Raw genomic sequence first — 115,343 nt, 5'->3', positions numbered from 1 at the left:
TAACAAAATACTAGACAAAGCTTTCTTATATATTCCTTTACGAATAGCAGAAGTCCCTTGAATATAATTTAATATATTCCTTTGTTCTGTGTTAATATTATTTAATAAGGCTCTCCCACTATATACAAAACAAGAATCATATTCCTTATTTTTATAGAAAGTAAAAGCTTTACAAAAAAAACTATTACCATCCTCCTTACAAATTAAGGAAGTCTTCTTGTAAAGAAGGATTAAATCGCTAGTTTTTTTTTCTTGAGAAAAACAACTAATGTTTATTATTAGAATAACAAATAAAAATTGCCTCTTAACCTTGTCCATTAACAGGAGTAGTTACAGTTCCTCTATCAGTTTCTGGATCATCATTTTCGCTACGTACTAAAATCATATCTACAGATGGAGTTCCTTCATCTAATTGATAGGCAAACTGTACATAATATAAGTCGTATTGGCTAGCTACTTCATCACAATTAAACTCTACTCTAAAGTCTCTACAACTTACCGTATCGTATCCACCATCTTTATTTAAGATTTGTGTTGGCGTTACTCCGTAGTAGTTTAAATAGATTTCGTTTCCTTGTAGTTGTAATCCGTTTGTGTTATCTACTGGGTTTAATGTATTGTCTGGTAAGTAAGCTAAAACCGTTACGGTGTTAGGAGTTGTACTGTTTCCAGATTCATCTCTAGACATGTTTACTAAAGGGCCTGTAGGTACATTATCAACACTAATATTGGTGTCAAATTTTTTAAAGTCTTTTAATGTTAATGTAACTCCGTTAACGTTTACTGGGTTTCCCATCTTTTATAATTTTTTAATTTGGTTATTGGCTAAATTTACAATTATAAAAAGAAAAGAAAAAATAGTTTGTTAATAATTTATAAGAGCTTTAGAGAAAATTCTCTTTTGTAAAACTTCTCTTTTTTCTACCGAGTAAAAAAGGGAGAAACCGAAGCTTCTCCCTTTATTTTAAATTTTGAACTGTAATGTTACATACCAGTTTCTCGGAGCGGATGGTATAATACCTGGTCCTGGATATCCTGTTGCCCTTCGTGTAAAGTATTTTTCGTCTAACAGGTTATTTACTCCTGCTTCTAACTTGAAAATTTTGTATTTGTAAGAAGCTGAGAAGTCTAATACTCCATAAGCAGGAATTTCACCTACTACTCCACTTATTTTAGCGATACTTGAATTTGAGTCTGCTATAACAGCATTCGATGCATCAGAAAATTGTTGTGTTAGGTAAGTATATTGTAAACTTGATAATAAGTTTTTATATCCGAACTTAACACCGGTTTTAAAGTTAAATTCTGGCACAAATTCTACTTTATTACCTACAATTCCATTTGCTATTGAAGAGGTATACTCTGAGTTTGTATAGGAAGTATTTACAAAGTAATTAAAGTTATAATCGCTATTTATATCAAACATCTTTTTTAGGTTCAAATCAAAAAGACTCTCTACACCAAGAATTCTTGCATCCCCAATATTATCTCTTTCTGGCTTACCATCTGATCTTGTATAAATACCTATTCTATCATTATAAAAAAGTCCAAAAACACTTACATCATATGATACAACTTTATTAAAATCTCCCCTTACTCCTATATCGGCTGTAAATCCTTTTTCATCTGTAATATCTTCTGCTATTGCAAAAGCAGGATTTGCAGTACTGATATCTGCAAAGGTTACTGAACGGTAGTTTTGTGAAACATTCCCGTAAAATTCTATTGAGGTGTTAGGCTTATAACTAGTTCCTACTCCTAATAGTAAAAAAGTACGTTCTTTTGTTTCTTCCTCGTCTCTTTCATTTCTATTTATCACATTCCCCGCTGCATCAGTAGTAATATCAGTTATGAATTCTTCTCTTTCGGTTTTTATATGTTCTAAACGAAAACCTGGAGTTACTGACCATTGATCATTTAAATAGAAAATATTCTCTCCAAACAATGCAATATTTAAATTAGGAAATGTACTGTTTGATTGTCTTGGATAGTTTGGATACTCTTCTGAGTAAATTTTAAAGTCAGCATCTGACAATTCAGATCCCGGGCCTTGCGCTGATGTGTTATTTGCTTTATAAAACTTACTCCCTATTAAAAAAGTAGCTTTTTTATTGAATAACTCATATTCTGATAATAACCTAGCTTCAAATCCGAAGTTATTAAAATCTCCTTTTATAACTTGTCTTTCTCTCCCTGGGTCTTCATCACTAACTCTATTGGTTCTATATCCTACCGCGTCTCTTGAAGCATTTAAACCAAAGAAATTAAACGTGAAATTTGTTTTATCTGAAAAACGATGAGCCAACTTAAGGTTGTACAAAAACCAATCTACTTGAAACCAATTACGTTCTCTATTACTCTGAAAAGGATTTTCTACAAACATAGCGTCAGTTAACCCTCCAGCTTGCTGAGCTACATATTTCAAATATGTTATTTCTGCTTCTAACTTTGTTCTGTCTGAAATCTCATATCCTAAATGTGTAAAGGCATTTTTTGAATCGAATTCAGAATTCGGACGGAAACCATCTCCTTGCTTGTAATTATAATATCCGTAGTAGCTAAATTTACCTTTGGTTCCTCCAATACTTGTAAAATTGGTAAATAAGTTATTACTTCCTAAGGTATTTCTTGTAATTATTTCTAATGGTTTGTTAGGGTTTGGTTTCTTCATTATAAAGTTAACTAGTCCTCCAAACTGCGTTCCATATTGTAACGAAGCAGCCCCTCTTACAATTTGAATTTCATTCAATGCTTCCGCTGGTGGTGTATAATAACTTTCTGGATACCCTAACACATCTGCACTAATATCGTATCCGTTTTGACGTGTATTAAAATTGGATGTTCTGTTAGGGTCTAATCCTCTACCACCAATATTTAATTGTAAACCTGCATCGTCATTTTGAAAAATGTTTAATCCTGCTACTTGACTGTATAACTGGCGTGCATTATTAGAAGCTAACGCAGCTGTAGATTGATTTACTAAAACAACTTCTGTCTTTTTTCCTGCAAAAATTGCCGTTTCTTCCACATCTTTTAAGCGCTTTAACTCAAACACTTTTCTTCGTTGTGCTTTGATTTGTATTTCTGATAGCTCTTCAGAAAAAGAGTTTAATTGAACATTTAATACAACGTCTTTTACAACAGTTACTTTAACTTCTTTTAATTGGTAATCTTCTACATAGAACAACAATTCTAATTGTTCTTTTTCTGCTGTAAACTGATAAAATCCTTTACTGTTAGTCTCTGCTAACAATCTACCCGTTTTGTTATATACTTTTACATTTTGCAACTTCGTATTTATTTCAGAGGTTACCACTCCTGAAACTTTGTTTTGAGCAAAAGTTGAAGCTGTAAAAAATAACAATACACATACTAACTTTACTATATTTTGAGCTAATTGTGTGTGTTTGAACATGTATTTATAGTCCATAAATTTTAATTTTATCAGTAAAAGGTAATATCCAATCTTTGTGTTTAAAACTTTCTTTTTGTTTATATAAATCTACCTTTGAGTTTATATATGGTTGACTTAATCGTCCGTTTAATGCTACAAAACTTTCTACATAGACTTCTATATTTTTGTGACCGTCTTTTTTAAAATGATCTCCTAAATAATGAGCATATTCCAAAATAAAATCAGGCTGAAAACTCATTTGCTTTTCTTGAAAAGAGGTTAAAAAATCAGCATTGTTTACATAAAAAAACTTCCCTGTTTCTCCATCTACAATTTTAAAATTTGCATAGCCTGCTTTTTCTATTAACATAACTCGCCACGAAAAACGAAAACCTTCTTCTGTCCAAAATAATTCTCCTGGATACAATAAGTAACGCCATGGTAATAGAATTTGAAGTACAAAAAGAGTTCCTAAGATTGATAGGATGACTTTCTTTTTAAGTTTTGTATATGTGTAATCTTTGACTTCTTCAACTGTTTCTGATGAAATTGAGAACACTCTCTTTATAAATTGAATAATTTTCTCGTGCAAAGAAGCATCGAAAAAAATGAGTGTTGCAACAATCATTATAAAAGGAAACATGCCTATAGGAAATAAAACCCTAGTGAATACATGGAAGAATACGACCAATCCGAAAGCTAACAGACGTGTTCTTTTGTATAGTAATAAAAAAGGAATTGATAAGTCATACAAAGCTCCACTCCAACTCATCGCGTAGTGAAACCATTCTTGTTGCATTAAGTTATTTCCTATAAATGGTAAATCGTATTTTGACGGCAACCATATTTTTAAAGGTTGTGCTCTAAATAACCAATCAGAATTTAATTTTGCTAAACCAGCATAAAAGTAAACAATTCCTAATAGCAATTTTACGCTATCAATTGTCCATTTTGGCACATTTATATATTCTCTTTTTCTTAGGTAAGCATCTAAAGAAAAACGAGCGTTTGCTGGTAAAAAGATTAGTACAAAACTTAGTATGCTTATAAAGTAGTAATGGTTTAAATAGGTTGTTTTATCCATTAACTCTATATAAGTAAAGCTTAGAAAAAATGTTACAATAGCTAATCTATATTTAAACCCTAAAGCTACGAATGCTGCTGATAAACCACTAATTACAAATAGTAAATATGTGTAATTCCCAATAGGTTTTACCCATTCAAAACCGTAATATGAAAAGTGAAATGTAGGTTGCACATATAGTTTTTCTATCCAACCATGGTACCAAAATCGGATGATACCAAAAAGCATCATAATCCCAAAAAAAACACGAAAAACAGCCAAAGGGGCTGAATTTATTTGCTTTGAAAGGTAGTTTTTAGAAATCATTTTATGATATGCTTCACCTACAAAAAGTATGACTATTAAGTTATTTTTTTAATAAAAGCTGCCTATTTTCATAGACAGCTTTATAATTTTTTTTCAGTGATTAATCTCCGTCGGCATCAACATAATCTACGCTAACATTAAATGCTTGTAGCATGTCAACTTTAAGATACACCACTACTTTTTGCAACTCATCAAATGCTTTTGTCATTTGAGTATTGTCTGTGTTTATTTGTTGATAAAAATCATCATTTAATGTACCAACCTGTGTTTCAGCTGTATTAAACTGTGCATTTATTAAGTTTACTAAATCTCCTCTTTTTAAGTACTCTAAATAACTTTTAAAACTAATTCCAGAACCCGCTGCGTTAAAGTTATTTCCGTTAAAAAAATCTTGAACAGCATTTAATGCTTCTAATGCTAATGCTTTTGATGCTACTCGATTGTAATATGCTTCTACTTTTTCTGGCAATGGTGTTGATGAAAAGTTTCCTGCTGGTATTCCAAACTTATTAGCTCTTAAGCCTTTTTCATAATAAAAAATAAAATCGTTTACCAACTTATTTAATGATGAACTAGCTGTATTGCCCGTAGAGGCAACAAATTGATCTCTATAACTTCCTTTCCAATCATTAAGAATTGTCGTTGTTAATCCACTCATTTGAGCAATCACATCAGTTATATACTTTTTGTAATTAGCGGCATTTGCATCTGTTGTATATTTTTCTAAAATAGCAGTGTCGTTTGCTGCTACTCCGTACAATAAATAATCTAATGCAGGAAAACCTTGAGCATCGTGATTATTAGAACTATTTAAATCGTATGTTCCGTTACTTATATTACTTTCAACATCTGCAACTGTTACAGGATAAATATTAAAGAAAAAAACAAAGCTTTCTACTCCTAACTCTTCTGCCTTACCTATGTTAAACATTTCTACATGTTGCCATGCTTTGTAAGCATTTAACCAAGCGGTACGCACTTCTGCTAAAGTTGTTGCATTTGGAGTATCTGTAAAAGAAGTAGCTTTTGTTTCTAACGTAGTTAACTGGCTATCAAACGCTTCAAAAGAAGGAATGATAATATTATCTGCTAAATGTGTTAGTATTTCTCCTCTATCAAAGCCATCTGATGGTGTTGGGTTATCTGAACTATCTGAACTACATGCGTAAACTATAACTGCAAGTAATAGGAAAGGTAAAAACTTTTTAATCATTTTTATTTCTATTTATTCTAAATAAAACTTTTGCAAATATAAAAAGTAGCTATGAAATCATAACTACTTTTTATAAGAATTCTTAAATTATTTGCTTGTTAGCTCCCTGCTTCTGTAACAGTGAAGTTAAATTTAGCAGCGATTGTTTCTGAAACAGTATCTAATGTTGCTGGTGTAGTATCTTCCCATAATCCATTTCCTGTTCCTAATAAGTCTTCTAATAACCCTTCTACTTCTGCCTTTGTAAAATATGCTTCTTTAGCATTGTTTTTACGAGTAAACTGTAAACTATAGATAAATCCTAAACCTTCAGAAATAGCATGAAATGCTGCTGCCTTATCTGTTGCCCAGTTATTTTTACCTTGTTGTAAGTAATATACTCCTCTAATTGCAATTACATGTGAAATTTTTTCACGAATGATTTCTGCTTGCTTGTTACGAACATCATAGTTTTTTGCAACAATAGCAGCTCTTCCCAATTTAAATGCGTTGTAAATATCATCTGCTATACCAGCAAAATCAGCATCTCCATTTACTTTTGCTAAATATTCGTTTAAAAACTTATCTGCTTCTAATACTGGTTCAGCTGGATTAGCTTCGTTACCATATAAATAACCGTAAGCTTCATCCCACTTATGCTCCATTGTTGTATAACTTTTTCCTTCCTCTACAACATCCTTATCGTTGTTAGTAACATTACTTCCTGCATCTAAGACAGCTGTACCTAAATAATTATTTAACATTTGATCAACCATTAAACCTCCGATTAATGATTTTGCAAAAATTTGGTTTAACTCAACTCCTTTTCCATTTATGTATCTAATAGATCCTCCTCCATTTTGTTGAAGTTTACCTGCTGTTCCAGCAACTGCGTCAACATCCCAGTTTGGAAATACAACATCTACCTGCTCTTTTATCCAAGCATCAAATTGAGCTTTTATAGCATTCGCTTCTGTTGTGTTTGCTGAAAAGAACTCTGCTGAAGCTGCTGTTTTACTACGTACATTTTTACCTGAAGCGTTTAATGTTGCATCAGTAAAATCTGCATCTCCTTCAGCATGTGCAAACATTTTGTTTAAATCCGCTTCTGTTTTTGCTGTATTTTTTAATGCAGTAATTAATTCAGTAGCCATTTTAATTCGAGTCGTTTGTCCAGAAAAACTTACTGTAGACTCATTATTTCTTTCAAATTTATAAGTTGCTGGTGCTTTTACTGAATTTACAGGTTCATCATCACTTGAACATGAAGTAAATACCAAAGCTGAAACAGCTATCATAGAAAGGATTACTCTTTTCATTTTATTTAGATTAAGTTTTAATTAATTTTATTCGGCAAATTTATATAAGAAATCTAACCTTGCAAATCTTATTAAGACTTATTTTAAATAATTTTCAACAGTTTTAACTACTTAATTAATATACAGAGTTTTAAATCTGATTTTGTTTAAGAAAGTTAACAACTGCTTTACGTATATCATAGGCTACCTCTCCTACCTCAGGTGTATAAACATTTATAACTCCTTCACTTTTGTTTGAGAGCATAGGAATATCAAGTCCTCTTAACAAATAATCTGAAAAAGCAACTGTGTAAGTTTGATTTTCTTGTAGTTTTCCATTTTTAAGCTCCCATAGTCCATTTACTTTTTTTGCATTAAATCGTTGTAAGTAGGCACCTGTTCCTGAAGATTCAACACCAAAATCTAATACTTCCTTTAATAAACTTCCCTTAATTTTAACTTTTAAAATCTCGCCTCCATAAGGTAATACTCTAAAAATATCTACAGCATTTACATCTCCAGATAAAACATCATCTATTCGTACAGACCCTCCGTTTACTAAAGCACAATCTACTTCATTATTATATGCTAAACTCATAGATTCTGCAATGATTTTTCCCATATTGGTTTGTACCGTTCTAATAGTACTTTCTCTTGCATCTAAAGGTTCTGTTGCTTTATATATTACCTCATAAGGATTCGATACTACTTCTTGAATTTTATCTTCTAAAACTACTTGCCATTTATCAACAACCTCTTTTACTTTAGCATCAAAAGGAATCGATTTATTAATTTCTTTTAACTCAGATTTAAAGTTAACTCCTTTCGTTTTTGGATTGTATTCAAACCTATGAATATAGGCTGTTTTTGCGTTAGCATCTGCCTTTGTTATTGTTACCTCACCTACCTCGGTATAACTATTTGTATGCTCATGTCCTCCAATAATTAATGGCACGTTTGGTAAAAGTTTTGCTATTTCTTTATCCTGTGTAAGTGATGCATGGGTTAAGCCTAATACAATATCAACATTGTCTTTTATTTCGTTATAAGAACGTTGTATTTCTTTATACATATCTCCATAATGCACATAACTTTTAGGATTAGATGGAATACAAACACTTATAAATCCTACTTTTAAAGTAGTTCCATCAGGGTTTTTAAATTCTTTAATAAAAGTATCTTTTAAGCTTTGTTTTTTACCATCAACTACTTTATGAAAATAAGAATGCTTACCGTCAACATTATGTAATACATTGGCAGAAATCCAATCAAACTTACTCTCATTCAAACGATCTTGTAGGTGTGTAAAACTTAAATCAAATTCGTGATTTCCAAATGCTACAAGGTCAAAATTCATAGCATTCATAACCTCTACCATTTGTTTTCCTCTTACTCTTTCTCCATTATATTTCATTGTTCCTAGTAAAGAGGGTGATAAAAAGTCTCCCGCCAATACTAACATGGTATTCTTACTCTCCTCTAAAAGCTGCTTATGTACGGTTTCAACTCTTGCCATCCCTCCATACATTCCTCCTTGAATTGGAGCAATTTCATATACATCATTTAACTGTAATATTGTGAAATAGGTTTTATCAGTATCTTTTTTAAACTGATATGTTGTTTCTGAAGAAGTTGAATTATTTTTCTTTTGGGAAGAACCACAACTAACTAAAGTGTAAGTTATTAAAAGTAGTAATAGGATTTTAAATTGCTTCATTTGGCTTTTTTTATAAGAAAACCAAATTTACGAATTCTAATGAAGATATTGACGTGTGTTCTGTCTTATCATTTTTCTGTATTCTACCAATTCAGGGAATTGGTAAAAGAAGTTTATTTTTTTATGTGCTATAGTTCTAGGTTTCTTTATTTTAGGTCTTAACACAAAAGCTGTCCAGCTTTCAACAATATCTTCTTCTGGACTTTCCGCTGCATAGTCTGTAAGAAACTCTGTTCTGTTATTTAAATATAAATCATATAATTTTTCTACACAATTTGCCTCTGTATAACAGTATTTTCGTTGAATAACATCCCAACGGTTTAATAATGCTCCTTTCCAAAATATATTAACAAACCTATTAATATAACTATCTTTATAGGCCTCTCCCTCAAGAGTTAAATATAGCTCTCCTTCTTCTTGTTTTCTTTTATTCGTTGGCCTTATTTGAGTTCTATTTAGTGTTAGTAAATGTCCAAACTCATGAACTAAAGTATACACTGACTCGTGTAATCTTCTTTTATCTTTTGTTTCAAAATTAACGTCTCTTATATCAATTTCTAATTGCCATTTGTCATTCTTTGAACTCAATGCAACCAAGGCTCCTGTTTTTTCATCTACACCATCCGTCATTAAAACAATACGTTTTATGTATTTCTGAGTCAGTTCTTTTGGAAAAATTCTATTAAACTCTCCCCAATAATAAGCTGCTAATTCATCACTTACTGACTGATTTTTAATTATTTTACTTCCATTCACATCCCACACTCCTATTCTTTCACTATCCTTAGATTGAGAAAAAGCTGAGAAAAAGAAAAAAAGAAAAATAATATTTAACCTCATCATCTATAAAAAAACTTCTAGTGCCTTGTTATAAGCACTTTCAAAACTCATTGGTTTAATATTGGTTGCTACTTTATTTGCCGTAAAATAAGACAGTAATTTTTCAGTTGGCATATTCCCTGTTAACTCATCTTTAGCCATCGGACAACCTCCATACCCTTTAATAGCTCCATCAAAACGTCGGCAACCTGCTTTAAAAGCACTGTCAACTTTTTCATGCCATTTAGTTGGTGTTGTATGTAAATGAGCTCCGAATTCTATTTGAGGGTAACTAGGTATTAAGTTTGAAAATAAGTAGTCTATATCTTCAGGCGTTGAGCTCCCAATTGTGTCTGACAAAGATAAGATTTTAACGCCAAACGACGAAAGCTTTTCCGTCCATTCTCCTACTATTTCAACACTCCAAGGATCTCCATACGGATTACCAAACCCCATTGACAAATAAGCTACTACCTCTTTATTTGTTCGATTAGCGATAGCTAATACTTCCTTTAAGGTATCTATAGATTGATCTATTGTTTTGTGCGTATTACGCATTTGAAAATTCTCTGATATTGAAAAAGGATACCCTAAATAATCAATCTCTTCAAACTGTGATGCATCATTTGCTCCTCTTACATTTGCTACAATTGCTAAAAGTTTACTTGTAGTAGATGATAAATCTAATTTTGACAAAACTTCAGCTGTATCTCTCATCTGCGGAATTGCCTTTGGTGACACAAAACTTCCAAAATCAATCGTATCAAATCCCACTTTTAACAGTGAATTGATGTATTTAGCCTTCGTCTCTGTGGGAATAAAATGGCTTTTAATTCCTTGCATAGCATCCCTTGGACATTCAATAATTTTAACACTGTTAACCATTGTGTCAAATATACATATTTTGATTCATTTTTTTTACTTAGCATTGCTTCCTCAACTTCAACAAAAAAACAAACATCCAACCAGTTAATTATCAATAAAATAACAAACACCAAAGCTTAGAAACTGAAAAATATTTATTTTTATTGATGTAAACTGTCACAATTTAAAAGTTAAATTGTCTCTAGTATAGAATGATTTCATTGGAGTCGCAACAAACACATATCAACCAACTAATCGAACGCTGTAGAAAAAACGATAATTCTGCACAAATGCAGGTATATCAGAGCTATTACAAAGCTATGTATAATACATCATATCGTATTTTAAAAGACGAGTTCGAAGCAGAAGATTTAATTCAAGAAGCATTTTTAACTGCTTTTATGAAGTTAGATAGCTTTAAAGGTGAAGTTACTTTTGGTGCATGGTTAAAAAGAATTGTAATTAACAAGAGTTTAACCCAATTAAAAAAAGTTACTCGATATGATGAAGTACGAATGGACGTGATTCCTAGCTATGAAGTAGAAGATATTGAGATAGACTATAGTTCTTTAGAAGTTAAAAGAGTTATAAACTGTTTACAAAGTTTAAAGGATAATTACAGAATTGTATTGACCTTGAATCTTATTGAAGGTTATGATTATGATGAAATCGCTCAGATATTAAATTACACTAATGAAAATGTGCGAACAACAGTATCTAGAGCAAAAAAGAAGTTAAAACAAGTATTAGCAGCTAATACTAATAAAACACAAATATATGGAGGATAAACTACATCAGTTTTTTAAAGAAAATGATTTTGATGTTTTTGAACCTCATCAAGGACATTTAAATCGATTTCAACGAAAACTAGAGTCGCCAAAACGAGCTAAAAAACCATCTTATTTTTGGATGAGCATAGCAGCGTCAGTTGTATTAGTTTTAGGATTTTATCTTGGTAGTTACCAACAAAAAAACACCTACGACTTAGCCGATATTTCACCTAAGATGGCAGAAGCTCAAAACTTTTTTGTTACGACCATAAATCAAGAGTTAAAGGAAGTTGAACAATACAGAAGTTTAGAAACTGAAATGGTTATTGAAGATTCTTTAAATGAAATTGAAGAGCTAGAAGACCAATACAAAACGCTCGTAAAAGAACTATCTAAAAGAGAAAATAAACATCAAATTATCAGAGAAATGATACAAAATTATCAACAACGATTAGATGTATTAGAAAAACTTCTTTTACGATTAGAATTACAACAAAACCCTGCAAAATTAGAAATATTAGAAGATGAAATTATATAAAATACTTTTCCTACTGCTATTCATTCCTACACTTTTGGTAGCTAATGATAAAAAACACGAAAAAAGCAAAAACATACGTAAAACTTTTTCTGTTAACAAAAACGCAACCTTATACATTAACAACAAATATGGTAATGTAAATGTAGCTACTTGGAACGAAAACAGAATAGAGATTAATGTCAAAATAACCGTTAAAGGTAATGACTTATCTAACGTTGAACGTAAGTTAAAAGCAATTGATGTTCAATTTGAATCTACACCTAGTTTAGTAGAAGCCAGAACCATTATTGAAAAAACAAAATCAAGCTGGTCTTGGTGGGGTAGCAATAACACAAACTATAAGATTAACTACTTTGTTAAAATGCCAATCACCAACAATGCTGATTTAAACAATAAATACGGAAACATTGAGCTAGATAAACTAGAAGGTAAATCTAATATTAATTGTGATTATGGTAAAATACAAATTGACCAATTATTAAATGAAACTAATAACATTAATTTAGATTATTGTGGTACTTCTGAAATTAACTTTATGAAATCAGGAAACTTAAGTGTTGATTACTCTAAGTTAACCATTCAAAAATCAGAAAGCTTAAAAGTAAACGCAGATTATTCTACCATGAAAATTGGTACTGCAACCGATGTTGATTTTAATAGTGATTATGGAAGTATTTCTGTAGATGATGCCTCAAACATTAATGGTAATTCTGATTATGCTAGCATAAAAATAGGAACTCTTAGAAAGAACTTAAAAATTAATACCGATTACGGTGGTGTAAGAGTTAGAAATATTGAAAAAGGTTTTCAAAGTATTGTTATTGATGGTAGTTATGCTGGAATTAAACTTGGCACTAGTAGTGACAACAACTTTAATTTTATTGTTGACTTAGGCTATGCTGGATTTGGATATCCTGATGATCATGTAAAAATGTTTAAAAGCATTAATAAATCATCTAAAAAATATTATGAAGGTACTTTTGGTAAAAATAATTCAAGTTCTACCATTACTATAAAGTCTAGATACGGAGGCGTTTCTTTAAAACTGAATGATTAAAGACTCTCTTTTTCTCTATCATAGAGACACAAATTAAATAACGAGCCACATAATACACTATAGTATATGTGACAACATAGTAGAGTTTATAATCTATATATTTATTATATGCTATTAGAAAATCAGCAGTAATAATTAGAAAGATTCCTAGGAAGAAAAATAAATTTTCTTTACTCATTTTATTCAAAAAATTGAAAAAAGTTATCCCTACTATAGTCGCATTCAAAAAGCATATTATAAAAATTGAGTACGAAAGTTCTTTTAAATAGGGTCTTAATAAAACCGAAATAATTAAAAAAAGTATTAAACCTGGTATAAGGTAGGTAAGCAATGTTTTAAGTTTTGTTTTGTACATAGCCTTTCTTGCTATTATTAAATATAAAACTCTATTTAATAACAATAAAAAAACGCCTCCCTTTAAAAAGTCTTCCTCAAAAATAAAAAGGGCGTCTGATACAACAGAGCTCATTAAAATAAGTAGATACCAATAATTTATTTTTTGAGAAGAACTCAAGTATAAAAAAGATAAAAACTGTAATGAAAAAATTTTTAAGATTAGCTCTGTAATAGGTTTATCAACATCAATAAAAAACAATGATAAAATACTAGCTACAATATAAGCTATACTAAAGATTTTAAAGCTAAATGACATCATACTAACGCTAAATATAACTAAAAATGAAAAAACAACTTATTACTACCGTTTTAATTCTCTTATCGTTCACCGTTAACTCTCAAAGTTGGTGGAGTTCTAAAAAAATTAAAGGTAACGGAAAAGTTATTACTGAAACCAGAAAGATTAGTTCTTTTGACAAAGTGAATGTTGGAGGTTCCTTTGATGTTTATCTAATTGATGGAACTGAAGGTAAAATAACCTTAGAAGGAGAAGATAATATTTTAAAATATATTGAAACCGAAGTAAAAAGAGGAAAGTTAAATATTCACTTTAAAGAAAATACTAATATTAAAACCACAAAAAAACTAATAGTTACTGTTCCTTTTGAAGATATAGAGTCAATTGCTTTAGGTGGATCAGGAAATGTAATTGCTAAAAAACGTATACGAGCTGATGAGGCGTCTTTTGCTATAGGTGGGTCAGGAAATATAACTGCTAGTGTTGAAGCTAACACAGTTAAAACATCTATAGGTGGATCAGGAAATATTAAGCTAAAAGGAAAAACTGATAACTTAAAATGTGCTATTGGTGGTTCTGGAAATGTAAAAGGTTACGATTTAAAAACTAACTCTTTAAAAGCTAGCATTGCTGGTTCTGGTGATGTATTAGCTACCGTTAGTAACAAAATTAAAGCTACAGTAGTAGGCTCTGGAAGTGTATATTACAAAGGAAAACCTTCACAAATAGATAGTAACTCTTTAGGTTCTGGAGATGTTATTGATAGAAATTAAAATTCTCAAAAACGATTATAAAAAAAATCCGCTGTAAGTTTACAGCGGATTTTTTATTAATCTAGATTTACTTTCTTTATTGCAACGAAGTTAAACTCGCTTTAATCGTTTCAATTTTTGCTAATGTATCTGATTCTTTTTTACGTTCTAGGGCTATTACTTGCTCTGGTGCATTGCTTACAAATCGCTCATTAGACAACTTCTTTTGAATTCCTATTAAAAAGCCTTCTGCTCTTTTTAACTCTGCATTTAGCTTAGTTATTTCTGCTTCTACATCGATTGTATCTAATGAAATTGGAACAAAATATTCATTTGATTTTACACGAAAAGATGCTGCTCCATCAACTTTATCAGAAACATAGTTAACTTCTGAAGCATTCGTTAACTTTTTAATTACTACATCAAATTCTTTTGTAAAGTTTTCGTTATTTACAACAGACAATTCAACCGCGTCTTTAAACGAAATGTTTTTATTTTTTCTAATTGTTCTAATTCCTGAGACAACCCCTGTAGCAAATTCAAAATTCGTTATCAATTCTTCATTTGTTTCTCCTACTGTTGGATATTTAGCTATAATTAATGCATCTTCAGGAGTTCTTTCTGTAATGTGTTGCCAAATTTCCTCTGTTAAGAAAGGCATAAATGGATGTAATACTTTTAAATTATTCTCTAACACCTCTATTACAGCCTTATAAGTTTCTGCATCAATTGGTTGTTGGTATCCTGGTTTTACAATTTCTAATAACCATGATGAAAAATCATCAGTAATTAATTTATAAATTGCCATTAACGCATCTGATAAACGGTACTTACTAAAGTGATCTTCTATTTCTAACAACACTTTATTAAACTTAGCCTCATACCAAGCTAATCCTATTTTAGCCGTTTCTGGTTGTGCTAAACTTTCATCTACTTCCCACCCTTTAATTAAACGGAAGGTATTCCATATCTTATTAGCAAATCCTTTTCCTTGCTGGCATAAATCTTCATCAAATAATAAATCATTTCCTGCTGCGGCACTTAATAACAACCCTACACGTACTCCATCAGCTCCAAAATCTTCAATTAACTTTAAAGCATCTGGTGAGTTCCCTAAGGATTTACTCATTTTTCTACGTTGCTTATCACGTACTAATCCTGTTAAGTATACATTTTCAAACGGACGTTCATCTTTGTATTCATATCCAGCAATAATCATACGTGCCACCCAGAAAAATAAAATATCTGGCCCAGTTACTAAATCATTGGTTGGATAGTAGTACTTTATTTCTTCATTTTCTGGATTACGAATTCCATCGAAAACCGACATTGGCCATAACCAAGAAGAGAACCAAGTATCTAGCGCATCTGGATCTTGTTTTAAATCAGAAGCACTTAATGATGTATTCCCTGTTTTTTCTTGGGCTAATTTTACTGCATCTTCAATATTTTCAGCTACTACAAAATCTTCCTTTCCATCTCCAAAATAGAAAGCAGGAATTTGTTGTCCCCACCATAATTGACGAGAAATATTCCAATCACGAATGTTTTCCATCCAGTGGCGGTATGTATTTTCAAACTTTTTTGGGAATAACTTCACTTCTCTATCTTCTCCTAATACAGCTTCAATAGCTGGCTTTACCAACTCTTCCATTTTTAAGAACCATTGATCCGATAATCTTGGTTCAATTACCGCTTTCGTTCTTTCTGAAGTTCCAACTTTATTAGTGTGAACTTCTGTTTTAACTAAGTAACCTTTCTCCTCTAATTCTTTAGATATTTCCTTTCTAACAACAAAACGGTCTTTTCCTTCATAATGTAATCCAAAAGAATTTAAGGTAGCGTCTTCATTAAAAATATCGATTACTTCTAAGTTATGCTTATCTCCTAAGGTTTTATCATTTTCATCGTGTGCAGGAGTTACTTTTAAGCAACCTGTACCAAACTCAACATCAACATACTCATCCTCTATAATCGGAATTTCTCTATTACATAAAGGTACAATTGCTTTCTTTCCTTTTAAATGTGTGAAACGCTCATCATTAGGGTTGATACAAATAGCTGTATCTCCTAAAATAGTTTCAGGACGTGTAGTTGCAATAGTTACTTTTTCATCAGAACCTACTATATCGTACTGTAAGTAATATAAATTACCTTGACGTTCTTCGTAGATAACTTCTTCGTCAGAAAGTGTAGTTTTTGCTTCTGGATCCCAATTTACCATACGATATCCACGGTAAATTAACCCTTTATTATATAAATCTACAAATACCTTAATTACTGATTCTGACAATGCAGGATCCATCGTAAATGCAGTACGTTCCCAATCACAAGAAGCTCCTAACTTTTTTAACTGATCTAAAATAATTCCTCCATACTCATTTTTCCATTCCCAAGCATGCGCTAAGAATTCTTCACGAGTTAAATCATTTTTATCAATACCTTGTTCTTTTAATTTTGCTACTACTTTTGCTTCAGTAGCAATTGAGGCGTGGTCAGTACCTGGAACCCAACACGCATTTTTTCCTTGTAAACGAGCACGACGAATTAACACATCTTGAATTGTATTATTTAACATATGCCCCATATGTAATACTCCTGTAACGTTTGGTGGCGGTATAACAATTGTATAGGGTTCGCGTTCATCTACTTCTGAATGAAAGTAATTGTGCTTCATCCAGTAATCGTACCATTTTCCTTCTACTTCTTTAGAATTATATTTTGATGGAATATTCATATGTTATGTATATCTTTATGGTTAATAATTTAACATTTTTTAACCTTTGGCATTGTTTTTGAAAATTGATTAGCAAAAATACAACTATCTATGAGGTACAGAAAATTAGAGGTTGTTTTTTTAGAACTTAAAGAAATAATACTAAATTTGTAGCGGTTAATACCCTAAAAAATTAATTTTTAACATTATGAGAACAATTTTATCATTTATCGCTGTTTGCTTTATTACCTTAACAGTAAGCGCTCAAGAATTTAAATTTGAAACTGAAACTATTGACTATGGAAAAATAGCTTATGGGTCTGAAGGAAAACGCGTATTTGAATTCACAAACATAGGTGATGCTCCTATTATTATTAAGGATATCGTATCTCCTTGTGGATGTACAGTACCTACTAAACCTGAAGAACCAATTATGCCTGGTAAAAAAGGACAAATTGAAGTTTCTTACGATACAAAAAGATTAGGTGGTTTCTCTAAGACTTTAACTGTTATTTCAAATGCTAAAAACAAAAGAAAAAGAGTTAAAATTAAAGGATTTATCGTTAAAGATGCTACTCCAGCTAAAGAGAAAAGTACAGTAAGTGACAGCTAAAAACTTATTCTATACATATAAAAAAAGCTCAACAAATGTTGAGCTTTTTTTATATCCTTTGTTCTAGCTTAAACATAAATTTAAGCTTAACCCCTCCCCTTTCTACTTCGATCCTTATTTTTTTACCTGGTTTTGTATGGAACATATCTATAATTTCATTTAAATGATATTCATGTGCCGCCTTTCCATTAATTCTCTTTATTACATCACCTACTTGAATCCCTGCTTTAAAAGCCGGTGAGCTTTCTACTACTTTATCTATTTTATACTTAGGTTTAAAACGATAAAAATATGTACTCACTAAAGAAATTACATTCCCTTTAGGTGTTTGATTATTTGAATTGTAGATATCTGCTAATTTAGTTGCTGCTTTTTCTTTTATTAATTCTTGTCCATCATACACTATGTGTAAACCACTCATATTATAATAAAAACCTTTCTTTAATGAAGCATTCTTTTTAAGTACAACCCTTTTATTTGGGTAATCAACCCAAACTTTAAAGCGTTTTAAAATTCCTCCACCAATGCTACCATTTCTCTCTTTAAACTTTCTAGCATTAAATGTTGATGAAGAATCTAAAAAAGACACTGTTGGCTCTTCTATTTTAAACTTCCCTATAGAAATTTTGGGAACTCTACTTCGATTACCATAAATGGTACCACTAAACCCTTCCCCTATTATATCTTTAAAAAACTTCTTAGGTGTTTTAAGCTCCTTTTTTGTTCCTTCAAATAACCAAACAGCATCACTACCACCTGTATCTATTAAAAGTTTTACTGGTAACATTTTATTAGTTACTGTATCTACCTGTACATTAACGTCTATATATGGTTTATTTCTATAAAATTGTAAAGGAAAACTTTCACATTTACTACATATATTCAAATCATATGTTTTTGGATTATAAAAGTCAATCCGTTTATTTATATAGTTAATCTTAACTATAACGTCTTTTAATAAATCATATCCTATAATACCATGAATAGTTGTCCCCATTTTAGCAGAAATATCAAAAGCATCTTTTAAAATAACATATAATCCTTTATTAGAACTAGCAATGTTTTTAATTCTAAAATTATTACCTCTAGAAAACAAGGCCTCTACCGGTTCCCCACTCCCCAAACCTCTTATAAACACCTTTTTTACATTATTTAAGCCAACACTATCTTTAGAAGATAGGTTAAATAAGATTGTCTTATTTACACCAGTATCTAAGATAAATGATAACTGATGCCCATTAATTTCTAAGGGAATGACTACTAAATTATTAATTAATTGAAATCTTAAAGATTGTTTATCAGTTTCCTTGCCTAAAAACTGAAAATTTTGTTGAGTAAAGGCAGATACGCTAAAAAAAAGCGTAAAAAAATATAGTAATAATCTATTCAAAAGAACTTGTTTTATGGTTATATACTTAAAGATACAATCTTCATTTTATAAATTCTGGTTTTTATGATTTTTTTAACCGTTTTTTTTCCAATAAACATTCCAATACTCTCAAATATATTTCGCAATTTTGCTTTTCAAACAACTAATTTATATTAAAATGCCATCAATTTCTAGTAAAGGAAATGCTATGCCTCAATCACCAATTCGTAAATTGGTTCCTTTTGCTGAGGCTGCTAAAAAAAATGGAACAAAAGTTTATCATTTAAATATTGGTCAACCTGATATTAAAACACCACAAGTTGCTTTAGATGCAGTAAAAAATAATACTATTGAAGTATTATCATATGCTAGATCTGAAGGTTCAGAAGAATACAGAACCAAACTAGCTAATTATTATGCTAAAAATGATATTCATGTAACGGCTAATAATATTATTGCTACTACAGGAGGTTCAGAGGCTTTATTATTTACTATTGGTAGTATTACCGATCCAGGTGATGAAATCATTATCCCCGAACCTTTTTATGCTAACTACAATGGTTTTTCTACTGCTTCAGGAGTAAATGTTGTTCCTGTAATTTCTAAAATTGAAGACAACTTTGCTTTGCCTGCTATTGAAGATTTTGAGAAATTAATTACTTCAAAAACTAAAGCAATTTTAATTTGTAATCCAGGAAATCCAACTGGATATTTATACAGCAAAGAAGAAATTGAAAAACTAAAACAAATTGTATTAAAACATGATTTGTTTCTAATAGCTGATGAAGTGTATCGTGAATTTACATACGATGGTGAAAAGCACAATTCAGTAATGGCTTTAGAAGGATTAGAACAAAATGCTATTATGATTGATTCTGTATCAAAGCGTTACAGTATGTGTGGTGCAAGGATTGGTTGTATTGTTTCTAAAAATGAAGAATTTATTGGAACAGCTATTAAATTTGCTCAAGCGCGTCTAAGCCCTCCAACCTATGCCTTAATTGCCAGTGAAGCCGCTTTAGATACTCCTCAAAGTTATTTTGATGAAGTTATAGAAGAATATGAAGATCGTAGAAATACCTTAATTTCTGAGTTACAAAAAATTGAAGGAGTAAAAGTTGCCAATCCTAAAGGTGCTTTTTACTGTGTTGCTGAATTACCAGTAAAAGACAGTGACGATTTTGCTCAATGGATTTTAGAAAAATTCAGCGATAATAATGAAACGGTAATGGTAGCTCCTGCAAGTGGATTCTATTCTACCGAAGGTGAAGGAAAAAATCAGGTGCGTATTGCCTATGTTTTAAACAAAGCCGATTTAAAACGTTCAGTTGAGATATTAAAAATCGCCTTAGAAAAATATAATAGTTAATTGAATATTCAAGAAAACATATCTTTAAAAGAGTACAACACGTTTGGCATTGATGTAAATGCCAAACGTTTTGTTTCTATTACTTCTGTATACCAACTACAACAGCTTTTAAAAGAAGAAAAAAATGTCTTTTTAATTTCTGGTGGTAGTAACATGTTACTTACCAAAGATATTGATACTTTAGTTGTACATATTGACATTAAAGGAGTTTCTATTGATAGAGAAAACCCTAACAATATTCACCTAACAGTAAATGCTGGTGAAAACTGGCACGAGTTTGTGTTGTGGTGCGTTTCTCAAAACTATGGTGGACTGGAAAACTTATCTCTAATCCCTGGAAATGTAGGTACTTGTCCTATCCAAAATATTGGTGCTTACGGTGTTGAAGTAAAAGATACTATCACAAAAGTAGAAGCTGTTGAAATAGAAACAGGAAAATTGGTTTCTTTTTCTGCGGAAGAATGTCAGTTTGGATACCGTAATTCCATCTTTAAAAACGAAGCCAAAGGGAAATATGTGTTGACTTCAGTAAGTTTTCAACTCACTAAAAACAATCACAAACTTAATACTTCCTACGGAGCTATTGAATCTGAGTTAGCTTCAAAAGATATTACAAATCCAACTATTAAAGATATTTCTGATGCTGTAATCGCCATACGTCAATCAAAATTACCAGATCCAAAAGAAATAGGAAACAGTGGTAGTTTCTTTAAAAATCCAGTAATTTCAAGAGAACATTTTGAAACACTTCAGAAAAAGTATCCTAATATTCCTAGTTATGTTATTTCTGATACTGAAATTAAAGTACCAGCTGGTTGGTTAATTGAACAAAGTGGATTTAAAGGAAAGCGTTTTGGCGACTATGGAGTCCACGAAAAGCAAGCCTTAGTCTTAGTAAATTATGGAAGTGCTAAAGGAAATGAAATTTATGAATTGGTACAAAAAATTCAACACACTATTAAAGACAAATTTAATATTGATCTAGAAATAGAAGTCAATATTATTAAATAAAAAAAGAGGTGTATTAATACACCTCTTTTTTTATTTCTACTTCCTTTTGCTACTCTTTATCAAACAGGGCCTTATAAATTAAACCTCCCACAATTGCCCCAACAATTGGTGCTACCCAAAACAACCATACCTGCGATAAGTAATCTCCTCCTGCAAACAATGCTTGACTCATAGAACGGGCTGGATTTACAGATGTATTCGTTATAGGAATACTAATTAAATGAATTAAAGTTAACCCTAAACCAATTGCAATTGGAGCAAAACCTTTCGGAGCATTTTTATGAATACTTCCTAAAATAATTAGCAAGAAAAACATAGTTAATAAAAACTCTGTTAAGAAAGCCGCTCCAATGTTATATCCTCCTGGAGATAAATTTCCATAACCGTTTGATGCAAAACCTCCTAGTGACTCAAAACCATCATTATCTGATACAATTAAGTATAAAAAAGAAGCTGCCAACACAGCCCCTATTAATTGTGAAATAATATATGGCACCACTTCTTTAGCAGTATGATTTCCACCAACCCAAAGTCCAATGGTAACTGCAGGATTGAAATGACCTCCAGAAATATGTCCTACAGCATACGCCATTGTTAATACTGTTAAACCAAATGCTAGAGCTACTCCTGCAAAACCAATTCCTAACTCAGGAAAACCAGCTGCAAAAATTGCGCTACCACAACCTCCGAAAACTAACCAAAATGTTCCGAAGAATTCAGCAAAATATTTTTTCATATTCATGTTTTTAAATTAATTGATTATATTATTAAGACCCTCAAACACATAAAAGTCACAACCTTATAAATCTCTCTTTATTTTATATAGAAAAACAGGAAGTTTGTATCTTTGCAATACAAAACAATACATCATGAAATTAATTTTTGTTACCATAGGATTATTAGCATTAGCATTTGCTGGAATTGCCATTAAAATTTGGGCAAAAAAAGACGGGGAATTTGCTGGTACATGTGCTAGTCAAAACCCAATGCTAAACGAAAGCGGTGAAGCTTGCGGATTTTGTGGTAAAACCCCTGACCAGTTTGATACTTGTAATGAGCCTCAACATAACTAAGTAAGCACCGCTTAACTATTTACTTTTTTTATAATATTTAAAATACTATCTACACTTTTGTAGTAGTTATAACTCTACAGGTAGTATATTTATTCAACATTTCTATCTTGGAAATGTCCATTAAGAAAATTTTGTTTTCTTATTACCATTCCTTGATATTTGTATAGTATTGCTTCAAATTAGTATCTTTATATCAAATCAAATTTCGAAACCTAAGCATTGGAAATAAATCAAGAAAAAGTACTCCACCACATTCAACAAGCAAAAAAAGGAAATCAAATATCTTTTAATTATTTGTTAGATACTTTTTGGGGAACTGTGTACGCTTTTCAGCTTAAAAAAACTAAAAATGATAACGATGCTGAAGATATTACTATTCAAACTTTTTCCAAAGCTTTTGACAGAATTGAAACTTTTGATGAAAGCTATCAGTTTAAAACTTGGTTAATTACAATTTCTAAAAACGTATACATCGATTCTCTTCGAAAGAAAAAATCTACCATATATACACAAACAACTGAAGAACAAGAAAAAGAAGTGTATGCTGTTGTTGATGATGCTCCTTCTCCTGAAGACAAAATTATTACTGAACAAAACTTAGCAAAACTTCTAAAGGACATTAAAAAATTAAAACCAAAGTATCAAGATGTCATCAACCTTCGTTACTTTCAAGAATTAAGTTATAAAGAAATTTCTGAGCACATTGGGGAACCGATAAATAATGTGAAAGTAAAATTATTACGTGCAAAAAAATTATTAGCTGAAATAATAAAGAAATCATAAATTGCAAAACCATAAAAATCAAAACTTTATGATTTTACAGTTTAATGCAACAAGAAAATATCTACATAAAAAAGAATTTCAACCAAAAAGAGAAGAAAAAAAGCATCTAGAAACTTTGTTTGAAAAGTTAAAAGATGGTGACTATTTAAACTTTTAAGCTCTCTTTTTCATGAAAAAATCTCTCTTAAACCTATTAGGCCCTGGACTATTATTTGCTGGTGCTGCCATAGGTGTTTCTCATTTAGTGCAATCAACTAGAGCTGGTGCGGATTTTGGCTTTGGTTTACTATGGGCTTTACTCCTAGTACACATTATCAAATATCCTTTTTTTCAATTTGGTCCTCGATATGCTACAGCAACAGGGGAAACACTTTTAGATGGTTATAAAAGACTCGGTAAAGGAGTTTTAATCAGCTACTTTATCTTAAATCTTGCTACTATGTTTACCATACAAGCAGCTGTTACTATTGTTACAGCTAGTTTAGCCTCTAATCTTTTTGGTATTTCGCTTGATTTAGTTGCGTGGTCTGTACTCATTATGCTCGTTAGTATTATTCTATTAGGTATAGGTAAATACAAGTTTTTAGATAACTTAATGAAATACATTATTGCTATTTTAACCATTAGCACTATAGTAGCCGTTAACATTGCATTAGTTAAAACTGATAAAGGCTTCAGTTTTCAACAAATAATACCAAGTGGAACAGCACAGGTAACCTTTTTAATTGCCTTCCTTGGCTGGATGCCTGCACCGTTAGATATTTCTATTTGGCACTCTTTATGGTCAGTAGAAAAAGACAAAACTACTTTTATCAAAATAAAACCTAAACAAGCTATTTTTGATTTTAATGTCGGATATATTGGAGCTTTATTTTTGGGGGTTTGTTTTGTTATGCTAGGTGCATTAGTTATGTATCAGTCGGGAGAATCATTCTCTAGTAAAGGAACTGTTTTTGCTTCTCAACTAATAAATTTATACACAAAAAACTTAGGTGAATTTTCTTCTGTATTCATTGGGGTTGCAGCTTTTACAACTATGTTTAGCACCACCATTACAACATTAGATGCTTCTCCAAGAGCTATGGAAAAATCTTCTTTTTTACTTTTTCCGAAAACAATAAAATTAGGCTATTGGTTTTGGTTAGTATTGTTAACACTTGGAACCTCTATTATTTTATATTATTTTTTAAGTGATATGGTATTTCTTGTACGAATAGCCACAGTTTTATCTTTTTTAACTGCTCCTTTTTATGCCATTCTAAACTACATTTTAATTACTGGTAAGCACACTCCAAAAAAATACAGACCAAATATAGGTTTACGTATTTTGAGCCTTATCGGTATTGTTTTTTTATTCGGATTTAGTATTTGGTTTTTACTTAGTTTATAAATCTTTTCTTCGTAAATTTGCAGTTCAATTTTTATGGAATGGCAAACGAAACTGTAGCAACACCAGAAAGAACGAAAAAACCAAAATGGTTACGTGTAAAATTACCTGTAGGAAAAAAATACACAGAACTAAGAGGACTAGTTGATAAATATAAACTGAACACCATTTGTACTAGTGGAAGCTGTCCAAACATGGGGGAATGTTGGGGAGAAGGTACTGCTACCTTTATGATTTTAGGTAACATCTGTACACGTTCTTGTGGGTTTTGTGGTGTTAAAACTGGGCGCCCAGATACCGTTGAATGGGATGAACCTGAAAAAGTAGCTCGTTCTATTAAATTAATGAATATTAAACATGCGGTAATTACTTCGGTTGACCGTGATGATTTAAAAGATGGAGGCTCTATCATCTGGTCTGAAACAGTACAGGCTATTCGTAGAGCTAATCCGAATACTACTTTAGAAACTCTTATTCCTGATTTTCAAGGAAACGAAAAATTGTTAGACCGTATTATTGAAGTAGCTCCAGAAGTAGTTTCTCACAATATGGAAACAGTACGTCGTTTAACACGTGAAGTTCGTATTCAAGCTAAATATGATCGTAGTTTAGGTGTTTTAAAATACCTAAAAGAAAACGGAATGCGTACTAAATCTGGAATTATGCTTGGTTTAGGAGAAACAGAAGACGAAGTAATACAAACGATGAAAGACTTACGTGGTGTTGGATTAGATGTTATTACTATCGGTCAATATTTACAACCTAGTAAAAAACATTTACCTGTTAAGCAATTCATAACACCAGAACAATTCAAAAAATACGAAACATTAGGATTAGAAATGGGCTTTATGTATGTAGAAAGCGGTGCCTTAGTACGTTCTTCATATAAAGCACACAAACACGCTAGCTAACCTTAAATTAAAATATTCTTAACTTTTTAACGGTTTAACGTTAAAAAAATGTCAAATAATTAAAAATTAAATAAAGTACGCCTTTTTATTTATAATTTTGGCACAGATATTGGAAACAACAATACCGTAAGCAAGTAACATTGTTTTCATTGTGTAAATTATTTGAATTAGTTGATTAACAAAGAAGCCCGCTCAATTGAGCGGGCTTCCTGTTTTTACTCTCTTTAGAGATGTTAATTTTAAATAGCTCTAATTATATCATATTTTGTAATGATGTGATGTTTTTCATTTTCTAAATCAACTAAAACTGCTTGACTTTCTTTGTTTATTAACTTAGATACCTCATCAATAGAAGCCGATTTTTTAACTGTAGGATATGCTCTCCCCATTACATCTTTAATAGGCTTTTCTGCTATATTTTTATCTTCTAAATAACTATGTAATAATGCTGATTCATCTACTGAACCTACAAATCCATTTGCGTCTCTTACAGGAATCTGTGATATTTTAAATGCACGCATTCTTTCAATAGCATGCGATACTAATTCTTCTGTTTGAACAGTTACTAATGGTTTATCTATATGATCTTTAATTAAATCTTCTGCTGTAGTAATTTCTTCTTCTAAGAAACCTCTATCACGCATCCAATCGTCATTAAACATTTTTCCTACATAACGACTTCCATGATCGTGAAATAACACTACCACTACATCATCAGGTTTAAACTCGTCTTTTAACTGTAATAATCCTTTAATAGCTGAACCTGCTGAATTCCCTACAAAAATTCCTTCTTCCTTAGCTATTCTGCGTGTGTAAATAGCAGCATCTTTATCAGTTACCTTTGTAAATCCATCAATTAAAGAAAAATCAACATTTTTAGGTAAAATATCTTCACCAATACCTTCAGTGATATATGGGTAGATTTCATTCTCATCAAAAATACCTGTTTCGTGATATTTTTTAAATACAGATCCGTACGTATCTACTCCCCAAATTTTAATATTTGGGTTCTTTTCTTTTAAAAACTTAGCAGTACCTGAAACCGTTCCTCCTGTTCCTACTCCAACAACAAAATGTGTTATTTTACCATCGGTCTGTTCCCAAATTTCTGGTCCTGTTTGTTCATAATGTGCTTGTGCATTTGACGGGTTGTCATATTGATTCACATACCAAGAGTTTGGTGTTTCTTCACCTAAACGCTTAGATACTGAATAATATGAACGAGGATCATCTGGTTCTACATTTGTAGGACAAACAACTACCTCTGCCCCAACTGCACGCAGAATATCCATTTTTTCTTTAGACTGCTTATCAGAAATTACAAAAATACACTTGTACCCCTTTACAATAGCAGCTAAGGCTAATCCCATTCCTGTATTTCCTGAAGTTCCTTCAATAATAGTACCTCCTGGCTTTAAACGACCATCTGCTTCGGCATCTTCAATCATCTTCAATGCCATACGGTCTTTTACAGAGTTTCCTGGATTAAACGTTTCTACTTTAGCTAATACTAAAGCATCTACTTCTTTTGTTACTGAGTTTAATTGAACTAAAGGTGTGTTACCAATAGTTTCTAATATATTTTTTGCGTACTTCATATCTTATTAATGTTATGCAAAACTAAGCAAATCGAATGGATTTTGAAGGGCGGATTTTTGTGATGATGTATGAAGGGACAATCAGCATTAAAAAACACAATGCTAACGTACCTATGTTTAACAATAAAATTGCCAAGAAATTAATATCTACAGGCATTGTTGATACATAATAAGTTTCAGGATCTAGACTTATTAACTTCGTATATTTTTGAATTAAAAGTATACTAAGTCCAATAAGGTTTCCCCAGAACAACCCTTTTAAAATTAAGTAAGAGGCATTGTATAAAAATATTTTTCGGATACTCCAATTTACACTTCCCAATGCTTTTAAAATTCCAACCATTTGTACACGTTCTAGAATAAGAACCAACAATGCTGTTACCATGTTTATTCCAGCAACCAACACCATGATTCCAATAATAAACCATACGTTATTATCTAATAGTTTTAACCACTCAAAAATAGCAGGATAATTACTTACAATCGTAATACTATTTAGGGTTGCTCCAATACTAGTATACACTTCATCTCCTTTTTCTTTGAGCATATCATAATCATCAATCAACACTTCAAAGCCTCCTATTTCATTGTCTTTCCAACGATTAATTTTTTGAACCTCTCTTAAGTCTCCCAACAACATAATCTTATCAAATTGTTCAAAACCTGTATTGTATATTCCCACAATAATTGGCTTTCTAGATTTAAATTTCAAACTACTGTTTTCTGCTCCAAACCATGTTTGAATGGTATCGTTTAGTTTAAAATGCAATCGGTTTGCTATAGATTGAGAAATTAGAATTTCTCGGTTTCTATCTTGGGTAAAATCTGGTAGGCGACCTTCAACTAAACACTCATTAAAAAAAGTAAAATCGTAATCAGCCGAAACCCCTTTAAAAATGATTCCTTCAAAATCAGTAGGAGTTCTAATTATCCCTCCAACATTAGCAAAAGGTTGCACTTTTTTTATGCCGTCAATATTTTTAAACTCTGGATAAAACTCTTGATTTATATCAATCGGAACTGTTGAAACATCTGAATTGTTATTATCGTAATTTACAATTTGAATATGCCCTTTAAAGCCTGTCATTTTATCGCGCACCTTATTCTGAAACCCAGAGGTAATCGACACTGCAATTAACATAATAGCTACACCAAGAGCAATGGCAATGGTTGCAATGGTAATAATTGGTGATGAAATACTGCTTTTATACTGTTTTCCAGCAATGATTCGTTTTGCTATGAATAATTCGAAGTTCAAATGTTTTCTTTTTTACAAACCAAAAGTAACTAATTCTTATGTAAAGAAAGAGAAGATTACCTAGGTTTTAATTCTTTAACTTTTATTATTCTTAAAAAATAGAAATCTGTACCTTTATGTTTTAATTTTTTATAGATGAAGCTTACTTTTAATTACGTTTTTTTACTTTTTTTAGTGTTCAGTTTTCAATTTTCTTCTTGTGCACAACAACAAAAAAAATCAACTACTAAAGAAGTGCCAATACAAGAACAGCCAAAAACAATTAAAACGGGTGCTGATAGAACTACAGCTTACCTTCCTCTTTTAAAGAATAAAAATATTGCCATAGTTGCAAATCAAACTTCCGTATTGCAAGTGTTACAACGAGCTGAAGTTGCCCCCAACATTATGGGGTCTGAAATGGTACAACATCACTTAGTAGATTATTTACATAATTACGATAGAATTAACGTTCAAAAAGTATTTGCTCCTGAGCATGGTTTTAGAGGAAAAGCTGATGCTGGTGAAGCCATAGCTGATGGAAAAGATGTAAAAACAGGGATTCCAATTATTTCGTTGTACGGAAAAAACAAAAAACCTTCGCCAGAACAATTGAATGGAATCGATGTTGTTGTTTTTGATATTCAAGATGTGGGAGCACGCTTTTATACCTATATTTCTACGTTACATTATGTAATGGAAGCTTGTGCCGAGGCAAATATTCCTGTAATTTTATTAGATAGACCAAACCCAAACGGACATTATATTGACGGACCTATTTTAGAACCTGAACACAAAAGTTTTGTAGGCATGCACCCTGTTCCTGTAGTTTACGGAATGACAATTGGTGAATACGGTAAAATGATTAATGGTGAAAAGTGGTTAGCAAATGGTATTCAGTGTAACTTAACCGTAATTCCGTTAGAAAATTACACACATCAATCAACATATAGTTTACCGATAAAACCATCGCCTAATTTACCGAACGATGTTTCGATAAACTTATACCCTAGTTTATGTTTTTTTGAAGGAACTAATGTATCTGCTGGAAGAGGAACCGACAAGCAATTTCAAATTTATGGTTCACCACATTTAAACAAAAATAGCTTTAGTTTTACGCCACAACCCAATGAAGGAGCAAAACATCCAAAACATAAAGAAAAAATGTGTTTTGGGGAGGATTTAAGCACTTCTGAACATTTAGTTAGCCTAAACCTTAGTTGGTTAGTGAAAGCGTATGAGCAGTCTCCCAAAAAAGAGTTTTTCAATGCTTTTTTCACCAAACTAGCAGGTACTAAGAAACTACAAGAACAAATTGAACAAGGGCTTTCTGAAGAAGAAATCAAAGCAAGTTGGCAACAAGGTTTAAATGACTTTAAAAAGATACGTGAGCAATATTTGTTGTATGAATGATTTAAAGTCTTTTTGCTTCTACTAAATCATTCTGCACTAAAAGTACAGAAGTTTATTATACTTGGGACTAAAAATTCTTTTTTTTATTCTAATATAAAATTAGAATTGTCTGTTATATTAAATGTTTTCCCAAGTAAAGATCTCTTAACTTTGGGAATTCTTGTTGGAGCTTGCGAGAGTTTTTTCCCGTAAGCTATTTTTATTACTGAATGGCTTTTACTTTCTCTTCTTCAAGAAATCCTTGCTCATTCATCCATTTATTCGAATAAATCTTATTCATATAGCGAGAACCGTGGTCAGGTAAAATCACTACTACTACGCTATCATTATTAAAATATCCTTTGTTTGCGTACTGTTGTGTAGCTTGCAATGCAGCTCCTGAAGTATATCCTGCAAAAATTCCTTCTGTTTTTACAAGCTCTCTTGCTTTTAAGGCAGCTTCTTTATCTGATACTTTCTCGTATACATCAACCACATCAAAATCAGTAGAAGTTGGAATTAGATTTTTCCCTAAACCTTCAATTTTATACGGACTAATTTCATTGGCATCAAATTCACCAGTTTCATGGTATTTTTTTATCACGGACCCCATCGCATCTACTCCTAAAACTTTTATATCAGGATTTTGTTCTTTTAAATATCTTGCGGTTCCAGAAATCGTTCCTCCTGTTCCACTAGCAGCAACTACATGAGTAACTTTCCCTCCGGTTTGTTCCCAAATCTCTGGTCCGGTAGTTTTGTAATGTGCTTCAATATTCAACTCATTAAAATACTGATTGATATAAATAGACCCAGGATTTTCTTTATGTAATCGTTTAGCAACTTCATAATACGAGCGGGGATCATCTGCAGCTACATTAGCAGGACAAACATGTACCTCTGCTCCCATAGACTTTAACATGTCTATTTTATCTTGAGAAGATTTATCACTTACTGCCAAAATACATCGGTATCCTTTTACAATACTAATCATCGCTAATGAAAATCCTGTATTTCCCGAAGTCGTTTCAACAATAATATCTCCTTCTTTTACAATTCCTTTTTCTTCAGCTGTTTCTATAATATGTAATGCAATCCTATCTTTAGCCGAGTGTCCTGGGTTAAATGCTTCAACTTTTGCATAGTATGTACCCGGTAAATCTTGAGTAATTCGATGCAATTGAATCATTGGAGTTTCACCTACTAAATCTAATATTGAATTGGTTATACCTTGATGTCTTTTCATTATAGTTTGTAAATAAGAAAAAAGTGTCATTACGAAAACGGACACGAATAAATCTGTTGAGATTGTTCGTTGCTTTCGCAATGACACTTACACTCAATCGAGCGCAAAAATATAACTATTTTTTTAACTTATCCTCTAACATTAAAAAGAAGGTGTATTCTTCAGCAGTTTCTTTCAATGCATCAAACCTTCCTGAAGCTCCTCCATGACCTGCTTCCATATTAGTATGTAGGAATAACATATTATTATCAGTTTTTAATTCACGTAGTTTCGCTACCCATTTTGCTGGCTCCCAGTACTGTACTTGACTATCGTGTAAACCTGTAGTTACCAACATATTTGGGTATGCTTTTGCTGCTACTTGATCGTATGGAGAATACGACTTAATATAATCATAGTACTCCTTATTGTTAGGATTTCCCCATTCATCATATTCACCTGTAGTTAATGGAATACTATCATCTAACATGGTAGAAATTACATCAACAAAAGGTACCGCAGCTATGATTCCGTTATATAGCTCTGGGTTCATATTAACAATGGCTCCCATTAATAAACCTCCTGCAGAACCTCCCATAGCATATAAATGTTCTGGAGATGTGTAACCTTGCTCAATTAAATATTTAGAGCAGTCAATGAAATCGGTAAATGTGTTTTTCTTATTCAACATTTTACCATCTTCGTACCATTCACGTCCTAAATACTGACTTCCTCTAATATGCGCTAATGCATATACAAATCCGCGATCTAACAAGCTTAAACGTGTTGTTGAAAACCCATCGTTTATTGTATATCCGTAAGAACCGTATGCATATTGTAAAATTGGCGTGTTTTTATCAAGCTTGGTATCTTTATGGTGTACAATTGATAACGCTACTTTTTTACCGTCACGTGCAGGCACCCAAATACGTTTACTTACGTAATTGTTTTTATCAAACTTTCCTCCTAGAACTTCTTGCTCTTTTTTGATTTCTTTTGATCTGTCTTTCATATTGAAATCAATCACTGAACTTGGAGTTGTCATTGAATTATATGAATAACGGATTACCTCTGTATCAAACTCAGGATTACCATATACTCCTGCTGAATAAGTTTCTTCTTCAAAAGGCAAATAATAATCTTCAGTTCCATCCCATCGTTTAATACGGATTTTATTCAAACCTTCATTTCTTTCTTCTAAAACTAAATAGTCTTTAAAAATTGAAAAATCTTCAAATAAGGTATCTTCCCTATGTGGAATAACATCTACCCAGTTTTCTTTTCCTGGTTTACTTTCTGGAGTTTTCATCAACTTAAAATTAGTTGCTCCATCCTTATTTGTTTTAATATAGAAATGATCTCCGTAGTGTGCTACTTCATATTCTAAGTCACGCTCACGTGGCTGAATAATTCGTAACTCTCCATCAGGATTATCTGCTTCTAATACATGATATTCTGTAGAAACGGTACTATAAGAACCTATTATTATATACTTTTTTGATTTTGACTTGGTAACAAAAGCTCCAAACGTATCATCTTTTTCCTCATATACTAATTCATCTAAAGATGCGTCTGAACCTAAAGTATGTTTATAAATTTTTGATGAACGTAAAGTTACAGGGTCTTTTTTAGCATAAAACAATGTTTTATTATCATTTGCCCAAACTGAACTTCCTGTAGTATTTTCGATAATGTCTTTATAGATTTTACCCGTTTCCAAATTTTTAATTCTGATAAAATATTGACGACGGCTAACTGTATCTGTAGCAAAAGCTGTCATTTTATTATCTGGAGAAACACTTAATCCTCCCAACTGAAAATATTCATATCCTTCTGCTTCTTTATTCACATTGAACATGATTTCCTCTTCAGCTTCTAAAGTTTCTTTTTTACGACTATAAATAGGATACTGCTGCCCTTTTTCATAACGAGTAATGTAAAAATATCCGTCTTTTTTATACGGTACAGACTCATCATCTTCTTTTATTCGACCTTTCATTTCTTGAAACAACTCTTCTTGAAACTCCTTAGTTTCTTTCGTCATTTCATCATAGTAAGCATTCTCTGCATTTAAATAATCATATACTTTTTGAGTTTGTTCATCTTTAACTTTTGCATTTTTTTGTGCATCTGTTAAACGCATCCAAAAGTAATCATCAATACGAACATCTCCATGTTTTTCTAACTTAGTCGATTGCTTTTCAGCAACTGGGGCTTTGATATCTTTATTCATTTCTTGCTTTTTGCAGGAACCAAAAATAAGACTAAAAACCAAAGCCGGCAGCATTATTTTTTTCATTTTTTAAGTTAGTTTATATTTCTTGTGAAAATACTATTTTTGTTGTTAGGTAAATCATAAAAAACTGTACAAGAATGTTTGGAGATATTTCTGGAATGATGGGCAAACTACAAGAAGCTCAACAAAAAGTAGAAGAGACCAAAAAACGATTAGACACCGTTTTAATTGACGAAGCAATTGCTGGAGGAAACGTGAAAGTTACAGTAACTGCTAATCGTGAAGTTAAAGCTATTACAGTAGACGAATCTTTATTACAAGACAAAGAAGAATTAGAAGACTACTTAATCTTAGCACTAAACAAAGCATTAAAACGTGCTGGTGAAATTAACGAACAAGAATTAGCAATTGCTGCTAAAAGCGGAATGCCAAATATTCCTGGGATGGATATGTTCAAATAACAAGTTATGCCTTTACAATTAGAAGATTATATGCTTCCCTGCTTAAACAAACAATTCTTTGGAATTGATTGTTTAGGTTGTGGTATACAGCGTGCTTTGAGTTTAGTTTTTCATGGAGAGTTCATTGCAGCTTTTAAAATGTATCCTGCTATATATACCTTGCTACTTTTAGCTTTTGTTGTGGGTATTAACTTCTTCTACAAAGTAAAATATGCTCAAAAAATAATCAGTATATTGGCTATCATTAACATACTCATCATTGTGAGTAGTTATGTTATAAAAATGAATCAATTAATTTAAACTTTCGAAAAACTATGGAAAAACAATTTAACCCAACTGCTATTTATGTATTATCTGTAATCAGTTTTTTATGTTGTTGTTTTGCTGGATTAGGTATTGTATTAGCTACACCTGCTTTTATTATGGCAAACAATAAACTAAAAGAAGCTGAATCGAATCCTGAGCAATACAATGCTGCTACAATCAAGTCTATAAAAACAGCTAAAACAGTTGCTATGATTGCTTTAATATTAAATGCGATTTATTTGTCAATGACTATTTATAGAGTTGCAACAACAGATTGGGATGTTCTTATGGAAGAGTACAACAGAGCTTTAGAACAGTATCAATAATAACTCATAAAAAAGCGACCAATGGTCGCTTTTTTTATATCATTCCTTTCGCTTTAAACTCTAAGTATTTATTAATTACATTCACCGATAAATGTTGAGGCTTAGTTAAAATAGCATGTACTGCGTTTTTCTCTAGCTCTTTTATCATCAAACGTTTTTCGTAAGCATATTTTTCAGCAATAGTTTTATGATACACACTTTGTAAATCTTCTGCATTTCCAGTTATTAAAGTATCTAACTCCGTATTTTCAAAGAAAACAGTTACAAGTAAGTGCTTTTTAGCTATCGCTTTTAAATACGGCAATTGCCTTTTTAACGCCGATATATGCTCAAAATTGGTATATAAAATTAACAAACTACGTTGATTTATTTTTCTTTTAATATTTGCATACAACAACGCAAAATTAGCATCTGAAAAATCGGTTGTAATATTATACAACTCTTCGTTAATGACCGATAAGTTTGTTTTCTTATTATTTGCTGCTACTATTTTTTCTACTTTTTTAGAAAACGTCAGCATACCTGCTTTATCGTTTTTTAATAAGGCTATGTTTGAAAAAGCTAAGGTTGAATTAATTGCATAGTCTAATAACTTCAACCCTTCAAAAGGCATTTTCATGACACGTCCTAAATCGATAATAGAATATATGGGCTGTGATTTTTCATCTTGATATTGATTCACCATTAACTCTGCTCTTTTAGCAGTTGCTTTCCAGTTTATGGTACGTACATCATCACCAGGAATGTAGTTTTTTATCTGCTCAAACTCCATTGTATGCCCTATTCGTCGTATCTTCTTCATTCCAAATTCCGTTAAGTTATTGTGCATTGCCAAAAACTCGTATTTTTTCATTTGTATGTACGACGGGTATACTTTCACACTTTCTTCCGCAGAAAAGGAATATCGTTTAGAAAACATCTGCAAAAAAGAAGACACAAATACGTTTACTCTTCCAAATTTGTACTCTCCTCTTTCAACTGGTCTAACATTGTAGGTATAAGTTGATTTCTCCCCAGGCTTCAAAGACATTGCATGTTCAAAATCTCTTTTTTGGAATTGAGCAGGTAATTCATCTATCAACGAAATAAAAACTTGAAACGGATAGTTATTTTCAAGCGTAATTGCTATTTCATTATCATCAGAGTTCGACAGTTTTTCTGATGCAATTCTTTTTGCTGAAAACCCATTTTTAAATCGGTATAGGATAAGCACATCAACACACATCGCTATCACAAATAACCATACTAACATCCATGTTGCTGAATACAACGCAGGAAGCCAAAACGACATTAAAAACAATGCCGAAATAGCGCTTATGTAGATAAAAAAGCGATTGTGTACGTATAACGATTTAAAGAATTGAATCACTACCTTGGAACTTCTACAGATTGTACAATCATTTCAATAACCTTATCGGCAGTCATTCCTTCCATTTCGCGTTCAGGAGTTAACATAATTCTATGACGTAATACTGGATAAATACTCTTTTTTACATCTTCTGGAATTACAAAATCACGTCCGTTAATTGCCGCAAACGCTTTAGATGCCATCAATACTGCAATACTTGCTCTTGGTGAACCTCCTAAATACAAATGTGCATTGTTACGCGTATTAGAAATTAATTGCGCTATATATTTAATAATTTTTTCTTCTACTAGCACCTCAAAAACCTTGTTTCTGTACTCTAATAATTCAGACTCAGTTAATACTGCTTCCACTTTAGTTTGTGGTAGTTCTCCTTTACGATCGTTATGAGCAGTGATAATTTGTATTTCTTCTTCTAAGTTAGGATATCCTACATTTATTTTAAACAAGAAACGGTCTAATTGAGCTTCTGGTAAAGCATAAGTTCCCTCCTGCTCTATTGGGTTTTGGGTTGCCAATACCATAAATGGTGGATTCATAGTATAACGTTGACCATCCATCGTAATTTGTTTTTCTTCCATCACCTCAAACAACGCTGCTTGTGTTTTTGCAGGTGCTCTGTTAATTTCATCAATCAATACAATATTTGAGAAAATAGGTCCTTTTTTAAACTCAAAATCAGATGTTTTCATGTTTAAAACTGAAGTTCCTAACACATCCGAAGGCATTAAATCAGGCGTAAACTGAATTCGACTGAAATCGGTTGCAATGGTTTTTGCTAATAGTTTTGCTGTTACCGTTTTAGCAACTCCAGGAACACCTTCAATCAATACGTGTCCGTCAGCTAGTAAAGAAACTAACAGCAACTCTATAAACCCTTCTTGACCTACAATTACTTTCCCTAGTTGCTCTTTTATTTTTACAACCGCTTCTTTTAACTTTGACAAATCTATTCTACTTGAAAATAACTCATTCGTATTTTCTATTGGATTGTTTTCTGTATGCATCCTATTGTTTTTTATATGCTTTAAAATCTTCAATAGCTTTATTTAAGGCTACTAAATCTTCTTCGGTTATACTTGATTTTAACTGTATTTGCTCTATCTTTTTAAATAAAGTAACTACTTTTTCTTCTGAATTACCACTTCTGTTAGCTAGGTTCTTATAAAAACGCTCATCTATGTTTAAAGTTGATAATCGATATTTTATTCTGATATACTCTAAAAAATAATTGATTTTATGTTCAGCTATATTTTTATGATCTGATTTTTCATAATACATATTGGCTATAGTACGGGTAAAAGCCAGTGTTTGATTTTTTAACGGTGTAATAACAGGAATTAATCGCTGATTACGTTTTCCTTTAAAAATAATAAAAAATAACACCCCTATCAATCCTATATAATATGCCCATTTTAACGATTTGGTTGACAGGATATAATGCATAGGTGAGGTTATTCTACTTTTTCCTGTTTTATAATAGGTATCCCATAAAATGGCACTTCTACTATTAGAGCCTCCCCCAGCCCCCGTTTCATTTTTTTGTTGATTATTTAAGTACGATAACACATTAGCTACATATTCATAATTGCTATCTAACAACATATTGTAATTGGTAAATGCTTGTGGAAATGTATGTAAATAGAAGTTTCCTTGACCGTGGTTTACTTTTATAAAGTTTGGTTTTTTGCTAATAATAGAATCATTTTCATTCCTTACTACCAACTCACCTAAAACAGTTGTATTAAGAGTATCTACTTCAGAAAAATACAGCTTTGAAAAATCTCTATCAAAATGATATTCTTTTCCTCCAAAAATAGGATTACTCATTTTTTGATAGGCCTTTTCCTCAAACGCTGAAGTAGTTAAATAGCTTGTTTGAATCTGCAATGTATCTAAATGTATGCCATTTGTTGCTATAAACACATCATTCCCTCTTTCTGCAAACTCTAAAAGCTGATTCAACTCATCTTTGTCAAAATTTACTTTATTATCAAGAAAAAAATACGTTCCGTTATTCTTATCGTCTTTTAAGTATACATACGGATTTTGATATACATCTTTTACTTCGCTTTTTGGAAATAAACTCGGCATTTCTTTATGCAGTACATATGTACCATACGGAATTTTATGTTTTGCTGCATAACTTGGATACCAATTGATTTCTTTAGGCTTTACAGACTCAACATAAAAAATACCGAGCACTATAAGCACCAACAAACCAATGTATATTTTTAATTTTTTATCCAAATTAGTATATTTTAGCTAGCGTGTTTTTAAAATTACTTTCCGCTTGTAAGAATTTTTCTTTATCTATTGAAAACTCACCATACCACACATAATCATACAAGTAAGTTAACTTTTTAAAATCGCTATGCAATTGCTTTTTTGACGATAGTTCTTTTATATAATCTTCATTCGTTTTTTCTTGTTGCCAAGAGATAAAATCTTTGTCAGAAAGGTTTTTTAGTAATAGTAAATAGTAATAACGTATTGCCAACTGATAGTTCCCTTCTGAAATTGCTTTCTGAATTAACTTGGGTAAATCTTTATCTTTAATTAACTCCTCCTCTTTCGATAAGTGTACAATAGGTTTGTTTTTTTTACCGTCAATAATATTACGTGCATTTACTTTTAAAAAGAATTTAATAATAAAGTACAACACTAATCCTGCAATTACATATGGTAACGCTTTTAAAACAACGCGTAAAAATCCTACTGCTGGAGTAATATCATCAAAAATATAAGAGAGAATTTTTATGATGGTTCGTTTTAACCAATCCCATATTTTTTCTAAAATAGTAGGTTCTCTTTTTTCTACGATGTATATAAATTCATCTTTTTGCTTGTACTCTTCTATTTTTTGAGCATCAAACTTTTTTTGTTCAATAATAGTATCATCATACTGCACCTCTCTTTTTCCTTCCTGAGAAAAAACAGTGATTGAGCAAATAAAAAACGCTATGTAAAAAAGAAACTGCTTCAAAAGATTACTGTCCTATGCTATCAATTCTTTCAATAGTCCCCGTCAAATTTTTTCTTTCATTAATATCGAAGTACAAAAGTACATTGGTTATTAAGGTTATTGAATAAAACATTAGCTGACCTGCTATTGAAATAACATTTAAAATCAAATAAATAGGATCACTAAAAAAACCAAAAACTTGCGCTGGATCATCACTTCCTGAACCTATCCCCATGCTTATTAATTGATATATAGTTGCTGGTATTTGAAAAACATATCCTAAAATACTTACTAAAATAGACACAACGAAAATCACCCCAAAAGTTTCCCAAAAATATCCACTTATAAAGTTGAAACATTTTCCTACTGCTCCAGAAGCTGTTTCGTTTTCAAATACTAAAATCGAAGCTCCTAAAGATAATGCTGGCCAAGTATAAAACACTGGCAATACACATAGCATTGCACTAGCAAACAATATTAACCCTGCTAAAATACCAAAGCCTGTAAACGACCAAAATTTAGCTTTTGTATTAGTTACTACATCTTCTTGTCTTACAATACCTTTATTGTCTATATACGATTTAATATAATACATACCTGCCAAGTTTATATAAACGATAGCTACTAAATAAGCTATCATCATAATAAACACCGCTCCCATCATTCCTGCAACTCCACTTGCATCATCACTCACTATTGATGAAATAGACATCATGTAATAAATCATAGCTGCTACAGCTATAACAATAGGTATTGCTGCTACTTTTAAAATGGTTAAAAAGAACTGCTTCCCCTCTAATCTTATAAACTTAAAAGCATCTGAAATAATACTTCCTAAATCTCTTTCTTTTTTAAACTCTACGTATTCTTTATGCATGGGTTTGTTGATTTTTATAAACTCTAATTGGGTATATGACGTAATAAAATATAATGAGTGCTAGTGAAGTAGCAATTATTAAGATTGCTAACCAATCGGGCATTTCTGTATGACGGGTTACAAAACCTTCTAAAAATCCTGCTACAATAAAAAATGGAATGGTACTTACCATTATTTTTAATCCGTCTTTCATGCTTCTTTTAAACGATTCTAATCTTGAATAAGTTTTAGGAAATAATATTCCATTACCTAATACCAGTCCTGCACATCCTGCAATAACAATTACTGATATTTCTATGGTTCCGTGAATCCAAATGGTTCTTGACGATTCCCAAAACAATCCTTTATCGTAAAAGAAATACAAAAACGAACCTAGCATTATTCCGTTTTGCATCATAATATATAAAGTACCTACCGAAAATAGTATCCCTAACACAAAAGCATACATAGCAACTCGTATGTTATTAATGGTAATCCCAATAAACATATCAACTTCATTTGCTTTTTTATATACTGCCATTGGATCTCCATTTTCAATATTTTCTAAGGTCATGTTTACATAACCGTCTCCTAAAATAAGGCGGAAAAAATCAATATCAGTTGCGGCTGAAAAAGCACCACAAATAGAGAAAAAAGCAAATACTAAAAACGCTATAAGTAGCTGTTTTTGGTAGCTATAAAACATCAAAGGGAATTCCGTTTTAAAAAAACTAATAAACCTGTTTTTGCTTTCTTTTTTAGTTTTATAAATTTTTTGATGTGCAGCAGAAGCTATAGAATTTAAGTATATCACCGTATTTCCGTTCGGATAAAAGGTTTTAGCGTAACTTAAATCATCAGTCAACTCCACATATAAATCAGATAATTTATCTGGTGAAATAACTTTTTTGTTATACAGCGCATCTTCAAAAAGTTGCCACTTTTCTTTATTTTTATTTACAAAAGCAGCTTCTCTCATGTATTTAAAAAATTAAAGCATGTTTGTTGAGAAGTTTCTCTAATCATAGAATATTTTTATCTTCGCTAAACTAAAAAAAGTTGCATAAATATCAACAAAAAAAAGTGAAAAACTAGTTCATGGATAATTTTCAAATAGAAACAGCTCAAAACATTGCTATTAGTCAAAATGTAGCACACGTTACTACTCGTATCGGTTCTTATTTAATCGATGCCTTATTTATTGTTGGGTACTACATTATCATTGCTATTATAATAGGTATGTTAGATATACCTATGAGTATGGAATATATGAGTCTGTTTGTTTTATTAGGGCTGCCTGTATTCTTCTACAGCTTGCTTTTTGAAATTTTAATGAACGGACAAACACCTGGTAAATACTTCAACCAAATAAGAGTAGTTAAGCTAGATGGTTCTAAGCCTACTTTTGGAAGTTATTTAATTAGATGGCTGCTACGTTTTGTTGATTTTACTTTAGCTAGTGGTTCTGTTGCAGTTCTTACAATTTTATTAAACGGAAAAGGGCAACGTTTAGGAGATATTGCTGCAGGAACTACTGTAATATCTGAAAAGAAAAGAATTACGTTAAAAGATACTATTGCAAGCGATGTAGTAGATAACTACACACCTACCTATTCACAGGTAACGTTATTGAGTGATAATGATATTCATACTATCACAAGAGTATATAGAGATGCCATGAAGAAAAGAAATCATAAAGTAATTTTAAAACTACATACAAAAGTTATTGAGTTAACAGGAATTACTACCGAGCAAAAACCTGCTCAATTTATAGATACTGTGATTAAAGATTATCATTATTACGCGAGGCAGTAAGTCGAATCAATTTAATCTACAGAAGTATTTTACTTTTATTTTTCACCCAAAAAAATAAACTTTGAGAAGGGTACTTTTTTAAATTCACCTGAGCTAAAAAATTACCATCTTTGCATTTTAATAAAATTTTGGATTTAAACTATAACATAATTTCCCTTATAGATATTCTTGGCGTAGTACAAGGGGTTATTCTCGGGTCGTTATTATTATTTGTACACCAAAACAAAAGGAAGTCTACTCTATTCTTGGGGCTGTTTATTTTAGCTTATTCACTAGAATTTATACCTTCTATACTAACAGACATTAAACTGGTAGAATACTACCCACAACTCACCTATTTACCATTTGACTTTATTTGGCTTTTGTTTCCTTTATTTTACAAGTATGTTAGGCATATCTCTGTATTTCCTGAAAAATCAAATCATATCTATCTATATCCAGGAATACTATCATTTATTTTTCAATTAATAGTTTTCTTTTCCCCCTTAGATATACAAACTACTATTTATGAATCAGTTCCTTATTCTCTATTTTCATTATTAGGGATGCTTTATTCCATCTGGATAGCTATAAAAACCGTTTGGTGGATTAACTTACATATACGGGAAGTACGGAATCAATTTTCAAAAACGGAAAAACGAGAATTGCAATGGGCAAAACTATTTGTTATCATTGGTCTCCTATATGTAATTTCTAGCATCTTTGCAGCATTTTTCAATGAATCATTTTGGGTAAACCTTATTCTTTCATTAGTAAATGTTGCTTTGCTGTATTGGGTTTCACTTCGAGGTATCTTGCAAAAAAACATTTCCCCGTCGTTCCAAGATGTAGTATTCAATAGTACAGTTCCTACTACTAGCCAATTATCTAATGTTAAGAAAACTCATAATATCATAACAGAAAAAAAAGCCTCTCATAGAAAAGTGAGCTTAGAAAAACAAGAACAATTAGTTGAAAAAGTTACTGATTACATAACCTTGAATAAACTTTATATAAAAGAAGATCTTACAATTGTTGAAGTGGCTGAAGCCGTTAAAGAACATCCAAGAACAGTTTCAAGCGCCATTAATAAAGTTAGAAACGTAAATTTCAACACCTATATTAACACCTTTAGGATTGAGAAAGCAAAGGAATTATTACTTTCATCAATGGCTCAAAATTTAAGTATCGAAGGTATTTCCAACGAAGTAGGCTTTAATAGCAAAAGTGCTTTCTATGCTGCCTTCAAGAAAATTGTAGGTACAACACCTACACTATTTCAAAAGCAAAACAACTAACATATTTCTCCATTTATAAAAGAACTTAAGTAGTTCAATTCTGGTTTTTGACTTTTCTACCAAAAGAATTCTCAAATTCATAATACCTTGTCCTGATTCCTGAATTGTGCACATAAACACTCAATTTTATAGTTCTTTTGTACTGAAATCCGAAATCCAAACCTCTACTCTCCCCCCATTCTTGGGCTGATTACTTTTTTTCAGAAATCTTTGTATAGCAAAAACAAATAGCTATACAACATAAACAAGTTTACAAACAAAACGAACAAAATTCTACTGGTTTTCTTGTTTCTATTGTGGAGCAGTTATATAGTTTGGGAGGTTCAAATACAAAAATGGATAACAAATACTAATTACACTAAGACAGTAATCAGAGTAGATTTGATTTTTATACTCCCCTTCTTACTTATTGTAACACTATATGTAAGCTACTTAATCTTTAAAAATTTTAAAAAATGAGAATAATTATGAGTAAAATCGTAGTAGTTATGATTATCCTAGCTATTTCATTAGCTAGTAATGTACAGGCACAATCACTTAAACATTTATTAAAAACAAAAAAAGCGAATAGCCTCAAAAAATGTGAAAGAAAAAAAGGGTACTGGTACAAAGAAAAATGCTGGGCTAATTTTACTGAATTTGACACTAATATTACCAAAGAAAATATAGATAGTGTGGTTACTGAGCAGATTAATGCTGCCAAAAATTACGGACTTACAATAGATGGCGATGCCAAAGTAACAACCTTCTTTATGCCAGAAAGAGAGGGTAAACAGATATTTGCTATTACTGTTTATGAAGAAAATAATCAACAGTATACTCTAATACAAATGGGTGTTTTTAAAGAAAAAAAAGTTAACAACCTACAAGCTATCCTTATAGAAGGGCATATTATGGATTTTGGTGAAAACCAAGAAGAAATGCAAAAAGCTGTGCGTGCCTCTGGAACTTCCCAAGCAAGAATGTATATAACAGACAATAAGGATAAGTTTACCAGCCAAGGAAGATTAAAATATATGAATACTGAAAAGACAGTACCCTTTAAATTAATAGCTGGTGAAGAGTTAGTAGGAATGGGAGACACCACTTTAAAAGTAAAAGGAGATGAAGTTTTCCTTAACGGAACCTTGGGTACCAAAGCCTATAAACAATTTAAATACTTAATAAAAGAACATCCTGAAGTTAAAACCGTTGTCTTACAAAATGTACCAGGCTCAATTAACGACGAAGTAAATATGCATACAGGAAGGTTAATTCGTGAAGCTGGATTGAACACCAAGGTATTGGCTGACAGTGAAATTTCATCAGGCGGAGTAGACTTGTTTTGCGCAGGTAAAGAACGTATTGTAACTAAAGGTGCTAAGTTAGGTATCCATTCTTGGGGAGGCAATGGAATAAGCGCAAATGATTTACCTAAAGATCACCCAGCTCACCAATATCAATTAACTTATTTCACAATGTGTTTAGGAGTTGATAAAGGTCCTGACTTTTACTTCCTAACCTTAGAATCAGCTCATGCAGACGACATGTACTGGATGAAAGATCAAGAAATAAAAAACTGGACTGTTGCCACCAAATTTATAGAACAATAAAAGCCTAAATAACAATTAAAAACAATGAAAGTGATAAAAAACATTTTAACAGTAATCATCGTATTAACATCTATATCATTATCAGCACAAGAACTTAAACATGTAGATAAAAGTATCATAAGCGTTAATGACTTACCAGAATATGTAGTTATAACCTCTGAAAACACTAAACTATTAGGGGGTATAAATATTACCATAGACTCTAAAAAATCTGATTATCAAAATATCTTAGAAGAATTGGAAACATTACTACAAAATAGAAAAAAATTAAAAATAAGAAACCAAACCGATTTATTAAACGCACTTTCTAAACTAGGCTTTGAGTATGTAGATGCATATAATGCAACTGCTGGAACTTTAGGTGTAGGTGGTGGCGATGATATAGATATCTTCGGGAGTGAAGCTAAGTATCGTATCAATATGGTGTTTAGAAAAAAGACTAGTTTCAGAAATTAAAACTTCACACTAAAAACTAAAAGAACAAGCCTCTTAATAGAGGCTTGTTCTTCTTTAAAATATTGAAAAATATAGCTCTATATATTAAATTAGTAGTTAAAAAATCGTGAATTACTTAAAATATAATTTTCAATAAAAAAAATATGAAACCAGAAAACAAAAAAGCATTTAAGAAAATTTTCATTCTACTTATTGGTACTATTTTAATTGTATTTTTTTTGTTTAAAATTTTTGTTTAGAAATAAAATCTACTTTAACACATAATATCCTTTAATTTACTGAAAACAAACACCGTGATAAAAAACAAAGAATGCCGTCTTTTTAGAGCGGCATTCTTTGTTTTTTTTATGAAACTCTATCTGGTAATTTAACTTAGAAAAAATCATAATCTTTTTTGCTCTTCTGTTCTTTTTCTATTTTCTTTCACTAAATTTCCTCCTAAGTGATAAAGTAAAGTTATACCAAACCTTCTTGAATCTGGTTTGTTGTTATAATAATAATCTATAATATCACTTTGAGAATAGGCTTCATAATGGTTGGTATTAAATATATCACTTATAGTCAGTTGCGCTACTAATTTTTTATTTAGAAATGTTTTTTTTATTCCAAAATCTACATAACCTGTTGCTTTTGTACTGTACAAACCAAGCAACTCCGATGAAAACCAATGTGCTGAAAGATTCATTTTATAATCTTTTGGCAAGGAAATATCTTGTTGTAATGTAAATGTTGTAGCCCACTTTGATAGTTGTTTTTCTCCTAAAACTTGTGAAATAGGATACGTAGTATAACTTATATCTGAAAAGAAAAGTAAATTCCAAAACGAATATAATTTAAATGGGGTTGATACTGTAAAATCAAAACGTTCTCTATTACCAAAATTATCACTTTGACTTTTTATGGTAGTACCATTATCATCTACTAAAAGCCTTCAATTTATAAAATTATCACTTTGGTTATACGTTGCAGAAAAAACATATTTATTTTTTAAGCTATATGTAAACGAATATACCCAAGCTAATTCAGGTGTTAAATTAGGGTTTCCTGAATAATAGAAGTACTGATCTCTATACCATCGTACTGGATTTAAATCGGTGTAAGATGGGCGATTGATACGTCTATTAAGCGAAAAATCTATTTTATTGTCTTTATCTAAAATTTGTCCAATTGAAAAAGAGGAAAACAACTTGGTATATTGCCATTGATTTGTTTCATTTTCTTTTACTGTATATCCTTCTGCTCTGGTATATTCTACACGAAGTCCAGCATCTATTGTTGTTTTATTTATTTCTTTTGACCCTGTTATATATGCTGCTGCAATCTGTTCATTATATTTATAATGATTACTTAATGCTGGTACTTTTACATAAGTATCTTCTTCTAACGATTCAAATTCGTATTGATTATCATTTTTTACCTTAGCATATTTAACCCCTGTTTTAATAGCATACTTCTTAAAAGGCAAATTAGCATCAATTTGTGCTGAAAAAACATCTACATTTCCTGGTTGATGTGACTTGAGTACATTGGTATCTAATTTATTTTGATTTGCATCATAATTATCTGTTATCAGTATTCCATCTGAATAATTTCGATAGGATGTATAATTGGCATCTGCTGTTAATTTTTTTCCAAGAGAATCTATGACAAACATATAGTGCACACTCCCCGCATCGTAATGATAAGGTTCAATTATTTTATTATCTGTTAATGTGTAAGATTGTAATTCTTTGAGATTATTAAATTTATTAACTGTAGAATAATTTTGTTTTTTAAAATCATCAAAGTAGCCATGATAATTAATGCTTAAACTATGTTTAGGTAAAAATTGCCATTCAGCTCCAAATCGCCAAGTATAATATTTTATTTTATAATTACTTTCGTTTTTTCGACTAAGCCACAGAGATTCTCCGTTTTCATTGATGGTATTTCCACTCTTGTTTTTGGTAAATCTATGAGGCGTATTATAATCAAAAGAACCATATAAATTCACTTTTTTTGTACGTAAACTTGCCGAAATATTTTCGTTTGTCATCCAGTATTTACCTTTTGAAATGGTAGTTCGTAAATTGACTGCATAACCTTTTTTTAGTCTTTTTTCGAGAACAATATTAATTATACCTGTATTACCTGCTGCATCAAACTCGGCTGTTGGTGATGTTATCAATTCTATCTTTTTAAGGTCTTCTGCACTCATTCCTTTTAATAAATTTGACAATTGCCCTCCAGATAAATAGGTCATTTTACCATCTATCATAATATTTACCCCAGACGCCCCTCTAAATAAAATAGCATCATTTTGTCCTACATTTATGCCTGGTAATTTTTTTAACATATCAAGAGCAGATTGTCCTGTTGTAAGAGTAGATTTTTTTAGGTTAAATGTTAATTTACCTTTACCCGCCTCAATAAGTGGTTTTTTAAAATTAACCACTACTTCCTCTAATGCATTAGCATCTTCTTTTAAGGTTATGTTTATCTTTTCTTCATCGGTTACTTTTTTTTCTCTCGTAATCATTCCTACAAAAGAAAATACCAAAACAGCTCCTTTAGTTGTTTTTATTGAATATTTCCCATCTAAATTGGTTACTGTTCCTTTATTACTTCCTTTTATAAAAACAGTTGTACCTGGTAATACTTGATTTGTAACATCACTAACGATTCCTTTTACTTCAACCTCCTGTGAAAAAATAAGCCATGGGGAAAGAATTAAAAAGTAACGTACAAGTATTTTGATATAATTTTTCATTATTTAATTTATTTTTTTAGTTAGATAGATTTATCTACCTGTAATCACTCTGCTTATTTAATTTCTGTTTTTACACAGATACCTAAATATTAAGTATTACTTAAGAATGAATTATTTTGGTTTTATAAGTTCTAGAAGTTTTTCATTACAATTAGTTGCATAAAATGTTCTTCAACTTCTTTTTAAAAAAGTTGCAATTATTTTCAAAAAATTGAATGTGGAAATGTTTTTTCTTTACACATAGCTTTTTACATACTCTAAATATTTAGACACATTTTATAATCCAAAGTTTTTAACTTTTGACTACGCTATCATTAAAAGAAACTAGAATAACTTATAAAAACCAAGATGATATTTATACTTTGTTTTTCTCTAAAAAATTACAATAAGAAAGGAGGTGGCCTGGAGAAGAATTTATATAAAGCAAAGTTACTTGTAGTAAAAAACTTGTAATTTTTAATAATTGATTTTTGAACTATAATTTCAAACCTATCAATAATTAAATTTTGAAAATTAGGAGTAAGTGCAGGAGTTAAATCATGCGTTATGCTATGGTCACACATGGTACAATGCACTGCATGATCCATATCATCTGTATGCATCAATACATGAATTCCTGTCATTTTCACTGATAGAAAAAGTACAAGGAATAAATAGGTTACACTATTCTTTAACCAACCTTTTTTCATTACTTACAAACCTACTAAAATTAACTTAAAAAAGGTGTTAATTTCACACTTGCTTTCACCCAAAAAACAAATACCTTAATCAAGTTAAAAACATATGAATAAACCTTTTACTTCTATAAAAGTTAAAATATAATAGAATGTTTTATTTTTTAATTTAAACAGTGTAATACTTCATTATATTTGTTTATCTCAGAAAAAAATATAGAATGTGGAAAGAGCATTATAGTAAAATAAAAAAAGAAAAACATCCCCCAGCTTATACACTACGTAAAGCTTTAGATTTTATAGCCTCCCAAGATAATATAACAGAAAAAACAGCTATAGACTTGGGTTGTGGTAATGGTGTAGATACATTTGCTTTGTTAGAAAATGGTTTTTCTGTATTTGCCATAGACAGTAACCCTAACTCATTGCTTCACCTACAACAAAATTTAGCTTCTGAACATTCAAAACTATTAAAATTTAATAACGTTTCTTTTGAGAATTTAGAAAAGCTTCCTTTAGCTTATTTGGTTAATGCTTCTTTTTCACTTCCTTTTTGTCATTCTAATCAATTTGATAAATTATGGTTAAACATCATTGAGTGTATACCCCCTGGAGGAATTTTTTGCGGACATTTTTTTGGACCACAAGATTCCTGGAACTCTAACTCTGATATGACTTTTCACAATATACAAGATGTAAAAAACTTATTTGATAAGTTTGAGATTCTTTATTTTAATGAAATCTCTAAAAAAGGAAAAACATTATCTGGAAAAGAAAAATTTTGGCATGTTTTTCATATTGTGGCAAAAAAGAAACACCTTCAAAAACAATAAGCTACCACATTTATACTTACTCCTGTATTATTCCCTTGGATATTTGCTTAAGTGTTTTTCTAGATACAATATATAAAACCAAAGCGTATAATATATTTTCTAAAGCTAAACTGTAATATATCCCCTCTATTCCAAAGTATTTAGTTAAAATTAATACTACCGGAACAAACAATAATAATTGTCTTCCAATAGGTAGCAATGTTGCTAATTTTGCCTCGCCTATAGCTTGAAAAAGAACTATGCTACTAGAAGATATTGGAATAACTAATAAAATACTTAGCAACATTCGTACATTAAAAATTTCTGTATCATTAAGTTCTACATTAGGTAATATAACATTAACCATTGCTTCAGGAAAAATCAGTATCGGAATTAATAGTCCAGCACCAAGAACAACCCCTGCTAACCTGTATATCCTTACTCCTTTTAAACACCTAGACGGCTTGTTAGCTCCGTAATTAATTCCTATAATCGGCTGCATAGATTGGTAAAGTCCTAAAAGCGGGATAGCTAAAAAAGTAAACAATCTAAAGACAGCATTAAAAAAAGCCATAGCTTCTACTGTTCCGTAGAAAACCACTAACCTGAAAAGTAAAAACTGCCTAAATAAATTAGATAGTTGCATTGTAAATGCTGAAAAACCAATACTTAAAACATTTTTAAGGATTTTATACTCCAACCTTATTCGAAAAGCCCCTGTTTTAAATGTTGCTTTTCCACGGATAAAATATAGAGATGTTAACAAACTATAAATAAACATTGCTATAATACTACTCCATGCAGCACCTGCTACTCCCATATGTAAAATGCCAATAAAGATGGGAGTTAGTAAAATATTTAAAATTACTGAAGCTATTGTGAATTGCATTGCTACTTTTATATTTCCTTCTGCCCGTATTAAGCTATTAGCTGACAGACCATAAATACTGAATAATGCTCCCAAAACGTATACTTTAAAATATTCTAAAGCATACGTAAATAGTTCTCCTGAAATTCCTATTACTGAGACTATTTCATGAGAAAAAATAATTCCAAAAACAGTTACTAAAGTTGCCCCTATGAGAGATAAGGCTATCATGTTTGGAATTATTTTCTTTTGAACTTCAACTTGTTTAGCTCCTATAGCTCTGCTAAGAACAGATGCAGAGCCTGCAGCTATAAAAACAGTAATACTTGTAACAACTAGCATTAAGGGAAATAACATTGAAATTCCTGTAAAAGCTTTTATTCCCATAAAATAGCTTGTATAAAATATATCTACAAGCCCGTTTATAGATATAACCATCATACCTAAAATACTTGGAACAGATAGTTTTAACATAAGACCCCAAAGGCTATCATTAATAAAATCAAGCTTTTGTTTTGTGTTATTTTTTATTTTGGAACTCATATTTGCTCCACTCTTTTAAGAAGTTATTTTTTTAAAAAAGACCAGTGATGTACCAAAAATTATAAAGGTTATAAGTATTACTTCTAATAAACTTTTTCCTATTCTTTGACTTTTAGTATAATCAGCATTCAACTTAAACTTAGGCAACCTTTCATAATCTCTTATTGTTATTTGCTTACCTAAAAACAATTTATTAAAATAAAAATTGGTAATATCTCTATGAAAAAGTTCAATTGATTGATAAAAGGATTGAAAAATTTCAGAATCCGTTTCAACTATTTCATTAAACATTCCTTGAGCATTTACTGCTGGATTTGCCCATCGAAATTTAGAAACCCATTCTTGTCTTAACTCAATTTGTTTAAAATACTCCTGTACTTCTTCTCTGTGATGATTATCATTAAGCGCAGTAAAAGATGCATAAGCCTTGGCCATTGTATTTACATCTATTAAAGATTTTGCTCCTTTTAAATCATCTCGGTAATCTAAATACTCAACAACTACAGCTTTAGCTTCTTCTATATTCTCTTCATTTTCAAGACTTCTTCTTCTAGTTATATCAGCTAATGAAGTATTGTCTATCGGATGTACAATATTTGCATATACATTTAATATTGCTGGGAAAACTATTAAAAAAAGTAACCATAAACCAGCAGCAGTAATGGCTGTTAATGAAGAATTCTTTTTAAAGCTTATTAAAAGAAACATTAAGGCAAACCAAAAGCTAAAATAACACAAGACTGCTAATAACCATAAACAGGCACTTAAAACACTTACTTTTTCAGCAACCGTAAAAGCTGTTATAGACAAAAGGACTCCTAACCCTAAAACTAAAACATAATAAAAAGCAATTCTAATTAAGAGGATTTTTCTTAGTCCTATAGATTGTAACCTTAATAAGGGTAACATTCCGTTTTCCTTCTCCTCTGCATATAATCCATAAGTAAAAGTTATGATAAGTAACGGAAACAAATAAACAAAAACAAACGATAGGTCTAAATTTCCAACATAGAGTTTAAGTGGGTTTGCTAGTTCATTTTCAAACAATTGATAATATAAACTCATTCCCGTTAACTTATAGTAATAAGGTTCTATATCTCTTTGCCCTAAAGACATGTGCGCTAAACCATGAGGAGGTAAAATTGCATGATATCCATGTCGATACCATGCATAGGCAGGCTTAGAAGCTATGTCAAATAACTGTTTATCTTTTAACGAAGTATGATTGGCATAAAAACTCTCTTTATACTGTTCAAATTCTTTCTTTTCAATATGTTTAACATTCTCAATTATTTTACGCTGCTCCGTTATTTTTGAATGCCCGTAATAAATAGCGTAAATTCCCAATAAAAACACGATGGTAAGCAAAACTATTTGAAACGTATTTCTAACGATTGAAATACCTTCACGTCTCCATAATAATATAGTTAATTTCATATCAATTTATTTTTGTGAGAAGAAGGTATTAATAAGAACATTATTAAAACCCAAAAAATTAATGACATTAATTCTATTCTGTAATTTTTAAAGATTTTCATTACACTTGGTGTACGATATTCTAGTCCAGAAACCGTTTCCCATAAATTTCTTCCTGCTTTGTACTCGTAAAACTCGCCATAACGTGAATTTACAGCCATATCATTATTCATTTTTCTCATTAATTTAAGGCGGTATACTTTTGTTTTTTCTTGAAAATCATTAAAACTGTACCCGTCTGTTGCTGCTAAAGCCATTGAAAAATTTCTTACTGAAATGTAAGGCGCAACAAACCCTATTATACTTCCTATTCTATTTTGATATTCAAACCTTCTGTTAAGAAGAGAATCATGAACTCTTTGTACTTTATAAGCATATTCTTCTCCCTCTTGCATTCGTATTGCTTCAAAATTTAGTGGTAATTGATGTAAAGAGTCTACTCCATATTTTTTTAAGTATTGTTCCTTTAATTTAACAAGTCTCTCTTCTTTAGAGCCATCCATAGGCAAACCCTTATCTATATCCTTTTTAATTTTTTCTTTATATGCTTTAAGAGATGGTAAAGGATATAAACTCTCTCCTATATTAGCCGAAGTTTTTGGAATAATAATACCAGTTGTAATCCAAAACATTAATAATGTTAGAAGAGAGTTTCGTGCATTTGAAGATTTAAAAGAAACCCAAACAGAAAAGTTTGTAAAAACAAATAAGTACCCAACATAAAGAAAAAAGAGAAATAAAACTCGTAAACCTACATCTTGCATTACTAAGCTATCATCTTCAATTATTCCTACAATATAAAGTCCTGTAAAAAATAATATTAATATAAGTAGGACTATTAAAAAATAAGCCAAAACTTTACCTAAATAAATAGATCTCATTGAAACTCCTTGCCCTATTAATAGCTTCAAGGTTCCTGTTTCTTTTTCCTTACTAAAAGTTTGAAAAGTGATGAATATAATAAGAAGTGGTAATAATAACTGAAGAACCAAAGCTGCACTCAATTCTCCAAAACGAGCCATGTTACCATATCCTTGTACAGGTCTAAACATAAACTCATGTGCATAATGTGCTTCTAAATAAACTGAGGTTCCTGTATACGTATCTAATCCAAAATCAAAAAGACTTAAAAGCGTTTTAGGCTTAAAAACATATGTCCCGTAATGAGCCGCAATATGCGGATGCTTATTTCCTTGTTCTAACCACTCAGCTCTTCTTTCTTCTTGAGCCTTTTTCACCATATCCATTTCCTGTTTATAAGCTATATGTCCAGCATAAAGTGAAAACCCTAAGAGGAACAAAATAATAGGAAACAAAATTTTTAAAGCATTTTGCCTTGCTATATTGGTAAGTTCTTTTTTAGCTATTAAAAATACTTGATGTATCATCTGTTTACATTTTTATTTTTTAGATGTAATAACTTATTACATACTATTCATGCATGTGTTTTAAGTACTTTTGTTCTAAATCATGAAAAGAAACTTGATTTGATTCCATCTTTTCAACCAAAACTCCTTCTTTCATAATACCAATATGTGTTCCTGTATCTTTAGCTCTAAAAAGATCGTGTGTTGCCATTAAAGTGGCTACTTTTTGTTGCTTCATGTTAAGTAGAAGCTCAGAAAACTCATTACTTGCTTTAGGGTCTAACCCAGATGTAGGCTCATCTAAAAGTAATACCTTGGCTCCTTTAGCTCTCGCTAAAGCAATCCCTACTTTTTGTCTCATTCCTTTAGAGTAACTACGAACTCTTTTCTTAATAAAATCTTTTTGTAAACCTGATTGTATTAATAAGTTTTCTAATGCTTCTTTTTCTATATCCACACCTTGTAGACCACAGAAAAAGTGAAGATTCTCCAGTCCTGTCATATATTGATACAACTGGAGATTTTCAGGAATATAAGACAACCATTTTTTTGTTTCTTGTGGGTTCTTTGTTACATCCAAACCATTAACAAAAGCGCTACCAGATGTAGGCTCTATAAAATTTAAAAACAAATTAATAGTTGTTGATTTTCCCGCACCGTTAGCTCCGAGCAAGCAAAAAATATCTCCTGCTTTAATATTTAAATTTAAACTATTCAAGGCGGTAAAATCACCGTATTTTTTTGTGAGATCTTGTGCTTTTAACATGGTGTATTCTATTCGTTATTAAAATCTTCAAGACCAGATATGTAACCACCTGTAGACGTAAACATTTTACTAGATGTGTTTGAACTGGTGTCAAAACTAAACACAGCATTTTCATCATTCGTTGCTGTCGTAAATAATAATTTTTGGTCTTTATAGGGAAGAATAATCATACTACGAGATCCATATGTGGTAGGAAGTCCTGGTACAGCCCCTAAACTCGACTTTTTTTGAACATCAATCTCAAAATATTTGAATTGAGGTTGTCCCGTTTGATACTCATAAAAATCACTTACTTCCTCTACTCTTGCTGTAAAACTTCTTCCATTAGGTGCATGATAAATTCCATAACATACATTTCCTGTTGCTTCTTGCATATTCATAAAATAATCTGGGTCAAAAGAAGTTTCTCCATTAGGTATTTTTAGTAAACCACTAGGGCTACTTCCACTACTCATTGTAGTTCCTAAACCTTGTACATAAATATCTCCATTAGTAGTTTTAACCATTCCTGCATTTGCTGCATGTCCGCCAAACACCATTCCTGTTCTTTTATCCGAAATTATTTTTTCTACCTTTTTCTCTTTTAAATCAATTACCGCTACATACGCCCAATCGTTTACTGGAGCAAAATTTTTCTCGTAATGTACTCCCATAAACAACTTTCCGTCACGCTCAATCATATCTGTATAATACGTACGTGTAGCTTCAGGAAATTTTTCTTTAATTAATGTTAAAGCTACTTCGTCTGTAATACGCATCGTAGTTGGATTGAAAATAATAAGTTTTGAAATCCCCCCTGCTACTGAAGCATACGCTACCTCCTTACTTTCAAAATAAAGGGCAGAAAAAGTATTTGCCCCAGGAACAACAATACGTTGATCTTCGACTGCATTTCCTTCTTCATTAAATGAATATTTTGCAAGGGTTGCAGGTGCGCCAAAAGGCAATGCATACAACTCTTTATTATAAGAAACGGTTCTTGTATTTCCTGTTAATTCTAAAGCCTTGTCATTTCCTATCGTTGAAAATTCTAAACTTGATTTTCCTTGAATATAAGAGGTCTGATTAGGAAATGCTCCACTTACTGTTGTAATCCCAAAATTAATAATTACTGGATCGGTTCCAACTGGTGAATTATCATCACTACTACACCCTATGAATGTAAAAACTAATACAAATGTGTAAAGTGATACTAAACTTATTTTTTTTAAGAATTGTGTTTTCATTTTTATTTATTGATGTTTATTTTTAATTTATAAATGTTCTAAGTGTTATATAAAATGCTCTTCCAGGACGTTGCACACTAAAGTTATCGAATACTTTTTCGTTAAATATATTGGTCGCTTCAGCAGTAACCGTCCATCTATTTTCCGGGTGAGAAAGAGTGATACCTAAATTTTGAGTAAATTGAGATGGAATGGTGTTTTTTAAATCTTTATTACCATCTACAGCCCAAAACAGATAAAATTCATTTACGTAGTTTGCAGACCACCATGCTGAAATATTATTTTTTGTGTGCAAGAAATTTTCTTTGTGGTAGCGTACTTCTGCATTTCCAAAAAAATAAGGAATATTAGGTAGTCTTGCATTAAAATAACGATTATCCACAGCCCCAGTAATATTTTTTGGTGAACGGTTTCGTAAATCTTGATAAGTAGCATTTGCTTTTACATCAAGAAAATCAACCGGACGATAGCGCAGCTCCATATCAACCCCAAGCGTACGTGATTTTAGTAAATTTTGATATTGGGAATAAAACTGTGAGGTTCGTAACCAAATAACATTGTTTGTTCCTCGATAAAAAAGATTCGTATCCCAATTAACCTTTCTTGTTTTTAGCTGAAAACCTAAATTAAGATTATGACTTTGTTCTGGCTCTAAGAATGGATTGGATTTTATTAAGGTAAAGTCTCCAAAAAGCTCCACTTCATCAGGAAGTCTCGTAGCATACTCGTAAGAAGACTTTACTAAAAAAGATTTTGTAAGATGGTAACGAAGCGATTGTAAAAATCCAAAATTAGATGTTTCTTGCTGGTTAGGAACAAAGTCAAGGTTTTTTATTTCATACCCATCCGCATCTAACCAAAAATGTTTTGCCGCTGTATAACCAGTTAAACTTTTTGAAAAACGGTGTTCATAAGCAATTCCTAAAGCGTTTTTAAAAAGCTGGGTTGGATTCTTAAAAAAATCTTCTCCATAAAACTCAGCCGCAATTGGATCTTCTCCTACTCTTCTAAACCAAGATGAAAAAAGATTCAACGTAAACTTTCCTTTTTCCCAAGGATAGTAGTTTAAATTAACTCGATTTAAAACATTTTGAGAGGTTAATTTTAAAGAATTTCGTGAGGCAGAAATTTCCCCACCATCTGTCCGTTTACGATATATTTTACCATCCCAAGTATAGGCATTTAGGGTAGTATCAATAAAATGTCCTCTGGTACGGTTATAAGCACTATACCATTTCATGTTCATTTTCTTTAAAATATTCTTTTTTTCATATTCTAAAGAAGTTCCAACTGTTGATTCACCATAAGTGGCTTCTCCATAAGGTTGAGCCATAATAGCATTGTGCTGTATATCATCGTCAAGTCCTGAATAACGCGCACTAAGAACCAATCGATCTGCATACTTTTTATCTAAAATTCCTACATAAACGTTTAAAAGATGGTTAGAATATTTATCATGAAACCGTTTAACTCTAGCAGGTATAGGGTTTCCTTGTTCGTTTGGTATTTCAACATCTACTTTATAGCTATTGTCAGAGTGATTAAAAAATGAATTCACCCCAAACATCCATTGATTGTCTGAACTCATCAATTGCGCATTTACGCTCATTTTATGGCTATTAAATGACCCTGCTGAATAGGAAACATCTAAGTAATCTGAATATGATTTTCTAGGAACTATATTAATCGCTCCTCCAAGCGCATCTGCTCCTAAATCTACAGGTACTACTCCCTTATAAACTTCAATTTGTTCTATTAAGTTTGAAGGCAATACGTTTAACCCTAATCCAGCTCCAAAATATGATAAAGGAATTCCATCTAGAAAAAAGGGTACCGATTTTCCAGTCATCCCATTTACATAGATTTTTGCATTGCTACCAAAGCCTCCTGTTTGTCGTACATTTACCCCTGAAATTTGTTTTACAATATCACTTGTATTAATGTTCCTCTCTCGAAACTTTTCCATTTGTAAAACTGATACGTTAGCTGTACTCTCTTTTAATCTTTGAGCTGTTGATTTTCCTTCAAGAGTTACCTCATTTAGCTGATTTTGCTCAGGCTTTAACTGAATAGTAAGTTTTATATTCGTTTTTTCACCTGAAGCATCTATTGTCTGGTAATTTGTTTTAAAACCTACATAAGATATTTTTAAGCTATATTTTCCTTTCGGAATCTTTTTAAATGTAAATTTTCCGTCCTCATTGGTTACTGCATTTTTATTAAGTTCTTGTATTTGGAGATGAGACTGAAATAAAGGAATCCCTAAATTGTCGGTTACTACTCCTGAAACTTTTACTGTTTGCGAATACAAAAAACTACTTGTTAATAGGCTAAAAAATAATATGCATATAATTTTTATGCTTTCTAATTTTTCAAAGTATAACATCTCTGATTTAAAATAATTTTTAGTCATTATAACCTTACTTGCTTTATCAGCCCTTCAGCTTCCATTTCTTTAAATATCTCTAATTCTTTTTTTGACAGGCTATTTTTAGTGAGTAATCCATCGGCTTTATCCCATAATTCTTTTGCTTCTGATGTAAGAGAAAAAGCTTCATCTGTATCTTTCTTCATGAGATAATTTAGTTCTGGTGATTTACTAACTAATAGTATTTCGTGATTTTTTATTAAGTGTATAGGTTTCTCTTCTAATAATGGCACTATTTCTCGTTCTTCATTGTAAAGTAAAAAAGTATTTCCTGTTGAAATTGAAAGCGATTTTGTTTCATTTGGATTCATTTCAAAAGCTTCCATTTCTGTTTTCATACAACCTTCAGAGTTGATAAAGCACCTTACTATTTTTACTGGAGTTTTCTCTTTTGAATGATTGTAAACCATTGCTATTTTTTCTTCTTTTTTTACATTGATTAATGAGATTTTTTCTACCCAAAAATGATCATCTAAGTGAGTTTTTGAGTACTTTATATTTCCATTATTATGCACCTCGGACACGAGAGTATATTTTCCTAGAGGAGCATTATCGGGAACGTTATATGTAAAATAATAATGGCGACCAGCTTGTATGTTTGTAAGAATTTCTACAAGTTTTTCACGTTTACAAGCTCCTTCTAAATATGAAGCCAACACTAAAAGCGGAGTGTTTTTGTTTAAATATTTTAATTTTTGTGGTACTACTTCCTTATTTTCATTTTCTTCTGGAAAAGCAACAACATGATCTTCAAAAAGCATTGTTACATTACCTTTAGGATCTTTTACTCCTATTTTTACCAATGGACATAAGTGTTTATCTTTTAAGTGTGCTGTATTAAAGTTCCAATGAATGGTAACAGTGGTACCTTGAATGGTTCTTTTGGGAAAAATGCTCATTCTTATTTTTTCAATTTTTTAATATTTTCTTTGCTGTATTTTTGAGGGTATACTTTAAACCATTTTACCATGGTTTCTTCACCTAAATAATCGTAGGTTGTAGACAACAAAAATTCCAATTTCTTGAGGTACTCTTCTTTTGCTTCATCTGGCGCAATTCTCATGGCCTCTCTTCTTTCATCTTTTTCTTTTTTAGTTGCAGGAAGATGATGAAAGTAAGACGTGTTTAAGTATTCTTTACTTAACTTATGGTAAAGTGGTGTAAACAGTATAAGATTGTGCCACATTTCGTCTATAATTAATAAATCATCTGGAATGAAGACTCCTGGAATTTGACTTATGTACAAAAACTTCAAGGTTTCCATTAATATATCTTCTGCTTCAGTTTCTGTAACATCATACATATCTAAAAACCTAGATATTACATTTTCATCACTAAAAGCTAGGAGTTTATCTAATTGTTCTTCTGTAACTTTTCCTTTCATTATATTTAACTGTTTTTACTTTTAAAAAAACGGTAGGATAAATTCCTACCGCTATAAATTTGCGGACTATAAAGTGTTAACACAGTGTCCACAATTACTACAATGTGTAGTTCCAGCTGCTTGCTTAGACTTATCAGCTAAAATTTCTGAAATCATTGATTCTTTGGTTTTCATAATTAAAAATTTTAAAGTTTGGCCTACTCTATTCTATAAGGTTTTCAGCATCCCCTTTGTTGCAACTTCTTTAATATTATGGTATACAAATCCAATAGAATTCCTAGGCTTTTCAAAATGAGACTTAGTCTTTTGAAAAACTGAAAGATTTCTGTAAAGATTCTTTTGAAATTTAAATTTTAGTAATAACCTATGCTCTAGTATATTTAGATACTTTTCTTACTTCTTATATTATCTAATGTCTATAACTGTTTAAAACCCTTAAAAACATGTAAAGACATCTAAGCTGCTATAATATATTTTAGATAAGATAATCCTGCATCTAAATATACTACGAGCTATTCCTTTAAAACAATAAAGAAAATAGGTTATTAAAATAAAAACAAAGTGGTGGTAAGAGCTTTTAAGCTAGTATTTTCTCTCCTCTTTAAAACTGAGATATCACAACAACCTATCTCTTATTCATCACAAGCATTATTTAAGCTAACACTCTATAACAGCTCAAATACTTGAATAAAAAAACGTTAATAAGAAAAAGATTAAATGTAAAAATAAAAACTCTTACACTAAAAAAGGTGGTGGTCTAGAAAAAAGTTGCTCCGCAGTAATAGTACCTGAAATAATAAAATCATAACTTTTAATTACTTCTTTCTGAACAACGTGCTCAGTGTTTTCTACTGAAAAATCTAGAGTATCAGGAGTAACTAACGGAGTTAAATCACTTGCAACTGTATGGTCACATATAGTACAGTGTGATGTATGGTCTTTATCGTCTGTATGGGATAGCACGTGCAACCCGCCTACTTTCATTGATAGAAACAGGACAAGAAATAAATATGTAATGCTATTTTTTAAACGATTACTTTCCATTTGGTCACGAATATAATAAATTAAATTATATAAACACATATTTTTTTTACTTCTTAAGTTTTATTACAAACTTTCGTAGTTAAACTAACTATTTTTATGGAAAACTATGCATAGTGTAAAGCAACATCTTAACAACAATTTTTAATTTACTGAAAACAAACCCACTATCCTCTCTCCTATTTTTTCGTTAATAAAAAGCTAGTAAAAACTATTTTTTCACCCGTTGAATATAGTATTTTCGCACCCTTTCTTACAGAAAAAATCACATTTCAAGGGTACGAGAACAACTATGAACGACGAAAAAAACTGGTTACAATATTATAAAAACAGCTTATCTGATAGTGAAAATTTAGCTATCGACATTAGTAAAATAAAAAACCTTTTTCATCAAAAATCATCCGATTTAAGTAACGCACTCATCAACTCTAAACAAGCAGGTCAACTATTAGATGTTGAAGAACGTAGAATTAATCGGTTAAAAGGAATTACTAAAAAAGACAATCCTAAGTGGCATAAAGTAGAAGAAACTAAAATATTAATAGCTCCTTTTCATTTAGTATATCAAACGGATAATACAAAATTTAAACAACGTACTATTCACCCTTTTTGGATTAGTGCTATTGTAAATCGTTCAGGACAATTATCAGCTCCAAAAGATGGATTTCCCTTAATCGTTCGTAACTATCTAACTCCTATGGCAGATGTTAAGAACGATTTTATCTTCTCTTCTATCGATACCGTTTTAGATGCCAAAGACCTAGATGCTCCCGATTTTGAAAATAGCGAAGAACCTATACCTTGGGATGAATACTGGAACTATATTAACGAAGTGTTTTCTGCGATAACTTTTAGCAACCTATATCGTTATCAAGTAGAACGCTACACTACACAGTATGAGCTTACTTATTTCGCTTTAAGCTCTAAAATATCTACAGCAAAAAGTATTTTATTCCTATACGAAAACTTACTTAAAAATACGGATGAGTTGCCTGTACTCTCTAAAATTATCAATCCATATACTAGAGAGCGGCAAGAAGCCATTACCGATAACGGATTTTTAGTGTATAACCATTTACATTTAGGGCAAATGTCAAATAAATTCCCACTTTCCGTTAGTCAACGTAAAACATTGTTATCGTATTTGGTAGCCGAAGAAAATGCGGTTACCGCTGTAAATGGACCTCCAGGAACTGGAAAAACTACGCTATTGCAAAGCTTAGTTGCTACCGAGTTTGTAAAAGCTGCTATTAACGGTGAAGAAGCTCCTATAATTTTAGCATGCTCTAACAACAACCAAGCAGTAACGAATATTATTGATAGTTTTATCAATTCTGAAAGTACCATGGGAGAATTAGCCAATCGTTGGATTCCTGATTTTAACGGATATGCAACCTACCTCCCTTCCAGTTCAAAAAGTGAGAAAAAACTAGCCAACATCAATTACTTAAAAGGGAATTTATTTGGTCATGAAGGAACACTTTGTAATCTGGAGAATGAAAAATATATCTCTGAAGCTGAATATTATTTTTTAACAAACTACTGTCAGTATTTCAATACCCAAACAAATTCACTTGACGATGTTTGTAACCATCTACAAGAAGAAATCATTGGTATCCAAAATATTTTAGCCGATGGTGTTGACTTCTCTAGAAACTATATAAATGCTGTAAATTATATTAACAGCATACTTGTACACGAAGAAGATTTTGTTCAAAAAAGTACGTTTAAAATTTCCAAACTACAAGAATGGAGAACTGTTTTAAACGATTTAAAAACATCGACAAAAGACACTGATTTTATTGATAAAGTAAAACACTATTTTATTGATGAAACCCAGTTTGAATCAAGAAATGCTGAACACATTTTTAAGACTACCGCTGAAACACTGTTGGATGCTAAAAAAGCAGCAGCATATATAAAAGAATGTACCAACAATGTAAATCTGTTACTGCAATCACATTTAAGCCTAAAAAATTGGAAGTACGAAAATAACATCAAAGGATTTCCTTTTGTTTCAGAAGAACAAATGTGGGCATATGAATATGAAAAAATTAAAACTAACGATGCAACACAGCGTTTCTTTTATGATGAGTTAGATATTGATTTACGCCATAAAGCATTCTTATTCGCAACCCATTATTGGGAAGCTCGCTGGTTACTAGAAACTAGAGAAATGTTAGAAGAGAACACCGAAAAAGGAACAGGAGAATATGCTATTAAAGCAAAATGGAAACGAAGAGCTATGCTTACCCCTTGTTTTGTTGCTACCTTTTACACAGCACCAAGTCACTTTTTATACAGTCAATTTCAAGGAGAAAACGAAAATGGAAAACCTATTTTTGAATATTTACCGCTATACAACTTTTTAGATTTATTAATCATTGATGAAGCTGGTCAGGTTACTCCAGAAGTAAGTATCCCTGTATTTTCATTAACTCAAAAAGCCTTTGTAGTAGGTGATTTACAACAAATTGAGCCTATTTGGTCTATTCCTAAAAAAATTGACCAAGGAAACTTAACAAGCCTTGATATTATTGAAAATCAAAATGACGCACATTTAGACGAATTAGGCTTTTTAGCTTCTAGTGGAAGCATTATGAAAATGGCTCAAAATGCTTGCGAATTTGAAACACCATTACCCGCTAAAAAAGAACAAGGATTGGTTTTATTGGAGCACAGACGATGTAACGATGAAATTATTAGTTTTTGTAACGAATTGGCATACGATGGTATTTTAAAACCTATGAAAGGAAAGGCGAAAGAAAATCAAGCATTTCCATCAATGATGGCATATCATATAGAAGGAGTTAGTGAGCGCAAATACAACAGTCGTCAAAACATTAGTGAAGTAAAAGCCATAATTTCTTGGTTACAACAAAACAAAGAAACCATTCAAGAAGCATACGATGTAGACGCTATTGAACCTGTTTTAGGAATTATTACTCCTTTTGCAAGTCAGAAAGGAGAATTATCAAAAGCCTTAACCGATGCGGGTTATAAAGTAAGTGATATTAAACTAGGTACTGTACACGCATTACAAGGTGCAGAACGAAACATTATCTTGTTCAGCTCTGTATATTCTAATGATGATGAAGGAACCTTGTTTTTTGAAAAAGACAATAAGCCCAACATGCTAAATGTAGCAGTTTCTAGAGCCAAAGAAAGCTTTATTCTTTTTGGAGACACTCGAATTTTTGATGAAACCAAAAACACACCTTCAGGAATTTTAAAAAGACATTTAAACATTTATGAAATGGCTAACTAATTATGTTTTTGTACACCAAAAAAAATCATCACTAAAAAAGTGTACAACACTTGTACACCAGAAAAATTATCAACTTAAAAAGTTGTACAGAAAAGCACCTAACTTGCTATTAAGCATTTTTAATAACATTTAGAAAAATGTTAGTTTCATATTTTAGTTATTAAAAACTAATAAATAACAACAAAAAAAGGAACGATTAAATCGTTCCTTTTTTTTAATATACAATACTGTAAGCTTATTTTTTAAACTCAGTAATAGTCTTCTTAATAATATTAATACAGTCTCTTAATTGTTCTTCATTCATTACTAATGGTGGTGCAAAACGAATAATGTTTCCGTGTGTTGGTTTTGCTAATAATCCGTTATCACGTAATTCCATACAAATATCCCAAGCAGTTGAGCTATCTTCAGTATCATTAATTACAATAGCATTTAATAACCCTTTACCACGTACTAACGTTACTAACTCGTTTTCTTTAGCAAACTCAGCTAACTCTTCTCTAAAGATTTTACCTAAACGCTCAGCATTCCCAGCTAATTTTTCTTCTTTAACTACTTCTAAAGCCGCTATAGCTACTGCTGCTGCAACTGGATTTCCTCCAAAAGTAGAACCGTGGTTACCAGGTCTAATAACATTCATAATGCTATCATTTGCTAATACTGCAGATACTGGATATGCTCCTCCACTTAATGCTTTACCTAAAATTAAAATATCTGGCTGTACATTTTCGTGGTTCACTGCTAATAACTGACCTGTACGCGCAATACCTGTTTGTACTTCATCTGCTATAAATAATACATTATGCTTTTCACATAACGCTTTCGCTGCTGCTAAATATCCTTCAGAAGGTACATATACGCCAGCCTCTCCTTGAATAGGTTCAGCCATAAAACCAGCAATGTTATCATTGTTTTCTAATGCTTCTTCTAAAGCTTGTAAGTTATCGTACTCAATTTTGATAAATCCATCAGTAAATGGTCCAAAATTCTTACGCGCTACAGGATCATTTGAAAAAGAAATAATGGTAGTTGTTCTTCCGTGGAAGTTATTTTTACAAACAATAATTTGCGCCTCATTCTCCTCAATTCCTTTTACTTCATATGCCCATTTTCTACAAATTTTTAAGGCAGTCTCAACAGCTTCTGCTCCCGTATTCATTGGTAATAATTTATCAAAACCAAAGTATTCAGTTGCAAACTTTTCATACTTTCCTAACATATCGTTATAAAAAGCACGAGATGTTAATGTTAATGTTTGCGCTTGGTTTACCATTGCCCCTACAATTTTTGGGTGACAGTGTCCTTGGTTTACTGCGGAATAAGCCGATAAAAAATCATAATATTTTTTTCCTTCAACATCCCATACATATACTCCTTCTCCTTTACTCAATACTACTGGTAATGGATGGTAGTTATGTGCTCCGTATTTGTTTTCTAAGTCAATCGCTTGTTGCGAAGTTAATTGGTCTAAAACAGCCATTTTTCTTAATTTTTTAAAATTTATAAAATAACCATTCCTTATCTACCTTTATCCTTTCGAAAAAGAAGTTTCGAAAATTCAGCGTGGGAAAGAAATCATCCCTAACTACAAAATTATTAAATTTAAGTGACTTTCATAGACTTTGGAGGGTCTAAAAAAATAAATGCCTTAACTTTTTGGTTTACAATAAAACCATAGTTAATCAGTTTTTTTTATCTTTAAAGAAATTAACTAAATATCATTTTATGAAAAGAATCTTATTTTTATTACTGCTTTCAATAGCTGTAATTGGGTGTAAATCTACATCTGTAACTAACACTAAACTTGACAACAAAACTGAACGAATGCTTAAAGGTAATTGGACCATTACTGCTGTAAACTTTCCAGGTTCAAACTACCTAAAAGTAAACTCATTTAATTTAGAAGACTCTAGCTGCTTTATTGGTAGTAACTGGAGTTTTGTTTCAAACAACAACAAAGGAGAAATGAGCTTAAACAATCCAAGTACAGACTGTAAAGACTTTAGCTCTCCGATTACATGGTATGTTAATAAAGATGGAAATTTTGTATTAAAAATTATTAATACCCACAAAGCTAAAGACGTTAATACTGGATATATTTTAAGATTACGTAACGTTACTGAAACTAGCTTTGACTTAATTGACCAAGTTAATGTTGCAGGACAAGTAAAAGATATTACATATTCATTTCAAAGACAATAATTAATAAAAGCATTATGAAAAAATCAATCATTTATAGTTTATCAATTTTATTTTTAGCTGGTACTATTTTTACTTCTTGTAAATCTATTCAAAACGCTAATAACACTCAAAAAGGTGCCGCTATTGGTACAGCTGCTGGTGCTGTAATAGGTGCTGTAATAGGTAACAATGTAGGAAGCAAAAACAACTCTGAATTAGGCGCTATTTTAGGTGGTGTTGTAGGTGGTGTTGCTGGTGGTGTTATTGGTAACCAAATGGATAAGCAAGCTCGTGAAATTGAAGAGGCTTTACCAGGTGCTGAAGTAGAAAGAGTTGGAGAAGGTATAAAACTTACCTTAGGTGAAAATGCTGTTAGATTTGCTACTAACAAAGCTACTTTAACTTCTACTGCACAAGCTAACTTAGATAAGTTAGTTCCTGTATTTAAAGATTATGAGAACACTAATATTGTAATTTACGGTTATACAGATAGTACTGGTGCTGTTGATTACAACCAAAAACTTTCAGAAAAAAGAGCTAATTCAGTAAGAAATTACTTAGCTGGCAAAGGGTTAAACAATAGTCGTTTTGAAACTAAAGGACTAGGAGTTAAAGATCCTATTGCTACTAACGATACTGCTGAAGGAAGAAGTAAAAACAGACGTGTTGAGTTTGCGATTGTTGCAAACGAACAAATGATAAAAGAAGCTAAAAAAGAAGCAGGTCAATAAAAAAGCCTTCACAACAAAGATTAAAGACTACTCTAAATGAGTAGTCTTTTTTATTTATAAAAACTCTAATAGTCTATACTTTACTAGACAACGAAGATATCTGTAACTCTAACCTTTTTACTTCTCTAATAATTGCTTTTTTATCCATTTGCATCCAAGCAAAAATCTTTAACATACTTACTCCTACTAAAAAAACTATAGTACCTGTTGCCCATTTAATTAACTCTTTAGTTTCTTCAGCCTGAAAAAAATGCACAATACAATAAATAAACAACCCAAAAAACACCAAGGTAACAACATTCATCACATACATAATCCATTTATTTTTCCCTTCAAATAACCCTCCTACCATTTCTAAAACATTTTGTTCTTCTAGTTCATCATAAAATTTTGCTTCTTCTTTTGATAATGTCTCTTTTATTAATGCATCAATATCTTCTAATTTACTCATGATTTCTATTTTTTAATAATTAGTTTTAACTTCTCTCTTGCATGAAACAACCTAGATTTTGCTGTTCCTACTGATATGTTTAACAACTCAGCTATCTCTTTTAAAGAATAACATTGTTTATAAAAAAGCTCGATAACTATTTTTTGATTTTTAGGAAGTGCTGCTATTGCCTCTTTTATTTTTTCCTTATAAAAAGTAATATCACCATCATCCTCACTAATATTAACCCTAAATTGCTCTTGATGATATTTTTTTAAGCTTTTAGTTCTTCTTTGATTTGAGCGTAAATAATCTATCGATTTTCGATTCACAATACTTATTGCCCAAGATTTAAACTTTGTTGGATCTTTTAAATAAGTAAGACTATCAAAAATAACCTTCCAACTCTCTTGTGCTATATCTTTAGCAACATCAGTATCTTTCACCATCCAAAAAGCAAATTTGCAGAACTGTAAATGCCATTTTTTAACCAAAACATTGAATGCCTTTTTGTTTCCTGATTGATATGCTAAAACCAAATTTGTATCGGTTATATTTTCCAAGTTTTTCATAATTGATTACACCTCATAGACGTAGAAAAAATAAAAAGGTTCAATTTTCTCTTAAAAATAAGAATTAATGTTTGAGTTTAAAGTTACACAAACCATATCTTTTCCTAATTTTGCACACTATAAATCATAGTATAGAATGCCAAGAAGAGAGCGAAATAAATTTGTAAAAAGAGGACAAATCATTGAAATTTTAATTGAAGATTATGCCTTCGGCGGAAAAGGAATTGGAAGAATACGTTCAGAAGAAGGTGTTTTTGTAGTTTTTGTTCCTAACACTTTACCAGGACAGTTAGTAAAAGCACGTGTAGACAAGTCAAAGAAAAAGTATGCAGAATGTAAATTAATAGATGTTTTAAAACATTCTAATGACGAAGTAACTATTCCTTATCAAGATATTCCTGGAGCACCTTACATTCAATTGCCTATAGATTTACAACACAAATACAAGCAAGAAAGTACTTTATCTTTATTTAAGCGTATTGGTAAAGTTGAAAATATTGAAGATTTATTTGATGAATTTATCGCTTCTCCTAATGTATTCCACTATAGAAATAAAATGGAATATGGTTTTTCTGCCATTGGTTACGACCGTGAAAACAAAACCGATGTAGATGAATTTACTTTAGGTTTTAAACGTCGCGGTGTTTGGTGGATGGGTGATAACCTAGAAAAAGATTCTGGTTTATTTGACAAACAAGTTGAAGATAACATCAAAAACATTAGAGAATATTGTAAAAAAACTGGTTTAGCGCCTTGGCACGGGCCTAAAAAAGAAGGTTTCTTTAGGTATTTTGTGGTAAGAAAATCATACAAAACCAACAAATTATTATTCAACTTAGTAACCACTTCTCACGATTTATCAAAATTTGATTTAAAAGAGTTTGCTAACTATTTAGTAGAGTTATTTGGCGATAGAGTTGCTGGTTTATTACATACTATTAATGACGAAACTGGCGACAGAACCATAGCTACTTCAGGAAGTGTAAAATTAGTATACGGAAAAGATAAAATTGTAGAAGAATTATTAGGTTTAAATTTTGAAATCAGCATGAAAAGCTTTTTTCAAACCAATCCTAAATCTGCCGAAAAACTATATACCAAAGTAGTTGATTATGCGTTAGAAAACAAAGATGCAATTGACAATACCGTAGTGATGGACTTATTCTGTGGAACAGGAACTATTGGACAAATTATTGCTTCAAAATCGAATAACACTAAAATTGTTGGTGTAGATATTGTAGCTTCTGCTATTGAAGACGCTAAGAAAAATGCAGAACGTAACAATATTGAAGGTTTACAATTTTATGCAGCTGATGTAGGAAAGTTCTTAAACGAACACCCACAATATAAAAATAAGATAAGAACCATTATTTTAGATCCAGCTCGTGCGGGTATTGCACCAAAAACGCTTAAGAAAATCATAAACTTAAATGCAGATAGAATGGTTTATGTATCTTGTAACCCTGCAACACAAGCTCGTGATACCGAAGAGTTGATGAAAAACGGATATCAATTAAAAAAGATTAGTTTAGTAGATCAATTTCCACATACATCACACATAGAAACGGTGGTTTTATTTGAAAAATAAAAATTAATGAAAAAATACATTGCTCTATTCATACTTATAGCAGGTTTAACGGCCTGTGAAAAAGATGATTTCTGTACACAAAATCCAGTAACACCCAATTTAGTACTTCGTTTTTATGACAAAGACAATACAAACGATTTAAAAAAATTTGAACGTTTATCTGTAATTGCAGAAGGAAAAACTGATAGCCTTTTTACAAATGTAACTAATGATAGTATTGCTATTCCATTAGACGGTACATCACAAAAAACAGTCTATACATTAAAAATGAATGATGTAGATGGTAATATAGCTAATAACCAAACGGCTACACTTACTATTGAGTACAACCCTAAGGAAGACTTTGTGTCTCGCTCATGTGGTTTCAGAATTATTTATGAAAATGTAACTTTAAATAATACAGGTTGGATAAACAGTTTATCAACTACAGAAATTCCATTAATCGATAATCAAGCTAGCGCCCATGTACAAGTATTTCATTAGTCTATGTTTCGTTTTTGTATTTGTGAACGGATACTCACAAATAAATACATCTAAAGAAGAAACCAAAGAAAAAAAAGATACCGTTACATATAAAACAGGATATGGCTTACGTATCGGATTAGACATTAGTAAACCTGGTCTTGCCATTATTGATAAAAGTTATAGCGGACTTGAATTAGTAGGTGATTATAGAGTATCTAAAAAATGGTATATCGCTACAGAGCTAGGTTTTGAAGATGAAACTACCTACGAAGATTTTTCGTCTTCTAGTTCAAAAGGAAGTTATATTAGACTTGGAGCAAATTACAACGCTTACGAGAATTGGTTAGATATGAATAACGAAATTTATGTTGGTATGCGTTATGGTTTTGCCATATTTGACCATACCTTAAATAGCTACCAACCTAATGTATCTTCAGGTACTGAAAACTTACCTCCTTATTTTCCATCAAACCCTATTACAACACCTATGTCTGACAATGGACTTACAGCTCATTGGACTGAATTACAACTAGGTATAAAAGCAGAAACTTTTAAAAACTTGTTTATAGGTTTTAGTTTTTCATATAAAATTATGTTAAGTGTTGACGATCAAAAAGGCTTTAAAACGCTATATACTCCAGGTTTTAATCGTGTTTTTGAAAGTAGTACAGGCTTCGGATTCAACTATACAATATCGTACCTAATTCCTTTTGTTAATAAATAAATTATCAGCATACGCTTGATTTCACTAACTTTACTGCCTAAATAATAAAACTTATTAACAATGAATAAAATTCCAAGCGTAAACTTAGCAGATTTTTTATCGGACGATGCTGAAAGAAAACAAAAATTCATCAATGAAATTGGTGACGCTTACGAGAATATAGGATTTGTAGCACTAAAAGGACACTTTTTAGACGATGAATTAGTAGATAACTTATATGCTGAAATCAAGAAGTTTTTTGATTTACCTACAGATGTAAAAGAAAAATATGAAATTCCAGGTATTGGTGGTCAAAGAGGATATGTTTCATTTGGTAAAGAAAGTGCTAAAGGAAAAAAAGAAGGGGATTTAAAAGAGTTTTGGCACTTTGGTCAGTATGTTGATGCAGATTCAAAATACGCAAAAGAATATCCAGAAAATGTAGAAGTTGAAGAATTGCCTGAATTTAACAAAGTAGGTAAAGAAGCTTACCAAATGTTAGAAAAAACAGCTAAATACGTTTTACGTTCATTAGCCTTACATTTAGGTTTAGAAGAAACGTATTTTGACAACTACATCAAAAACGGAAATAGCATTTTGCGTCCAATACACTACCCTCCTATTACTACAGAACCTAAAGGAGCTGTAAGAGCTGCTGCTCATGGTGACATTAACTTAATCACTTTATTAATGGGAGCTCAAGGAAAAGGATTACAAGTTCAAAACCATAAAGGTGAATGGATTGATGCTATAGCAGAAGATGACGAATTAATGATTAATGTAGGTGATATGCTATCACGTCATAGTAACAATAAATTAAAATCAACAATTCACCGTGTAACCAACCCTCCTAAAGAATTATGGGGAACATCTCGTTATTCAATTCCATTTTTTATGCATCCTGTTTCTGATATGAAATTAGATGTTTTAGAAAACTGTATTGATGAAAACAATCCAAAACAGTTTGAAGATATTACTGCTGGTGAGTTTTTAGATGAACGTTTACGCGAATTAGGATTGAAAAAATAAATCTAATGGACTTACAAGATCAATTAAAAAATTTATTCCCAGATCATCAGTTTGAGGAAAAACCTGAAGAAAAAAAACCTGATGTCTGGTTACAAGATGAACCTATTCTTTGTAAGTATGAAAAACGTAAAGGAAAACCAGTTACTATAATAGACGGTTATAATGGAGCTACCCAAGACTTTAAAAAGCTTGCTAAAGAAATTAAGACTAAGCTAAGTGTAGGCGGTAGTTTTAAAGATGATACAATCATTATTCAAGGGGATTATAGAGACACTATAATGCAACTTTTAAAAGATAAAGGATTCAACGTAAAACGCGTTGGTGGATAAGTAAAAAATGTCGAAGATTTGATTCTTCGACATTTTTTTTATATTTACAACTTTTGTAAAGTGTTAAATATCAACCAATAAATAATAACGTATAAAATAAATCGTTTATTTTATATAAATAAAGAAATCAACCAATTCCCTAAAATCATGAAACATTCTTTATTACACATAACCAATGGAGACGTTACAACTCAAAGACTTCAAAAATTAAATATTGAAGGTGATATTATTACGTGGCGTGAAATGTTATGTGAAGGAAAAACATCGGTAGACGTAGGTAGTGAAGACTTTTGGAAAACACGTTTTGACTTTTTAAAAACCACCTACAAAGTTACTAAGAAGAAGTTTATAGATTATACCCTTAAAGAATATCGCAACCTTTGTAATCAAAAACAACAAGATGAGATTGTTTTATGGTTTGAATACGATTTGTTTTGTCAAATAAATATGTTAGCAGTAATAAGCTGGCTAAAAAGATACCGTAAAAATCACAAAATATCTTTAGTTACAAGTGGTAAAATAGATAACTCTAAAAAATTATATGGTTTAGGTGAATTATCTGACGATCAATTAAAAGAGCACTTTAAAAATAAAATAGAACTTTCTCAAGATGACATAGAATATGCTGATTATATATGGCAACTATATTGCTCAGACAGCCCTTTACCTCTTGAAAATGCACATAAATTTAACCCAGAATCACCTTTTGTATATCTAGAGAGTGCTATAAAAGCACATTTACTTCGCTTTCCTTCAATTGAAAATGGATTAAATTATATAGAAAATAATATTTTAAAGATTGCTAACGAGCATACATTTGCAAACCAAGATGAACTGCTTAGAAATCTTTTAACTCATCAAGAAAACTATGGGTTTGGTGATATTCAATACGTTAACAAACTTGAAAGCCTTAAAAAGCTATTTACCTCTTTTGATCCTGTAAAACTTAGTAAAACAGGTAAGAAAGTATTGCAAAACCAAACAAACTATTATGCTAAAATTCGTTCTGATTTTTCGTATCTTGGTGGCGCAAAAAAATACAGCTATCTCTATGTAAACTCTACTGATAAGCTGTTAAAAATTACATCGTAAATGAGTATACAACATTCTGAGCTCATCTTAAATCCAGATGGTAGTATTTACCATTTGAATTTAAGACCTGAACATATTGCTACCGATATCATTTTTGTTGGAGATCAATATCGTGTCGATAAAGTTACCAAACACTTTGATACTATAGAGTTTAGCACACAAAAAAGAGAATTTAAAACCACTACTGGTACCTATAAAGGAAAAAGGATTTCTGTAATTTCTACAGGAATAGGTCCTGATAATATTGATATCGTTTTAAACGAGTTAGATGCTTTAGTTAATATCGATTTAAGCACACGTAGAGCTAAAGAAAAACATACACAATTAAACATTACAAGAATTGGAACTTCTGGTTCTTTACATGCCGATATTCCTGTTGACAGCTTTTTATTAAGCTCTCATGGGTTGGATTTAAACGGGATGTTACAATCGTATCAAGTAGATGAAATTTCACATCCAGATATAGAAGAAGCTTTTATAAAACATACTAATTGGAGTGCAAAAAAATCATATCCATTAATTGTTTCTAATGGAAAAGCTTTAGAAGACAAATTAGCATCTAACAAGGTATATAAAGGAATTACAGCTACCGCTGGTGGTTTTTATGGACCTCAAGGACGTGTTTTACGCTTACCTTTGCAAGACCCCGATTTAAATAAGAAGATTGATAGTTTTAACTATAATAACAATCGAATTACCAACCTTGAAATGGAAACATCAGCCATTTATGGGTTGGCTAAACTACTAGGTCATAATGCAGCATCAATGAATGCTATTATTGCTAACAGAGCCAACGGAACATTTAGTAAAGACCCGTACAAAGTAGTAAATGATTTGATTGCATATACCCTAGATAAATTAGTTGAATAAATGCTGAAATTAAAAATAGGTGGTGTTCCAGAACATTTTAATTATCCATGGTACATCACATTGAAAAATAAAGAATACACCAAAGAAGGAATCAACTTACGCTGGAAAGATTATCCTGGAGGTACTGGAGCTATGACGAAAGCTTTACGCTCTGGTGAAGTTGACATAGCCTTGGTGCTTACTGAAGGAATTATTAAAGATATTATTAATGGAAATCCTTCAAAAATTACACAAACTTTTGTAAAAAGTCCACTTGTTTGGGGAATTCATGTTGCTGCGAACTCTAAATTCAAAAACATTGATGATTTAGAGAATGCCACAGTAGCCATTAGCCGATTTGGTTCTGGTTCTCAACTTATGGCAATTGTAAATGCTCATAACAATGGTTGGGACGTTAGTAAACTGCAATTTAAAGTAGTTGGAGATTTACAAGGAGGAATAGATGCTTTAACTAATGGAGAAGCCGATTATTTTATGTGGGAACACTTTACCACGAAACCATTGGTTGATAACGGTACTTTTAGAAGAGTTGGTAACTGCCCTACCCCATGGCCTTGTTTTGTAATTGCTGTTCGTGATGAAATCTTAGAAAATAATTTTGAGGAAGTAAAAAAAGTACACGATATCATTAACGCTTGTACTAAAGACTTTAAAGACTTTGATAATATTGATGAAGTTCTTTCCTATAGGTATGAACAACAAATAGATGACATTCAGGAATGGTTATCTATTACTGAATGGAATGATGGCGAAGCTATTTCCGAAAATTTAATTACGGACATACAAAATAAAATGGTAGAGTTCAACGTTATTGAAAGGAAGGAAAATTCTGGTGACTTAATCAGAAATATGTATATTTGATTTTTATAAAACAGAAAATGATGAAAAAAGTAGTATTTATTGCAATTTGTACTGTTAGTTTATTAGGTTTTTCTTCTTGCGGAAGTACTAGTCCTTGCGGATTAGCAAAAACTAATCAAAACAAACAAAAACAACATCAACAGCAAGAGATAGTAGTTGCAGATGCAACTGAAATAGCAATCGCTGAATAAGTTGATGTTTCTTTATTCAAATTCAATAAATCCGCTTTTTTAGGCGGATTTTTTATTTTAAACTTCTTACAACAAAAAATCCTTTTCTAAGACAGAAAAGGACTTGATTTTATTTTATATATCGGTTTTTACTTTGCTATAATCTCTCCTAATAATGCTCCTTTTTCAAAAGCAAACACCATTACTAGTAATAACATTATTGCTACCCCAGTAATAACGTAATACATTCTTTTATTTTCTTTTTTCATAATATAATTTAGTTTTAATAATTAATTTTTCTTTTTTAACATTGGTACAAACCTAAAAGCACCTAACTCATGTTTTTCAAATTCTTTTGGTGATTTTCTAATAAACAAAGTCATTACTTGTTCTTTATCTCCCACGGGAATCAACAACCTACCTCCTACTTTAATTTGCCCCAGTAATGCTTTAGGTACATACGGAGCTCCAGCTGTAACAATAATTTTATCAAAAGGAGCTTCCTCTGGCAATCCTTTATAACCATCTCCAAAGATAAATCGCTTAGGTTTATATCCCAATTTTGGTAAAAACATCGAAGTTTTTTTAAACAACTCATGTTGTCTTTCTATTGAATACACCTCTGCGTCCAATTCTAACAATACTGCTGTTTGGTATCCAGATCCGGTTCCTATTTCTAATACTTTTTCTCCTGGCTTTACCTCTAATACTTGTGATTGAAACGCTACTGTATAAGGCTGAGAAATTGTTTGTTCAGCAGCAATAGGAAAAGCTTTGTCTTGATACGCATGCGCTTCAAAACTACTATCCATAAACAAATGTCTTGGAATTTTTCTGATAGCTTTTAATACTCTCTCGTCATTAATTCCTTTTGCTTCTAAAACGTTTGCTAATTGATTTCTAAGTCCTTGATGTTTGGTTGTATCCTTCATTCTTACATTACACTACCAACAGGAATTACTAGTTAAATTACTATAAAACCTATTATCTCTTATTTTAAATCCCCATTATAGGGCTTACTAATTATAAAATTTCGGGAGGATAAAAGTAGTAATAAATCTGTATAAAAGTGTATCTTTGTTTGCGTTGATTTTTTGTAGAAATCATTTCTTTTTCAACAAACCAATCAAATAACTAATAATCTTTCACTTATGTTAAAAGCTGGAGTTTTAGGCGCAGGTCACTTAGGAAAAATCCATTTGCGTTTGTTACAACAATCAGAAAAATATGAATTAGTAGGGTTTTATGACCCTTTTACAGAAAATGCACAAAAGGTAGCTGATGAGTTCGGTTATAAATTATTCGATTCAGTAGAAGCATTAATTGATGCTGTTGAAGTAGTTGATATTGTTACTCCAACACTTTCTCACTTCGATTGTGCCAAACAAGCCATTGAAAAAGGAAAACATATTTTTATTGAAAAGCCTATTACGAATACAGTGTTAGAAGCTGAAGCTATAAGAACGTTGGCAAGTCAACACCATGTTCGTGGTCAAGTTGGACATGTAGAGCGTTTTAACCCTGCTTTTATGGCTGTAAAAGATTTGATTGACACACCAATGTTTATTGAAACACATCGCTTAGCTGAATTTAACCCTAGAGGAACAGATGTACCTGTAGTTTTAGATTTAATGATTCATGATATTGATATTATTTTATCGGTAGTAAAATCAAAAGTAAAAAGTGTTCATGCTAGTGGTGTATCAGTAATTTCAGAAACTCCTGATATCGCCAATGCGCGTATTGAATTTGAAAACGGTTGTGTTGCGAACCTAACAGCAAGTAGAATTTCGATGAAAAACATGCGTAAGAGCCGTTTTTTCCAAAGAGATGCATACATTTCAGTAAACTTCTTAGAAAAGAAATCTGAAGTTGTTAGAATGAAAGATGTACCAGAAAATCCTGATGAGTTTGCTATGATTTTACAAAATGCTGAGGGAGTTAAAAAGCAAATTTACTATGACAATCCTGAAGTGGTAGCTAACAACGCTATTTTAGATGAATTAGAATCGTTTGCAGATGCTATTAAGAATAACACTACTCCTATTGTTTCATTACGCCAAGGTACTGAAGCTTTACGTGTAGCACATCAGATTATAGACTGTTTTTAACGTATAAAGTAAATAAGTAACAACCGCGTTAGGGATTGCAGTGAAAATCCTTTTTTTGTTATGCTTCGCAAAGCAAAGATTATAACAAAAAAGATTGTAGCGGAAAGCCCGCCCCAAAGGGGAACGCCCATATAAATACCAAAATACAACAACATGAAAAATATCGCCGTAATTGGAGCAGGAACAATGGGAAATGGAATTGCGCATACGTTTGCTCAATTTGGATACAATGTTCAACTTATCGACATTTCGCAAGCTGCCTTAGATAGAGGTTTAGCAACCATTACTAAAAACTTAGATAGAATGGTAGCGAAAGAAAAAATTACTGAAGACGATAAAAATAATACCCTAAACAATATTACTACCTACACTTCTATTAAAGAAGGGGTACAAAATACTAGTTTAGTTGTGGAGGCTGCTACTGAAAATATTGACTTAAAACTTAAGATTTTTAAAGATTTAGATGAAGCTTGTGCTGAGAATACTATTTTAGCTACCAACACTTCATCAATCTCAATTACTCAAATTGCAGCAGCTACCAATAGACCTGAAAAAGTAATTGGGATGCACTTTATGAATCCTGTACCAATTATGAAATTGGTTGAAATCATTAGAGGATACAACACTTCTGATGAAGTAATGGACTTTACAGTTGATTTAACTAAGAAAATTAATAAAATTCCTGTTGAAGTAAATGATTACCCTGGTTTTGTTGCCAATCGTATTTTAATGCCAATGATTAACGAAAGTATTGAAACTTTATACAATGGTGTTGCTGGTGTTGCTGAAATTGACACTGTAATGAAATTAGGAATGGCACATCCAATGGGGCCATTACAATTAGCTGATTTTATTGGGTTAGATGTTTGTTTATCTATCTTAAACGTAATGTATGATGGATTTAAAAACCCTAAGTATGCTCCATGTCCGTTATTAGTAAACATGGTTGCAGCTGGTAAATTAGGAGTGAAATCTGGTGAAGGTTTTTACGATTATTCTGAAAGTAGAAAAGCAGAGAAAGTTGCTAAGATGTTTTCTTAGTTCTTTAGAACTTTATAAAACAAAAAAGAGAAATTTCTTGATTGAAATTTCTCTTTTTTGTTTAAGATATATTTTTACCACTGTTTAATTAAACTACGAATTCCTTTCTCAACTCCTTCGTAGTATTTCTCATTTTTAAACTCTGGAATTATTACACTATCAATTACTTTTTTACAGATTTCATCTGTAAGTGTTTTTTCTGTTCCTAACCCCGTAGATATTCGTATTTCTCTTTTTAATTTATTAATAACAATTGTTAAACCATTATTCTTATCTTTTCTACCTACTCCCCAATCATTAGCTAAAGCTAAAGAGTAATCTTCAATATTTTTATAAGGATCATAACTACTTATAGTAACAACTGCTATAACATTTGTTGATTCTTTTTCATAATCATCAATTAGTTTTTCTAACTTCTCTTCTTCCTCTTTTGTAAACACATCTTCATAATCATTTACATAACCAATCGGAAAGGGAAACTTACTCTGAACAACTTCTTTTGACTTATTAAAAAAAATAACTTCCTTCTCATTCTCTGTGTTTTTACATGAGAATACTGTTATTATTAGGAGTAGTATTACTATAACTTTTTCTTTTTTCATTTCTCTTAATTTAACACGAAGTATCTGCAATGATTTTCCATTCGCCTTGTATCTTCTTATAGATTATCATAAAAACGCCATCAGCGTCACCTACAGTTCTTTTTAAATGATATTCACCCATAACTGAATAAGCTCCTTCAGTAATTTTAGAAATATCATTAATCTTAAAAGTTAATGTTCCTGAGTGTTCTTTTGTTGGATACCCTTTTTTATAGTTATCTAAGGTTTTTTGCCATCCAAAAGTTATTCCGTTTCGTCCGTAAAACTTTAATGAATCACTTTTCCAATACCCTTGCATAAAACCTTCTAAATCGTGATTTGACCAAGCTACTTCTTGTGCCTTCATCACCGATAAAATCTCTTGTTTTTCTGTTTCTTCAGAAACGGTTTTGGCTACTTCTTGCTTACATGAAGCAAATAATATCACTAAAAAAACAATACTTAAAAAATTTTTCATTTTAAAATAGAGAATTTATAATTTCTTTTACCGTCACTCCTTCTGCCTCTGCTTTATAATTTTTCACAATTCTATGTGATAAGATAGGAATTGCTACCGCTTGAACATCTTCAATGTCTGGAGAATATTTCCCATGTACCGCTGCGTGTGCTTTGGCTGCTAAAATTAAGTTTTGTGAAGCTCTTGGTCCTGCTCCCCAATCGATGTATTTTTTAATTAATTCAGTAGCTTTATCTGAATTAGGACGTGTTTTACCCACCAAACCAACAGCATACTCAACTACATTATCTGCTACAGGAATTTTACGTATTAACTTTTGGACTTCAATAATTTCTTCTGAAGAAAAAATAGCGTTGACTGTTTGTTCAGCTATTGATGTCGTATTTTTTACCACTTGTACCTCTTCTTCAAAGCTTGGATACTCTAAGTTAATTGAAAACATAAAACGGTCTAACTGAGCTTCAGGTAACGGATACGTTCCTTCTTGCTCAATAGGGTTTTGTGTAGCTAATACAAAAAATGGTAGCTCTAACTTATAATGATGTCCTGCTACAGTTACCGACTTTTCTTGCATAGCCTCTAGTAAAGCTGCTTGTGTTTTAGGTGGTGTACGGTTTATTTCATCTGCTAAAATAATGTTTGAGAAAATTGGTCCTTTTATAAATTTAAAATGACGTGTTTCGTCTAAAATTTCACTTCCTAAAATATCAGAAGGCATTAAATCTGGAGTAAACTGAATTCTATTAAAATTCAACCCTAATGCGCTAGAAATTGTATTTACTAATAAGGTTTTTGCCAATCCTGGTACTCCAATTAACAACGAATGTCCTCCACAAAAAATTGAAAGTAATGTATAGTTTACAGCTTCTTGCTGACCTATTATAACCTTACCTATTTCTTGTTGTAGTTGACTATATTTTTCTACAAGTGTGTTTACTGCTGTTACGTCAGACATAAATCAAAATTTTTCTTTGTTCAATAAATTTAATTACAAACTTTTATAAAATGAAATTCCCGCTCTCGCGGGAATGACAATATACTAAATTTATTATTTCTTATTTGTTTTCTTTCTTCCAATCTTTCTTGAAAGTACACTTCTTATAATCGTTACTTAATTTTAGGTAAGTTTCTTGGATTTTATCCTTGGTCCATTTTGTAATTTCTTCTTCTTTTTTCTTAGCAAGAGCAAATTCTTGCATTCTTACATAGTCATCTACTAAATCAGCTTTATGTGTATCTGTTTTATCTTTTAATAAAATTACTTTATACATTTTTTCTCCTTCTCGTGTTTCATCATAAAAAATATCAGACAAATCACCTTTTTTCAACTCACTAATTCTTGCGAATAGCTCAGGCGGCATTCTCGTTAACTCAAAAGTTGGTTCTTGAGTATAAGGATTCATTATAATACCTGCACTATTTTTTGTTTCTTCATCCTCAGAATATTTCTTTACAGCTTCTTCAAAAGTTATTTTCTCTTCTTTTATATCAGCTACTATCTTTTCTATTTGTTCTTTAGTTTCATTTAATTTTTCATCAGAAACTTCAGGTTGCATTAAAATATGAGATACTTCTCGTTGATTACCTTTAATTTTATGCAGTTGAAGTATATGGTATCCGAAGGCTGATTTAATAGGCTCTGAGATTTGATTTACATCCAATGAAAATGCTGTTTCTTTAAACTCTTTAATAAATGGACTATCTTTTGTAATTACATATTTCCCACCATTTTGAGCTACTCCTGGATCTTCTGAGTTAATAATTGCTTTCAACTTAAAACTTGCACCGTTTTCTATTTCTTTTTTTATTTCTTTTAATTTGTTTATTACACGCTCTTTCTCTTCTTCTGTTGGTTCTGCTTTAACTACTAATTGTTGCAATTGAACTTCAGCTGGTATTTCAGGAAGCTCTCCCTTATCTTGTAATCCTTTAAAATAGATGCGAATTTCTTCTGGAGTTACGTCAATATTTTCAGTGATCTTTTGCTGTTCTTTTTCTATTAGTAAATTCTCTCTTTGAACTCTACCTAGTTCTTTCTTTAAATCTTCAACATCATTAAAACCATAAGCTTCAACCACTTTTTCTTCACTTCCATATTCTTGTGTAAAAAAAGCAATACTTCTATCTACTCTACTATCAATTTCAGATTGAGATACTGTTACACTATCAATAATTGCATGATGAGCTAATAGTTTTTGTTGCATTAATTCTTCTAACATTTCACAGTCAGATATCTTTACTTTTCCTTCACTTCTTAACTCTACTTCTTGCTTAAACTTATCTATATCAGAATCTAAAACAATGTTTTTACCTACCACCACAGCAACACCATCTACTTTTGTTCCTTGTGCATTAACTGTTGTTAAGCCTGCTAAAAACAACGTAAATACTATACTAATATTCTTTAAAGTTCTTGTTTTCAATTGCATCATTTATCAGCGTTTTTTCAATATCTCGTATTAATTCTAATTTTCTTTTATGTAAAATAATCTGTTTTATTCTAGCGCTTACATAGCTCAGTGGAGCCGTAGCGTTTTGTGGTAACATATTTTTTACAGCGACCAAATATACTCCTAAACTATCTTCTTTTTGTATGAATTTTGATATTTTTAACAAGTTTTCTTTCGTTTCGTTACGAAAAGGCGGAATTTTTTTCTTTAAATATTCAAAAGTTACCCAAGTTGAATCTTGTAATCGATATGATTTAAAATTTAATAAATGTCTTTCTAAATCTTCTTTATCCTCTTCTTTTTCTGACTTAAACTGCTTTATTGTTTCTTTTTTATCCAGATAATCTTTACCAAAATGTACATATTCAAATTGTACAAGTTCTTCACTTACTTTAAAATTCTCTTTATTTTCCTCATAATACAACTCTATTTCTTCCTCAGTAACAACCGTATCTAATTGTTGTTTTATCAAACGTTCTTTATAGCCGTTAATGTATAAACTCTTTTTATAATCGTTAACTAAGTTTTGTATTTCTTCACTGTTTACTTCTGAGATATTCTCTTCTGCTTTAATGTACAATAATTCTTGTTTAGCCCATGAGTTAATCAATCCCTTCACTATAACTAAACTATCTTTAGGCGAAAGATTTTTGGGTAATAAACCAACAATATCTTTCTTATACAAATGCTTATTATAAACAGTCGCTATTGGTCTTTCATTGGTAACCTTTTTTGTTTTTAAACTTATTAGATCACATGAAACTATTATTAATGATGTAATTAAAAAAATATATTTTCTCACTATACTATTGGTTATACGTATTCTTTAATTTTCTTAATGCCCCTTTTCTTACTCTAACCATATTGTTTTTTCGTAGCTCTTTAATCCATTTTTTTTCTAGCTCGTCTTGATAATCACTTATTACTTGCCCCCTTATATCATCAAGTTCTTTGCCATACTTTACTTTGTTTGCAATATAAAAAGATTTTAACCCTAAGGTATCTTTTGAAGCCTTATTCCATATCTTTTTCTGCATTAAATCAAATAAAAGTAAACCTTCTTTATACTCTAACAGCGTATTTCTATAATCTAGGTTCGTATAAAATAAATCTTCCTTAAAACAACTTAGTAAAACTTCCTTTTTAAAATCTTTAAAATTTTCTGTTACTGCTTTATTTTTAAGTTTTATGAACTCTAAAAAATCTTTCTGAGTAAACTTTTTCTTGTTAACAGAAAGTACAATAGCATTTAAATCATCTGCATTTAACGCTTCTTTTTTAGTCTCTTTAAAAACTATCAATGCTTCAGGATATTCTTTCACTTGGTATTTATCCATTAACTTCTTTAACAGTGCTCGATCTGATATCTTTATTCTTTTGGATTCCTTTATCTTTCTTAATAACTCATTTTTTATTTCTGAAAAAGAAGGTACTGGATAGTTTTTTATAAGCTTAACTATGTGCCAACCATATGCAGTCTTAAAAGGTTTACTATAATTTCCCGGTTCTTTTAAGTTTCTTACATGATTCTCAAACTCATCAACCATTTTTCCTGTTCCAAACCTTGGTAACTTACCTCCAATCTTGGCTGTATTAGTATCTTCTGAATGTTCCTTTGCTACTTCTTCAAATGGCTTTCTTGATTCAAGAAGTTTATACAACGAATAAATCTTTGCTTCACTTTTTGGTGAATTTCTAACTAAAATATGTGCTGTTTCAAACTCTCCTTTAGAAGGTCTTATATCCGTCGTTTTTACAATATGCCAACCAAATTTTGTTTTAAATGGTTCTGAAATCTCTCCTACTCTTGTTTTGTATACAGCAGTTTCAAAAGGATATACCATTTGAAAAACTTTAAAGTAGCCTAAATTTCCTCCATTTCTTTTTGCAGAAGGATCTTCTGAAACCTCTTTTGCTACTTTTGCAAAGTCTTCTCCTTGTAAAATACGGTTTTTATAAGCTACTATTTTACTCCTTAAAAATAAGGTGTCTACAGCCAATCCTTCACTAGGAAACCTTACTAGGATATGACTTGCTTTAACTTCATTTTTAGTACGATTATAAGCTTCCTTTACCAGTGCTTTCAATGTTTCTTCATCATACAAATAAGGTGCTAGTAACTCCTTTTTATAGCTTTCTAACTCCCTTTGGTAAGACTTTACAGTATCCAATTGTAAATTATAAGCCTCTTTTACTTTGAGCTTATAATTAATAAACAATTCTAAATAACTATCAATATTTTTAGCTTCTGTATCCTCTGCAATAGTTAAGTTTTTTTCATACATCTGCTTAAACTCCGAAACCATTATTGGAGCATCATTAATACGAAACAATTCCGAATCTTTTTGACTAAAAGATGGAAATGTAGCATAAAAAACAACAGTTATGAAAAGTAGTTTTTTCATGCTATAAATTTACAAAGAAATAATTCCTTTAATAGCTTCTGCCTTTTTATAGTATGAAATAACCTCGTCTGAACTTTTAACCGTTATATGTATTGATACACTTACATACTTTCCTGTTTTAGATTTTTTGGTATCAATAACAGCTCCACCATTATCAAATAAGTCTTGTACCTCTTGTACTTGATTACCATCGGTAGGAACTATAAATTTATATAAATATTTAGCAGGAAACGTTGTAGTATCTTCTAATTGTGATTTTAACTTTGCATAAAAAGCTTCTCTATCTTGCATAACTCAAAAATTACTGTTTGTATTAAAATTCATCAAAAAATATAGAAATCATAATGATGAAGCACAAAATTACACTATTTATTATATTTATAACTTGAAACTTTTATTTTTGCCCCATGCAACAAAAAATAGTTTTAATAGGTGGTCCTGGTACGGGTAAATCCTCTATTTTAAGAGAATTTATTAGACGTGGATATGAATGTATGCCAGAGATTTCAAGAGAGGTTACACTTAAAGCTCAAAAAGATGGTATTGATCAACTTTTTTTAGAGCAACCTTTATTATTTAGCCAATTACTATTAGAAGGAAGAGAGCAACAGTACTTAGAAGCTCACCAAAGTGATGCTGAGATTATCTTTTTTGATAGAGGGATTCCTGATGTACACGCTTATATGAATTATTTAGGTTCTGACTACCCAGATATATTTATTGAAAAAAGCAATAAATACTTATACAATAAAGTATTTATGTGCGCTCCTTGGGAGGCTATTTATAAATCTGACAACGAACGTTATGAAACCTTCGAGCAATCAGTAAAAATAGATACCTTTTTAAAAGAAGCTTACGAGGAAGTAGGCTATAATATTATTGATGTTCCTTTTGGTTCGGTACAAGAGCGCTGTGATTTTATTTTACATTCGTTAAAACACGATGTATGATAAATCGTTACAAATATTAAAACATTATTGGGGCTATACTTCTTTTAGAAAACCTCAACAAGAAATAATTACTGAGGTTTTAGCAGGAAACAATGTTGTTGCTTTACTTCCTACAGGAGGTGGAAAGTCTATTTGTTTTCAAGTACCTGCATTGGTTAAAGAAGGAATTTGTATAGTAATTTCTCCCTTAGTTGCCTTAATGCAAGATCAAGTTGCTAATCTTATTGATAAAGGCATAAAAGCTACTTTAATACCTTCTGGAAGCACACAAGACGATATTATTACACTTTTTGATAATATTCGGTTTGGAAATACTAAGTTTTTATACATTTCACCTGAACGATTACAGTCTCGTTTTATTCAAGAAAAAATAAAGCAATTAGATGTAAATTTAATAGCTATTGATGAAGCACATTGTATTTCTGAATGGGGACACGATTTCCGGCCTTCTTATCAAGAGATTACTATTTTAAAAGAGTTACTACCAACAATCCCTATAATTGCTTTAACAGCTACGGCAGCTCAAAAAGTAATTTCAGATATTATTTCTTCTCTTGAATTAGAAAAACCTACCATTTTCAAAAAATCTTTTTTTAGAGAGAATTTAGCCTATCAAATTTTTAAAACTGAAGACAAGCTTGGTAAACTCAATCAAATTTTTACCAAAACAAAAGCTCCTTCAATTATATATGTAAATACTCGTAGTAAAACGAAAGAAATTAGTAGTTACTTAAATGCTAATGGGTTTAAAAGTTCTTTTTACCATGGAGGTCTTTCTCCTGTAGAAAAAAAGTTAGCTTTTAATAATTGGATGACAGAGAAAACTCCAATTATAGTTGCTACCAATGCTTTTGGTATGGGAATAGATAAACCCAATGTTCGAGTTGTTGTTCATCTTAACTTGCCTTCTTCTATTGAAAATTATATTCAAGAAGCTGGTCGTGGTGGACGTGATGGAGTAAAATCTTTCTCTGTAGTATTAACTAACGATAGTGATATTTCTTTAAGTAGTGAATTACTTGAAAAATCATTACCAACCATTGATGAAATAAAAACTATTCACCAAAAACTATATCAACATTTTCAAATTGCAAAAGGTGAATTGATAGAAACTGCTTACGATTTTAATTTTTTAGGTTTTTGTAATAAGTATAATTTCATCCCTAATAAAACATTCAATGCTCTTCAAATACTTAACAATAATGGAATTATTGAATTAAATCATAGCTTTCAGCAAAAATCAACAGTTCAGTTTTTAGCCTCAAGCAAACAAGTTATATCACATACAAATCAAAACTCCCAAATTAAAAATTTTGTACAGCAAATTTTACGTATGTATGGTGGTATTTTTGAAAGCCCTGTAAAAATTGATGAATTTTACATTGCTAAAAAGCTAGGTACTACTTCTTGGTTTGTAATCGACACTTTAGAAAAGTTAGCTCAAAAGGAATTAATAGCTTACACAAAAGCTACTAATAATTCGGAGCTTTTCTTTTTACATCCAAGAGAAGATGATAAAACCATCAACCGAATTTCTGTAAACATCAAACAATACATTAAACAGAAAAAACAAAAAAATAGAGATTTACTTCAGTTTATAGAAAGTAATTCGATTTGTAGAAGCGTACAACTTCTTTCCTATTTTGGTGAACACAGCTCTCAAAGCTGTGGAATCTGTGATGTTTGTTTACAAAACAAAAATAAAGTTAATGTAAACCAAAAAGATATTCTTTCTAACTTACAAAAAGGAAAAACCTATACAGTTACTGAAATCTGCTCGCTATTAAATGAAAAAGAAGCGAACATTTTAATACTTTTGCGAGAGCTTCTTTCCGAAGAAAAAATACACACAAAAAACAATAAATACTTTTTAAAATAAATGAGAGATTTACGCATCGCTTTTATGGGAACTCCTGATTTTGCTGCTACCATTTTACAGCATTTAGTGGAGAATGATTATAATGTAGTAGGAGTTATTACTGCTCCAGATAAACCTGCTGGTAGAGGTCGTAAGCTTAATCAGTCTGCTGTAAAAAAATATGCACTTTCTCAAAACCTACCTATTCTTCAACCTAAAAATCTAAAGAATGAAGAATTCCAAGAAAATTTAAAAAAGTGGGATGCTAACTTACAAGTAGTTGTTGCTTTTAGAATGTTACCTAAATCCGTTTGGGCACTACCAGAATATGGTACTTTTAATTTACATGCTTCATTATTACCAGAATATCGTGGTGCTGCCCCTATTAACTGGGCAATTATAAATGGCGAAACCAAAACAGGTGTTACTACCTTCTTTATTGATGATAAAATTGATACTGGTGAAATTATCCTACAAAGTGAAGTAGTAATTAAAGAAGATGAAATTGTTGGTGAGTTACACGACAGATTAATGCACTTAGGAGCTAAACTAGTTGCTGAAACTTTAGACTTAATTGCTAAAGGAAATGTTACAACAACTAAACAACCTGAATTAGAAGAAAAGTCTGCTCCAAAATTATATCCTCATAACTGTAAGATAGATTGGTCTAAATCTTTAAATGATATTTATAATCATATTCGCGGATTAAATCCATATCCTGCTGCTTGGACTATCATTGTAAACGGAGATGATGAACTTTCAGCTAAAATATACGGAGTTAGTAAAGACCCTACTTCTCATAATCTTGAGGTTGGTACTATTGTCACCTCAAAAAAAGAGTTAAAAATTGCTGTTACAGATGGTTACTTAAATATTCATCAAATTAAAATTTCTGGTAAAAAATTAATGGATGCTCAGAGTTTATTAAACGGTTATCAATTCAAAAAAGAAGCAAAAGTGCTGTAGCCCTTTGTTTATGGGGTTTTTACGTTTTTAACAAAAAACAATAAGTGGTTATTAACAATTTATAGTAACTTATTAACAAAAGAGTGTTTTTTTTCAGTCAAATCTTGCACAATCCCGCATTCCGTCTATATTTGTTGAGCTATTGAAGCAAAAAAATATTAATTAATTTTAAAATCTATTTAAATTATGAACAAATCAGATTTAATCGATGCGATGGCTGCTGATGCAGGAATTTCAAAAGCTGCTGCTAAAGCTGCATTAGACTCTTTAACTGATAACGTAACAAAAACTTTAAAGAAAGGTGATAAAGTTGCTTTAGTTGGATGGGGAACTTGGTCTGTTTCTAAGAGAGCTGCTAGAACTGGTAGAAACCCTCAAACAGGAAAAGAAATTAAGATTGCTGCTAAAAATGTAGTTAAGTTTAAAGCTGGTGCTGGTTTAAGCAATTCAGTAAACTAATATTTTCCACGAAACATATTACAAACAGCATTTAGGCAACTAAATGCTGTTTTTTTGTATCCAAGTGTCACAAAAAACAAATACTGGTTGTCTATTATATAGAACTTAAAACCATTTAAAATGAAAAATATAGTTACTGTTATCGGTCTTTTATTCTGCTTTTCAACTGCTTTTGCGCAAAAAACTATAAGTGCATCAGATATTATGAGAGATGTAAAAAACGGAAAAGCAATAGAAATTTCAAACGCCACTATTAAAGGTACATTAGACTTTACTTTTATGGATGAGGCTTTACCTAAATTGCCTAAAAGAAAAAGCTGGTGGAATAATGGAGGTTCAAACACTATTGAAAAACAAATTACCAATAAAGTTTCTTTTGTAAATTGTGTTTTTGATGATGATGTTTTAGCTTACATTCCTCATGAAAAAAGTGGATATACGTTTGTAGCTAATTTTGAAGATATTGTTGTATTTAAAGATTGTACTTTTGAACAAAAAGCAATGTTTAAATATTCAGATTTTGAAAAGAACACAAACTTTTCTAATACCAAGTTTAAAGGTGATTCAACATTTAAGTATGCTAAATTTGACAGAGACATTACTTTCGAAAACACCTCTTTTGAAGAGCCAGCTACATTTAAATATGCAGATTTTAAACGTTTTGTAAGCTTTAAAAACTCTGTTTTCAATGAAAGTGCTATTTTTAAATATACTGAATTTAAAGACGGAGTATCATTTAGAAATGTAAAATTTGAAGAAGACTTGAATATTAAATATACCAAAGTATCAGGAGAGTTTGACATTACTGGAATGGAAGTAGCTTTTGATATAGACTCTAAATACACTAAAATAAACGGAAAAAGTTTTAATAAGTATTTAATGAAAAGATAAACTTTATGCTCGCCTCTTATATAAGAGGAGTTAAAATATACTTACGTTAAAGACAAAAAACTCGTGATAAATATTACGAGTTTTTGCCTTTTAAAATTTAGGTTGACTCTTATTGTTAATTACACTAACTTAGTATACAACTTCTTACCCTCATAAACACAACTACTAATGGAGTCCAGAAACCATAAAAAACGGGGTAAATCCGAAAAACCAAACGAGTAGGAATTAAATTTAACGTTATGCCTAAATATGTTATTGAACGGGAGCTTTTAGGAGCTGGTGAATTATCTTCAGACCAACTAAAAGAAATTTCACAGACATCTTGTGATGTATTGAATGAACTAGGCCCAAAAATACAATGGGTTCATAGTTATATTACAGATAATAAAATATACTGTATTTATAATGCACCTAGCGAATCAAAAATTCGTGAGCATGCTGAAAAAGGAGGATTTCCTATAAATAATATCAATAAAGTTTCAACTATTATTGATCCAGTTACAGCTAAGTAAAATCAACTTATTACTTCAAAAAAAGTCTCAAAAGCAAACGAGACTTTTTTTTAAAATAATCTTTACTTAACAACTTCCAAGCTTAATAAGTAGCAATTCCCTTCAGTACAATAATATTTATCACTCACCTTATTTGATATATCAAATAAAATTATATATTTGCTTGATATATCAAATAAAAATGAAATTTAATACTCCAACAACAACCGTACTTTACTCTATAGAGGAAACTATAAAAGCATATCGTAAACTAAGTCAACATAATATATCACAGGTTGTTCCTGATATTACTGTAGACCAAGCATTAATTTTATTGTTATTAGAAAATAACGATAAAACTCAAACGGAAATTGCCGATTTAGTTTTTAAAGACTATGCTTCTATGACGCGTATAGTGAAACTAATGATATCTAAAAACTATTTAATTAAAACAACGGATAGAAAAGACAAGCGAAAGGCTAAGTTAGAAATTACAGATCAAGGAAAGGAAATTATAAAAAAACTAAGTCCGATAATACAAAAAAACAGACAAACTGCCTTAAATAATGTGTCCTACGAAGAGTTAGAACAATTATACAAAATTTTAAAAAAAATAACTAAAAATTGCAATTCTTAAAATGAAGAGATTAGCCTACTTACTTGTACTTATAATAACTTTTTCTTGTACTAATAAAAAACCTACTACTTTTAAAAGTCTAAAAATAACTCAAATTGCTAACTATTTAGATTCTTTAGATGGATTCAGCGGAGCAGTTTTAATTGCTAAAAATGATAGCATCATATTCAAGAAAGCATATGGATATGCACACATAGGACACAAAGTAAAAAACAATACTAAGACTAAGTTTTCGTATGCTTCTATTGGTAAATCATTCACTGCAGTTGCCATATTTCAATTAATACAAGAAGGAAAATTATCGTTACAAGATAACATTGGAAAATACCTTCCCAATTATGCTAATAAAGTAGCAAGAGACTCCGTAACCATAGAATTATTACTAAAGCATAGAAGTGGGCTACCTAACTACTTTCATTCAGAAAAGTTCTTAAATACCTCTAAAGAACAATTCAGAACTATGGAAAGTCTTACAAACTTATACGAAAATGAGCCTTTAGAATTTAAGCCAAACCAACAATTTGCTTATAGAAACACCAATTATATTATTCTTGGTAGAATTATAGAAGCCATTACTAAGATACCTTATGAAAAATATATAGAGGAGCATATTTTTTCAATAGCAAACATGAAAAATACGGGTAATTATGATATTGATCTCACTATTGAAAACGCAGCTGAAAACTATACACTTTCGGATCTTTTCCCTAATCAATTACAGAAAACTATTTTTATGGGATCTGTAAAAGGAAGTCCTGCAGGTGGCGGTTACTCTAACGTAGATGATTTGTATCAATTTTCTAAAGCATTTAAAAATAATAAACTACTAGATACGAAATATACCAATATGATGAAAAATAATCCAAAAAATGATTGGTATGGGTACGGAATGCAGTTTGCGGGTGCTAAAAACTCTGGAATTTATGGACATAGTGGTGGACATTATGGTACCGGTGCAGAATGGAGGATTTTTGAAAAGCAAAATTACACTGTTATACTTTTAACTAACAAAGATTTAGATCAAGGTTTTTTTGACGCTCGCTTTTTTATAGAGAAAACTATTTCAGGTACCACACCTAAGTTAGATAATTACTTTTTCACTAAAGATGTAGCTAAAATATGTTTAAATCAAGGGCTTCAACAAGCCAAAAAAGTAGTTAAAAACTCAAACTTCAAACTTTCTCAAATTAACTTGAATGCTAAAGGTTATGAAATGATAAAAAGAGGTTTTTATAAAAAAGCTATTGACTTATTTACACTTGAAGTATTTTCTTTTCCTGAATCGTATGACGCATACGACTCTTTAGGAGAAGCATATATGAAAAACGGACAAATAAGAAAAGCTATAAAAAATTATCAAAAGAGTTTAGAAATAAACCCTGAGAACTTAAATGGAAAGGAGAAGTTAGGCAAATTATTGGCTATGAATAATTAGCACTAACAAAAACTCCGCTGCAAAGCGGAGTTTTTATTTTTATTCTTCCTCATCATTAAATGAAGAATTCTTCTTTGCTTTTTTACTACCTTCATACAGTTCGTATTTTACAAAACGACAATCTAAATCAGCATTTTTAAGCGGTATTCTTTTCGACGTTCGCAATCCTACAAACTTTAGCGCTTGAATATCCGACGTAATTAACCACGCAGTTGAATTTGGATAGTTATTCTTCAAGGTATCCCCTATTTTTGTGTAAAACTCTTCTACATCAATATTTAAACGCTCTCCATAAGGCGGATTGAACAAAATAGTTGTTTTACCAAACACTTCTTTTTTTGAGTTGAAGAAGTTTACGTGATGTACACCTATAAACTCATCCAAATTTGCATTGATAATATTTTGCTTCGCTTTTCTAACTGCCGATGGTGCCTTATCAAATCCCATAATTTTAAAATGAGAACTTCGTATTTTTTTTAACAACGAATCTTGAATAACAAAGTATAAATCTTCATCATAATCCTTCCAGTTTTCAAAAGCAAAATGCTTACGGTTGATATTTGCAGGAATTTGATTCGCAATCATTGCAGCTTCAATCAAAATAGTTCCTGAACCACACATCGGGTCGATAAAATTCTCTTCCCCTTTATATCCTGAAAGTAAAATTAATCCTGCTGCTAATACCTCATTAATCGGAGCAATATTCGTAGCACTTCGATACCCTCGTTTGTGTAACGATTCACCTGAAGAATCCAACGAAATAGTTAGCCATTCTTTATGAATGTGCACGTGAACTTTTACATCTGGGTATTTTAAATCTACGTTCGGACGCTTTTTATACTTATGCATAAAATAATCTGCAATAGCATCCTTCGATTTTAAGCTAATATAATGTGAATTTGAAGTAAAGTTCTTTGAATTTACTACCGAACCTATCGCAAACGTTCCATCAACATCCAAAAAACGTTCCCATTTTACACGTTGAATTGCTTCGTATAAATCTTCTTCATCAAAAATTTTACTACGCTTAATCGGTTTTAAAATACGAATAGCAGTACGCAAAGCTATATTGGCTTTGTACATAAAACCTTTATCGCCTCTAAAAGTAACACTTCTCACCCCTTCTTTCACTTCCATTGCTCCTAGTTGACGTAACTCGTCTGCTAAAACACCTTCTAAACCTGCCATGGTTATGGCAGTCATTTTAAAATCTTTTTCCATGTAACTGTAAAATTTCATTGCAAAAGTACAGCTAATTTTGGGTTGTTGTGAATCTTTTCCACTTTGAATACAAAAAACGTAAGTTTTGCGTATTTTTGCAGACCTTTATAGTTATGAATACAACAACAGATTGGTTTACTTCGTGGTTTAATACACCATACTATCATATTTTATACAAGCATAGAAACGATGCCGATGCACAGTTTTTTATGCGTAATATCACTTCTTTTTTACAACTACCTAAGTTAAGTCGTATTGCTGATTTACCCTGTGGAAAAGGGCGTCATGCAGTATACTTAAACTCATTGGGGTATGACGTTGTGGGAGGTGATTTAAGCGAAAATAGCATTGAACATGCCAAACAGTTTGAAAATGACACACTTCATTTTGAAGTTTGGGATATGCGAAAGCCTATTGAAAGTAAATATGATGCTGTATTTAACCTCTTTACCAGTTTTGGTTACTTTGAAGATGATAATGAAGACATTGCTGTTTTAAAAAGTATTAAAAACGGATTAAAAGAAAACGGTGTATTTGTGTTGGACTTCTTAAATGTAGAAAAGGTAAAAAACACACTAGTAAAAGAAGAAGTAAAAACTATTGACGGCATTGAATTCAATATTAAAAAAGAGATCAAAGACGGATTTATCTTAAAACATATTTCTTTTACTGCTGAAGGAAAATCACACTCGTATACTGAACGTGTAAAATTTTTAACTTTAGAAAAACTACAATCATATTTTGATAGTGTCGGCTTACAAGTAACGCATATTTTTGGCGATTACAATCTTAATGAGTTTAAGTCACAATCTTCTGACCGCTTAATTATTGTTGCTAAATGAGTTACTTTTTACTAATTATTTCTGTTTTAGTAGGTGTTTTATTCGTTTTTACACTAAAACCTAGTAATACCTTCGTTCGTTTGTTATTAGCCTTTAGTGGCGCTTATTTACTTTCGGTAACTATTTTACATTTATTACCCGAAGTATATCACCATACTGATAACACAAAATTAGTCGGTATCTTAATTTTGGTAGGAATCATCATTCAATCAGTATTAGAATCATTCTCTAAAGGTGCTGAACACGGACATATACATTTACATTCTGACTCGTCTAAATTTCCTTGGTTACTTTTTGTAAGTTTATGTATTCATGCTTTTTCTGAAGGATTACCAATTCATCATGCTGATGATAACTTATTATGGGCAATTATTGTACATAAAATTCCTATTGCAATCGTTTTAACTACCTTTTTGTTACATGCAAAGTATTCTAAAAAAACGATTTTTTTCTTTTTAACGGTGTTTGCATTAATGAGTCCTTTAGGTATTTTAGTATCTAACAAAGTTCCTTTAGTAGAACAATACCATACAGAAATTACAGCTTTAATAGTTGGGGTATTTTTACATATTTCAACCATTATTCTTTTTGAAAGCACTGAAAATCACAAATTCAACTATAAAAAGTTTGCTGCTATTATTTTAGGAATATTACTAACTATCTTCTCTATGCACCAACCCCATTGAGAAAGCAGGTAAACAAACTGCTAAATACTCACAAGGTTCTGTAAATGGGTTGGAATACTGAATACGTGTGTGTTTTTCAATTTTGATAGATTGGCCAGCTTCTAACACTATAATTTCACCATCAATATTGAATTGTTTTTTTCCCTTAATTATATAAGTATATTCTTCAAATTCTGGTGTTTGAAAAGGCTCACTCCAACCAGGAGGTGCTATCATGTGCGCTATACTTACTTTTGAATTTCCATCAGTAGCATTTCCAAAATGTTCTTCAATTAACTTTCCATCATTAGTTGGTACTACAAACGGGCTTTTTTGAATCGTATATTTTTTACTCATAATGTTTTACTTATTTCTTTTGGCTATTAAAACCTGTGATTCCTTTTACGAACTTACTTATTTTTTATTCCTTCTACTTAGAGTTATAATATACCAGTAATTTTTAAAACAAAAAAGAGCATCCAAAAATGGATGCTCAATCTTTTCCATGCACAGTTACTAGCCCCCCAGCCGTATACTGTACACTTCGGTTAGTGATTATTAACACAAAATTAACTATTTTATTTTATTACAAAAACTAGAATTAATATAAATAAAGAGTTCTCCATTTAGAAGTATAACTCTTAGAAAAAACTTTCACTTTTTGGTAAAACTATTCTCTGAAAAGTTTCCTTTTGTATATAACAATATGGAGCGCTAATACTACGACATGCTCCGTTGACACTACGGAACGGGTAGTTGATATCACGGCGTGGGTCGCTAACATTACGGCATGCTCCGAAGACACCACGGCACGGGTCGCTAATACTACGGCACGCCCTTTTAAAATAGAGATGTGAGGTTTAGAAAAAGACTTTTTTGAAAAGTATATCTTTTATCTGTCTTTTTTAGCTTCCCAAATTGGTTTAAGGTTTCTTTTAGCACCTTTAAACCTATCTGGCATGTTTTTAAAAGGAGTAACAACAAAAGTAAAGCTGTCGTCTGCACTAAATCGCCAATAATTTCCTTTTAATGCTCCATCTTCTGTTTCAACATTCCAATCAGGAATATTAATTAAAGAAAATTCTTTTGCTTCTTTATTAAAATCTAAAGCAAAATCTCTTAATACATTTTCAGAAGGATACTTCAGTATAATTTTTGCGTTTAAATCCCCTTTATCAGTAACATAAAAAGTACATGATTTTGATGGATAGGTTTCTATTTCTTTTCTCCAATTTCTTGCTATCACCTTTTCTAGCTCTGAACTAACTTGCATACTATCTGCTTCATTCGCTATAAGTGCAAATATGTTTTCTTGAACTATGGTTATTGTTTGCTTATTTGGGTTTATGGTAACGGTTGTTTTCTCCGCTCCTATTCTACTATTTTCTCCAAAGAAAACTCCCAATACAAAAAATGCTATTTTTATTACTTCCATCTTTTAAAAATTACATAGCTATTATTAATTAAAAAGCCGAAACATATGTTTCGGCTTCGAATATTTTAGTTAAACCAAATGGTAAATGATTTAATTTTGGCTAAATCTGGAATTTGCTCTTTGGTTACTTTTTGAGTACTAAATTCTTTTAAACCTAAATCTTCATTATCAATCGTTATTGTTGCGTTTAAATCATCAATAAATAAGGTTGCTGATGAAAATGATGACTCTACTTTACTTACCTTAGTATTTGCATTAATTTCTTGAAAAGTAGATTTAATATTTACTCCTGATTTTGTTTTAAAACGATCATCAAAAATCTCAATACTCTTAATTGTTGACGTAGAGTCTAATTGTTCTTTTGGAGTAATTGTTAGTAAATGCTTTCCTCCTTTTTCATATACTAAATACTTATCATCTTCTTGAAAAAGATTATCTCCTTTAGCCCCTTCACTTAATACTTTAACTACTGAGTCTTGCTTAAATACGTTTTCTATTTCGTTAACAGTTGTTTTCGTTGTTAACTTTCCTACTTTTCCTTTAGCAATATCAAATTTGCTATTACCACACTGGATAAATAGTACTGATATTACTGCGATAACTAAAGGTTTCATAAATGTTCTCATTTGTCTTCTTTTATATTTAAAACGTCTATTTCTTGTATTTCTTATTTTATTACTTTTTTCAAAATTCCAAAGGCTGCTCTTATAAAGGTAGCACTGGTTAATACCTTTACTATTGGGTTCATACGTGTGCTTCTACTACGTGTTGAAGATTTTCTTCTTGTTTTTTCTTCCTCCTCTTTGCGTGCTTCTTCAGTTTTTTCTTTGTTGATTTTTTCTATCTTCTCGTTTAGCATTTCGTAAGCACTCTCCCTATCAATAGTATCGTTGTATTTCGGGATTAATCTTGAATTATCTAAAACTTGTTTAATTTCCTTATCTGTTAATACATCCATTCTACTCATAGGTGCACGTAACATGGTTCGTGCCAATGGTGTTGGAATTCCTTTTTCATTTAATACAGAAATCAACGCCTCTCCTATTCCCAACTGTGTTAATACCTCTTTAGTATCGTAATATTCAGAATCTGGATAGTTTTCTGCAGCTAATTTAATTGCTTTTCTATCTTTTGCTGTAAATGCACGTAAGGCATGTTGAATCTTCATTCCTAACTGTGCTAATACGTCTTCTGGAACATCTTTTGGATTTTGTGTTACGAAGTATAATCCTATTCCTTTAGATCGAATTAGTTTTACAATGCTTTCTATTTGACTTAACAATGCTTTTGAAGCTTCATCAAATACTAAATGAGCTTCATCTATAAAAATTACCAATTCTGGTCGACCACTATCTCCTTGTTCTGGAAAAGTTTCATATACCTCAGCTAGTAACTGTAGCATAAAGGTTGAAAACAGTTTTGGTCTATCTTGAATATCTGTTAAACGTAGTACAGAAATAACACCACGTCCGTTTTCATCAATACGAGTTAAATCGTCAACATCAAATGATTTTTCTCCGAAGAATAAATCACCTCCTTGTTGCTCAATTTCAACAATTTTTCTGAGAATAGCCCCAGTACTTGCGGTAGAAATTCGTCCGTATTCTTTTTTAATCTCTTCTTTTCCTTCATTGGTTATGTATTGAAGGATTTTCTTGAAGTCTTTTAAATCTAATAACGGTAATTGGTTATCATCACAATATTTAAAAATAATCGCTACAATTCCAGATTGTGTTTCAGTCAAATCTAAAATACGTGATAATAAAACAGGTCCAAATTCAGAAACTGTAGCACGTAAACGAACTCCGTTTTGTTCTGAAATAGATAAAATTTCTATTGGAAATTTTGTTGGAGTAAATGGTATTCCGATTTTTTCGTGACGTTCATCAATCTTAGCATGCCCAGGGCTTGGTTGTGCTAATCCACTTAAGTCTCCTTTTACATCCATTAACAATACAGGAATTCCTTTTTCTGACATGTTTTCTGCCAGCACTTGCAAGGTTTTTGTTTTTCCTGTTCCTGTTGCTCCAGCTATTAACCCGTGACGGTTTAATGTTTTTAAAGGAATATTTACATGAGCATTTGTTACAGTTTCTTCTCCTAACATTCCTGCTCCTAACGTAATAAACTCTCCTTTTGTTGTATAACCTTCTTTGATGTAATTGAAAAACTCCTCGGTTTTACTCATTATTTTTGACCTTTTTTGTGATAAAAACACGTAAAAGTAACAAAAATCATTCATTAAATTTTAATGTTGCCTATCTTTGCACCCTTATGTTGAAAAAAGAAGTACAAGAGTTAATTAATACAGGAGAAATGCTTCCGTTAATGGAAGAATTTTACACAATTCAGGGAGAAGGGGCACACACTGGTACTGCTGCTTATTTTATTCGTATTGGTGGTTGCGATGTAGGTTGCCATTGGTGTGATGTAAAAGAAAGCTGGGATGCTAATTTACATCCGCCTACAAAAACGGATATTATTGTTGAGAATGCAAAGAAATATGCCGAAACTGTGGTAATTACAGGTGGAGAGCCTTTAATGTGGAGTTTAGACTATATTACAGGGCAACTTCAAGAAAAAGGTATTAAAACACATATTGAAACTTCTGGAGCGTATGACTTTTCTGGAGTTTGGGATTGGTTTTGTTTGTCTCCTAAAAAAACAAAATTACCTTTAGAACGTGCTTATCAAGAAGCAGATGAGTTGAAAATGATTATTCATAATAAAAATGATTTTCAGTTTGCAGAAGAACAAGCTGCTAAAGTTGGTAAAAAATGTAAGTTGTTTTTACAACCTGAATGGAGTAAAAAGGAAAAAATGACACCGCAAATTATTGATTATGTGATGGAGCATCCACAATGGAAAATTTCCTTACAAACTCATAAGTATTTAAATATACCATAAACAAAAAGCAACCTTTTTACTGAGCGTAGTCGAAGTATAGTTGCTTTTTTAATATTCATTAGGCTCTATATGAATTAAAACATGCCCCAAGTCTGGGAGTTTTTCTCTTAAATAGTCTTTTAATTTATGAGCAATATCGTGTCCTTCTTTTACTGTAATAGTACTATCTACAATGGCATGTAAATCTACATGATATTTCATTCCTGCTTTACGAACAAAGCATTTTTCTGTTCCTAAAACACCTGCTACTTCCATAGACTTTTCTCTTATCTCTTCTATTAAATCATCATATACATGTTCATCCATTATTTCACCCAAAGCTGGTCTAAAAATCAGGTAACTATTGTATAAAATAAAGAACGAAGCCAATAAAGCAGCCCAATCATCAGCTGTTTCATAACCTTCTTTAAAAATAAGTGCTATTGAAATTCCTATAAATGCCATTACAGAGGTAATTGCATCACTTCTATGATGCCACGCATCTGCTTTTAATGAAGAACTATTAGTTTCTTTACTTTTTCTTATAACCACTTGAAAAGATATTTCTTTCCATATGATAATCGCTCCTAAAACAAGTAACGTCCATGGTTTTGGTACTTTATGAGGCGTTTGAATATTCTGTATACTTTCATAAGCTATAATTGTTGCAGATGTTACCAAAAAAGCTACTACTACAAAGGTGATTAAAGGTTCTATTTTTCCGTGTCCGTATGGGTGATTCTTATCTGCAGGTCTTTTCGCATATTTCAATCCTAATAACACTAAAAGAGAAGAAAAAATATCAGTAGTAGATTCAATTGCATCTGCTATTAATGCGTATGAGTTTCCGAAAATACCTGCTAATCCTTTAATAATTGCTAAACTAGTATTGCTTAGAATACTAAAATAGGTAGTTTTTATAGCTAACTCTTCTTTACTCATTGAATTATTATATTACAATCTCTTTTTATGAGGTAGTACGAAGGTAATTGAAATGTATTGAAAAAAAAAGACTCGCCAGTTGGCGAGTCCTTTGGATAGTTTATAAAACTACCTCTTTAACAACAATTAATAATTAATAACGAATGAAAAATTAGTTCCAGCCTCCTCCTAAGGCTTTATATACTTTTACATTTGCTAATAATTGATCTCTTTTCGTTTCTATGATTTCAATTTTAGACTCTAATGCTTCTCTTTGTGTTAACAACACTTCTGTATATTCTGCTCTAGCTGATTTAAACAAACGAATTGAAAGATCTATAGATTCGTTTAACGCTTCTACTTGTTTCTTTTTTAAATCGTAACTATTTTTCAAGTTGTCAATTTTTGAAAGCTCATTGGCTACTTCTAAATACGCATTTAAAATAGCTCTTTCGTATTCATAAACAGCTTGTAATTGTTTATTATTAGCTGTTTTATAAGCTGCTTTTATCGCATTTCTGTTGATTAAAGGCCCTACAATATCTCCTGCTAAAGAATAAACTAACGATTCTGGTGTTGATGTTAAAAACTTAGGTTTAAATGCTTGTAACCCCACTCCTGCTTTTATACCGATTGACGGATAAAAATTAGCTCGTGCTATTTTGGTATTCAATTTAGCTGCTGCTAACTCGTATTCAGCTCTTCTTAAATCGGGTCTGTTTTGTAACAGTTGTGATGGGATTCCTGCTTTTACTCCTTCTATAGGTTTGTCTATAAAATTATCTGAGTTTCTTTCTATAGGTTGTGGGTACCTTCCTACTAAAAAGTTAATTTTATTTTCAGTTTCTACAATCTCTTGTTGAAGTTCATATAGGTGACTTTGGTTTTTAAGTACACTCGCTTCAAACCTACGTACTGCCAATTCAGTTGTTCTTGCAGCCTGTTTTTGAAGCTTCACCATTTGCAATGCATTTTTTTGAATTTCTAAGTTTTGTGAGACCATAGATAACTCATTATCTAATGCTAAAAGTTCGTAATATGAATTTGCAATTTCTGAAACTAAATTAGTTACCATAAAGTTTTTTCCTTCAACACTAGCTAGGTATTCTAATACTGCTGCTTTCTTCTCATTTCGTAACTTCTTCCAAACATCTAACTCCCATGAAGCAGAAAGTCCTATTGAAAAATCAGTTAATGGTTCTGGAAATTTTTCATCTTCTCGGATATGTAAATTTTCTTCTACGGCTCCATTTCTAGTATACTTCCCTACCTTTTCTACTTCTGCCCCGGCATACATATTTACAAATGGTAAATACTCACCTTTTTTTGCTTTGATGTTATTTTTTGAAATAGCTACTTGTTGTAACATTATGTTCAACTCTTGGTTGTTTGATAAAGCTGTATCTATCAAAGAAATTAAATGGGTATCTAAAAAAAAGTCACGCCATTTAATAGTAGCTGTATTTAATGAATCTATAGGTTGATTCTTAAAATTCTCTGGTACTGCTTTGTTCTCCTCTCTTAGTACTTGGTTTGGTACGCAAGAGCACAAAATTAAGAGGGTAAGCACACTTAAAAAGTGTGCTTTTTTTATTACAAATGAACTTCTTTGTTTAGTTTTCATTATTTTCTCTTTTAATTATTTTCTTAAGAAGTTTTTTAAGCTCTGCTATTTTAGCTTTTGTTTTACTTCCTTCAACTTCATTTATTCTTATAAATTCTTCAGAAACTGGTTCATTAGCTTCGTCTTTAATTAAGCTTCTTCCATCACTCATTTTAGCAAATATGTAATAGAGACCTGGTATAATTAAAACTCCGAAAATGGTTCCTATTAACATCCCTCCTAAAGCTGACCCACCAATAGTTCTGTTACCAATAGCCCCAGCTCCGTGAGCTATAACTAATGGTATTAATCCTGCTATAAATGCAAATGAAGTCATTAAAATTGGTCTGAATCGTTCTTTAGCTCCTTCAATAGCTGCTTCAAAAATTGTAGCTCCCTGGCTTCGTTTTAACACGGCAAATTCAACGATTAGCACTGCATTTTTACCTAAGAGACCAACTAACATGATAATACCAATTTGTGCATATACGTCATTCGCTAGGCCCATTAGTTTTAAGAGTGTGAATGACCCGTACACTCCTACTGGAAGCGAGAAAATCACTGCTAATGGCAGTATAAAACTTTCGTATTGTGCTGCTAACACAAAGTATACAAAGGCTAGTACAATGATGAAAATATAAGCTGATTCATTACCTCTTTGTGCTTCATCGTAAGTAAGTCCTTCCCAAGCTACATCATAACCTCTTGGTAATTCTTTTGCTGCTACCTCTTTAATTGCGTTAATAGCATCTCCACTTGTGTATCCTGGTGCTGGTAGCCCTCTAATAGCGGCAGAATTATATAAATTGTATCGTGTTATCTCATTAGGTCCTAGTTTTTTTTCTAAACTCATGAACGCTGAATAAGGCACCATTGCTCCTTCTTCATTTTTAACATATAGCTTTTCTAAATCTGAGGGGATTCTTCTGTATTCTGGTGCTGCTTGTGTGTATACTTTAAAGAATCTACCAAAACGAATAAAACCTTGTTCATAGGTACTACCTATTAAAATGTTTAGGTTTTCCATGGCTTTACCAATGGTTACTCCTTTTTGCATCGCTTTTTTATTGTCGATTTTTAATTCGTACTGCGGATAGTTTGCAGAATAAAAAGTAAATAACCCTGTAAGCTCTTTTCGTTTTGATAACGATTCCATGAACTTATTATTGATACGTTCAAACTCGTGGTAGTCTGTTGAGTTTGTTTTATCTAACAAGCGCATTGAGAATCCTCCTGAAGATCCAAAACCTGGTACTGCTGGTGGTTCAAAATATTCTATAACTGCTCCTAAGTCTTTGGTTTCTTTTTCTAGTTCTTCCATGATTTCGTGAACTGAATGATGACGTTCTGACCATGGTTTTAAGTTAATTAAACAGGTACCTGCATTGGACCCTCTACCTTCAGTCATAATTTCATATCCTGCTAAAGATGAAACTGACTCTACTCCTTCAGTTTCTTCACAAATTTGTTGTAGTTTTCTTGCTACTTCATTTGTACGTTCTAAGGTAGCACCTGGTGGTGTTTGAATAATAGCATAGATCATTCCTTGGTCTTCACTAGGAATAAAACCTGCTGGTAATGTTTTATTGGTAATAAATATTCCTGCACAGAAAGCTAGTAATACTCCAAAGGTTAACATTCTTCGTGCTACGATTCTGTTTAACACTTTTATATATTTTCCTGTAAGCTTTTCAAATCCTTTGTTAAACCAATCAATAAATTTATCTATTATTGATTTTTTTCTTTCTTCTCCGTGGTTATTCTTCAACATCATTGCACACAATACTGGTGTTAATGTTAATGCTACCACTGCTGAAATAATGATAGAACCCGCCATTGTTATAGAAAACTGTCTGTAGAAAACTCCTACGGGCCCTGTCATAAATGAAATTGGTACAAATACAGAAACCATAACCAATGTAATTGCTAAAATAGCTCCTCCTATTTCTCCTAATGCTGCTTTGGATGCTTGATAAGGTGTTAGATGTTCTTTCTCCATTTTTAAATGGACTGCTTCTACCACCACAATAGCATCATCTACCACGATACCAATGGCTAACACTAATGCAAACAGCGTAATTAGGTTTATTGAAAGCCCGAAAAGTTGCATTACAAAGAACGCTCCAATTAAAGATACTGGTACTGCTATAATTGGAATTAAGGTTGATCGTAAATCTCCTAAGAAGAGAAACACCACAATTGCTACTAAAATAAAGGCATCTCTAAGTGTATGTATTACTTGTTCAATTGAGGCATCTAAGAAGTTAGAAACGTCATAACTAATTTGAAAGTCAATCCCTGGTGGTAGATCTTCTTTTAGTTCTTTTAGTTTTTCTTTTACCGATGCTATTACATCACTACCATTACTTCCAAAGGTTTGTTTTAAAACAATAGATGCTGATGGGTGTCCATCTAAATTTGAGTAAATATCGAAAAATTCACTCCCTAATTTTACTTCGGCAACATCTTTTAGCTTTAATATTTCTCCTTCTTCATTTGCTCGAATAATAATGTCTTTGTACTGTTCTGGTTCGTTATACCTGTTTTGATAAGTAAGTACATATTCTAGTGATTGTGATTTGATTCCTGAACTTCTTCCTAATCTTCCAGGTCTTGCCAAAATACTTTGGTCTTCCATCGCTTCTAAAATTTCTTCCGCAGAAATATTATAAGCTCTCATTCGGTCTGGTTTTAACCAAACTCTCATCGCATATTTTCTGCTTCCTAAAATTTTAGCACTGGCGATACCGTTAATACGTTGAATCTCGGGTATCATTTTGGTGTATGCATAATTGTATAGGAACTTTTCGTCATTATGTTTTTCTTTACTAAAAAGGTTCACATACATTAACATACTTGGTTGTACTGGAGTTATAATTACTCCTTCTCGTTGTACTAACTCAGGTAATAAAGGCATTACTTGATCTACCCTTGTTTTTACCCTAACTACCGCCTGATTGGGGTCTGTACCAGGTTCAAAAATTACACGTAAGGTTCCTTCTCCTGCACTTGTAGCATCAGAAGCGATATAACGCATTCCTTGTACTCCATTGATTGCTGTTTCTAGAGGAATTAGTGTTGAGTTTACCAATACATCTGCACTTGAACCGGGATACGCTATAAATATGTTTACCGTGGTTGGTGCAATTTGTGGAAACTGTGATATTGGGAGTTGTTTTATTGATAACAACCCCGTAAAAACAACTATTATCGAAATAACAATTGCTAGTACTGGTCTTTTTATAAATTGACTAAACATGTTTTGCTTAATTTTAGTTTTTGATTACTCTGCATATAAGTCTAAACTAGACATTACAGCATTTGGCTCTTTAAACTCAACATGTATCTTTTGTTGGTCTTTTACCATACGGATTCCTTCTAACAATATTTTATCGTTTTCTGTAAGTCCTTTTTCTACTATAAATAAGTGTGGTAATTCTGCTTCTACAGTAATTTCTCGTTGTTTTACTATATTGTTTTTATCTACTACAAAAACATATTTTTTTTCTAATACTTCAAAAGTGGCTTTTTGTGGAATTATTAAAGCTCCTTCGTATGGAACTTCCATTAAAATACTTCCTGTTTCTCCGTGTCTTAAAATTCCATCTGGATTTGGGAAAGTTGCTCTAAAGGCAATGTTTCCTGTTTCATTGTTAAACTCTCCCTCAATCGTTTCTACAATTCCTTTTTGATTGAATGGTTTGTTATTTGCCATTAAAAGTGTTACTTCTTTTTTCTTGTCTTTATCTTGACTCATTATATAGTCTAGATATTCTGTTTCTGGTACATTAAAGTATACCCACATTTTGCTATTGTCTGATAGTGTTGTTAGGAGCTCTCCTTCATCTAACAAACTTCCTTTTCTAACATGTAAGTGGTCCATTATACCATTAAATGGTGCCTTAATGCTTGTAAAACCTAGGTGTGTTTGTGCTAGCATTACTTCAGCTTTTGCTTTTTCGTAGTTTGCTTTTGCTAAGGCTAATTCGTTTTTAGAAACTACGTTTCCATCTGCTAATAATTCCGTGTTTTTATATTCAATTTCAGCAGCTTTTGCTTCTGCTTTTGCTTTTTGTAAATCTGCCTTATAAACATTTGCTGATATTTGAAACATGTTTTGTCCTTTTTTTACATGCTCTCCTTCATCAACAAATACTTTCTTTAAATATCCTTTTTCTAGTGCCCTCAATTCTATGTGCTGAATGGCATGTATTTGACTTACATAATCTTTGGTTATTGATGTATCTTTTTTAATAGGATTGGTTACAAGGAACTTAGTTTCTGGATGTTTAAATTCCTTTTTTGATTCGCAGCTAATGTTTATTAATAGCGCAAATAGACTCATGAAAATGAAGTTTTTTTTCATTTTTTGTATGTATTTGTAAAGTTAGAGTGAGTGTATAACCATTGAATACCAATGATTATTCTAAAAATTTAATTAAATTCTTATGTGCAGGTATATAAAGTAAACTAAATAAAAGGTTTAGGTTTACTTTACCGAAGAGGGTATCAAATTATAAAAACTTGAAATTTAACATGCAATTTTAAAATAGCGCTATAAGTGTACTCTTTAAAGCGTTGTGCTTTTTCTTTTACTACACAAAACTGGCACTCAAAAAACTGCGCATGTAAAATGGCTGATAAGTAACTTCCGAATTTTGACAAACTTTCATCTACTTCATTTTCATCTTGGGTTTTGTCTTCAATTTCACTGATTTCGAAATAACTCTCCCTTTCAGAATCTTGATGTTGTTCGCTAAAAACGTAATTACTGATGTGTTGAGTAATAAATTGTGGCTCTGCTTTTACGTTTACAGATTTAAAAGTAGCCGCTGAGGTAGTTGTATCAAAAGTCTTTTGGTCTGCATATGATGTAGACCATCCTTTTAATAAAAGTATTAATAAAAATAGATATCTATTAAATGTATTACTCATTTCGACCGGCAAAATTATAGATATATATTCATTTAACAAATAAATCGTATTGTAAAATATTTATAAAACAAAAAAACTCGCCGATTGGCGAGTTTTAATAATATGTTTTTTAGGATATAAAGCTATTCTTTATAAACTCCCATATTTTCATACTTATTCATACGCTGAGCTATCAACTCTTTTTCTTCAAGCTTATTAAGCTCTTTGTATGCTTTAATAATCTGCTCTTTAACAGCTTTAAAAGTTCCTTCACGGTCAGAGTGTGCACCTCCTAAAGGTTCTTTTATGATGTCATCAACTATTTTTAGTTTCATACCATCTTCTGCCGTTAATTTTAATGCTTCTGCTGCTTTTTCTTTTTCTGACCAACTACGCCATAAAATAGAAGAACAGTTTTCTGGTGAGATAACTGAATACCAAGAGTTTTCTAACATATATACTCTATCTCCTACTCCTATTCCTAAAGCTCCACCTGAAGCTCCTTCCCCTATAATTATGGTGATAATAGGCGTTTTTAAGCGAGTCATTTCAAAGATATTACGAGCAATTGCTTCTCCTTGTCCACGTTCTTCAGCTTCTAATCCTGGGTAAGCACCTGGAGTATCTACTAAAGTTACTACTGGTATTCCAAATTTTTCAGCCATACGCATTAAACGTAATGCTTTACGGTATCCTTCTGGATTTGCCATACCAAAGTTACGATATTGTCGTGTTTTGGTATTGTATCCTTTTTGCTGACCTATGAACATAAAAGATTGGTCTCCAATCTTACCTAGTCCACCAATCATTGCTTTGTCGTCTTTTACACTACGATCACCGTGTAACTCCATGAATGTATCTCCACAAAGTGCTTTGATATAATCTAAGGTATAAGGACGATTAGGATGACGAGACAACTGTACACGTTGCCATGCCGTTAAATTCTTATATATATCTTTTTTAGCTTTCTCTAATTTTTTTTCAATCTTCTCACATGTAGCTGTTACGTCTACATCACTTTCTTTTCCTATATCAAAACATTTTGCCAACTGGTCTTCTAGCTCTTTTATTGGCATTTCAAAATCTAAATATTCCATTGTATTCTTGTATATAGTTTGATTTTCTAATTTTCTAGTTAGTTGTTTGTAAAGGCAAACATACTAAAAAATTGTACAGTTTACCTTGATCCTTTTTCTTAAAATACTATTTTTTTATAATTTTCTTTTTTATAGAAGAGGCGTTTTTAAGTACTCCGTTTAGTAATACTACTATTAAGACGATACAGGCTCCATAATAAAACTCTGGATTCATTTGCTCTTTTTCTCCAAATATTAATAATGCCAAGATAATAGCGTATATAGGTTCTAAATTAATCGTGAGCATTACTGTATAAGGTGTTAAATACCTCATTACTTGCACTGAAGCTATAAAAGCATAGGCTGTACAAATACTACTTAAAATTAATAAATACATCCAATCACTTGCTTGTAACTGGAAAAACTCTACTGAAAACCTTTGTGTAAACAACAAGTATATAGTTACTCCTAAAACCCCAAATAATAGTTGGTAAAATGAAATTGTATTGGCTTCATGTTTTTTTATAAATACCCCATTTAACACAGAAAATAAAGCTGATAGAAAAGCAGAAATTAACGCATAAATAATTCCTAGTGTATACTGACTTTCAAAATTAAATATAATATACAAGCCTACTATTACTAACAGTCCTAAAACTATTTCGATTAATTTTATTCTTCTTTTAAAGAAAAAAGGCTCTATAAATGAGGCAAAAAAAGCTCCAGTACTCATCATAACTAAAGCTACTGATACATTTGATACTTTTATTGCTTTAAAGAATGTTATCCAGTGTACCGCTATAATTACTCCTGAAATAGCAAACTTAATTAACGCTTTTTTTTCTACTTTAAATGACTTCTTCCTTATTACAAAATACAAAGCAATAAAACCTACTGCTAATAACATTCTATACCAAACTAAAGGAACTGCATCAATTGATATTAATGCTCCTAAAATAGCTGTAAACCCCCAAATAAAAACGATTAAATGTAAGTGTAGGTAGTTTTTTAATTTATCTCCTTGCATTGAAATATAAATAAATAGCGTATAAACCAAATACTATATTAGGCACCCAAACATTTAACAGCGCGTTTGCTCCAGCCACGGCACCTAATACTTCTGCTACTTTTAAAAAGAAAACATAAATAAACATAACACTTATACCTATTGCTAAATTAACTCCTATACCTCCTCTACTTTTCCTATGTGCTAACCCTACTGCAATTAATGTTAGTATATAGCTGGCAATTGGTAAACTTGTTCTCTTGTATAGTTCTACTAAGTAAGCATTTAAGTTTTTTATTCCTCTTTTTCTAGACACTTCAATAAACTTAACCAACTCTGGAGAGTTCATTTCTTGTGCCATAATATTCTTGTAATTAAAATCTTCTGGTGTAAATGTAAATGTAGTATCTAAGCTTCTTCCTGAAAAGATACTATCTCTTTCTTTAAAAATTTTTCGTTCCTTCCAGTTATGTAATTGAAATGTACTATCCTTTTTTTTCCAATTAATATTATCTGCAGTCAACTTACTTTTCAATTTAATACCATCATATAAGTCTATTGAGAAATTATAACCTGAGTTTCGATTTAAATCAAAATTTTGAACATATACATAGGTACTATCGTTCAACTGTAAACTAAATTCACGAATAGTAGTATCTGAATACTTCTTTTTCTTTAAGTATTTTTTCTCAAAAGCTTTTCTTGTTTTACTACTTGATGGTACAAAAAAATGATTCATTGATAACGCTATTGCACAAACAATGGTTGCTCCAATAAAATATGGATATAGGAATCGTGTAAATGACACTTGTGAGCTATTGATTGCTACAATTTCTGTATTACTTGCTAGTTTTGAAGTAAATAAGATAACCGCTATAAACAATGCTAATGGCATAAATGTATTAGCATAGTAAATAATAAAGTTTTTATAGTAATCGTTAACTATTTCAAACAATGTAAGGTTTTCTTCTCGTAAAAACTTATCTACCTTTTCCGCAATATCTATAGCTACTGCAATAGGTATTAAAATAAGTAACGTAAACAAGAAAGTTGTTAAGTAACGTTTTAATATGTACCAGTCTAGTATTTTCAAATTACAAACGTTTATCCATTTGTTTTACCATCTTGTCTTTCCACGTAGCAAAATCTCCTGCTATAATGTGTTTACGTGCTTCACGAACTAACCATAAATAAAACCCTAAGTTATGTATAGATGCTATTTGTTTTCCTAGCATCTCTCTTGAAGCAAATAAGTGACGTAAATAGGCTTTAGAATACATGGTATCTACCCAAGTAATTCCCATTTCATCAATTGGAGAAAAATCGTTTTCCCACTTTTTATTTTTAATATTTATGCTACCGTGTGCTGTAAATAACATTCCGTTACGTGCATTACGAGTTGGCATTACGCAATCAAACATATCAACACCTAAGGCTATATTTTCTAAAATGTTAATAGGTGTTCCAACTCCCATTAAATAACGTGGTTTGTCTTCTGGCAAAATTTCAGTAACCACTTCGGTCATTGCATACATTTCTTCAGCAGGTTCTCCTACTGATAATCCACCTATTGCATTTCCTTCTGCTCCTGAGTTTGCTATATACTCTGCTGATTGCTTACGTAAATCTTTATATGTACTTCCTTGTACAATTGGAAATAAAGACTGACTATATCCATATTTTGGAGGCGTGTTCTCAAAGTGTTTTATACAACGATCTAACCAACGATGAGTCATGTGCATAGATCGTTTTGCATAGTTATAATCACAAGGATATGGCGTACACTCATCAAAAGCCATAATTATATCTGCTCCAATGGTACGCTGTGTTTCCATTACATTTTCTGGTGTAAAAAAATGCATAGATCCATCTATATGACTTTTAAATTTTACACCTTCTTCATTTATCTTCCTTCTTCCTGACAAAGAATATACTTGGTATCCTCCACTATCCGTTAAAATATTACGATCCCAGTTCATGAACTTATGTAACCCTCCTGCGGCTTCTAAAGTTTCTAACTTTGGGCGTAAATACAAGTGATATGTATTTCCCAAAATAATATCAGGATTAATTTCGTCTTTTAATTCTGATTGATGTACTCCTTTAACTGTAGCTACTGTACCTACAGGCATGAATATTGGAGTTTCTATAGTCCCGTGATCAGTTGTAATAACACCTGCTCGTGCTTTACTTTTAGGATCGGTTATTTTTAAGTCAAATTGCATAAGTGGCAAAGATACACATGTAAGTTGAATGTTTAAAAGTAGAAAGTTAAAAGTTTCTTATTACTCCTTTTTTAATTCTTTCTTCTTCTACCAAACTTGGATTTAAAATCTTGTTTTTTCTTTGATTGAGTACTTTTTTGAGGAGAAGGTTTTTGAGTCTTTTTCTCAGCTCCTTCGTATGTTTTTGACGAACCAGCTACTAGTTTGTTAATTTCATCCATTTCTTTAGATGATAACTCGCGCCACTCTCCTACTTTTAAATTTCCTAAAGTAACATTCATAATGCGTGTACGCTTTAACTTTGTTACTTCGTACCCTAAGTATTCACACATACGTCTTATTTGACGATTTAAGCCTTGTACTAAGGTTATTTTAAACACCGTATCATTTACACGTTCTACTTTACATTTCTTCGTTACAGTTCCTAAAATTGGTATACCGTCACTCATCCGCTTAACAAAACGCTCATTAATTGGCTTGTTTACTGTAACTATATATTCTTTTTCGTGGTTATTTCCTGCGCGTAGAATTTTGTTTACAATATCTCCATCATTGGTTAAGAATATTAATCCTTCTGATGGTTTGTCTAAGCGACCAATAGGAAATAGTCGTTGTGGATGTCCTACAAACTTTACTATATTTTTACGCTCTTTACTATCGGTAGTACAAACAATACCTACAGGCTTGTTTAATGCTATATATATCGTTTTAGGTTTTGCTTTTAATGGTTTTCCATCAATTTTTACCACATCTCCTTCATGAACTCTATTTCCTAACTGAGTGGGTTTACCGTTTATGGTTACTCTTCCTTCAGTTATAAAACGTTCTGCTTCACGACGTGAACATATTCCTGTACTACTTATGTACTTGTTAAGATTTATTGATGTATCGTTACTTTTTTCCATTAATACAAAGAAAAAGAAAATCCTCAAGCTAACACTTGAGGATTTCATAATTTATATGTTTTTATTATTAAAACATAATCATTTTTTGTGTACAACGTGCTAAACTTGGTCTTCTTTCATAGTCAAACCCAAGTGTTATCATGTGTGTACCGTAGTTGTATTCTTGTGTCTTATTCATATTAATACTAAAACCATAAGACAAGTATAAATTGTTCTTTTTTAAACCAAATAGTGGTGCAATAGCGTTTGGTTGAAAAAACTGATCGTTTAAGAATGTATAACTTACCCCAGCCCAAACATATCCGTCTCTAATTCCTTTTCTTGCTTTAACGTTCATATCTGTTCTAGATCGTTTATCAGCTTCTCTATATTCTACTAACATTGAAGGCTCTAATTCAAAGTTTCTGCTTAACCTTGTAAAGGTATAAGAAGTAAAAACTGTATACTTTCTTAATACTTCTGGTTCACCAGTTTGAAAATCTTCAATTTCCTTATTTAGAATATTTATTGCGTTAAGACTTATACTAAATCGTTCGTAACGATATAATAGACCTACATCAAAATTTGAGTTATTTAGTGTTCTATTTGGTACTACTTGCCCTGAATTATTTTCTGAAGTATCAATACCAAACTGAATAAAACTATAACTTAATGCGAATGATAAAAAGCTATCGTGAAAGTCACTTAATGTTAAGTGACTTGCAAACGATAATTTAGCTCCTTTGTGAGTTGTATATCCATTTTTATCATTAAATAAAGTAATACCTCCACCAAAAGTATCAGCTAAACGAGCTTCAACTGTTAACGATTGTGTATCTGGAGAATCCTTAACCCCAATCCACTGGCTTACTCCATTTAATCTAACCTGTAATCCAGTACCAATACCTGCATACGTTGGAGATATTAAAAACGGGTTATCAGCTAAATGACTCACATATTGTGGTAATTCTACTTCTTGTGCAGTAACTTTTACACTACTTAATACTACACATAAAATTAATATTATTTTTCTCATTTCTGTTATTATCTATATAGTGTAAAGTGTCCCATTATTTTCTTCTCTTGACCTGATAACTCTTTAAAGTAAATTGTATACCAATAATCTCCTGATGGTAATGGTGTACCTTCATAAGTACCATCCCATCCTTCTACAGTACCTTTAAAGTCTGCAATATTACGTGCATATCTATCATAGATAAACACTTTGATGTCATGATAATCTTCTACTTCACGAGGATACCAGTAATCATTTATTCCATCTCCATCTGGTGTAAATAAGTTTGGAACAAAAATAGATATATACTCTCCTCTAACAGTTAGTGTAACCTCACAACCTCTAGCATCTCTAACCGTAATGGTATAGTCTTTTGTTTGTAAGATTAAGAACTCATTATCTGGTCCAAAATCACCTCCATCTACACTGTACTCATAAGGTGGTAAACCAAAGTCAGCGTTTGCAATTAATGTATTCTTAACTGAATCATCAATTTCTAAGGTTAATGGTTGATAGTCCACTATATCAATTGGACTACTAGTAGAACTTTGAGAACAAGAACTTATTGTGTGTGTAGCTGTAACATAATAACCTGATCCGGCTGGTACATCAATAAACTCTCCTGTAGTATTTGTAGCTATTAGTGTATTTGCTCCATCATATAATGTGTAAGACATATTATTTCTGTAAGCTTCATCTACTATTGCTAAGATAATATTACCTGTTGGACAAGTATATTCAAAGTCTACTGTTAGTTGTATATCTACCGGTTCTCCTGTAGTTACTCTTATAGGATCTACTACGTTACATCCTGCTTCATCTCTAACTGTGATAAAGTACGCTGTACCTCCTTGAATGTTTTCAGCTGCTCCTAATATTATTGAGTTGGTAGTATATTGAGTCGGTAACTCTACATTATTAATACTTACATAATAAGGCTGTGTACCTCCTTGCACATTTAACTCAATTGTTGGTGTAGGATCATCAATACATACTTGTTCAGTTACTCCTACTAGTGTTGCTGTAAACTCATCTGGTTGTGTTACTTCAACTCTTATAGGGTCTAAATAACAACCTACAACATCTTTTACTGTAATCCAATAAACTCCTGCACTTAAGTTTTCAAATACATTGTTTTTTACAAACTTAGTTTCTGGAAACTCAGGACTACTTGGATCTGACGCGATATTAAACTCGTAATCGTTATTACCTCCTTGTGCATTAACCGTGATAGTACCATCGTTACCTCCAAAACACGTAACTGGTGTTGCTGTTACAGTAGCTTCTAATACATCTGGTTCTGTTATTGTGTGCTCTCCTGTTATAGCATAACACTCTACACCAAATCTATTGGTACTTCTTACGTTTATTTTATAAGTACCAACATTTAAATCACTAAAGGTGTTTGACGTTTGCCAACTACCTAAAGGAGCATCGTTTCCGTCTAGTAATTGGTATTCGTAATCTGCAAAACCTCCTTGTACATTGGCAGATAATACTGCATTGCTATCTCCATTACACGTAATAAATGCTGAATCTATATTTAGTGTTGCTACTAAAGGTTCATAAGCTCCAACTGTTACTGTTGCTGGTTCAGAAACACATAACTCACTATCTCTAACATAGAATTGGTGTACTCCTGCATCTACATTAAATGTATTTGTGTTTCCGAAGGTAATTCCATCCATACTATACATATAAGGACCTGTACCTCCTGCTCCTGTAACTTCTACTGTTGCTTGAGGAGTATTACATGTAATATCTACTGTAATTTCTGCTGAAGCAACTACTTCAATAGGATCAATGATATCTACTGGACCTAAAAGACCATCACAAGAATATCCATCTGCTACTTTTACTGAATATCCAACACCTGCTGGTAAATTCGTAAAGATTGGTGATGACTGACTTGCACTTTCTGTTCCGTCAGGGTATACTAATATATAACTGTATGTTAAATTAGGGTCTTGTGTTTGACCTCCAGCTATATTAGTTACTTCAATAGTTGCTGTATATTCTCCTTCACAAAGGTTTGGAGTAACGTTTAAGTCTCCTGTAATCGTTGTTCCAGGTGTTAATGTAAAAGTTGTTGTCTCAGTACATCCATTAACATCTCTAACAGTTGCTGTATAATCACCTGCGGTTAAACCTGTAATTATAGCATTGTTATCAAATGATTGAATTGTTGAACCTGAAGTGTTGTTTACCAACTCATACTGATAAGCTCCCCAACCTCCATTAGCTGTTAACTTAACTCCTCCTGAGTTTGTAGGAGTACACTTTAAGTATGTTAAATCACTTGCCAATGTTAAGTCGCTATCTGGTTGAGAAATCTCAAAGTTAGCTGTTTGAGATGTACAAAATGGCGTATTTGGCATTGTAACCTGTACATAATACTCTCCTGGAGCAATACCTGAAACGGTAGTAGGTGTTCCTCCTGTTCCGTTTCCTGTAATACCTGTTGATGTTCCTCCAATAGTAAACACTTCATAATTGTACACATCAGTATAAGGTGTAGCAGGACTAAAGTATATATCTACACTTCCTGTACCTCCAAAACATGCTCTTTCAATATTTGTTAAGAATATATCAAAAGATGGTGCTTCTTGTACTGTATGATATGCTTCTAAAATACAACCTGTAGCAGGATTTAAAATTGCAATTGTATAACTATCTGTTGCTAACCCTGTAAACACAGCTACATCAGTTGCTGTTGCAGGTACTACTGTTGTTGTATATCCCGTATTGGCTCCTGTAATTGTATATTCTACATTCGCTATATCTGGATTTACTTTAACAGTAATATCTTCTCCTGTACTACAATCAATAGCTTTTGTTACTGTAATTGTAGCATCAGTCATTGGTGTAAATGGATTAATAGTAACTACTCGAGATACAAAGCAATCTGTGTTTTCATCATATACTTTTACAGTATAATCTCCTCCTGCTAAATCAGTTGATATATAAGTAAAATTACTATCATCTTGTAATACATTACCCGTTGCATCTTCAAAAACAACTCGTACATAGTTTCCTGTACCTCCTGTAATCGCTCCTTTATCTACTACTATTTTTGCAGTATTAACTGTATTACCTGTTGTACAAGCAAACTGCGTTACTGTAATAGCATTTGAGATATCGATCACTGGGTTCTCATCTATTGTTACACTCATTGTTGTATCACAACCATTAGAACCTGTTCCTACTATAGAATAAGTTCCTGCTGATAAGTTGGTAAATGTTACATTTGAGTTTGATGAAACTCCACTATCTCCATTAGGGTCAGGACTTATTGTATAAGTTAATGGTAAAATTCCATTATCTGTAGGTGAAACTGTAATTTCACCATCTGTACTTCCAAAACAGATATCATTCACTGAAGCAACCGCTGTAAACTCAGGTCTTATTTCTGGTTGAATTTCAATAGTTTTTGATACATCACATACAGGTGTTGCATCTGTATCACGTACTGTAACTGTATACGTTTGCGGTGTTGTATTTCCACCAGG

The 115,343-nt window shown here is 31.4% G+C and carries 107 protein-coding genes and 1 pseudogene (2 of these 108 running past the window's edge); 46 read left to right on the top strand and 62 right to left on the bottom strand.

Translation table 11 applies throughout. From position 1 onward, the window contains the following. The 9 genes from D6T69_RS08235 to D6T69_RS08195 all read right to left on the bottom strand — a co-directional run. On the bottom strand, positions 1 to 18 hold the beginning of the coding sequence (locus D6T69_RS08235) for a tetratricopeptide repeat-containing sensor histidine kinase (protein ID WP_164506704.1). Its footprint begins 1,410 nt before the window's first position; only the first 18 of its 1,428 coding nucleotides appear in the window; the start codon lies at positions 16 to 18; the stop codon falls past the left edge of the window. 286 nt (positions 19 to 304) lie between these two features. Further along, entirely contained in the window at positions 305 to 796 is a 492-nt protein-coding gene (locus D6T69_RS08230; protein ID WP_125067289.1) for a hypothetical protein, read from the bottom strand. Between the two features lie 168 nt (positions 797 to 964). Continuing rightward, complete coding sequence (locus D6T69_RS08225; protein WP_240628290.1) at positions 965 to 3,430, bottom strand: TonB-dependent receptor family protein; 2,466 nt, start codon at positions 3,428 to 3,430, stop codon at positions 965 to 967. Further along, the gene (locus D6T69_RS08220; protein ID WP_125067288.1) at positions 3,420 to 4,784 is read right to left on the bottom strand and encodes an HTTM domain-containing protein; all 1,365 of its coding nucleotides are present in this window, start codon (positions 4,782 to 4,784) and stop codon (positions 3,420 to 3,422) included. The genes D6T69_RS08225 and D6T69_RS08220 overlap by 11 nt, the downstream gene beginning before the upstream one ends. A 100-nt stretch (positions 4,785 to 4,884) precedes the next feature. Beyond that, a complete protein-coding gene (locus tag D6T69_RS08215) occupies positions 4,885 to 5,997 on the bottom strand; it encodes an imelysin family protein (RefSeq protein WP_125067287.1) in 1,113 nt (370 codons plus the stop codon). A 98-nt stretch (positions 5,998 to 6,095) separates the two neighbouring features. After that, positions 6,096 to 7,295, bottom strand: coding sequence for a DUF4856 domain-containing protein (locus D6T69_RS08210; RefSeq protein ID WP_125067286.1), 1,200 nt, complete (start codon positions 7,293 to 7,295; stop codon positions 6,096 to 6,098). A 130-nt stretch (positions 7,296 to 7,425) separates the two neighbouring features. Beyond that, on the bottom strand, positions 7,426 to 8,991 hold the full coding sequence (locus D6T69_RS08205) for a bifunctional metallophosphatase/5'-nucleotidase (protein ID WP_125067285.1): 1,566 nt from the start codon (positions 8,989 to 8,991) through the stop codon (positions 7,426 to 7,428). Between the two features lie 36 nt (positions 8,992 to 9,027). Next, positions 9,028 to 9,834, bottom strand: coding sequence for a hypothetical protein (locus D6T69_RS08200; RefSeq protein ID WP_125067284.1), 807 nt, complete (start codon positions 9,832 to 9,834; stop codon positions 9,028 to 9,030). Next, entirely contained in the window at positions 9,835 to 10,695 is an 861-nt protein-coding gene (locus D6T69_RS08195; protein ID WP_125067283.1) for a hydroxymethylglutaryl-CoA lyase, read from the bottom strand. 191 nt (positions 10,696 to 10,886) lie between these two features. Here D6T69_RS08195 and D6T69_RS08190 point away from each other — a divergent pair, with 191 nt between their 5' ends. Genes D6T69_RS08190 through D6T69_RS08180 form a run of 3 tightly spaced genes read left to right on the top strand, consistent with a single transcriptional unit; the run spans position 10,887 to position 13,039 of the window. Continuing rightward, entirely contained in the window at positions 10,887 to 11,462 is a 576-nt protein-coding gene (locus D6T69_RS08190) for an RNA polymerase sigma factor (protein WP_125067282.1), read from the top strand. Next, positions 11,452 to 11,982 (top strand): hypothetical protein, encoded by a 531-nt coding sequence (locus D6T69_RS08185; RefSeq protein WP_125067281.1) that lies wholly within the window; start codon positions 11,452 to 11,454, stop codon positions 11,980 to 11,982. Before D6T69_RS08190 ends, D6T69_RS08185 begins: the two co-directional genes overlap by 11 nt. Further along, positions 11,969 to 13,039: a hypothetical protein gene (locus D6T69_RS08180; protein WP_125067280.1), complete on the top strand. Its 1,071-nt coding sequence runs from the start codon at positions 11,969 to 11,971 to the stop codon at positions 13,037 to 13,039. Before D6T69_RS08185 ends, D6T69_RS08180 begins: the two co-directional genes overlap by 14 nt. Here D6T69_RS08180 and D6T69_RS16225 read toward each other — a convergent pair. Further along, entirely contained in the window at positions 13,002 to 13,691 is a 690-nt protein-coding gene (locus tag D6T69_RS16225) for a lysoplasmalogenase family protein (RefSeq protein ID WP_369919152.1), read from the bottom strand. The genes D6T69_RS08180 and D6T69_RS16225 overlap by 38 nt on opposite strands. A gap of 26 nt (positions 13,692 to 13,717) precedes the next feature. Here D6T69_RS16225 and D6T69_RS08170 point away from each other — a divergent pair, with 26 nt between their 5' ends. Then, positions 13,718 to 14,446 (top strand): head GIN domain-containing protein, encoded by a 729-nt coding sequence (locus D6T69_RS08170; RefSeq protein WP_125067278.1) that lies wholly within the window; start codon positions 13,718 to 13,720, stop codon positions 14,444 to 14,446. A gap of 76 nt (positions 14,447 to 14,522) precedes the next feature. Here D6T69_RS08170 and D6T69_RS08165 read toward each other — a convergent pair whose 3' ends face one another. Beyond that, positions 14,523 to 17,162 (bottom strand): valine--tRNA ligase, encoded by a 2,640-nt coding sequence (locus D6T69_RS08165; RefSeq protein ID WP_125067277.1) that lies wholly within the window; start codon positions 17,160 to 17,162, stop codon positions 14,523 to 14,525. 187 nt (positions 17,163 to 17,349) lie between these two features. Here D6T69_RS08165 and D6T69_RS08160 point away from each other — a divergent pair, with 187 nt between their 5' ends. Next, a complete protein-coding gene (locus D6T69_RS08160) occupies positions 17,350 to 17,754 on the top strand; it encodes a DUF1573 domain-containing protein (RefSeq protein WP_099216580.1) in 405 nt (134 codons plus the stop codon). A 49-nt stretch (positions 17,755 to 17,803) separates the two neighbouring features. Here the strand turns inward: D6T69_RS08160 and D6T69_RS08155 are convergent, their stop codons facing one another. Beyond that, entirely contained in the window at positions 17,804 to 19,144 is a 1,341-nt protein-coding gene (locus D6T69_RS08155; protein WP_125067276.1) for an aspartyl protease family protein, read from the bottom strand. A 157-nt stretch (positions 19,145 to 19,301) separates the two neighbouring features. Between D6T69_RS08155 and D6T69_RS08150 the strand changes: the two genes are divergently transcribed. Together D6T69_RS08150 and murB are read left to right on the top strand one after the other, a co-directional pair. Beyond that, positions 19,302 to 20,492, top strand: a complete 1,191-nt coding sequence (locus D6T69_RS08150; RefSeq protein WP_125067275.1) for a pyridoxal phosphate-dependent aminotransferase — start codon at positions 19,302 to 19,304, stop codon at positions 20,490 to 20,492. After that, positions 20,493 to 21,503 carry a UDP-N-acetylmuramate dehydrogenase gene (murB, locus tag D6T69_RS08145; RefSeq protein ID WP_125067274.1) on the top strand — a complete coding sequence of 337 codons (1,011 nt, stop codon included), beginning with the start codon at positions 20,493 to 20,495 and terminating at the stop codon, positions 21,501 to 21,503. Between the two features lie 49 nt (positions 21,504 to 21,552). Here murB and aqpZ read toward each other — a convergent pair whose 3' ends face one another. Continuing rightward, entirely contained in the window at positions 21,553 to 22,239 is a 687-nt protein-coding gene (gene aqpZ, locus D6T69_RS08140) for an aquaporin Z (protein WP_125067273.1), read from the bottom strand. 133 nt (positions 22,240 to 22,372) lie between these two features. On the opposite strand from aqpZ, the gene D6T69_RS08135 reads away from it, so the two are divergent. The 5 genes from D6T69_RS08135 to lipA all read left to right on the top strand — a co-directional run bounded on the left by D6T69_RS08135 (position 22,373) and on the right by lipA (position 25,657). Then, on the top strand, positions 22,373 to 22,576 hold the full coding sequence (locus tag D6T69_RS08135; RefSeq protein WP_099216576.1) for a membrane or secreted protein: 204 nt from the start codon (positions 22,373 to 22,375) through the stop codon (positions 22,574 to 22,576). Positions 22,577 to 22,795: 219 nt separating this feature from the next. Further along, positions 22,796 to 23,359: an RNA polymerase sigma factor gene (locus tag D6T69_RS08130; protein ID WP_125067272.1), complete on the top strand. Its 564-nt coding sequence runs from the start codon at positions 22,796 to 22,798 to the stop codon at positions 23,357 to 23,359. A 28-nt stretch (positions 23,360 to 23,387) separates the two neighbouring features. Continuing rightward, positions 23,388 to 23,516: a hypothetical protein gene (locus D6T69_RS16180; RefSeq protein ID WP_262706656.1), complete on the top strand. Its 129-nt coding sequence runs from the start codon at positions 23,388 to 23,390 to the stop codon at positions 23,514 to 23,516. A 12-nt stretch (positions 23,517 to 23,528) separates the two neighbouring features. Continuing rightward, positions 23,529 to 24,749, top strand: a complete 1,221-nt coding sequence (locus D6T69_RS08125; RefSeq protein ID WP_125067271.1) for an NRAMP family divalent metal transporter — start codon at positions 23,529 to 23,531, stop codon at positions 24,747 to 24,749. A 38-nt stretch (positions 24,750 to 24,787) separates the two neighbouring features. Then, positions 24,788 to 25,657, top strand: coding sequence for a lipoyl synthase (gene lipA, locus D6T69_RS08120; RefSeq protein ID WP_125067270.1), 870 nt, complete (start codon positions 24,788 to 24,790; stop codon positions 25,655 to 25,657). Between the two features lie 239 nt (positions 25,658 to 25,896). Here lipA and D6T69_RS08115 read toward each other — a convergent pair whose 3' ends face one another. Together D6T69_RS08115 and D6T69_RS08110 are read right to left on the bottom strand one after the other, a co-directional pair. Beyond that, a complete protein-coding gene (locus D6T69_RS08115) occupies positions 25,897 to 27,255 on the bottom strand; it encodes a pyridoxal-phosphate dependent enzyme (protein WP_125067269.1) in 1,359 nt (452 codons plus the stop codon). 22 nt (positions 27,256 to 27,277) lie between these two features. Then, positions 27,278 to 28,513 carry an ABC transporter permease gene (locus tag D6T69_RS08110; RefSeq protein WP_125067268.1) on the bottom strand — a complete coding sequence of 412 codons (1,236 nt, stop codon included), beginning with the start codon at positions 28,511 to 28,513 and terminating at the stop codon, positions 27,278 to 27,280. A 135-nt stretch (positions 28,514 to 28,648) separates the two neighbouring features. Here D6T69_RS08110 and D6T69_RS08105 point away from each other — a divergent pair, with 135 nt between their 5' ends. Next, entirely contained in the window at positions 28,649 to 29,905 is a 1,257-nt protein-coding gene (locus D6T69_RS08105; RefSeq protein ID WP_125067267.1) for an exo-beta-N-acetylmuramidase NamZ family protein, read from the top strand. Between the two features lie 202 nt (positions 29,906 to 30,107). Here D6T69_RS08105 and D6T69_RS08100 read toward each other — a convergent pair whose 3' ends face one another. Both D6T69_RS08100 and D6T69_RS08095 read right to left on the bottom strand, forming a co-directional pair. After that, positions 30,108 to 31,130, bottom strand: coding sequence for a PLP-dependent cysteine synthase family protein (locus D6T69_RS08100; RefSeq protein WP_125067266.1), 1,023 nt, complete (start codon positions 31,128 to 31,130; stop codon positions 30,108 to 30,110). A gap of 115 nt (positions 31,131 to 31,245) precedes the next feature. Continuing rightward, positions 31,246 to 33,342: a S9 family peptidase gene (locus tag D6T69_RS08095; RefSeq protein ID WP_240628289.1), complete on the bottom strand. Its 2,097-nt coding sequence runs from the start codon at positions 33,340 to 33,342 to the stop codon at positions 31,246 to 31,248. Positions 33,343 to 33,482: 140 nt separating this feature from the next. Here D6T69_RS08095 and D6T69_RS08090 point away from each other — a divergent pair, with 140 nt between their 5' ends. From D6T69_RS08090 to D6T69_RS08080, 3 genes are read left to right on the top strand one after another with little or no spacing between them, the layout of a single operon-like run. After that, on the top strand, positions 33,483 to 33,806 hold the full coding sequence (locus D6T69_RS08090) for a YbaB/EbfC family nucleoid-associated protein (RefSeq protein ID WP_125067264.1): 324 nt from the start codon (positions 33,483 to 33,485) through the stop codon (positions 33,804 to 33,806). A 6-nt stretch (positions 33,807 to 33,812) separates the two neighbouring features. Beyond that, complete coding sequence (locus D6T69_RS08085; RefSeq protein WP_125067263.1) at positions 33,813 to 34,106, top strand: DUF2752 domain-containing protein; 294 nt, start codon at positions 33,813 to 33,815, stop codon at positions 34,104 to 34,106. A 14-nt stretch (positions 34,107 to 34,120) separates the two neighbouring features. Further along, positions 34,121 to 34,438 (top strand): CCC motif membrane protein, encoded by a 318-nt coding sequence (locus D6T69_RS08080; RefSeq protein ID WP_125067262.1) that lies wholly within the window; start codon positions 34,121 to 34,123, stop codon positions 34,436 to 34,438. A gap of 34 nt (positions 34,439 to 34,472) precedes the next feature. Here the strand turns inward: D6T69_RS08080 and D6T69_RS08075 are convergent, their stop codons facing one another. Genes D6T69_RS08075 through D6T69_RS08050 form a run of 6 tightly spaced genes read right to left on the bottom strand, consistent with a single transcriptional unit; the run spans position 34,473 to position 40,604 of the window. Next, a complete protein-coding gene (locus D6T69_RS08075) occupies positions 34,473 to 35,804 on the bottom strand; it encodes a DUF58 domain-containing protein (RefSeq protein ID WP_125069223.1) in 1,332 nt (443 codons plus the stop codon). 2 nt (positions 35,805 to 35,806) lie between these two features. Then, positions 35,807 to 36,811 carry an AAA family ATPase gene (locus D6T69_RS08070; RefSeq protein ID WP_125067261.1) on the bottom strand — a complete coding sequence of 335 codons (1,005 nt, stop codon included), beginning with the start codon at positions 36,809 to 36,811 and terminating at the stop codon, positions 35,807 to 35,809. Position 36,812: 1 nt separating this feature from the next. After that, positions 36,813 to 38,054, bottom strand: a complete 1,242-nt coding sequence (locus tag D6T69_RS08065) for a DUF4350 domain-containing protein (RefSeq protein ID WP_125067260.1) — start codon at positions 38,052 to 38,054, stop codon at positions 36,813 to 36,815. Position 38,055: 1 nt separating this feature from the next. Continuing rightward, positions 38,056 to 38,790, bottom strand: coding sequence for a DUF4129 domain-containing protein (locus D6T69_RS08060; protein ID WP_125067259.1), 735 nt, complete (start codon positions 38,788 to 38,790; stop codon positions 38,056 to 38,058). A 4-nt stretch (positions 38,791 to 38,794) separates the two neighbouring features. Then, on the bottom strand, positions 38,795 to 39,646 hold the full coding sequence (locus D6T69_RS08055; protein WP_125067258.1) for a hypothetical protein: 852 nt from the start codon (positions 39,644 to 39,646) through the stop codon (positions 38,795 to 38,797). Next, positions 39,639 to 40,604: a stage II sporulation protein M gene (locus D6T69_RS08050; protein ID WP_125067257.1), complete on the bottom strand. Its 966-nt coding sequence runs from the start codon at positions 40,602 to 40,604 to the stop codon at positions 39,639 to 39,641. The genes D6T69_RS08055 and D6T69_RS08050 overlap by 8 nt, the downstream gene beginning before the upstream one ends. Before the next feature lie 119 nt (positions 40,605 to 40,723). On the opposite strand from D6T69_RS08050, the gene D6T69_RS08045 reads away from it, so the two are divergent. From D6T69_RS08045 to D6T69_RS08030, 4 genes are all read left to right on the top strand, one after another. Next, positions 40,724 to 41,440 carry an RDD family protein gene (locus D6T69_RS08045; protein WP_099216078.1) on the top strand — a complete coding sequence of 239 codons (717 nt, stop codon included), beginning with the start codon at positions 40,724 to 40,726 and terminating at the stop codon, positions 41,438 to 41,440. A gap of 110 nt (positions 41,441 to 41,550) precedes the next feature. Further along, a complete protein-coding gene (locus tag D6T69_RS08040; protein ID WP_125067256.1) occupies positions 41,551 to 42,717 on the top strand; it encodes a helix-turn-helix domain-containing protein in 1,167 nt (388 codons plus the stop codon). Positions 42,718 to 43,184: 467 nt separating this feature from the next. Continuing rightward, on the top strand, positions 43,185 to 44,309 hold the full coding sequence (locus D6T69_RS08035; protein WP_125067255.1) for a hypothetical protein: 1,125 nt from the start codon (positions 43,185 to 43,187) through the stop codon (positions 44,307 to 44,309). A gap of 24 nt (positions 44,310 to 44,333) precedes the next feature. Continuing rightward, positions 44,334 to 44,765 (top strand): hypothetical protein, encoded by a 432-nt coding sequence (locus D6T69_RS08030; protein WP_206197797.1) that lies wholly within the window; start codon positions 44,334 to 44,336, stop codon positions 44,763 to 44,765. A gap of 382 nt (positions 44,766 to 45,147) precedes the next feature. Here the strand turns inward: D6T69_RS08030 and D6T69_RS08020 are convergent. Continuing rightward, a pseudogene (locus tag D6T69_RS08020) lies at positions 45,148 to 47,514 on the bottom strand (outer membrane beta-barrel protein). Between the two features lie 380 nt (positions 47,515 to 47,894). Then, positions 47,895 to 48,203: a hypothetical protein gene (locus D6T69_RS08015; protein WP_125067251.1), complete on the bottom strand. Its 309-nt coding sequence runs from the start codon at positions 48,201 to 48,203 to the stop codon at positions 47,895 to 47,897. Positions 48,204 to 48,409: 206 nt separating this feature from the next. Between D6T69_RS08015 and D6T69_RS08010 the strand changes: the two genes are divergently transcribed. Next, complete coding sequence (locus D6T69_RS08010) at positions 48,410 to 49,021, top strand: class I SAM-dependent methyltransferase (protein ID WP_125067250.1); 612 nt, start codon at positions 48,410 to 48,412, stop codon at positions 49,019 to 49,021. Between the two features lie 16 nt (positions 49,022 to 49,037). Here the strand turns inward: D6T69_RS08010 and D6T69_RS08005 are convergent, their stop codons facing one another. The 9 genes from D6T69_RS08005 to D6T69_RS07965 all read right to left on the bottom strand — a co-directional run bounded on the left by D6T69_RS08005 (position 49,038) and on the right by D6T69_RS07965 (position 60,042). Then, positions 49,038 to 50,411, bottom strand: coding sequence for an MATE family efflux transporter (locus D6T69_RS08005; protein WP_125067249.1), 1,374 nt, complete (start codon positions 50,409 to 50,411; stop codon positions 49,038 to 49,040). Positions 50,412 to 50,426: 15 nt separating this feature from the next. Further along, positions 50,427 to 51,848 (bottom strand): DUF3526 domain-containing protein, encoded by a 1,422-nt coding sequence (locus D6T69_RS08000; RefSeq protein ID WP_125067248.1) that lies wholly within the window; start codon positions 51,846 to 51,848, stop codon positions 50,427 to 50,429. After that, positions 51,845 to 53,275: a DUF3526 domain-containing protein gene (locus D6T69_RS07995; protein ID WP_206197796.1), complete on the bottom strand. Its 1,431-nt coding sequence runs from the start codon at positions 53,273 to 53,275 to the stop codon at positions 51,845 to 51,847. Before D6T69_RS07995 ends, D6T69_RS08000 begins: the two co-directional genes overlap by 4 nt. 43 nt (positions 53,276 to 53,318) lie before the next feature. Continuing rightward, entirely contained in the window at positions 53,319 to 54,020 is a 702-nt protein-coding gene (locus tag D6T69_RS07990) for an ABC transporter ATP-binding protein (RefSeq protein ID WP_125067247.1), read from the bottom strand. A gap of 8 nt (positions 54,021 to 54,028) precedes the next feature. Beyond that, positions 54,029 to 55,246 (bottom strand): DUF4374 domain-containing protein, encoded by a 1,218-nt coding sequence (locus D6T69_RS07985; protein WP_125067246.1) that lies wholly within the window; start codon positions 55,244 to 55,246, stop codon positions 54,029 to 54,031. A gap of 22 nt (positions 55,247 to 55,268) precedes the next feature. Continuing rightward, a complete protein-coding gene (locus D6T69_RS07980; protein ID WP_206197795.1) occupies positions 55,269 to 57,557 on the bottom strand; it encodes a TonB-dependent receptor in 2,289 nt (762 codons plus the stop codon). A 101-nt stretch (positions 57,558 to 57,658) separates the two neighbouring features. Further along, entirely contained in the window at positions 57,659 to 58,573 is a 915-nt protein-coding gene (locus tag D6T69_RS07975) for a hypothetical protein (protein ID WP_125067245.1), read from the bottom strand. A gap of 2 nt (positions 58,574 to 58,575) precedes the next feature. Next, positions 58,576 to 59,058, bottom strand: coding sequence for a glycine-rich domain-containing protein (locus tag D6T69_RS07970; RefSeq protein ID WP_125067244.1), 483 nt, complete (start codon positions 59,056 to 59,058; stop codon positions 58,576 to 58,578). Between the two features lie 735 nt (positions 59,059 to 59,793). Then, on the bottom strand, positions 59,794 to 60,042 hold the full coding sequence (locus D6T69_RS07965; RefSeq protein ID WP_125067243.1) for a hypothetical protein: 249 nt from the start codon (positions 60,040 to 60,042) through the stop codon (positions 59,794 to 59,796). Positions 60,043 to 60,391: 349 nt separating this feature from the next. On the opposite strand from D6T69_RS07965, the gene D6T69_RS07960 reads away from it, so the two are divergent. Further along, entirely contained in the window at positions 60,392 to 63,367 is a 2,976-nt protein-coding gene (locus D6T69_RS07960; protein ID WP_125067242.1) for a DEAD/DEAH box helicase, read from the top strand. Between the two features lie 235 nt (positions 63,368 to 63,602). Here the strand turns inward: D6T69_RS07960 and rocD are convergent, their stop codons facing one another. Beyond that, positions 63,603 to 64,847 carry an ornithine--oxo-acid transaminase gene (gene rocD, locus D6T69_RS07955; protein WP_125067241.1) on the bottom strand — a complete coding sequence of 415 codons (1,245 nt, stop codon included), beginning with the start codon at positions 64,845 to 64,847 and terminating at the stop codon, positions 63,603 to 63,605. Between the two features lie 245 nt (positions 64,848 to 65,092). On the opposite strand from rocD, the gene D6T69_RS07950 reads away from it, so the two are divergent. Beyond that, the gene (locus D6T69_RS07950) at positions 65,093 to 65,569 is read left to right on the top strand and encodes a lipocalin family protein (RefSeq protein ID WP_125067240.1); all 477 of its coding nucleotides are present in this window, start codon (positions 65,093 to 65,095) and stop codon (positions 65,567 to 65,569) included. Between the two features lie 14 nt (positions 65,570 to 65,583). Next, positions 65,584 to 66,279 (top strand): OmpA family protein, encoded by a 696-nt coding sequence (locus tag D6T69_RS07945; RefSeq protein ID WP_125067239.1) that lies wholly within the window; start codon positions 65,584 to 65,586, stop codon positions 66,277 to 66,279. Positions 66,280 to 66,352: 73 nt separating this feature from the next. Here the strand turns inward: D6T69_RS07945 and D6T69_RS07940 are convergent, their stop codons facing one another. Together D6T69_RS07940 and D6T69_RS07935 are read right to left on the bottom strand one after the other, a co-directional pair. Then, entirely contained in the window at positions 66,353 to 66,730 is a 378-nt protein-coding gene (locus D6T69_RS07940; protein ID WP_317125296.1) for a DUF6768 family protein, read from the bottom strand. Between the two features lie 5 nt (positions 66,731 to 66,735). Further along, positions 66,736 to 67,281 (bottom strand): RNA polymerase sigma factor, encoded by a 546-nt coding sequence (locus D6T69_RS07935; protein WP_125067237.1) that lies wholly within the window; start codon positions 67,279 to 67,281, stop codon positions 66,736 to 66,738. Positions 67,282 to 67,417: 136 nt separating this feature from the next. Between D6T69_RS07935 and rlmD the strand changes: the two genes are divergently transcribed. The 9 genes from rlmD (at position 67,418) to D6T69_RS15970 (ending at position 74,409) form a co-directional block, all read left to right on the top strand. After that, complete coding sequence (rlmD, locus tag D6T69_RS07930; protein WP_125067236.1) at positions 67,418 to 68,869, top strand: 23S rRNA (uracil(1939)-C(5))-methyltransferase RlmD; 1,452 nt, start codon at positions 67,418 to 67,420, stop codon at positions 68,867 to 68,869. A gap of 6 nt (positions 68,870 to 68,875) precedes the next feature. Further along, positions 68,876 to 69,352 (top strand): DUF6452 family protein, encoded by a 477-nt coding sequence (locus tag D6T69_RS07925; protein ID WP_125067235.1) that lies wholly within the window; start codon positions 68,876 to 68,878, stop codon positions 69,350 to 69,352. Beyond that, entirely contained in the window at positions 69,333 to 70,058 is a 726-nt protein-coding gene (locus tag D6T69_RS07920) for a DUF6048 family protein (protein WP_125067234.1), read from the top strand. Before D6T69_RS07925 ends, D6T69_RS07920 begins: the two co-directional genes overlap by 20 nt. Before the next feature lie 60 nt (positions 70,059 to 70,118). Next, a complete protein-coding gene (locus D6T69_RS07915) occupies positions 70,119 to 71,066 on the top strand; it encodes an isopenicillin N synthase family dioxygenase (protein WP_073183641.1) in 948 nt (315 codons plus the stop codon). Positions 71,067 to 71,071: 5 nt separating this feature from the next. After that, positions 71,072 to 71,395 carry a translation initiation factor gene (locus D6T69_RS07910; protein ID WP_125067233.1) on the top strand — a complete coding sequence of 108 codons (324 nt, stop codon included), beginning with the start codon at positions 71,072 to 71,074 and terminating at the stop codon, positions 71,393 to 71,395. 147 nt (positions 71,396 to 71,542) lie between these two features. After that, on the top strand, positions 71,543 to 72,487 hold the full coding sequence (locus D6T69_RS07905) for a DUF1835 domain-containing protein (RefSeq protein WP_125067232.1): 945 nt from the start codon (positions 71,543 to 71,545) through the stop codon (positions 72,485 to 72,487). Next, complete coding sequence (locus D6T69_RS07900; RefSeq protein ID WP_125067231.1) at positions 72,488 to 73,357, top strand: nucleoside phosphorylase; 870 nt, start codon at positions 72,488 to 72,490, stop codon at positions 73,355 to 73,357. Beyond that, positions 73,358 to 74,218 carry a substrate-binding domain-containing protein gene (locus tag D6T69_RS07895; protein ID WP_125067230.1) on the top strand — a complete coding sequence of 287 codons (861 nt, stop codon included), beginning with the start codon at positions 73,358 to 73,360 and terminating at the stop codon, positions 74,216 to 74,218. Between the two features lie 20 nt (positions 74,219 to 74,238). Then, the gene (locus D6T69_RS15970) at positions 74,239 to 74,409 is read left to right on the top strand and encodes a hypothetical protein (protein WP_164506702.1); all 171 of its coding nucleotides are present in this window, start codon (positions 74,239 to 74,241) and stop codon (positions 74,407 to 74,409) included. A gap of 269 nt (positions 74,410 to 74,678) precedes the next feature. Here D6T69_RS15970 and D6T69_RS07890 read toward each other — a convergent pair whose 3' ends face one another. Further along, positions 74,679 to 75,320, bottom strand: a complete 642-nt coding sequence (locus tag D6T69_RS07890) for a protein-L-isoaspartate(D-aspartate) O-methyltransferase (RefSeq protein WP_125067229.1) — start codon at positions 75,318 to 75,320, stop codon at positions 74,679 to 74,681. A gap of 219 nt (positions 75,321 to 75,539) precedes the next feature. Here D6T69_RS07890 and D6T69_RS07885 point away from each other — a divergent pair, with 219 nt between their 5' ends. Both D6T69_RS07885 and D6T69_RS07880 read left to right on the top strand, forming a co-directional pair. Beyond that, positions 75,540 to 76,499 carry a Gfo/Idh/MocA family protein gene (locus D6T69_RS07885; RefSeq protein WP_125067228.1) on the top strand — a complete coding sequence of 320 codons (960 nt, stop codon included), beginning with the start codon at positions 75,540 to 75,542 and terminating at the stop codon, positions 76,497 to 76,499. Between the two features lie 153 nt (positions 76,500 to 76,652). Continuing rightward, the gene (locus D6T69_RS07880; RefSeq protein WP_125067227.1) at positions 76,653 to 77,540 is read left to right on the top strand and encodes a 3-hydroxybutyryl-CoA dehydrogenase; all 888 of its coding nucleotides are present in this window, start codon (positions 76,653 to 76,655) and stop codon (positions 77,538 to 77,540) included. Positions 77,541 to 77,614: 74 nt separating this feature from the next. Here the strand turns inward: D6T69_RS07880 and D6T69_RS07875 are convergent, their stop codons facing one another. The 7 genes from D6T69_RS07875 to D6T69_RS07845 form a co-directional block, all read right to left on the bottom strand. Then, on the bottom strand, positions 77,615 to 78,142 hold the full coding sequence (locus D6T69_RS07875) for a TPM domain-containing protein (protein ID WP_125067226.1): 528 nt from the start codon (positions 78,140 to 78,142) through the stop codon (positions 77,615 to 77,617). A 10-nt stretch (positions 78,143 to 78,152) separates the two neighbouring features. Further along, the gene (locus D6T69_RS07870) at positions 78,153 to 78,599 is read right to left on the bottom strand and encodes a YybH family protein (RefSeq protein WP_125067225.1); all 447 of its coding nucleotides are present in this window, start codon (positions 78,597 to 78,599) and stop codon (positions 78,153 to 78,155) included. A 1-nt stretch (position 78,600) separates the two neighbouring features. Further along, positions 78,601 to 79,554, bottom strand: a complete 954-nt coding sequence (locus D6T69_RS07865) for an AAA family ATPase (RefSeq protein WP_125067224.1) — start codon at positions 79,552 to 79,554, stop codon at positions 78,601 to 78,603. A gap of 100 nt (positions 79,555 to 79,654) precedes the next feature. Further along, positions 79,655 to 81,031 (bottom strand): peptidylprolyl isomerase, encoded by a 1,377-nt coding sequence (locus tag D6T69_RS07860; RefSeq protein WP_239180557.1) that lies wholly within the window; start codon positions 81,029 to 81,031, stop codon positions 79,655 to 79,657. Beyond that, positions 80,994 to 81,851 (bottom strand): hypothetical protein, encoded by an 858-nt coding sequence (locus D6T69_RS07855; RefSeq protein ID WP_240628288.1) that lies wholly within the window; start codon positions 81,849 to 81,851, stop codon positions 80,994 to 80,996. Before D6T69_RS07855 ends, D6T69_RS07860 begins: the two co-directional genes overlap by 38 nt. Positions 81,852 to 81,855: 4 nt before the next feature. Beyond that, positions 81,856 to 83,454, bottom strand: a complete 1,599-nt coding sequence (locus tag D6T69_RS07850; protein ID WP_125067222.1) for a peptidylprolyl isomerase — start codon at positions 83,452 to 83,454, stop codon at positions 81,856 to 81,858. A gap of 9 nt (positions 83,455 to 83,463) precedes the next feature. After that, positions 83,464 to 83,745 carry a DUF493 family protein gene (locus D6T69_RS07845; protein WP_125067221.1) on the bottom strand — a complete coding sequence of 94 codons (282 nt, stop codon included), beginning with the start codon at positions 83,743 to 83,745 and terminating at the stop codon, positions 83,464 to 83,466. A 116-nt stretch (positions 83,746 to 83,861) separates the two neighbouring features. On the opposite strand from D6T69_RS07845, the gene D6T69_RS07840 reads away from it, so the two are divergent. The 8 genes from D6T69_RS07840 (at position 83,862) to D6T69_RS07805 (ending at position 91,141) form a co-directional block, all read left to right on the top strand. Then, a complete protein-coding gene (locus tag D6T69_RS07840; RefSeq protein WP_125067220.1) occupies positions 83,862 to 84,404 on the top strand; it encodes an AAA family ATPase in 543 nt (180 codons plus the stop codon). Then, positions 84,397 to 86,283, top strand: coding sequence for a RecQ family ATP-dependent DNA helicase (locus D6T69_RS07835; protein WP_125067219.1), 1,887 nt, complete (start codon positions 84,397 to 84,399; stop codon positions 86,281 to 86,283). Before D6T69_RS07840 ends, D6T69_RS07835 begins: the two co-directional genes overlap by 8 nt. Next, the gene (gene fmt / locus D6T69_RS07830) at positions 86,284 to 87,228 is read left to right on the top strand and encodes a methionyl-tRNA formyltransferase (protein WP_206197794.1); all 945 of its coding nucleotides are present in this window, start codon (positions 86,284 to 86,286) and stop codon (positions 87,226 to 87,228) included. A 186-nt stretch (positions 87,229 to 87,414) separates the two neighbouring features. Further along, a complete protein-coding gene (locus D6T69_RS07825; protein WP_099216100.1) occupies positions 87,415 to 87,687 on the top strand; it encodes an HU family DNA-binding protein in 273 nt (90 codons plus the stop codon). A 120-nt stretch (positions 87,688 to 87,807) separates the two neighbouring features. Beyond that, the gene (locus D6T69_RS07820; protein WP_125067218.1) at positions 87,808 to 88,578 is read left to right on the top strand and encodes a pentapeptide repeat-containing protein; all 771 of its coding nucleotides are present in this window, start codon (positions 87,808 to 87,810) and stop codon (positions 88,576 to 88,578) included. A gap of 239 nt (positions 88,579 to 88,817) precedes the next feature. Next, the gene (locus D6T69_RS07815; RefSeq protein WP_125067217.1) at positions 88,818 to 89,090 is read left to right on the top strand and encodes a DUF4242 domain-containing protein; all 273 of its coding nucleotides are present in this window, start codon (positions 88,818 to 88,820) and stop codon (positions 89,088 to 89,090) included. 181 nt (positions 89,091 to 89,271) lie between these two features. Then, a complete protein-coding gene (locus D6T69_RS07810) occupies positions 89,272 to 89,706 on the top strand; it encodes a MarR family winged helix-turn-helix transcriptional regulator (protein WP_125067216.1) in 435 nt (144 codons plus the stop codon). Between the two features lies 1 nt (position 89,707). Then, positions 89,708 to 91,141: a serine hydrolase gene (locus D6T69_RS07805; RefSeq protein WP_125067215.1), complete on the top strand. Its 1,434-nt coding sequence runs from the start codon at positions 89,708 to 89,710 to the stop codon at positions 91,139 to 91,141. Positions 91,142 to 91,180: 39 nt separating this feature from the next. On the opposite strand, the gene D6T69_RS07800 is transcribed toward D6T69_RS07805, so the two are convergent. After that, a complete protein-coding gene (locus D6T69_RS07800; protein ID WP_125067214.1) occupies positions 91,181 to 92,362 on the bottom strand; it encodes a THUMP domain-containing class I SAM-dependent RNA methyltransferase in 1,182 nt (393 codons plus the stop codon). 113 nt (positions 92,363 to 92,475) lie between these two features. Here D6T69_RS07800 and D6T69_RS07795 point away from each other — a divergent pair, with 113 nt between their 5' ends. Both D6T69_RS07795 and D6T69_RS07790 read left to right on the top strand, forming a co-directional pair. After that, positions 92,476 to 93,204, top strand: coding sequence for a class I SAM-dependent methyltransferase (locus D6T69_RS07795; protein ID WP_125067213.1), 729 nt, complete (start codon positions 92,476 to 92,478; stop codon positions 93,202 to 93,204). Next, a complete protein-coding gene (locus D6T69_RS07790) occupies positions 93,201 to 93,890 on the top strand; it encodes a ZIP family metal transporter (RefSeq protein ID WP_125067212.1) in 690 nt (229 codons plus the stop codon). The genes D6T69_RS07795 and D6T69_RS07790 overlap by 4 nt, the downstream gene beginning before the upstream one ends. Here D6T69_RS07790 and D6T69_RS07785 read toward each other — a convergent pair. The 4 genes from D6T69_RS07785 to D6T69_RS07770 form a co-directional block, all read right to left on the bottom strand. Further along, positions 93,858 to 94,226 (bottom strand): cupin domain-containing protein, encoded by a 369-nt coding sequence (locus D6T69_RS07785; RefSeq protein WP_125067211.1) that lies wholly within the window; start codon positions 94,224 to 94,226, stop codon positions 93,858 to 93,860. The genes D6T69_RS07790 and D6T69_RS07785 overlap by 33 nt on opposite strands. Before the next feature lie 535 nt (positions 94,227 to 94,761). Further along, positions 94,762 to 95,304 carry a hypothetical protein gene (locus D6T69_RS07780; RefSeq protein ID WP_125067210.1) on the bottom strand — a complete coding sequence of 181 codons (543 nt, stop codon included), beginning with the start codon at positions 95,302 to 95,304 and terminating at the stop codon, positions 94,762 to 94,764. 65 nt (positions 95,305 to 95,369) lie between these two features. Continuing rightward, on the bottom strand, positions 95,370 to 95,930 hold the full coding sequence (locus tag D6T69_RS07775) for a hypothetical protein (protein ID WP_125067209.1): 561 nt from the start codon (positions 95,928 to 95,930) through the stop codon (positions 95,370 to 95,372). 41 nt (positions 95,931 to 95,971) lie between these two features. Further along, a complete protein-coding gene (locus tag D6T69_RS07770) occupies positions 95,972 to 97,492 on the bottom strand; it encodes a helicase HerA-like domain-containing protein (protein WP_125067208.1) in 1,521 nt (506 codons plus the stop codon). An 86-nt stretch (positions 97,493 to 97,578) separates the two neighbouring features. On the opposite strand from D6T69_RS07770, the gene D6T69_RS07765 reads away from it, so the two are divergent. Further along, complete coding sequence (locus tag D6T69_RS07765) at positions 97,579 to 98,211, top strand: 7-carboxy-7-deazaguanine synthase QueE (protein WP_047789407.1); 633 nt, start codon at positions 97,579 to 97,581, stop codon at positions 98,209 to 98,211. Between the two features lie 48 nt (positions 98,212 to 98,259). Here D6T69_RS07765 and D6T69_RS07760 read toward each other — a convergent pair whose 3' ends face one another. From D6T69_RS07760 to D6T69_RS07705, 12 genes are all read right to left on the bottom strand, one after another. After that, positions 98,260 to 99,132 carry a cation diffusion facilitator family transporter gene (locus D6T69_RS07760; RefSeq protein WP_125067207.1) on the bottom strand — a complete coding sequence of 291 codons (873 nt, stop codon included), beginning with the start codon at positions 99,130 to 99,132 and terminating at the stop codon, positions 98,260 to 98,262. A gap of 151 nt (positions 99,133 to 99,283) precedes the next feature. Then, positions 99,284 to 100,735, bottom strand: a complete 1,452-nt coding sequence (locus D6T69_RS07755; protein ID WP_125067206.1) for a TolC family protein — start codon at positions 100,733 to 100,735, stop codon at positions 99,284 to 99,286. Continuing rightward, positions 100,725 to 103,973, bottom strand: coding sequence for an efflux RND transporter permease subunit (locus D6T69_RS07750; protein WP_125067205.1), 3,249 nt, complete (start codon positions 103,971 to 103,973; stop codon positions 100,725 to 100,727). Before D6T69_RS07750 ends, D6T69_RS07755 begins: the two co-directional genes overlap by 11 nt. A gap of 24 nt (positions 103,974 to 103,997) precedes the next feature. Next, positions 103,998 to 105,080, bottom strand: a complete 1,083-nt coding sequence (locus tag D6T69_RS07745) for an efflux RND transporter periplasmic adaptor subunit (protein ID WP_125067204.1) — start codon at positions 105,078 to 105,080, stop codon at positions 103,998 to 104,000. 143 nt (positions 105,081 to 105,223) lie between these two features. Beyond that, positions 105,224 to 105,649 carry a hypothetical protein gene (locus D6T69_RS07740; protein ID WP_125067203.1) on the bottom strand — a complete coding sequence of 142 codons (426 nt, stop codon included), beginning with the start codon at positions 105,647 to 105,649 and terminating at the stop codon, positions 105,224 to 105,226. A 122-nt stretch (positions 105,650 to 105,771) separates the two neighbouring features. Next, the gene (locus D6T69_RS07735) at positions 105,772 to 106,725 is read right to left on the bottom strand and encodes an acetyl-CoA carboxylase carboxyltransferase subunit alpha (protein WP_125067202.1); all 954 of its coding nucleotides are present in this window, start codon (positions 106,723 to 106,725) and stop codon (positions 105,772 to 105,774) included. Between the two features lie 106 nt (positions 106,726 to 106,831). Continuing rightward, complete coding sequence (locus D6T69_RS07730) at positions 106,832 to 107,731, bottom strand: DMT family transporter (protein WP_125067201.1); 900 nt, start codon at positions 107,729 to 107,731, stop codon at positions 106,832 to 106,834. Further along, positions 107,718 to 108,803: an LptF/LptG family permease gene (locus D6T69_RS07725; protein WP_125067200.1), complete on the bottom strand. Its 1,086-nt coding sequence runs from the start codon at positions 108,801 to 108,803 to the stop codon at positions 107,718 to 107,720. Before D6T69_RS07725 ends, D6T69_RS07730 begins: the two co-directional genes overlap by 14 nt. A gap of 1 nt (position 108,804) precedes the next feature. Then, entirely contained in the window at positions 108,805 to 109,935 is a 1,131-nt protein-coding gene (tgt, locus tag D6T69_RS07720) for a tRNA guanosine(34) transglycosylase Tgt (RefSeq protein WP_125067199.1), read from the bottom strand. A gap of 71 nt (positions 109,936 to 110,006) precedes the next feature. Further along, positions 110,007 to 110,840 (bottom strand): 23S rRNA pseudouridine(2604) synthase RluF, encoded by an 834-nt coding sequence (rluF, locus tag D6T69_RS07715; protein WP_125067198.1) that lies wholly within the window; start codon positions 110,838 to 110,840, stop codon positions 110,007 to 110,009. Positions 110,841 to 110,907: 67 nt separating this feature from the next. Then, positions 110,908 to 111,855, bottom strand: coding sequence for a PorP/SprF family type IX secretion system membrane protein (locus D6T69_RS07710; RefSeq protein WP_125067197.1), 948 nt, complete (start codon positions 111,853 to 111,855; stop codon positions 110,908 to 110,910). An 8-nt stretch (positions 111,856 to 111,863) separates the two neighbouring features. After that, a protein-coding gene (locus D6T69_RS07705; protein WP_125067196.1) for a T9SS type B sorting domain-containing protein crosses the window boundary here: on the bottom strand, positions 111,864 to 115,343 show its end. It continues 10,815 nt past the right edge of the window; only the last 3,480 of its 14,295 coding nucleotides appear in the window; its start codon lies off the right edge, out of view — the gene reads right to left on this strand; the stop codon is at positions 111,864 to 111,866.

It is taken from the genome of Tenacibaculum singaporense (genome assembly GCF_003867015.1).
Lineage (GTDB): Bacteria > Bacteroidota > Bacteroidia > Flavobacteriales > Flavobacteriaceae > Polaribacter > Polaribacter singaporensis.
Note: the sequence above shows the minus strand (reverse complement) of the source record. Positions and strands in the feature narration are given on the sequence as shown.

Coding starts and splice junctions, on each gene's coding strand:
- D6T69_RS08170 (WP_125067278.1), top strand. CDS start 13,718: ATGAAAAAACAACTTATTACTACCGTTTTAATTCTCTTATCGTTCACC.
- D6T69_RS08080 (WP_125067262.1), top strand. CDS start 34,121: ATGGAAAAACAATTTAACCCAACTGCTATTTATGTATTATCTGTAATC.
- D6T69_RS08030 (WP_206197797.1), top strand. CDS start 44,334: ATGAAAGTGATAAAAAACATTTTAACAGTAATCATCGTATTAACATCT.
- D6T69_RS07780 (WP_125067210.1), bottom strand. CDS start 95,304: ATGGAAGTAATAAAAATAGCATTTTTTGTATTGGGAGTTTTCTTTGGA.
- D6T69_RS08225 (WP_240628290.1), bottom strand. CDS start 3,430: ATGGACTATAAATACATGTTCAAACACACACAATTAGCTCAAAATATA.
- D6T69_RS07745 (WP_125067204.1), bottom strand. CDS start 105,080: ATGAAAAAAAACTTCATTTTCATGAGTCTATTTGCGCTATTAATAAAC.
- D6T69_RS07890 (WP_125067229.1), bottom strand. CDS start 75,320: ATGAAGGATACAACCAAACATCAAGGACTTAGAAATCAATTAGCAAAC.
- D6T69_RS08105 (WP_125067267.1), top strand. CDS start 28,649: ATGAAGCTTACTTTTAATTACGTTTTTTTACTTTTTTTAGTGTTCAGT.
- D6T69_RS07975 (WP_125067245.1), bottom strand. CDS start 58,573: ATGAGCATTTTTCCCAAAAGAACCATTCAAGGTACCACTGTTACCATT.
- D6T69_RS07835 (WP_125067219.1), top strand. CDS start 84,397: ATGTATGATAAATCGTTACAAATATTAAAACATTATTGGGGCTATACT.
- D6T69_RS07905 (WP_125067232.1), top strand. CDS start 71,543: ATGAAACATTCTTTATTACACATAACCAATGGAGACGTTACAACTCAA.
- D6T69_RS08035 (WP_125067255.1), top strand. CDS start 43,185: ATGAGTAAAATCGTAGTAGTTATGATTATCCTAGCTATTTCATTAGCT.
- D6T69_RS08050 (WP_125067257.1), bottom strand. CDS start 40,604: ATGAGAGAAGCTGCTTTTGTAAATAAAAATAAAGAAAAGTGGCAACTT.
- D6T69_RS07895 (WP_125067230.1), top strand. CDS start 73,358: ATGCTGAAATTAAAAATAGGTGGTGTTCCAGAACATTTTAATTATCCA.
- D6T69_RS07970 (WP_125067244.1), bottom strand. CDS start 59,058: ATGAAAGGAAAAGTTACAGAAGAACAATTAGATAAACTCCTAGCTTTT.
- D6T69_RS08100 (WP_125067266.1), bottom strand. CDS start 31,130: ATGAAAAGACATCAAGGTATAACCAATTCAATATTAGATTTAGTAGGT.
- D6T69_RS08135 (WP_099216576.1), top strand. CDS start 22,373: ATGAAATTAATTTTTGTTACCATAGGATTATTAGCATTAGCATTTGCT.
- D6T69_RS08195 (WP_125067283.1), bottom strand. CDS start 10,695: ATGGTTAACAGTGTTAAAATTATTGAATGTCCAAGGGATGCTATGCAA.
- D6T69_RS08055 (WP_125067258.1), bottom strand. CDS start 39,646: ATGCATAAAGAATACGTAGAGTTTAAAAAAGAAAGAGATTTAGGAAGT.
- D6T69_RS07850 (WP_125067222.1), bottom strand. CDS start 83,454: ATGAAAAAACTACTTTTCATAACTGTTGTTTTTTATGCTACATTTCCA.
- D6T69_RS08085 (WP_125067263.1), top strand. CDS start 33,813: ATGCCTTTACAATTAGAAGATTATATGCTTCCCTGCTTAAACAAACAA.
- D6T69_RS07775 (WP_125067209.1), bottom strand. CDS start 95,930: ATGAGAACATTTATGAAACCTTTAGTTATCGCAGTAATATCAGTACTA.
- D6T69_RS08015 (WP_125067251.1), bottom strand. CDS start 48,203: ATGAAAAAAGGTTGGTTAAAGAATAGTGTAACCTATTTATTCCTTGTA.
- D6T69_RS07950 (WP_125067240.1), top strand. CDS start 65,093: ATGAAAAGAATCTTATTTTTATTACTGCTTTCAATAGCTGTAATTGGG.
- D6T69_RS07815 (WP_125067217.1), top strand. CDS start 88,818: ATGCCTAAATATGTTATTGAACGGGAGCTTTTAGGAGCTGGTGAATTA.
- D6T69_RS07965 (WP_125067243.1), bottom strand. CDS start 60,042: ATGAAAGTAGGCGGGTTGCACGTGCTATCCCATACAGACGATAAAGAC.
- D6T69_RS07845 (WP_125067221.1), bottom strand. CDS start 83,745: ATGCAAGATAGAGAAGCTTTTTATGCAAAGTTAAAATCACAATTAGAA.
- rocD (WP_125067241.1), bottom strand. CDS start 64,847: ATGGCTGTTTTAGACCAATTAACTTCGCAACAAGCGATTGACTTAGAA.
- D6T69_RS07995 (WP_206197796.1), bottom strand. CDS start 53,275: ATGATACATCAAGTATTTTTAATAGCTAAAAAAGAACTTACCAATATA.
- D6T69_RS08070 (WP_125067261.1), bottom strand. CDS start 36,811: ATGCATACAGAAAACAATCCAATAGAAAATACGAATGAGTTATTTTCA.
- D6T69_RS07765 (WP_047789407.1), top strand. CDS start 97,579: ATGTTGAAAAAAGAAGTACAAGAGTTAATTAATACAGGAGAAATGCTT.
- D6T69_RS08005 (WP_125067249.1), bottom strand. CDS start 50,411: ATGAGTTCCAAAATAAAAAATAACACAAAACAAAAGCTTGATTTTATT.
- D6T69_RS07940 (WP_317125296.1), bottom strand. CDS start 66,730: ATGAGTAAATTAGAAGATATTGATGCATTAATAAAAGAGACATTATCA.
- D6T69_RS08125 (WP_125067271.1), top strand. CDS start 23,529: ATGAAAAAATCTCTCTTAAACCTATTAGGCCCTGGACTATTATTTGCT.
- D6T69_RS08230 (WP_125067289.1), bottom strand. CDS start 796: ATGGGAAACCCAGTAAACGTTAACGGAGTTACATTAACATTAAAAGAC.
- D6T69_RS08165 (WP_125067277.1), bottom strand. CDS start 17,162: ATGAATATTCCATCAAAATATAATTCTAAAGAAGTAGAAGGAAAATGG.
- D6T69_RS07860 (WP_239180557.1), bottom strand. CDS start 81,031: ATGATGCAATTGAAAACAAGAACTTTAAAGAATATTAGTATAGTATTT.
- D6T69_RS08090 (WP_125067264.1), top strand. CDS start 33,483: ATGTTTGGAGATATTTCTGGAATGATGGGCAAACTACAAGAAGCTCAA.
- D6T69_RS07710 (WP_125067197.1), bottom strand. CDS start 111,855: ATGAGAAAAATAATATTAATTTTATGTGTAGTATTAAGTAGTGTAAAA.
- D6T69_RS15970 (WP_164506702.1), top strand. CDS start 74,239: ATGAAAAAAGTAGTATTTATTGCAATTTGTACTGTTAGTTTATTAGGT.
- D6T69_RS08150 (WP_125067275.1), top strand. CDS start 19,302: ATGCCATCAATTTCTAGTAAAGGAAATGCTATGCCTCAATCACCAATT.
- D6T69_RS16225 (WP_369919152.1), bottom strand. CDS start 13,691: ATGTCATTTAGCTTTAAAATCTTTAGTATAGCTTATATTGTAGCTAGT.
- D6T69_RS07915 (WP_073183641.1), top strand. CDS start 70,119: ATGAATAAAATTCCAAGCGTAAACTTAGCAGATTTTTTATCGGACGAT.
- D6T69_RS07825 (WP_099216100.1), top strand. CDS start 87,415: ATGAACAAATCAGATTTAATCGATGCGATGGCTGCTGATGCAGGAATT.
- D6T69_RS07925 (WP_125067235.1), top strand. CDS start 68,876: ATGAAAAAATACATTGCTCTATTCATACTTATAGCAGGTTTAACGGCC.
- D6T69_RS07820 (WP_125067218.1), top strand. CDS start 87,808: ATGAAAAATATAGTTACTGTTATCGGTCTTTTATTCTGCTTTTCAACT.
- rluF (WP_125067198.1), bottom strand. CDS start 110,840: ATGGAAAAAAGTAACGATACATCAATAAATCTTAACAAGTACATAAGT.
- D6T69_RS07865 (WP_125067224.1), bottom strand. CDS start 79,554: ATGTCTGACGTAACAGCAGTAAACACACTTGTAGAAAAATATAGTCAA.
- D6T69_RS07960 (WP_125067242.1), top strand. CDS start 60,392: ATGAACGACGAAAAAAACTGGTTACAATATTATAAAAACAGCTTATCT.
- D6T69_RS16180 (WP_262706656.1), top strand. CDS start 23,388: ATGATTTTACAGTTTAATGCAACAAGAAAATATCTACATAAAAAAGAA.
- D6T69_RS07900 (WP_125067231.1), top strand. CDS start 72,488: ATGAGTATACAACATTCTGAGCTCATCTTAAATCCAGATGGTAGTATT.
- D6T69_RS07810 (WP_125067216.1), top strand. CDS start 89,272: ATGAAATTTAATACTCCAACAACAACCGTACTTTACTCTATAGAGGAA.
- D6T69_RS07730 (WP_125067201.1), bottom strand. CDS start 107,731: ATGCAAGGAGATAAATTAAAAAACTACCTACACTTACATTTAATCGTT.
- D6T69_RS08210 (WP_125067286.1), bottom strand. CDS start 7,295: ATGAAAAGAGTAATCCTTTCTATGATAGCTGTTTCAGCTTTGGTATTT.
- D6T69_RS08185 (WP_125067281.1), top strand. CDS start 11,452: ATGGAGGATAAACTACATCAGTTTTTTAAAGAAAATGATTTTGATGTT.
- D6T69_RS08205 (WP_125067285.1), bottom strand. CDS start 8,991: ATGAAGCAATTTAAAATCCTATTACTACTTTTAATAACTTACACTTTA.
- D6T69_RS08180 (WP_125067280.1), top strand. CDS start 11,969: ATGAAATTATATAAAATACTTTTCCTACTGCTATTCATTCCTACACTT.
- D6T69_RS08220 (WP_125067288.1), bottom strand. CDS start 4,784: ATGATTTCTAAAAACTACCTTTCAAAGCAAATAAATTCAGCCCCTTTG.
- D6T69_RS07875 (WP_125067226.1), bottom strand. CDS start 78,142: ATGAAAAAAGAAAAAGTTATAGTAATACTACTCCTAATAATAACAGTA.
- D6T69_RS07755 (WP_125067206.1), bottom strand. CDS start 100,735: ATGAAAACTAAACAAAGAAGTTCATTTGTAATAAAAAAAGCACACTTT.
- D6T69_RS07885 (WP_125067228.1), top strand. CDS start 75,540: ATGTTAAAAGCTGGAGTTTTAGGCGCAGGTCACTTAGGAAAAATCCAT.
- D6T69_RS07910 (WP_125067233.1), top strand. CDS start 71,072: ATGGACTTACAAGATCAATTAAAAAATTTATTCCCAGATCATCAGTTT.
- D6T69_RS08095 (WP_240628289.1), bottom strand. CDS start 33,342: ATGAATAAAGATATCAAAGCCCCAGTTGCTGAAAAGCAATCGACTAAG.
- D6T69_RS08160 (WP_099216580.1), top strand. CDS start 17,350: ATGAGAACAATTTTATCATTTATCGCTGTTTGCTTTATTACCTTAACA.
- D6T69_RS07870 (WP_125067225.1), bottom strand. CDS start 78,599: ATGAAAAATTTTTTAAGTATTGTTTTTTTAGTGATATTATTTGCTTCA.
- D6T69_RS07795 (WP_125067213.1), top strand. CDS start 92,476: ATGAATACAACAACAGATTGGTTTACTTCGTGGTTTAATACACCATAC.
- D6T69_RS07920 (WP_125067234.1), top strand. CDS start 69,333: ATGTACAAGTATTTCATTAGTCTATGTTTCGTTTTTGTATTTGTGAAC.
- D6T69_RS08010 (WP_125067250.1), top strand. CDS start 48,410: ATGTGGAAAGAGCATTATAGTAAAATAAAAAAAGAAAAACATCCCCCA.
- D6T69_RS08000 (WP_125067248.1), bottom strand. CDS start 51,848: ATGAAATTAACTATATTATTATGGAGACGTGAAGGTATTTCAATCGTT.
- D6T69_RS07990 (WP_125067247.1), bottom strand. CDS start 54,020: ATGTTAAAAGCACAAGATCTCACAAAAAAATACGGTGATTTTACCGCC.
- D6T69_RS07840 (WP_125067220.1), top strand. CDS start 83,862: ATGCAACAAAAAATAGTTTTAATAGGTGGTCCTGGTACGGGTAAATCC.
- fmt (WP_206197794.1), top strand. CDS start 86,284: ATGAGAGATTTACGCATCGCTTTTATGGGAACTCCTGATTTTGCTGCT.
- lipA (WP_125067270.1), top strand. CDS start 24,788: ATGGCAAACGAAACTGTAGCAACACCAGAAAGAACGAAAAAACCAAAA.
- D6T69_RS07770 (WP_125067208.1), bottom strand. CDS start 97,492: ATGAGTAAAACCGAGGAGTTTTTCAATTACATCAAAGAAGGTTATACA.
- D6T69_RS07935 (WP_125067237.1), bottom strand. CDS start 67,281: ATGAAAAACTTGGAAAATATAACCGATACAAATTTGGTTTTAGCATAT.
- D6T69_RS08115 (WP_125067269.1), bottom strand. CDS start 27,255: ATGAAGTACGCAAAAAATATATTAGAAACTATTGGTAACACACCTTTA.
- D6T69_RS08190 (WP_125067282.1), top strand. CDS start 10,887: ATGATTTCATTGGAGTCGCAACAAACACATATCAACCAACTAATCGAA.
- D6T69_RS07800 (WP_125067214.1), bottom strand. CDS start 92,362: ATGGAAAAAGATTTTAAAATGACTGCCATAACCATGGCAGGTTTAGAA.
- rlmD (WP_125067236.1), top strand. CDS start 67,418: ATGCCAAGAAGAGAGCGAAATAAATTTGTAAAAAGAGGACAAATCATT.
- D6T69_RS08200 (WP_125067284.1), bottom strand. CDS start 9,834: ATGATGAGGTTAAATATTATTTTTCTTTTTTTCTTTTTCTCAGCTTTT.
- D6T69_RS07945 (WP_125067239.1), top strand. CDS start 65,584: ATGAAAAAATCAATCATTTATAGTTTATCAATTTTATTTTTAGCTGGT.
- D6T69_RS07880 (WP_125067227.1), top strand. CDS start 76,653: ATGAAAAATATCGCCGTAATTGGAGCAGGAACAATGGGAAATGGAATT.
- tgt (WP_125067199.1), bottom strand. CDS start 109,935: ATGCAATTTGACTTAAAAATAACCGATCCTAAAAGTAAAGCACGAGCA.
- D6T69_RS07760 (WP_125067207.1), bottom strand. CDS start 99,132: ATGAGTAAAGAAGAGTTAGCTATAAAAACTACCTATTTTAGTATTCTA.
- D6T69_RS07785 (WP_125067211.1), bottom strand. CDS start 94,226: ATGAGTAAAAAATATACGATTCAAAAAAGCCCGTTTGTAGTACCAACT.
- D6T69_RS07790 (WP_125067212.1), top strand. CDS start 93,201: ATGAGTTACTTTTTACTAATTATTTCTGTTTTAGTAGGTGTTTTATTC.
- D6T69_RS07985 (WP_125067246.1), bottom strand. CDS start 55,246: ATGAAAACACAATTCTTAAAAAAAATAAGTTTAGTATCACTTTACACA.
- D6T69_RS07740 (WP_125067203.1), bottom strand. CDS start 105,649: ATGAGTAATACATTTAATAGATATCTATTTTTATTAATACTTTTATTA.
- D6T69_RS07735 (WP_125067202.1), bottom strand. CDS start 106,725: ATGGAATATTTAGATTTTGAAATGCCAATAAAAGAGCTAGAAGACCAG.
- D6T69_RS07750 (WP_125067205.1), bottom strand. CDS start 103,973: ATGTTTAGTCAATTTATAAAAAGACCAGTACTAGCAATTGTTATTTCG.
- D6T69_RS07805 (WP_125067215.1), top strand. CDS start 89,708: ATGAAGAGATTAGCCTACTTACTTGTACTTATAATAACTTTTTCTTGT.
- D6T69_RS08215 (WP_125067287.1), bottom strand. CDS start 5,997: ATGATTAAAAAGTTTTTACCTTTCCTATTACTTGCAGTTATAGTTTAC.
- aqpZ (WP_125067273.1), bottom strand. CDS start 22,239: ATGAAAAAATATTTTGCTGAATTCTTCGGAACATTTTGGTTAGTTTTC.
- D6T69_RS08045 (WP_099216078.1), top strand. CDS start 40,724: ATGGATAATTTTCAAATAGAAACAGCTCAAAACATTGCTATTAGTCAA.